This window comes from Sediminibacterium sp. (genome assembly GCF_019264485.1).
Taxonomy (GTDB): domain Bacteria; phylum Bacteroidota; class Bacteroidia; order Chitinophagales; family Chitinophagaceae; genus Sediminibacterium.
Map to the genome: position 1 here is coordinate 1 of NZ_JAHVAA010000006.1, position 115343 is coordinate 115343.

Genomic DNA, 115343 nt, shown 5'->3' on the forward strand with positions numbered 1-115343 from the left:
AAGTGACCTTTTTCAACTTCATCAACCACCTGAAGTTTGAAGGAAAGACTGTAATCCTTTTGAGTCCGCTTCAAATAGTCCTTTTTGCCTGTGTTTTCCATATAAGTCGATTTTTGTGTCAACCTATATTCGGACGGGGCAATAATATAAAGTAATAAAGGAAAGCCTGAATAAGGCTTTTTTTATTAAGGTTTTGCATAAGGTAGATTAATAATGTGTTTCGTTTCGTAATAGCTGCTTAAACCAAGAGACGTAACAGTCCCATATTTTTCTAGCGGAAGAATGCCGTCTTTTTCTCTTAGGTCTTTTGCGAGATACACAGATTCAATATAGCCAATAACCAACCAGGTCTCGTTGGCTGGTATAGGAATAATATTAGCTAGTTTTACGCTATACTGGATGCGGCTTTCAGTCACAAAAGGGGCATTACAATCGTTGCGCCAAAGCATAGTTAGCCCAACAGCATCAAATTCGTTCACAGAACTGTCATACCTGGCACTCGTTTGATGAGCTTGCTGAATCATTTCCGAGTGAATATGATTAATGGTATAAACAGCAGTATCCTCAATATTGCGTATGGTGTCTGGTGCTGCAGCTTTGGGTCTATTGATAAAACCTACCAATGCTGGATCGGCCCCCAAGTGTACGATATTGCTGAACACAGCAAGATTGGGAACCCCTTCTTTGCTTTTCGTACCAATCAGACTAACGCTTTTAAAACCACTTAAGCAATTTATAAAATTGGCACGGTAAAATCTTTCCCACGAATGAATTTCTTCCAAAGAAATAGTAATCATCTATGATGGTCTTTTTTACGGACTTGTGTGTACATGGTACTCATTACTTCTAAATGCGGAGCAGTGAGTATGGCAATTCCTACAAAAAAAATAAATAATAGTAAGTACTTGTTACCAGTATAGTTGGCCACTAATGCCAAAAGAGTAATACCTGTAAAGGCAATCACCGAATAAGGAATACATTTTTTTAAAACATCAGTTATAAGCAGGGTATTGTTACCTGATCCGCTAAGATGCCGACGTATATTCTCCAGTGAATGGAGTGAATGCCAGCAGCCAAAATAAAAAGCAAATGCCATAGGAAAAGGTAAAAAAATCATAGCCACTATAAGCGAACCGATTTGTGCGAATTGGGAAAAATACCATTTCAACGATTGAGGCTGTTTTATTTGAAGCCAAGCCAAACTCAAAAGCATGAAAACCACAGTAACTGACAGTAATATCAGGATACTGGTTTGTTGAAAAAGCGTAAACAGTATTGAATCAGTTGATGGTTCAAGAAAAAGGAGAATGGGCAATACTTCTTCACGGTGAGAAAAAACAAGGACAAATACAATCATTAATCCGTAAGCTATCTGAAAAATACGTTCAGACATATTAGAAGAAGATAAAGGAATATTAATATCTGTTTCTCCGAAATGAAATGCAGACATAACAATGAATAGAATCATAGCGATAGAAGGAAAAAGATACCAGCAAGCGCCATAGATCACCATCCTTGAAAGATATGTGAGATAAAATCGTAGACTTGAAAAATATTTATTTTGAGCAATACTATTTTGTTGGGCCACCAAATGATCAAGTGCCCCATGCGGAATACCAGCTACCAATATTGTAATTACAAAAAATATCCATTGAGCATTTTGGGGTATGGAGAATATAAAATGATGTAAAAAAAGTAATAAAAATCCCGCACTTAGTATTATCCGGCTTAAGTATGCATTGCTGGTATAGTTATGGATGCTGGCTGTTTCCATAGTTCTGGTATGGTTTGTATGAATGATTTTTTAGGAAGTTTTGAAAACAGCATAACTTCCTCCCCTAGATGGGTATCTTCATCTAGAAACTGAAGTATTCTTTGATAAGATATACTGTTAAATAAAGTCTGAAGAATATTACGGGCTTCCTTAGGTTTTTTTTCAAGTAGCTTAAGCAAGAGCCTATCGTAGAAATGAAAACGTGTTTTTTGAAATCCTTTGATTTTATTTTCTGAAAGCACCTGTTTAGCAAGGTATACACTATCGAGCAATATTCTGTTGAAAGCATAACCGGTGGTGGGTTTTATCATACCTGCAGCAGTACCAATTGCTACGCCACCTTCTTCTGTAAACCTGCTGAAACAAAAGTCAGTCATCGGAATCACGGCACTTTCATTTTTTAAGATAGAGTAAGATGTTTTGAAACGGATATTAATATAATCAGCAAGCGACACCTCAAAATGTTGGTTGTCGTAGTGCTTATCTGTGAAACTTGTAAATTCTACCAGTGCTGTATCGGTTGAAAAGGGTAACAGATAAATAAAACTCATCCCTTGCTGCTGATTTACACAAAAATCCATGAGCGTAGCAGAGTTTTCATTGAAAACAGGTTGTGCCGTTTTAATTACCCATCCATAAAATTGTTGCTGTAGGTAAATCGAAGCCTGTTTGGAAACGGCTTTTTGATTCCACGAACTGGAAAAAAAATGATTTGTTTGATAAATAGCTTTATCTGTAGTAATACAGAAGCCATTCTCTGTTTTCAAAGCACCTATCGTTAATTCGTTTCTGTAATGCACATGTGGATGTTGGTTGATAAGCCTAAAATGGAAGTCAAAAAAATCGGAACTGTTTATGTATCCATATTTATAAGGATTGATGAAATTAGTTTGTTGATGAGAGTCTGTACCGATAGTTAAATAATCCCATTGCTTTCTGATCAGGTGCTGATATGGATGTTCACCTTCTGTGAACCAGAAGCACCATGATTTTAATTGTTGAGCCGATTTTCCATCGTCCAGTAAAAGAATACGCTGATTTTTGTACAAGGGATCTTGAATAAATGCCCTCATCAACTGCATACCGGCACATCCGGCACCAGTAATAATAATATCATAATCGTTTACTCGCATAGTATAAACGGGCTGCAACCGTTTGGAAGCAACCCGTTTTTAATTTTTATCGGATATGCTTATTCTTCAGTTCTGCTGAGTGCATAAATCACCAGACCAAAACCAATTTTATTGATAGCATCACCGATGTTATAAATAATATCCATAGAGGCTTGTGCTGCTTTTGGATCAGCCACTAATTGCATACCAAATAAACCACCGTTTGTTCCAAGTATATAACCCAAAGGGTAAATTGCCCAACCTACAAGAACAAACCAGGCAAGGGTTTTATTGGCTTTTGCAACAGCTTTACCTGCATTTCCGGCTAGTTTGGCTACATCGCCAACCCAAACGAGATAAACAATATAAAAATAAGCAGCACCACTGATAGCACCCCATACCCAACTTTGTGTTTCAGTACCATATATGGCCTCTCCGATATAACCTGTAACCAGCATGATGATAGATGCGAAAATGAGTTTCCAGAGTAAGCCCTGGGTGGCTCCCACCTTTTTTGTAATGAGATAAAACTCAACACACATCAACGGAACCGTTAGTATCCAGTCTACATACCGGAAGAAAGTAGGCGACTGTCCAGTTTCGAGATTGTAGCCGCGCATATAGTAATAATGCACAGCAGCAATAAAAGTAATTAAACCCGATACCAACAGAGAGGTTCTCCATTTTTTGTCGGTATTGTTCAATTCAAAAAAGAAAAAAACAGATGCCGCCATCATGGCCATTGTGCCAATAAAAAACGTGAATGCAACATAGTTATCATTGGCGATAACTGATGCATTGAGCAAGTTTTGTAGCATAGTAATTGGTTTGGTTAAAAAAAGTTATTTAGCCGTTATACGGCTAAGATTAAACAAACGTTTTTTCAAAATGGTTTGAATCCTTTGTTCACAAGGGTTTGCTGAGAACTGTAAAAAAACTAATCTTGTGGACACATTCGTCGAATTTTTACATATTTACTTCAACAAACAGACGTAAGGCTCTTTTGCATATTTTTTTGCCGCCGATAAAAATTTTTTTTGCTTGTAGTTTTTATAAATCGTTCCGGATCTCTAAACTGCACTGAAAGAACAGTGTTTTATAATAACAGATAAAGACGTAACAGCTGAAAACTTTATATTATTACTCGTTCTGCTGCTTATCAGCTGTGCTTTTTTCCGTTGCCTATGCTGCTTTGAGTAAGGATGATCAGAAAATATACGTGGTGCCCTCTCAAGGACTTGTTATGATAAGACTAGGAGAATCTGTCGGACAAACACAACTGGCTTTGTCTAGTTTTGATAATGAGTTATGGGGTAAGTTGGAAACAGAAGCTATATTTTAATGTGCAAGGCGCCGCGTAAAATCGGGCTGTAAAATGGGTTTTTTAGGTGAAGAGGCTGTTTTTATTTTACGTGTAGTATATTTTGATGCTTCTATTGAAAAAAAAGCTGGCCCGGTAGATTTATTCTGAAATGTTTCATGTGAAACCAAACGTTTATCATCAACAAAAATATCCATTCGTACCATATAGGGGATATTTGCGGGAGGCGTATCAATTACCACTTCAAAATCGGGCAACAACTGCCTATGTATATATAAGTACTCAATCTTACAATGCGTACCTTGTAATATCATAAGGTTGCTGTAAGTAATCGTATCATGAAAAATTCTTGCTTTGAAATATACCGGAATAGAGAAATGTACTTCATACCTTATTTCATGCGATATCTCTGATGCGTTTTCATAGTAGTTAGATTTAAAAAGTTTTGTATACAAAGAGTGCAGCAAAAGTTTGTTTAGCATTTATTTCGATTTTATAAAAACGATGATTTTATAATACCAGAAAAGAATTAAGCATATTTCTCTATACCTATTTATAGGTAAAAATTCATCACCAAGAATTCATCTGTGTAAAACTCCTCAGATACGTGGCAACGTGATTAGATTATAAAAGCATTCATTGTAAATATTTCGGCAATATTTTTTTATTCCTATGCCAGTGATTACACTTTTTCATCAGCAAACTGAAAAAAGTCATTAAAAAATGCTTAATTGTATAGCGCCTTTTGCAGTGATATTTCTATTCTTATGTCATAAGAATATCATTATTTCCTATAATCCGGCTTTGCAAACGTTTGTTAGAGAAGAGTAATGTTACTCCCTATTTTAAGGGGTTTTTATATAGGTAATTCAACGCATCTTTGTAAAGATTGTGATTTAATCAGCTTGCTTAATTTTTAAAACTCAGCATTTCACTAAGAAATGTAATCTTTACATGATCAGAATCGGAATAATAGAAGACGACCATAATCTTAGGAATAGCATCGAAGCTTTTATTAGTATTGATGATGACCTGATTCTTGCCTTTTCATGTAACAGTTTTGAAAAATGGAATGAAGAAGAAGCTCTTCATATAAGTGAGCCTGATATTCTTTTAGTTGATCTTGGTTTGCCTGGTTTATCGGGCATAGATGTAATAACTCTCTTTAAAAAGAAATATACGGAAGCAAGGTTGATTGTGATCACGGGCGACGGATCACCGGATACTATCTGGACAGCTATAGCGAATGGCGCAGATGGTTATATTTCAAAACCTTTTTCCCTAAAGGAATTGAAAGACCAAATCAATACTGTTCGGTCAGGTGGAGCTGCTCTTTCACCACAGGTTGCGAATACCGTGTTAAAGCAAATCAGAAACCGAACAGAAATTTCGAATGAACAGTTGAAGATGCTTACAAAAAGGGAAAAAGAAGTAGTAGAAGAGCTGGTAAAAGGATTTAGCTACAAAGAAATATCACATAGCCTCAATATATCACCCTCTACTGTAAATGATCATCTGAAAAATATTTATCACAAAATGGGTGTAAAATCCAAATCAGAACTGATTGCGAAAATTTTAACCAACTAATACACATCCCCCTTTACATGGAACCCCTACAACTTGCCGATTGTCTGTTACTCATAACAGACGATGATATGATTAATCGTGTAGTACTAAAGCATATGCTTAAGGACTGCGGAATGCAAATGGAAGAAGCTACAGATGGTTCGGAGTGTCTTGAACTTATTCAAAAATCAAAAGCGAAACGTATTGTATTGCTGCTCGACCTTAATATGCCAATTATGGATGGATATGAGGTAATAGAGCATATGAAAAATGACCCGGCGAAATTCGATCATGTAAGGACACTGGTTATCAGTGCGAGCCTCCAGAGCCAGTTTGCTAAATCGGGTTTGAGTGAATACATAATGGATTATATAGAGAAACCGGTCGATAAAGAACGCTTACTTAGTAAAGTAATCGAATGCACTATCTGACCAGCGATATCAGTTCAGATTTAAAACTTATTCTCGAGAATATTTCAAACGCTATTTTATTTGAATCGGGAAACAGGGAAATTATCTATGTTAATAAAAGGTTCTGTGAACTTTTTAAGATTCCTGTTGATCCTGAACACCTCATTGGCGTAAGTTGTGCCAATGCTGCGAATGATGCAAAAGAGTTTTTTAAAAATCCAGATGCCTTTCTGCGTCTCATTTATCAGATTCTTGATAATGGCACCGCTGTAAGTAACCAAGAGTTAATTATGAGCGATGGTGCTTCTGTTTTTCTGGATTATATACCGCTGGAAAGAAGGAATAATGAAAAACCGGCTCATCTGTGGATATATAAAAACATCAAAGAAATCAATCATTTTATTCAGACTGTAAATCAACAGCGCTTTTTTTATGAAAGCCTGCTGAATAATATTCCTGCTGATATTGCCATTTTTGACAATAATCATAACTATCTCTTTGTAAATAAGACGGCAATTAATAACGATGAAAAAAGATCGTGGATCATAGGTAAGAATGATTTTGAATATTGTGAAAAATTTGATAAGCCTACAGAGGGAGCCCAGATAAGAAAAAAAGCTTTCGAAGAAGCGGTAAAAACAAGACAAACGGTAGAGTTCGAAGAAGTAAACTATGATATAAATAATGATCCTGTTTATAACCTCAGACGTTTTTTTCCGGTTATACAACATGATGGTGCATTTAAATACATAATCGGATATGGTATTAACATTACCTCTATTAAGGTACATGAACAATACACTCTTGCGAGGGAAAGAGAGTTTAAAAACCTCATCGACTCCATGGATCAGATGGTGGTTACGGTAGATGACGGACAGTTAATTCAATACTGTAATCCCAAATGGACGAAGATTACCGGAAAAAAGCAAACAGAATGTGAAGGAAAAAAATTAGATATTTTTATTAAATCCGGAAAAGCGACTTTCAAAAAAATACTAACCTCTTTTATTGCCGAGGGTACCTATACCAAAAAAAAAGATCAGGCTATTATTATTGACCAGAAAGGTGAAAAAAGAGTTGTCAAATATTATATATCACATTTTGTGGATCACACTACCCGTGCAAACAGGTATGCTGTTTTTATGACAGATATAACCGATCAGGTAAACGCAGAAGCGGAATTCAAAAAAATAGCCAAACAGGAAAGAAGATTAAATGAATTGAAGTCGAACTTCATGAATATGGTTTCTCATGAATTAAGAACGCCCTTATCCGTCATCTTATCTTCAACTGAGTTAATTGAATTAAACCTGGATAAGTTGAACAGTCAACAGTCGAATTCCTTGTCGGTTTATACAGACAGGATTATTGGTCAGGTTGATAGGATGACACAACTTATGAACGATTTTCTTTTCATCAGTAAGGTAGAAGCAGGTAAGATTGGTGTTAAACCGGAACCTATACAACTCGTGAAATTTCTTGAGCAGATTACTGATGAACTGTATAATCCATGGAAAGATAACAGATCTCTTATCCTAACTGTTAAAGGTGAGCCTTATGATATAATGGCCGATGAAATGATGCTAAGGCATATTGTTGTGAACATTATAAATAATGGCTTTAAATATTCAATGGGAAAACCGGCGCCACAGGTAAGGTTAATTTTCGGGACCGAATTTTTTCAGTTACTCGTAATTGACGAGGGAATCGGAATTCACGATGAAGACAAGAAGAGTCTCTTCTCGCCTTTTGTGCGCGGATCAAATGTTGGTGAAGTAGAAGGAACAGGTCTGGGCCTACTGGTAGTAAAATATTTTGTAGAACTGCATAAAGGATTAGTAACGCTCAAAAGCCTTCCTCAAAAGGGAACAGCTGTTTTGGTAACTCTTCCTGCAAAACGATACGTATGAATAAAATATTAGTTGTCGAGGATGAAAAAAATATCAGGTTTTCAATACAGGAAATCCTGCTGATCAGCGGCTATGAGGTAGAACTCGCTGAAAATGGCCAGGTTGCATTGCAAAAACTCCATGAAAAAAAGTTTGACCTGATTCTTTGTGACGTAATGATGCCGGAGATGGATGGATTCGAATTGCTTACAATCATGAAGAGAAAAGAATCATTCAATACCCCGTTTATTTTTCTTACAGCCAAGGCACAGTATGAAGATCTGAGAGCGGGCATGAATCTGGGTGCCGACGATTACATTTTTAAACCATTTAAAAGCAAGGATCTAATAGTTGCTATCGAAAGTCGAATCTCTAAAAAAGACAGGCTCATAGGAGCTCTTGTAAATAAGTCGCAGGAATTGGAAAAAACCATTCAACTGATGGTCGGGCATGAATTTAATACACCGATGAATGGTATTCTATCCTTCTCTAAAATGATTAGAGAGAATGCGGAAAAATGGAACGATGCCGAATTAATTAATTTTTGTGACTATCTCGATAAAAGCTCTAAAAGACTGCAGGGCACTTTTCAAAAAGTAAAAATGCTGCTTGAACTGCAAAATGGAAATCCTTCCCTAAAACAGGCGGAGCCAAAATACTTTGAAACACGAGATGTCATAACCTTACTTTCCAAAAAAATAGCAGATGAAGCCCAACGCACTACAGATCTGCAATTAGAAAACATTCAGAATGTATCTGCAACAATAGACGAGGAATTGTTTACGGTACTGGTAAAAGAAATTGTTGAAAATGCGTTCAAGTTTACAGATCCAGGCGAGCAGGTGATAATAAATAGCTTCTGTAAAGAAAACATTTATTCACTCATCGTTGCTGATACGGGTAAGAAGATATCTGCTGAGGACCTGCGCAAATATGAATCCTTTAATCAGTTCAATAGAAACAAATATGAACAGCAGGGATTAGGTGTAGGATTGGCCATTGTAAAGGCGATAGTTGATCTCTATCTCTATAAAGGTGAATTGATTTTTACAGATAAAGAACCCACTGGAATTAGTGTAACAATAAAACTTACATTATAATGGAAGCAACAAAAAAAATAGTTTCTCAGATTTTAATAGTAGAGGATAATAGCGCATTAAGAAATACACTTTTTGAAGCTTTATCAATTAACCATCAGGTAAAAGCTGTAGAGAACGGTATTCTGGCTCTTGACTTTTTAAAGAATACGATTCCTGATCTGATCTTATTGGATATTATGCTTCCTTTTCCAATAGATGGTTTCTCTATTCTACGTATTCTTAAGAATGACACCCGTTTATCAACGATACCAGTAATACTTATGTCGGCACTCAGCTCAGATGAAAAAATTACTATGGGATTGGAGATGGGAGCCAATGATTACATTGTTAAGCCCTTCCGGATACAGGAAATTTCATTGAAAATCCGCAACCTGGTGAGTATTAAAAATTCCATTGTAAACAAAATGGAAAAAGAAATGGTTTTGAAAATGCCATTACTGCACCAGGAGGGATTTGAAAATATATTCAAGCAACGCTTTGAGTCGATTGTTGAAAAAATAAGTGAAGAGTCTTCTATAACGATACACGACATTGCAAACGAGATGTCGATGAGTATATCAACACTAGAAAGATGGGTGAAAAAAATGTATAATGTAACACCCAAAAAATACATTCTTAATCATAAACTGTTTAAAGCTGAAATTATGTTACGACAGCAGATGGGCACAGTAAAAGATATTGCTTACCTCTTGGGTTTTAACTCCGTACCTTATTTTTGTCTGTGTTTCAGGAATTTTTATGGTAAGAGCCCCAAAGCCTATACCCAGAATAAGATGAATAATACAGATATAGCTTTAACACATGCTAGCTAATGAATTTATTATAGAAATCGCATAAATACTATAACAATTGCTATTTACAGCTCGTTATTTTTGTATCGTTACAGTTTTGTAAATATCCTAAGGAAAACTTTAAGTTTGGTGACAAGCGAATTTATTTTTGCTTACCCCCTGAAAGGAATGACTCAATGAGTTGTTCCTTTTTTTATTTTTCTGATGGGAAAGAGAGCACAAAGAGGGTACCTATATTTTCAAGACTTTCAAAAGAAATTTTTCCATTGTGTATGGATACAAATTTTTCAACAAGTGCAAGACCCACGCCACTTCCTACTATATCTCTTGTATTTCTGGCACGAAAGAAGATATTGAAAACCTTGTCCTTATCCCCTGCTGGTATTCCAATTCCGTGGTCTTTAATATGAATCTGTAATTCCTTTTCATTAAAAATGAGGGTGAGGCTTGGCTCCTTTTTTCCTTCTGAATATTTAAAGGCATTGGATATGAGATTGTCAAGAATATGCCTCATTTGAGTATCGTCAGCCAAAACAGGCTCTGGTTTGCCAACGATCTCTATTTTCATTTCTCTTCCATCCTTTTGTTTAGCATTCTGCCGCTCAATACAATCGGTGGTAAAAGTTACCATATCAAGCCACTCTTTGTTGGAAAAATAATCCCTGCTTTCAATTTTATCAAGGTTAAGAATATCATCGATCAGTTCAGACATCCTGTCGACTTCCTGATCGATGGTCCGGATAAAACCAATGATTTTTTCTTTATCAGGGAGATGAACTCTTTCTAAAAGCATTCCTGCAATTTCTGCACTTGATTTAATGGAAGTCATGGGTGTGCGAAATTCGTGTGAAGCCATACTCACGAACTTAGACTTCAGCTCATTTAGCTCTTTTTCTTTTTGATAAGACTGCAGGAGTTTCTGTTCTGCTTCCATTCTTTCGTCTACTATTCTGGAAGAAGCAATGATGATCGTTTTATGATAGAACTCATCAAACAATAGCTTAGTGTGGGTTTCAAGCCATCTATAGTTTCCATTAATATGCTGAAAACGAAATAAAAGATAATTATTATGAGGCGTTTCATCAAGAAGATGAAACCTTGAAACAACAAGACCCCGCTCATCGGGATGAATAAAATCGAAAGGCTTTCGCCCAATGAGCTCTTCATGTGTATAACCTAAATGTTGTTGAAGTGCGGCACCGGCATAGATAATAGTACCATCTGTTTCAAGCAGTAAAAGGATATCTTCTATATTGGTGGAAACCAATTCATATAAATGCTGGTTTCTTTTTATTTCGGTGAGGTCTGTAATAATACCAGATGTACCTATGATCTCTCTGTCTTCATTGTTTAAAACAGTTACGGAAACCTTTATCCATTTTATATCTCCATTTTTAGCAACAATACGAACTTCATGGGCACTCGATTCTAACTCACTTTTCATAAAGGCAGTAAACAATATATGTGCTTCAGCTATATATATATCCTGTATAAATGTAACAAAACTTTTGCCGATAGATTCAGCAACCGTATATCCTGTTATTTTTTCCCAGGCCTTATTAAGGTAAATCAAATGCCCTTCAGTATCGGTGCGGAAAACGATATCACTTACGTTATCAATAATTCTCTTGAATTCTTGGTGTGAGTCTTTCAGCTTTTTTCTTGACTCAATGGTTTCTGTGGTATCAATGGAATACACGGAGATACCACCAATTTTGCCAGCATCAGAATACAAAGGCGTTGCCTGAACCAATATTTGCCTGTTATTAATTGAAACAAGTCTTTCAGCCTTCATACCCTTAAAAGCAAGCTCATAGGCTTCTGTTAATGTGTTTGAAGTTCCGGGTGTGTTTTCATTGTACTCGGGTTTTTCACCAATTACAGGAGCTTTGCCCAGCGTTTTTAGATATTCTTCATAAAAAGAATGATTAAAACCAATAAAACAACCATTAGTATCAAGGGCGAAGATGCGATCCTCATTAGAGTCTATAATGCCTTCCAGCAATTTATTATGGAGCAATGCCTGAGATAAGGCGGCTTCCGGACTGGGCGTATCCGATATATGTGTTCTTAGCTTTGACAAAATGGTTTTCCTGACAAATTTGGATCTGAAATCTGCAATAGCAGTTCAGACACTAAAAGTAGCGTATAAAAGGAAAAACGGATATAAGAAATTAGTTAATGATCAAAAAGCTACAAATCAATGGAAAAAGTATACCATGCATTTTTAAAGGCCACATCGGTATTGATATCAAAAATTTTTTCTACAGGTGCGTTCTCCAGTACCTGAATACTCATTCTCAGCTGTTCATTGCTTTTTTTTAGTGGATTATTTATGTAGGCTTTTAGCACTATGTTTTTTGCAGAAGGAAATAAGGTAGTCTCCAGCAAAAAATGATCTCCGTAAAACTCTCTTATAATCGATCGCTGGTCTCCATCATAATACCATACCTGAAAAAAAGTGGCAAAGCTGATATTGACTTCATAATAAACAGGTTTTTTTTTCGGTAAGTTGAGAATATTGGTTTTTGTTCTCTTTCTAACCATTTTTTTTACTTCTTTAAACATTGGGTATTGGTTTATTTGGCATAGGGCAGCGTGAGGCTAACTTTTGTTCCTCTTCCTAATTTGCTATACAGGTTGATGGTACCGTTGTGTAATTCAAGAAACTGTTTTGCTACAACAAGTCCAAGACCGGAACCCTGATAAGTAAGTGTATTGGTTGCCCTGTAAAAGGAGTTAAATACTTTTTCAATTTCGTTTGGCGGTATACCAATACCACTATCGGATATAATAATTTCTACTTCCTCTTCATGATATTGTAAATCTAGTTCAGGGTCGGCGCAACCCTCAGAATATTTAAACGCGTTTGAAATAATATTGGTTAAAACATGGGTAATAAGCATTTCATCAATCATTAGATCAGCAGCTTTACCAGACACTTTAACATGTATTCTGCGGTTGTCCGGCTGATTAGAAAAATAAGTATCTACTACCTGAAATACAAAAGGAGTTAGATCTGTTTTCTTAAGATTAAAATGAAGCTGTTTTGCATCATAACGACCCATTAAGAGAATATTATTCATTAGCTCTGTCATTCTGTCGATCTCACTCCTGATAATTTCAGCTGAAGAATTGATCCTTGTTGAAAATACCGGATCAGATTTTTGCGCAAACAGTTCTATTAACTCAATATTGGAGAAGATTACAGTGAGGGGTGTTCTGAACTGATGTGATGTAAGCGATACAAAATGCTCTTTCATATCTGCCAGTTCTTTTTCTTTTTGGGCACTTATTTTTTTCTCATGTATGTCAATAATGCTTCCTGCAATAAAATTACTTTTATCTTCCGGAGTACCATATTTTCTGAGTATTACCTGTACCCATCTTACTTTAATATCTTTTCTTACCAACCTAACATCCAGAGAAATATTCTCTTCTTTATCGGCTTTTATTTTCTCCAGTGCCTCTATAATTTGCTGTCTTTCTTCATGTAAAAAGTATCCATCAAAGTTTTTCAACATAGCGTCTTCAATACTATATTGCGAAAGTGTTGCCCAATACTCATTGAGAAAAGTGATACTGTTATCCATATTTAAACGGAATACGGTTTCACCCAGACCATTGATCAGGTAGTTAAATTCATTTCTTTGCTTCCGCAATTGCTCCTGTTGCTCTTTAATAGCAGACATATCAAGATGTGATCCTACCATATACACAGGTATTCCATCTTCATTTCTCTTAACAATACCGGAACTTTGTATCCATACATAGTGACCGGCTTTGTGTTGCAGTCTGAACTGAACAGCATAATGGCTCCGGTAACCTTTTAAATACATATCAAGTTCATTAAGAACACGATCTATATCATCAGGATGAAGTAGTTTTTTCCAGCTTTCAAAACTATGTTCAAAATCATTTAGCTGGTAGCCAAGAATTTTCATGTATATCTCAGAAAACCTAAGTTTGTTTTTATCTATTTCCCATTCCCAAAGGCCCTGCTGTGAAGCCTGAACAGACATATTATAACGCTCAATGGTATGCAGGTGATTCTTCTCCACGCTGTCTCGGCTTAGTCTTAGACCAATATTACGGGCAACAGAGAATAATACATCTACCTCTTCTTTAGACCATTCGGTAAGCGTGCTGCAATTATCATATCCCATCCATCCCCAAAACTCATTCTGACTAAAAATGGGAACGAATAAATAAGAAATAATACCCTGCGATTCCATGATCTCCCGGAAGAATTCATTGCTGGCATCTTTTACCATACCGTACAATGGTTGGTTCTGCATTAACTGATCATATAAACCAGGAAATACATCATAACTATGTCCGTTTAGATCAGGATTTCCTAACTGTACTTCAATCCCTTCCTTACACCATTCATGTATATAGTAAAGACGCAGTATACCGTCATTATCAAGTTCATTTCTGAAGATATAACACCTATCTACTTTTGTAGCCAATCCCAACGCTTCCACAACCTGGTTAAGGGCTGTAGTAAGATCACCGGTTTCCAATAAATAACTGTTAGCATTAGAGATGCCTTTTAATAGATTTTTCATGTATGATGCTTGTAAAGCGAAAGTATCATTTGCATATAAAGACTCATATATAAAAATCGGCGCATTGCGAGTTCTGGATATAAATGAGTTAAAAAAGGATAAATTTTTTTGATGAGAAGCTATATCTTTTTTTATGTAAGCCTACGGTGGTCTTATGATCTGTGTTTTACCCAAACCAGGTCGCCCTTCTGCATACCGGCGATGGCTGTATGAATAACCAATGATTGTTCTCCATTACTTACTGTTACCGACCAGTAAGCACCACAAAACAATACCTGGGTTACCACGCAGTCTACTGCTTTTTCATGTGAGTCAGTGAGTAATAATTGTTCGGGTCTGATAAATAAAACAGGCTGCTGATCATTCAATCCCCATTTTATTTTGAAAGGATGATAGATGCCTTTTAAAAGACTGTATGAACCAAATAAACCCGCTACATATTCATCGGCGGGCTGCTGGTAAATATGTTGAGGGTTAGCATGTTGAATGATAAGCCCATTTCTCAATACCATAATTTCATCGGCCCAGCTCAATGTATCAACCGGATCATGCGATACCATGATGCAGGTAATCTTAAGCTGATTACTGATGGCATGTAATACGGCATTGATATTTTTTTTCTGGGGAAGATCAAGATTCGAGAAAGGTTCATCGAGTAATAAAAGTTCAGGTACACCTACCAGCAATTTGGCCAATGCAATTCTTTGTCGTTCACCTCCTGAGAGCTCATCATTTTTTCTGTTCATCAGGTGTTCAACCTTACAAACATGGTATAACTGTGCAGCCGATTCGGGCGACAGCAGGTTTTTATAATTTAAGAGCTCATGAACTTTGTAATTATTACGCAGTTCAAAATCCTGCGAGAGATAAGCAATTCCTGGGTGACCCGGTAATAAAGTAACGGGCGGACTCCACACCCTTTTGTTGTTAAAAAAGATACTGCCCGAATCGGGTGCAATATGTCCGGCAATCATGCGAAGCAATGTACTCTTACCCGATCCTGTCTCACCCACAATCGCCAGTTTTTTCCGCGACGATAATTGAAAACTGGTGGGATGTACAATAAGGTTGCCGGCTGCTGATTTACTCACCGCATCTACCTTCAATAAATTTTCTGTATGTTTATTCATGCTCGCTTGCTCCATGACCGCCGTGAAAGTAAATAAAAATCAGTGATGCGGACCCCTGTGTCTTGTTTCTTGTCTCTTGCTTCTTATTTTAAGCATGTGTTGCCCGCTGTAAACGATCGTTGATGGATCTTCCCAAACCCTTATCCGGAAAACGTTCTGTAATAATGATATCGAGTTGTTGCTGATCGAGCCGGTGCATGGCTGCGTATAAATTGGATGCTGCTTCCTCAAGTGAACCGGATGCTGATAAAATTTCCTGGGTAACAATATGATCTGCTTTGCTGGAATGACTGAACAACATCAGGCCAATTTTTTTGCCCACATGTTCGCTTACCGTTTTATCAATATCGTTACTCAGTATGGTGCTGGTGGAAGGTGCATAATGTCTTAACAGCATACCCGGCGCATCCGGTGTTTCTTCGTCGCGTATGTATTCCTGAACGGGACCGGTAATTTCTTCAATGTCTTCGATGGCCAGAGAACCATAGCGATATACAATAGCACCATCTTCATTAAAACCAATGATGGTAGATTCAATACCACTGCTGCAGGGGCCGCCATCGAGTATATAAGGAAATGCATCTTTAAAATAATTGGCCACATGTTCAGCGGTGGTTGGACTGATACTACCAAATGGATTGGCACTTGGTGCTGCCAAAGGAAAAGAAAGCTGCTCTAACAAAGACAAAGTAAGCGCGTGATTGGGTACACGAACCGCAACCGTTGGCTTACCCGCAGTGATGAGATCAGGAACCGTATCTTTTTTGGGTAACAATAATGTAAGAGGTCCCGGCCAGAACTTGTCGGCCAGTGCTTTTGCCATTGCCGGTATTTCTTTTGCCACATCACGCAGCGCATCTGCATTCGGCAGGTGCACGATCAGCGGATTGAACAAGGGTCTTTGTTTGATCCTGAAAATACTCCGAATAGCTTTCTCACTATAAATATTACCCGCCAGTCCATACACGGTTTCGGTAGGAATAGCGGCCACTTCTTCCTTAGAAAGACTATCGGCTACCAGCTTAATATCAGTGGTAATAAGGGACATTTTTAGCTACAAGCTTCAAGCCGCAAGCTACAAGTAATTTTATTAAGGTTCAAGGAATAAGCTGCAAGCTGCAAGCGTCAAGCTTCAAGAGATTCTGATATAATTATCTTACACCCAAACAACTTGTAGCTTGTAGCTTGCGGCTTGAAGCCTAACTCACATGGTACTATAAACTAAGAACACTATTACTGCTTCCAAAACTATTCTCCACTTCACCATCTGCTTCGGGTTCGTTGAGCCATTCAGACTGGTTGAGGAGATAACGGAATTCGTGTTGTGATGATTTGGGTAATTGTAATTCAGCGGTAAAGCTGCCGTCTTTTTTCTTTTTCATCGGAACAGGGTTATGCCAATCACCATTTAGTCCCAGGATGGAAGCGCTTTCAGTATCCTGTATATCCAGGTTAAATTTTACTTTACAGTAGTCTTTGGTTTTGTAGATGGTTTTCTGAATCATGGTTGGTTGTTTGCTTGCCCTTAATACCAGATGCTGGCAATGGTAACCCAACAGACCCTATTATATTATTAACAGTTGGAAATAGCTGGCGAGGACACTTGGGAAAAAATCAAGTATAAATAGCATAAATGCCAATAGCAAAACATCACCATGCTTTATAGGCAATAACCAGTGCCAGCGAGACCAGTGTGATAATTACGTGTACCACCAGCCATATTTTCTGATATAATGGCCTTTTCCCAAAAGGTATTTTTGCATCAAAAGGATCAAAAATGGGGGCAAGACCAAAAAATAAAAGCGCATTTCCGTAGTCTTTTCTGATGAGAAAGTAGATGCCAGCTAACAGAAAAACACCATAAGCGACTCTTTGAAACCTGATGTTTTGTGCATTTGTTTTTGCAGAAGTTTCCATCATTTCTTTTTTTAGTTAGTGGCCCTTCCTTGAAAAAAATTACGAGCTTATATTTTTTCTTTAAGGTCGTCGATATTTCTTTTTAATGTCTCCAGGTGTCTGCCAAAAGCCCGATGGCTCATGTATTTGGCAAGATAATAAGCGCATGGAACAAGAACGGCGGTCACGATAAATAGTGCTACCCACATTACCGGCTTTGCCATAATCTCATCTACAGATTTACCTGCACCAATTGCACCACCTAACATAAAGCCTCCCGCAGCACTGACGGGATAGATAAGGATACCTGTTTTTTGCTGCATTTTTATCCAATTGCTGATATTGGTATAATGTCTTTCCATTTCTTCCAGCAAAGGACTCCCGGGAGAGCTGGTTTGAATGTTTCTGTATTCTTTTAATGTTACGTAAGCAGCCCAACCGGTAAACAGGAACAGAAAACCAATAATGAGCCTTGTTTGCCAGAAAGGAAAATAAATAATAATCAATAGGTAACCGATGGCAATGAGCATGGCCCAGATACTATTGATCAGCATATTTTTTTTGATGCTAGCCAGAGGATTTTTTGATTGCAGACGCTCAATCACCAATGGTTTAAGCAATGCAGCCAGCGCTTCATCAGACTGCTCATCTATATCTTTCCAGGTTTTTTCTATGCTCATCTGTTATTGCTTTAAAAGATTCGCTAATTGTTGTTTGCAGCGATGCAGTTTTACTGCCACATGATTAATAGTAATACCCAGCACATCTGCCATCTCGGCGTTCTCATATCCGTCGAGGTGCATGGAAACAATGGCACGATCGGTTTCAGAAAGAGAGCGGATAGCGCGCCGCAACCTTTCTATTTCCTCTTTTTTATGGTTGGTCGTATCAGTCACCAGGTGCTCAACCGGTTCAAGCGATTCGATATAATCAATACGGTTTACTTTTCTTTTCTGGGTAAGAATGGTGTTCAGACATATCCGGTATAGCCAGGTGCTGAACTTGGCTTCTCCCCGGAATGAGGGCCAGGCTTTCCACGACTGTAATAGTACTTCCTGGTAAAGGTCTTTACGCTCTTCTGCATCATTGGCATAGAGTCCAACGAGCTTATAAATAATGCCTTGGCTGTTTTTAACCGCTTCCAGAAATGCTGCTTCGCTCAAATGATGATGGTTTCCTGAAGGTTAGTTGCAATAGTAGGGAGGAAATTACAGAAAGGGGAGAAAAGCTACAAGTTGCAAGCCACAAGCTACAAGTGGGTAAAACAGAAGGCCGGATATTCCCCCTAACATCGAATACGTAATATTTATAACCATTGCCTTGCAGCTTGTGGCTTGAAGCTTGCCGCTATCCTACTCCCCCTTATACAACCCTTTCTCACAGGCATAAGCCACCAGGCCGGCGATGCTTTTTACGCGCATTTTTTGCATGATACGGGTACGATGACCCTCAACCGTGCGCTGGCTGATGTATAAACTTCGGGCCACATCTTTACTGGTGCCGCCTTCACAGATGAGTTGTATGATGTCTTTCTCTCTTTCTGTAAATACCACAAGGTGGTTGCGGTAACCGGTATGGTATTTTTCAATCAGATCGGTTACCTGTCTGCTGCTTTCCTGGCAGAAGTAGGGCCGGTTTTCATACACCGCTTCAATGGCTTCGAGGATTTCTTTTTTTCCAACACCTTTGGTGAGATAGCCGATGGCACCAGCTTCGAGCATCTCCATGATATGGGTTTCGTGACTGAAAACCGAAAGGGCAATGATGCGTCTGGTTAACTGGCGCTTGCAAAGTTCTTTAACAGCCATCACCCCATCCATCACCGGCATGGATACATCTACCAGTATTACATCGGGTCTTAACTGATGTGCCAGGGTAAGTAGCTCAACCCCGTTGGAGGCTTCTCCGATAATCTGAAGGAAACGTACATCTTCCAGAATTTTTTTTAAACCCTTCCGGAAAATCACATGATCATCGGCAATCATGAGTTTAATTTTTTTGTATTCCATACAGGCTTTATTCATACCTGTGTGAAATAAGTAAAGCGCATCGTTTCTGCTAATGTGGAAAATACTCTATTTGAGGTGGTAAATACTCTTTTTTAGCAGGCGCATCAGATTTTCCAGCTTATTTAAGCGACCGGAAAAGTGCAGCCTGTTCTTCGGCAGACAGTTCAAGCCCCTTGAAAATGGCTACCATGGTAGTAAGGGCAATATCTACTTTTCCCTTCTCAATACGTTGTAAATGACTGTATTCCATATCGCAGTCAATCGCAAGCTGATGAATACTCAGCCCCCTTTCTTTCCTGACTTTCGTCAGATACCTGCCAAAACTTGCTTTTACGGAATCCTTGTCCATGCGGGAACAAGGTCATGTGAAACAGGAAAACGATTGGCGTATGATCATATGCCAGTTGATTTTCTTCCTAATTTTAGTCTTGAATCATTTATATGTATAAACCCTTATCATCTTCCGGTATTGAACTGATCACCGTATCGCAGAAAGTACGGCACAAAATTCTGTATGCCCTGGCCCGGTCAGTAGCAATGGAACAACTGGCAAAGCGTAAAACCCGGCAAGACGCAGAACAGAAAAAGAAAGCCGTTAAAAAAACAGTCATCGGGTCATAAATCGGCCCCAACTTATTCACGACCGCATCTCATACACGCTCAACTGATTAACTTGCGCCCATGCAAGAGTACCTGAATGGATTGAATGAACCCCAGCGCGAAGCAGTAACGCATATCAAGGGACCATTGATGATAGTGGCCGGCGCTGGCAGTGGCAAAACAAAAGTATTAACCACCCGCATTGCACACCTGATGAATAATGGGGTGGATGCTTTTAATATACTTGCCCTCACTTTTACCAATAAGGCCGCCGCTGAAATGAAAGAACGTATTGAGCGGATACTCGGTAACGCAGAAGCACGTAATTTATACATCGGCACATTCCACAGTGTATTTGCCCGCATACTCAGGGCCGAAGCACACCGTATTGGTTATCCCAACAGCTTTACCATTTATGATACCGACGACAGCCGTTCGGTTATTAAAACCGTGGTGAACGAACTGAACCTCGACGATAAACACTATAAACCCAATGTAGTAGGCAACCGTATTTCATCAGCCAAAAATGCATTGGTGGGTCCGGCAGAATATGCTACTGACTATTATATACAGCAGGAAGATATGCGGGCCAATCGTCCGGCCATTGCACAGATCTATGCAGCTTATGCCAACCGTTGTTTTAAAAACGGTGCCATGGATTTTGATGACCTGCTGCTGAAAATGTATGAGCTGCTCAAAAATTTTCCTGAAGTATTACACAAGTACCAGCATAAGTTTAAATACATTCTGATTGATGAGTACCAGGATACCAACCCTGTTCAGTACCAGATTACCAAACTGCTGGCAGCAGTACATGAAAATATTTGTGTGGTGGGCGATGATGCACAGAGTATTTACAGCTTCCGTGGTGCCACCATTGAAAACATTTTACAGTTCCAGAAAGATTATGATGATGTAAAAGTGGTGAAACTGGAACAAAATTACCGCAGCAGCCAGAACATTATTCATGTGGCCAATGAAGTGATTAAAAACAACAAAGGACAAATTCCTAAAAACCTTTGGACCGAAAACAAGGAAGGTGATAAGATTGTACTGGTTCGTACCATGACCGATAATGATGAAGGACGTTTTGTGGCCGACTGTATACAGGAACAAAAACTACGCTACCATTTTTACAATAAAAATTTTGCCATTCTCTACCGCACCAATGCGCAGAGCCGTTCATTTGAAGAAAGCCTGCGCAGAATGGGGATTGCTTACCGCATTTATGGTGGTGTGAGTTTCTACCAGCGTAAAGAAGTAAAAGATTTTCTGGCTTACCTGCGTGTGATTGCCAATACCAGGGATGAAGAAGCACTAAAGCGAATCATTAATTACCCTGTTCGCGGTATTGGTAAAACCACCATTGAAAAATGTGTGATTGCTGCCAATGAACAGAATATTTCGATGTATGAAGTAGTGTCGCGGGCTGCAGAATTTGGTTTCAAAGCGGGTACACTGGAAGCCCTGCAGAACTTTCATACCATGATCCGCTATTTCCAGAGTATGCTCACCAGCACCAATGCATACGATGTGGCGGTACAGGTAGGAAAACATACCAACCTGGTAAAAGAACTCTTTAACGATAAAACAACAGAAGGCCTCGCCCGTTACGAAAACATACAGGAATTGCTGAACTCCATCAAAGAGTGGACCGAAAGCCCCAGCAATGAAGATGGGGAACTGGGCGATAAATCGCTGGGCTCTTACCTGCAACAGATTACTTTATTGACCGATGCAGATGACGACAAAGGCGAACAGGATGCAGTGAAAATGATGACGATACACGCTGCCAAAGGACTTGAGTTTGAATGTGTGTTTGTGGGCGGAGTGGAAGAAACATTGTTCCCGAGTGGAATGTCGATCAACACCCGCGAAGAACTGGAAGAAGAGCGTCGTTTGTTTTATGTAGCAGTAACCAGGGCCAAACAGAAATTATGGCTCACTTATGCCAATGCACGTTACCGTTTTGGTCAACTCGTACAAAATGAACCCAGTCGGTTTATAGAAGAAATGCCCGAACAGTATATCGATAAAACCTATGCCGGTGGTGGTGCCCGCAACAATGCAGGCAGCGATATGGGCAGTGCGTTTGAGCGTATGCAGCGAGGTGTTGGATATGGTGGAGGCAGTGCTGCTGCTGCTGAAAGAAAATATGGCCCGCCACCCAGCCGCAAACCATCAGCCAAACCCGAATACCTGCCGGTACAACCAGTGGCACCCAAAGTGGTAGCACATGTACCATCGGCCGATTTTGTAGCGAGTGATACTTCGCAGTTACAGGCCGGACAAAAAGTAGAACACCAGAAATTTGGTTTCGGAACCGTATCGGGTGTTGAAGGTTCAGCCCATAATCCGGTGGCCACCATTCAGTTTGAAAAGAATGGCGAGAAAAAAATTATGCTCAACTACGCGAAACTGCGGATTGTAGAGGAGTGAACAGAGAAATAAGGAATATGAAATAAGGAACATGAAAATGTTTTATACATTGTACTATTTACTTTCTTATTTCATATTCCTTATTCCTTATTTCTCTGTTTCTAAACATTTGTTATCGTTTTCGCATATATGCCCTAATAGCTTTGTCTGAAACAAAGCAATATGAAATACTGTATAGCGTGGCTGATTTTTTTTTATCATATGGTGCCGGTACAGGCGCAATCAGATACGATCAAATGGCCGGAGAAATACCATCCATCCAAAAGCCGGTTTTATGTACACAATCAGATAGAGATCAATGCAAAACCGGAGATCGTCTGGAAAATACTGATCGATGCCCTTCAGTGGGAAAGTTGGTATAAAGGCGCAAAAAATATACGCTTTGCCGATACCACACAGAAGCAACTGGAATCTACTACCATCATGAGCTGGCAAACCATGGGGTTAAAATTTCGTTCCACTATAAAAGAATATGAACCCAACCGGCTCCTGGCCTGGGAATCGGTTAAGAAAAGCATACAAGGCTATCATGTATGGTTAATTATTCCTACTGAAAACGGATGCAGGGTTATTACCGATGAATCGCAGAATGGCTGGCTCACGTTTATGGAAAAAACATTTCAAAGAAACAAACTAAAAAAACTGCACGATGTTTGGCTCAATGAACTGAAACAAAAAGCAGAACAAAAACCTGTTTTATGATGGCATTTATACAGGAACTGAAAATTCGCAATGAGGCCCTCTACTATTTTGGTCTGCTGAATTTTGTTGCAGCCATCCTCATGATACTGCTCGCACAATTCACATCAGTAAAAGTATATAATGTAAATGCATGGTACAAACCCATCAAATTCGCGCTCTCAATAGGTATGTATGCATGGACGATGGCCTGGTACATCTATTATCTTCCTTCCTTTAATACAGGATTGTTCAACATAGCTATTATTGTATTATTAGGCTTTGAATTGGTATACATTGTTTTACAAGCCGCACGCGGACAGCTTTCACATTACAATATATCAACACCATTCTATGCTTCTTTATATGTATTGATGGCATTGGCCGCATCATTGGTTACTATATACACATTATATGTAGGTATTCTTTTCTTCAAAACGCCTTTTCCCGAATTACCTGTTTATTATCTCTGGTTAATCCGCTTGGGGATCATCATATTTGTGGTGTTCTCATTCGAAGGGTTTGTAATGGGCTCGCGTATGACACATACCATTGGCGGCCCCGACGGAGAAGCAGGCCTGCCCTTTCTTAACTGGAGCTATCGCTACGGCGACCCAAGAGTGGCCCATTTTATTGGAATGCATGCCCTGCAGGTTTTGCCGCTGCTGTCTTTCTACCTGCTCAGAAATACCAGAGCCGTATTCATAGTCTCCATAGTATATGCACTATTGGCAACTTTTACACTCATACAAGCCCTGAACGGAGAGCCGGTGAAAAAGGAGGAGAAAAGGGGGAATGTTGAATAATGAATATCGAATGTCGAAATGGTATTCTGCTTTACTTCAATATTGGATATTCAGTATTCAATATTCTGCGGTTTCTCTAACTTCACGCCATGACCGGTGCCAAATACCTCAAATACCTGAACCCGCTAACGCTTTTCGATACCAAACGTACACGCGATATCTTTCATGTGAATCCTACGGTGATTCCGGAAAGGGTGGAAGCCAGTGAGATAAAATTGAAAGTGTATGACTATTCTGCCACTGAATTTTCAGAAACACAACTGAGTGATATAAAAGACTGTTTTACCTATCGCGATAACAACCATATTTCCTGGATCAATGTAGACGGTATACGCAAAGCCGATGTGGAAGCGATATGTAACCATTTTGGTATTCACGCCCTTATCGTGGAAGATATTATGAGTGTGAGTCAGCGACCCAAGATGGATGAGATGGACAATGTATTGTTCTGTTTACTCAACATGCTTTATTTCAATGAACAAACAGGCGCGGTTGAAACAGAACAGATCAGCATTATACTGGGTAAAGGATTTGTATTGTCATTCCAGGAAGATGCCGGCCGCGATGTATTTAACCCTATTCGCGATAAACTTAAACTCAACGGTAGTAAACTAAGAGCCAGTGCTGCCGATTATCTCTGTTATGCCATGCTCGATATGATAGTTGACAACTATTATATTGTTATGGAAAAACTGGGCGACCGGATTGAACAACTCGAAGAAAGAATCATCCGCGGCAGTAATACCCGCACACTGGCTGTCATCAACAGCCTTCGCAAAGAGTTGATTGTATTAAAGAGAAATGTGAACCCGGTACGGGAACTCATCAATGGTTTTATACGCAGCGAAAGTGAACTGCTCGAAGAAAGAACCACCAAATATTTTAAAGACGTATACGATCATATTCTTCAGGCCAACGACCATGTAGAGAACTATCGTGATATGATGATGAACTTACAGGATCTCTACCTGAGTAATGTAAACCTCAAGACCAATGAGGTAATGAAGGTAATGGCCATTGTAACCTGCTTACTCGCACCGGCCACCGTAATCGGCGGTATCTTCGGCATGAACTTCGACCGCATTCCCTACCTCCACCACCAATATGGTTTCTTCATCGCCGTAGGCCTTATGCTGGTAGTACCGGTATGGATGCTGGTGATGTTTAAAAGAAGAGGGTGGTTTTAGAAAACAGAGAAATAAGAAATACTTTGCAGTTATCTGAATCATTAAGCTGAATGAAAGTTAAAATAATTCTCCTTTTTTGTATCGTCATTTTTCAGGCATATAGTGTTTCTGCACAGTCGGTAACTGTTACGGTTTCGGGTCTTATTAAATCGGGGGATAACAAAAAACCACTTGCCTTTGTAAATATTATCGTAAAGCGTGAGCGCGATAGTGTTTTTGTAACCGGTACGGTAAGTAACGAAGAAGGCCGCTTTTCAATGGCCAATATAAAACCGGGCAACTACCTCATAGAATATGCTTATAGTGGTTTTGAACAGCAAAAAAAAACCGTACTCATCGGCAGCCTCAGTCCTTTTCTCGACCTCGGCACCATTGAATTACAACCTGGCATAAACCAATTAAAGGAAGTAGTGGTAAACAGCACAAAGCCGGATGAAATGGCTGCCACCATGGATAAAAAAACCTATTCGGTAGCTGCAAATATTGCACAGTCGGGCGGTTCGGTTTTACAGGTATTGAAGAACCTGCCGGGTATAACCACGAGTCAGGATGGAAAAGTAGAATTAAGGGGCAGCGATAAAGTGGCCATATTGATAGATGGAAAACAAACAGCACTCACAGGTTTTGGTAACCAGAACGGCCTCGATAATTTACCGGCTTCCGCCATCGAAAGAATAGAAATTATCAATAACCCCTCAGCCAAATACGACGCTAATGGCAATGCAGGTATTATTAATATCATTTACAAGAAAAATAAACAGGAGGGCTTTAATGGAAAATTCGGTCTTACAACAGGTTTGGGCGCACTCTGGATTAAAAAGGAAAATCTTCCCGCTATTCGCCCGCAGTATCAGTCAACCCCCAAAATAAATCCATCACTCTCTTTGAATTACCGAAAAAATAAAGTGAATGCATTTCTGCAATCGGACTGGCTTTATACCGAAACACTGAATAAAAATGAATTTGTAAGCAGGACTTATTCAGATGGAACGGTAATAGAACAACAAACAAAGCGAAACAGGAATACACATTTTTTGACGACAAAAGCAGGGTTCGACTGGAACCTGAACAATAGAGATGTACTAACGGTATCTGGTCTTTATGGCATTGAGAAAATCATTGACCGGGGCGATGAACCATTTTATAATAAAGAACTCACCAACCGTAAAAGACTCTGGCGTTTTCTGGAAGACGAATTAAAAACAACCGTAGTAGCATCGGCTCTCTATCAGCATAAGTTTGAACAGCCCGGACACCTACTGAATATGGGCTTTAATTATACGTTTCACAGGGAAGATGAGAAATATAATTTTGAAAATATACTACCATCTTTTACAGGACTCGATTCATTTAAACTACTCTCAGATGAACATGTGGCCGATTTTAATATAGACTATACGCGGCCACTGAAAAACGGAAGAATAGAAGGAGGCATAAAATTTCGCTATAGAAATATTCCTACCAACATGCAGTTTAAACCCGGACAAAATTCACCGCTGGATGTAAATGCCGGTGGTGAAGCAACGTATACAGAAATTATACCGGCCATATATGGTAATTATGTTTTTGAAAGCAATAAAGTAGAAGCAGAATTGGGCTTACGGATGGAGTATGTTGACCTTGATTATAAAGTAAACCCCAATCATAATACTTATAAAAGCGACGGCTATCAATATACACAACCCTTTCCCAACCTGCGGCTGGCGTATAAGATAGATGAATACAATAAAATTTCGCTCTTCTATAATAAGCGTGTAGACCGCCCCAATGAAGTAGATATACGCATCTTCCCCAAATACGATGATGCAGAAATTATAAAAGTAGGTAACCCCGGTCTTCGACCGCAGTTTACCAATAGTTATGAGCTGGGATATAAAACCAATTTCAGCAAGGGTTATTTTTATTCAGCGCTGTATCACCGCAATACCAACAGTTATATAACGCGTATTGCCATACAGGTACCGCCCAGCACACTCATCTATAATGTATTTCAAAATGCGGGCAGGAGCAGCCATACAGGTCTGGAACTGGTTTTTCAACAAACGGTATCACCCGTTTTTTCTTTTAATGCCAATGCCAATATGTACAGAACAGTGGTAGATGCATTTACCGTACTGAGCAAATATCCTGTTCCAACCCCTTTTTCGGCCAATCAGCAAACGCAGACATCGGGTAATATTAAGTGGAATGCTATCTTTAAACTGCGTAATCAAACCGAACTGCAGCTTACTACTATATACCTGGCACCAGATATTATTCCACAGGGGAAAATAGGGGCCCGGTTTTCGGTAGATATGGGTGTAAAAAAACAGTTGAAGGATGGGAAAGGCGAATTATTTTTCAATGCCACCGATCTTTTCAATACACTTCGCATTGAAAGAACCATCAACGGAAACGGCTTCACCCTTAACAGTACCGACTACTATGAAACACAGGTTTTCAGACTGGGGTATAGCAGGAAGCTGTAAAACAGAGAAATAAGAAAGTAAAGCACCATTCACTTTCTTATTTCTCTGTTCCCAATGGTTTCTTATAAAAATAGAACATGAAAAAACATTGCCTGCTGCTGGGCTTAGCAGTAATAAACATAGTACAGTTAAGTGCGCAATCGAATGATTCGGAAGACCGGGTTAGGGTTAGCGGATACCTGGAAACATATTATGCCACTGATTTTGCTAAATCGAAAACACATAACGGGCCTTCTTTTATGTACTCCTATAACCGGCTCAATGAGTTTACGCCCAACCTGGCCCTGCTGAAAATAGCGTACGGGGAAAAAAGCATCAGGGCCAATATGGCAATTGCGGCGGGTACGTATATGAACAGTAACCTGTCTGCAGAACCCGGTGTATTAAAAAATATATTTGAAGCCAATGCAGGTGTTAAATTATCGGCGGGAAAAAATATCTGGTTAGACGCGGGTATTTTCTCTTCACATATTGGTTTTGAAAGCGCCATCGGTAAAGATTGCTGGAACCTCACCAGGAGCATGCTGGCAGATAATTCGCCCTATTACGAATCGGGTATAAAATTATCCTACACCACTGCCAATGAGCAATGGTTCATGAGTGTTTTATTACTGAATGGCTGGCAAAGAATACAAAGGGTTGCAGGCAATAATACCATTGGCATCGGTCATCAACTAACCTATAAACCCGATAGCACCATTACCCTTAACAGCAGCTCTTTTATTGGTAACGATAAACCTGATAGTATAAAACAGATGCGCTACTTCCATAATTTTTATGGGATATTCAAACTGAGCAATCGCTTTGCCATTACTACCGGTTTTGATGTGGGCGCCGAACAAAAAACAAAAGGCAGTCGGACATATAATTACTGGTATTCACCGGTACTCATTGGTCAATGGAAACTGAACAGCAAAGCAAGTGTTGCCGGCAGGCTTGAATATTACAGTGATGCAAACGGCGTTATTATTCCATCAACAACACTAACTGGTTTTAAAACCTGGGGCTATTCCATGAACTACGATCTGGCCCTGCACCCGAAAGCCCTGTGGCGAATAGAAGCCAGATATTTTTCATCAAAAGACAGGGCTGTAAACAAGAGCCTGCTGATTACAACATCCCTCGCGGTGAGCTTTTAAAATAAGAAATAAGAAAGTGAATGGTGCTTCACTTTCTTATTCCTTAATTCTTATTTCTCTGTTTCCTACACTTTCACCAGTTTCCACTTTCCTCTTTTAAACAGTATTACACTGGTAATACTTACACAGGTTTCGGTGATGACGATGGCGATGAAAACGCCGGTGGTACCGAAATCGAGTACCTGCGAGAGGAGCAGTGCGAATGGTATCTGGAAAATCCAGAACCAGAACAGGTGGATCCAGGTGGGGGTTCTGCTGTCGCCGGCACCATTAAAAGCGTTGATCATTACCATGCCTACACCGTAGAAAATATAACCCAAACTCACAATACGCAGTGCCGAAACGGCTGTTTCGCTGATATTGGGGTCTTGTGTAATAAGCCCTACAAAAAATTCGGCACCTGTTACAAAAAGCACGGAAACAAAAGCCATAAAAATGGCATTGTACCGGGCTGTTTTCCAGACCGACTGCTCCGCCCGTTCCGGTTGCTGTGCACCCAGGTTTTGTCCAACCAAAGTGGCCGCAGCATTACTCAAACCCCAGGCGGGCATGAGGAAGAAAATGAGTAAACGTATGGCGATGGTATAACCTGCAACGGCATCGCTGCCAAAACCGGTCATGATACGGGCCATCACGATCCAGCTGGCCGATGCAATGATAAACTGCAATGTTCCGGTAGATGCAATATTGGCAATGGATTTAAGTATGGCCGCATCGGGTACAAAATGTTTTTTGAGGATGCGTATAATACTTTTTCCCCTGAACAGGTGGTAGAGCTGGTACAATACACCAATACCACGACCGGTGGTGGTGGCAATGGCCGCACCTGTTAACCCAAACTGGTTAATGAGAATGGGACAGAGAATGATATTGCAGATATTGGCCAGCCATAAACTTTTCATGGCCATGGCTGCATCGCCCGCACCGCGAAAGATACCGTTGATGAGAAAAAGCAACATGATTACGAGGTTACCGATAAGCATAATGCGGGTATAGTTGGTACCCATGGCTATTACGCCCTCGCCTGCACCCATGAGCTGGAGCACATCGCCGGCAAAGAAAATACCGATGATGCTGATGAGTATGGAAACACCAAAACCGAGTAAGAGGGCCTGAGCGCCGGCATGTGCGGCTCCGTCGTGGTTTTTTTCACCCACCCTTCTGGCCACCATGGCAGTAGCCGCCATGCTGATACCGATGGCGATGGAATAGATAAGGGTAAGAAAAGATTCGGTCAGCCCAACTGTGGCGGCCGCATCGGCGCCAAGTTTGCTCACAAAGAAAATATCTACCACGGCAAAAACCGATTCCATACACATTTCGAGTATCATGGGAATGGCCAGCATGAAAACGGCTTTGCGTATACTGCCCTGTGTAAAGTCCTGGTGTTCGCTGTTGAGTGCTTCGCGGAAATAACTGAAAAAGCCCTTTTTGGGCGTATGGGTTGGTTGAATATTCGTCATTGTTGAACTTAATTAAATAGAAATATAGGCGCCGGGGCGCAGTTAATAAGGGTTGCGGAGAAAATTGGGTAGCAGAACGATGTTTGCGTACCCTGCTTAGAAGTTCATAAAACCGGTATTGGTGTATATATCCTGCAGCAGTTATTGACAGCAGGCAGGTAAAAATAAATATTTTACCCGCATACCAGCCGGAAAAAAATGGATGAGTGGCGAAAACATACACCTGTCATTGGCGGTACTGCCACTTGCTGATTGAACCGATTGTATCCCGAAAACCATTTCAGCAGCCTGCATGCGCTGGGTTTATACAATGGTTATCAACTAATTATAATATTGGGATACAGGGCTTTCCGGTAGGTGGTTCTGGTTTTAGCTCATAATCAACCCAAGGCAGGAGCGATGTTTATGTATAGCTGTCGCATTCTTAATAAAATATGCGACAGCAATGCGACAGTAATGCCACAACTATGCGACAGCTATGCGATAAACTACTCGCCAGCCATGAAAAATAAGCCCATTACAGGCCTAACTGGTACTAACCAAAACAGTGTAATACCCGGGCGGCTAAGAATTTTTTATCGCAAGCGGGTTAATGAGTATATTGAACCTGCTTAATAATTGACCCGATATTTGGTTCACCTAAACCAAACCCTGAACAAATGCCCTGACGAATATTGTCGGGGCTTTGTGTTTTCAAAAAAATGCAGCACCGGTATACCAAAAGCGGTCTTTTAACGTATATATAATCTGTAAGGGTTCAACAGGTAAATAGTTGAATATCATAATTATATATCTTTAAACCAAAGTTCAATATCCCCCCAGATGAGCTGCTTGTGGAAGACCATATCCAATATTAGCATGCCTGTGCGTTATGTGCGGGGGGGAAATTCATTTTATAAACGACTTTCTCTTTTTTTATTGCTGCTGGTTTTTATTCCGGTGGTTTCGTTTGCTCAGTTTACAACCGGAGGCACCATCACAGGAACAAAATGTCAAGTTTGGGACGCAGCACATGTATTTACGGAGACTGTTCCAGTTTCTGTTGAAAATGGATTTGAGGAATATCAATGGCAAAGATCTCAAGACCCTACATTTTCAAGTGGCATAGTAAATCTCTCGACATCAAAGCCTTTATTAGATAATTCTGATATCACTGGTACGTGGTACTATAGGCGACAAGTTACAAGAGCAGATAACCCAGGTGTTACTTTATATAGTAATACTATAATGGTTGTAATGATGCCCAGTGTAAGTATTGCTGGCACATTAACTGTTTGTCAAAATGCAACCAACCCTACATTAACGATTACGGCGGTGGGAGGTATTGCACCTTATACCATTACTTATAACCTGAATGGTGTGGCGCAAACAGCAATTGCTACTACAACGGGTGCTGGTACTATGACGGGTACGGTAACTATTTCAGCGCCCACAAATGTGGCGGGCACATTTACTTATAGCCTCACTTCAGTTGTAGATGCAAATTCGTTATCGGAAACCTGTACTAACTCAAGTGTTAGCAGCAGTGCTACAATCACTGTAACAGCTTTGCCTACCGCAACTATTACAGCAAATACATTAACGGCTTGTGTAAACAGCACAGCTCCAGTTGTTACATTAACAGGTTTGGGAGGCACGGCCCCCTTTACATTTACTTATCGGGAAATTACTAATGGAACACCCGGTTCTAATCAAACTATCGTATCAAATTTAGCGGGAGTTGCTAGTTTTTCTGCAACAGTGTCATCAGCCGCGACACGTAATTATGAATTAGTATCTGTGCAGGAAAGTAGTGCTACAGCTTGTATAAATGCGCAGAATTCATCAGTCACAATTGTTACAAATTCAAATCCAGATGCAACCGGTGTTAACCCGTTTCTGCCTGCAGTCTGTTTGGGGACACCTAATTTTAGTGTTACATTTTCCGGTGTCAGTGGGGGTCCGGACCAGTACCGGATTATATGGGATGGTACTGCAACAGCGGCCGGTTTTACCAACGATGGCTTCCAGACATATAATACAGGAACGAATACAATAACCGTAACTGTACCTGGAACCGCATTAGCAAACACCACTTACAATGGAACACTTAGACTCCAAAATTCATCTACAGGGTGTTTTTTGGAAAATTCGAGTTCCGTAACAATAAACCCATTGCCAACAGCAACGATTACGAGATCGGCCGCAGCTGTATGTGTTAATGGAACAATTCCCACTGTTACGATAACCGCAGCAGGAGCCACAGCACCTTATTCTGTTACGTACCGATTATTAACGAATGGAGTAGCGGGATCGAATCAGGTGATTGCAACAAATGGAGCAGGCGTAGCTACCATCAATGTACCGGTAACTACAGCAGCCGAACTGACATATGAGTTGGTATCGGTGCAGGAAAGTAGTGCAACTGCATGTGTAAATGCGCAGACATCATCAACGACAGTAACAGTCAATCCATTACCGACAGCAACGATTGGAAGTTCAGCTGCAGCAGTATGTGTAAATGGTACAGCCCCCACAGTAACGTTAACGGGCATAGGAGGCACAGCACCATACACATTTATTTACACATTGAATAGTGGATCGAATCAAACGATTACTTCGACGGGCAATACAGCAATCATAACTGTACCTGTAACAACAGCAGGAACCTTTACATATCAGTTGGTATCGGTACAGGAGAGTAGTGCAACCGCATGTGTAAATGCACAAACATCATCAACGACAGTAACAGTTAATCAATTGCCAACCGCAACTACCACAGCAACCGGTCCTACTACATTCTGCGCTGGCAGTTCTGTAACACTAAATGCGAATACGGGAACAGGATTAAGTTATCTGTGGAGTAATGGATCAATAAATCCGTCTGTTACAAATATTGTTTCATCGGGAACCTATACAGTAACTGTAACGAATACAAATAACTGTTCAGTTACATCGGCTCCAACTATTGTTACAGTGAATGCGTTACCTACGGCAGCGATCACAGCAAGTGGACCCACTACATTCTGCGCTGGCAGTTCTGTAACACTGAATGCGAATACTGGAACAGGATTAAGTTATCTGTGGAGCAATGGATCAACAAATCTGTCTATTACCAATATTGCTTCATCGGGAACCTATACAGTAACTGTAACGAATACAAATAACTGTTCAGTTACATCGGCTCCAACTATTGTTACAGTGAATGCGTTACCTACGTCAGCGATCACAGCAAGTGGACTCACTACATTCTGCGCTGGCAGTTCTGTAACACTAAATGCGAATACGGGAACAGGATTAAGTTATTTATGGAGTAATGGATCAACAAGTCCGTCTGTTACTAATATTGCTTCATCGGGAACCTATACAGTAACTGTAACGAATACAAATAATTGTTCAGTTACATCGACTCCAACGATTATAACAGTAAACGCCTTGCCCACCGCCACAATCACCCCAAGCGGACCAACAACATTCTGCGTAGGTGGCAGCGTAAATCTTACATCGAGTACAGGTACCAGCTATTTATGGAGCAATGCATCAACCAATGCTTCCATTACCAATATCACCACATCAGGTACTTACTCAGTAACGGTAAGAGATGCCAATGGATGCCAAAATACATCAGCCCCTGTAACCATTACGGTAAATGCAAATCCAACCCTCAACATTACCAATCCCGCCGCCATCTGTTCGCCCGGTACGGTCGATCTTACGGCAGCAGCCATCACCACAGGCAGTACAGGCGGATTAAATTATACCTACTGGTCCAATGCCGCTGCTACCACGGCCCTCACCACGCCATTTGCCATCGGTACAGCAGGCACCTATTATATACGGGGTACCAATACAATTACCAATTGTGCTGTTATACAACCGGTAGTAGTGAGCATCAATCCACCTGCTGTACTGCAGATCAATACACCGGCTGCTGTATGTGCCCCACAAACAGTAGACCTTACTGCTGCAGCCATTACCAGCGGCAGTGCCGCCGGACTCAGCTATACTTATTTTACCAATGCCGCAGCTACTACCCAACTCAATAATGCCAATGCAGTAAACACATCGGGTGTTTATTATATTAAGGGTACACCGGTATCTGGCTGCAGTGCGGTGTTGCCGGTTACGGTAACCATCAATCCTTTGCCAACACTGGTGGTAAATAATCCGGCTGCGGTATGTTCACCACAGGTTATTAATTTAACCAGTGCCAATATAACAGCAGGCAGCAGTGCGGGTTTGAGTTTTGCCTATTTCTCCAATGCATCATTAACCACACCTGTTGCCAATGCGCAATCGGTAAACAGTTCCGGTACTTTTTATATCAGGGCCACCGATGCCACCACAGGCTGTGTAAGGGCGTTACCGGTAACCGTACAAATAAATGCGGCACCACAGGGCGTATTGGCCACACCGGCAGGTAATATTATCTGCGAAAACAGTGCGCTTACACTCAACGCATCGGGTGGTAACAGTTACCAGTGGTTATTAAATCAGCAGCCCATAAACGGAGCCACTGCGGCTACTTATAATGCAACCGTGGCGGGTAATTATGCTGTTCGTTTTATTTCGGCCCAGGGTTGCGAAACCGTATCGGCCAATACCATCAGTCTTGAATTATTAAGCACCCCAACGGTACAGTTTACACTTAGCAATGCCTGTGCGGGGGTATCTACTAATTTCAACAATACATCAGTAACCAGTGCCAGCGGTGGCATCAACTGGTTATGGGATTTTGGTGATGGCAGCAGCTCTAACCAGTTTTCTCCCTCACATATTTATAGCAGTGCAGGTACTTACTCGGTTCGTTTAACCGCTACCAGTCCGGTATGCAGCAGCTTTAATGAAACATCGGAAGTAACCTATCGTGTGCAATCGGCATTACCGGCAGTTCGTTATAAAGAGGTGGATGTATTAAAAGATATTCCTGCCACCGTAACGGCCCGTGCCATTGGTACCAGTTTTCTATGGCAGCCGGCAGCGGGGGTAAGTAATATCCAGATTGCTTCGCCCAGTATTCGGGTGAGTACCACCACAGAATATACCGTGGCCATTACCAATGATATTGGTTGCACCACTACCGATACGGTATTGGTGAAAGTAATTCCGGGTGTAGACATTTATGTGCCACAAGGTTTTACACCCAATAACGACGGACAAAACGATCGGCTTTATCCGATACTGGTGGGTATGCGTCAACTGAATTATTTCCGTGTATTCAACCGCTGGGGTCATATGATTTTTACTACCAAAGAAAGCAGCGTACAATCGGGCTGGAATGGTCAGTATCTTGGTGTGGTGCAACCCATCGGCACTTATACCTGGATAGCAGAAGCCATAGACCTGCAGGGAAATGTGGTGAGGAAAACGGGAACGGTGTTGTTGTTGCAGTAGGAGAGAGAGACCATAGCCCATGATAAAGCAGAAATGCTTCTTTCTATGGACTATAGACCATCGACCATGGACTAAAACAAATGAAGCTAAAATCAATCATATTATTCACACTCATCTGCTGCAGTGGTGTACTGCATGCACAGGATCCTTATTTTTCTCAGTATTATAGTTCTCCGCTTACATTCAATCCTGCACTCACGGGTTATTTTAATGGGGCGCACAGATTAGCCATTAATTATCGCAACCAGTGGGCCAATATCAGTTCGCCATACCAGACAGGGGCTATTTCTTTTGATACCCGTATCATGAAAAATAAAATAGGCACCAATAATAAATGGGGGCTGGGTATACAGGCTATGTACGACCAGGCAGGAGCAGGCGTTTACAAGAACAGTTATATAGCGGTATCAACCGGATTCAATAAAGGACTGGATGCTGATGGTAACCAATCGATCGGTATTGGTATACAGGCGGCATATGCACGCCATGTGGTTGACTTCAGTAAAATAAGTTTTGCCAACCAGTTTACCAGCAGTGGTTTCGATTTGTCGGTGCCCAGTGGCGAAACCATCAACAACCGATCTGTGGGTTATACCGATCTGAATATCGGGCTATTGTACAATTATGGTGATGAAGCGGGTAATAATTTTAATGTAGGTGCATCGGTGTATCATCTGCTCCGGCCATCACTGAGTTTTTTCAGTGCACAGAACAGCAGGATTGCGAGGCGTTATGCGGTTCATGCAAGTGGACTTTTACAGGTGAATGATCGAGATCAGTTTTTTTTCAGCAGTAATTTTATGCAGCAGGCCAGTAATAACCAGACAGTTGTAGGCATGGCTTATGGCTGGGGTATTGGCGATATGGATGCACATGTGTATACAGGTGCCTGGTTAAGGGTGAAAGATGCAGTGTATCCGTATATCGGACTGAGAACAAGTAATTACCAGATAGGCATCAGTTACGATATCACCCATTCCGATCTCAAAAAAGCCAATGGCTTTACCGGTAGCAGTGAATTGTCTTTTATTTATTTCTTCAACCAGAAAGACAGGCGGAATAGTATTCCTTGTTTTTTTTAGGGAATAGGGAATCGTCAATGGTGAATGGTCAATCGGGAGTAAGGAGACATAAACATTCACGATTTACCATTGACCATTCACTACTCCCTCCGCAAACAGTTTCCTGTATCACATCAAATTCTACCAACCGCTAACAATAGTTGTATTTTTAAAGTACAAAGGCTGTTTATGCAAAAGGTTAAAACTTGTTATGCTATAGTTCTATTGTTATGTGGGTTTAATGATGTGGTATCTGCGCATACTTCTATGGGTGGCGATACAATTATTAAAAGCCTTGTTACCCTAAAAGAGTATCCGATCACCAATCTTGCAAGTGTTCCGGCTATAAAAAGAGACGACCCGAAAGTCTATTATGGCAAGTGGCAGTGGGTAAATGATAACAGAGATACGTTTACCATTACAATGATGCCCGGAAAAGCAGCAACAACAAAGGATGTTACTGTAATTCAGTCTGATATTGTTTGTTATTATACCATTATCAGACAGGGGCAGTTGGTAGAAAGCACTGTACCGGCTTCTCTGAATAGTGAACGTGCAGTGCGAACAGAATTGTATGGATATGCAATGGAAAACAGGCTGCTTATATCTTTTCCAACAAATATTACCAGCTTAGATGGATCTATATATTGTGAGCTGCAATTAGCAGCAAATAATAAAGAGAGGGGCATCTTAAAAAACGGAGCTTATCTGCCATGCTTAATAAAGGCTTTTAACAGTAAACCAACTGCATCGGGTAATAATACTCCTGCTGATTTACTCTTGCATAAAATTTCCAATACCTACTAAAAATGAGAACAGGTTACACACTTGTTGTGTAACCTGTTGCTCTGCTTCTAACATACTGCTTATAAAAACCCAAACTTGCCAATGTTGATGTTGTTGGTCGGCGACCAACAACGGATGTAGCCCTTTTCAGGGGCCCTGCTTACGGGCAGGGCCGGTATATTGCTATAGATTCCTGGATTAGAGGGCTGTTGCTTTTTTACCACCTGATATCACTGCGATAATCAGTGCTGTGGTAATGAATTTTCCTTTCATGTGCTTTGTTTATTTGTTTGTTTGTTTGATGATGCAAAAATGCATCGGAAAAACAGCCTGTTCAACCGCATATGAATGTGAAAGATGGGGCCTGCATGTTTGTGCAGGAATGCATTTTTAACACAGCATACATTTCATCCTCATTTACCGCCGCTTGTCAGTGAAACCCGTTTGCCATGTTAAAAAAAGCATCACATAAGTATGTGGTTTTACCGGCAGAAATTTTGAGATGGTGGTGGGGAATGGTAATTTTAAGAGTAGTGAGTAGTGAGTAGTCAGTAGTGAGTGTTTGAAACTACTTACTCACTACTCATTACTCACTACTCCCTAACATTATTATGCGATAGGCAACAAAGCCTGCATCTGTTAGCTTTGTACACGCAAAAAGACCTTATGACCAAATTATTGATTTACGAAGACAACCCCCAGTTACGTGAAGGACTTACCATGCTCATTAACGGGTCTGACGGATTTGAAGTATTATCTGCCTTTAAGAACTGTAATAATGTAGAAGATGAAGTGCAGGCTTTTAAACCCGATGTGATACTGATGGATATTGATATGCCCGGCACCAATGGTATTGAGGGTCTTAAAAAAATACGTGAAATAGATACCGATGTAAAAATTCTGATGCTCACTGTATTCGACGACAATAAAAATGTATTCGATGCCATCAGCAACGGCGCCAATGGTTATGTATTGAAAAAAACACCCCCGGCCCGACTGCTCGAATACATTCAGGAAGCGCAAACAGGCGGCGCTCCCATGACTTCCTCCATCGCCACACAGGTATTAAAAATGTTTTCTTCGCTCAATAATGAAAAGGGTGAAGACTATGACCTCTCCGAAAGAGAAAAACAGGTATTGCAATTACTCGTGAACGGGTATAGCTATAAAATGATTGCTTCAGAAATGTTTATTGCCATTGATACCGTTCGTTCCCATATCAAAAAAATCTACGAGAAACTCCACGTAAACAGTAAGAGCGAAGCAGTGGCCAAGGCTTTCAGGAATAAGATTGTTTAGGGAGAGGAAAAGACCGAAAGACCGAAAGTCCGAAAGTCCGGAAGAAACTTGAATGTATAGAAAACCTCCGTGTAACTCCGTGGTTAACCACAGAGTTGCACGGAGGTTTCTTTAGTAAATCAATCATCTTTCCGACTTTCGGACTTCCGGACTTCCGGACTTCCGGTCTTCCGGTCTCTCAGACTCCCGGACTTCACCACTCACCACTCACCATTCACCTCCCACCCCTCCCACCTTCCCTTCATCCCAACCACATTTTTGTGTGATAGTTTGCAGGCTTTTGCGGGTTTATGTTTGTTCCCGGATCAAATCAGCGATCCGATTTTACGAATACCATAATACGAACAACATGACACTAAAAAACAAAACCCTGCAACTGACCATCATTGTATTGTCGATTGTAGCCACTGTTGCAGCCTGCAGCGAAGCCGGAAGCAACCAGAGCGAAACCAAAAAAGAAGACATCACTGAATTCCGTCAGAAAGAAAAAGACGAACTGATTGCCCGCGGAAAATACTTAGTAACCGTTTCCGGATGCAACGATTGTCATTCTCCGAAAATCATGACACCCATGGGCCCTGTTCCTGATACCACCAGACTGATGTCGGGTTATCCTTCAGAAAAAGGAATCCCTTCACTGAGCGAAGCACTGGCCAAAGACCAGAGCTGGGTAAAAATGTCGCACGATATTACCGCTTTTGCAGGTCCATGGGGTATGACATTTGGCGCCAACCTCACACCTGATGAAGCAACGGGTATTGGTAACTGGACAGAAGAAGTGTTTGTAAAAACCATCCGTACAGGTAAGCACCTGGGTCAGGAAGGAGGTCGTCCGGTAATGCCACCCATGCCCTGGTATATGGTGGCTAAAATGACGGATGAGGATTTGAGTTCGGTATACAATTACCTGATGTCATTACCTGCTATCAGCAATCGTGTACCCGCACCCATACCGCCCAATGAAATAAAGGTTGTTAAATAGATAAAAGTTAAATGAAGATGAAAGCAAATTTGCAAAAGATGATGAAAGCAATGGCTGGTTTATTGGCAGTTGTATTACTGGCAGTGGGCTGTACCAAAGAATTTGATCCGGATATACCCGTTGATCCGGGTACGCCGAATAACCAGAAAAAGCTGAGTAAGATCAGTTATGATGATGGAAGTTACCTCGCTGTTTTATACAACGCCGCAGGAAAACCGTCTAAAATAACCACTGTAGAGAAAACCAGCAGTGGCGATGATACCAATGTTTACCTGCTTGCCTATAATGGCGATAAACTGGTAGACATGTCTTTAACCGACGGCACAAAATTCAAGTACACGTATACGGGTGCAGATATTACCAAAGTAGAAGTGGTTACACCCAACAATGTGGTGATTGCTTATTATGAATATACCTATAAAGAAGGTCGTTTATGGCGTACCGATGTGTTCAGCAGTTTTGCAGGCCCCATCAGCACCACGCCGGGTATGCGTTTTGAGGTTGATTATTATACCAATGGAAATATTAAAACCATGAGTACCTGGTACAGAGATTATACCAGTGGGGTACTGGAAAAAACAGATGTGTATGAAATGAGTTCTTACGACGATAAGCGCAATACCAGCTTATTGTTTGAAAACAATCCATACCTGCCTTCACTGATCAGCATACCCAATAACCCGCTTACAGAAAAGCATTACGATAAAACGGGTCAGCAATATGCAACGGTAACACATACTTATACCTATGATGCAGATGGAAATCCGATTAAAAGAAAAACAGTTACCAAAGAAACCGGCCTGCCGGATGAACTGTCTGAAACCACATTTGAGTATTAAGCAATTGTTTTTCAGTACATTATAAACAATATTCCTGTGTAAACTAACCCCGACTCCTGAGTCGGGGTTTTTCATGTGGTTCTTAAACCTGCAAAAACGTGCATTTCACATATTTGTGTGGTTGCAAACCCGCATAAACAGGAATACTTTTGCTGAGTAATTAAAATAAACATGAAAGCAGCATTCCAAAATTTAGTACGCTACTTGCTCTGTATGGCAAGTGTTGTATTGGCTGCCCCCAACCAATCAACCCTGTACCCACAGCCCCGGAATAAAGGCGGTGTAAGTACATTTTCCATTCCCCGTTCGGTGGATCGTCCCGTATTTACCCAGGCAAAACAAGGGGTAAAAAGAGATGCATCTATTCTGGAAGGGTCTACCAGGTTCGAACTCTGGTAAATGTTCGAGGTTTTCGATATCCGAAAAAAGCCCCCCGCCCATATCGTGAAAATCCTGCTATGCACTCGCTTTTGACTATTTTTGTAGGGCGATAAGCAGATGCTTACCGTTGTTAAAAGCAAAGTGTATGATTAAAACAGGCAATCCCGTTATCAGTATTTATACGGAAATGACCCCGAACCCGGAAACTATGAAGTTTGTAGCAAACAAACTGCTGTACCCGGGCAAGAGCATCGATTTTGCTGAAGAAGCACTGGCAGGCCCATCTCCACTGGCGAAGGAATTATTCAGTTTTCCTTTTATCAGGAGTGTGTTTATCGCCAGCAATTTTGTGACCCTTACCAAAACAGCAGATACAGAAGACTGGCAGGATGTAATTCCTACCATTAAAGAATTCCTGAAAGAATATTTAGAGAATGGTGGTGTAGTGGTGAATGAAGAAGAAGTGGCTAAAATAAAACAGGAAGCCAGTAACACTGTAAGCGCTGATGATGATGATATTGTAAAAAGAGTAAAAGAACTGCTGGAAAACTATGTGAAACCCGCCGTTGAAATGGATGGCGGCGCCATTCAGTTCAAAAGTTATAATGAAGGTGTGGTTAACCTGATGTTACAGGGAAGCTGCAGCGGATGTCCCTCTTCCATGATTACCCTGAAAGCAGGTATTGAAGGCATGATGAAACGCATGATACCCGAAGTAAAAGAAGTAGTGGCCGAGGCCGAATAAAATATTGTGTTTGGTTTTTTTAAGCGTTGTATCCAATCAGGTACAACGCTTTTTTATGATCAGTATCCTGCACAAACAGGCAAAGAATGAATGTGTTGGGCTAAAACCAACTGTTTGCGCTACAAAAGCCAACATCTGCTATATTTGTTCACAGAACCCTGCAAAAAATATCACATGGAGAAAGAGGCAATGGTACAGTTGCTGCGTCAGCATTATGCGCAACTGATAGAACTGGTTTCTCAACTTGATGATCGTGCATTGTTACACGCCCCCGCCGGAAAATGGAACGCACTTCAACAGGTAGATCATTTGATTAAAAGCGTTGCACCGGTAAACAGTGCTTTTGCCATACCTTCTTTTATACTGAGCTGGCGATTTGGTGTGGCCAACCGCCCTTCCAGAACCTATGATGCACTGGTTGACCGTTACCATATTAAACTTCAGGCTGGCGGAAGAGCTTCAGCACCCTTTGTTCCACCTCCCGATATTCCGGTTTCAGATAAGGAGAAATTACTCCAGCAGCTCAATACCTTAACCACAAAGCTTACCCGGAGAACACTTAGTTACAATGAATCTGCATTGGATAAATACGTATTACCCCACCCCTTACTGGGTATGATTACCCTTCGGGAAATGATTTATTTTACGGCCTACCATGCTTCTCACCACAAAAAAAGTATTCAGCACGGACTCGTTTTACTGGTTTGAGCAGGTGAATAGTATCTTGTCTATGCCGATATATGTATATTAGTACAGTGATCGGCAGACTTTCAGGTGAATGATGATTACCGGCTTGGAAAAATAACTGTCTGCCCACGGATGAATAATTTTCATCCGAACTACCTGCTCCCTTATTCAATAAAACAACCTGTTCCTGCGTTCTAACTCAGGGAATCTGTTAAAAGAATGGACAATCTTCGCTTATGGTATGCTGTTTGCTAATATTTGGTTGTAATGAAAGTTAAGCTCACGATATTATTGCTGTTATTTGTTTCGTCACTGGCTGCACAGCGTACTATTTTTTATGTGGCAGATACCAAGGCAGACTGCTATGGCGTGAGCAACAGACCCTGTTTACAGGTGAAGGAAAAACCGGACGAACCTTATGCTTTGTTTTATTCGGGTATCGACGGGTTTACTTATGAGGAAGGCTATAACTATAAACTCGAAATCATGCGGGTGAAAAGAGAAAGACCCCCCGCCGATGGTTCTGCCTATACTTATTACCTGATAAAAGTGCTCAGCAAAGAAAGATCGAAGACTTATGTGCAGAAAAGCATTCCCATTCCCGATCAGGTATTATTACCACTTGCCAGAATCAGCAAAAACGGAAAGATGGAACAGGTAAGTGGTAACAGCATTCCCGATATTGTCTTCGACAAAAGAACAGGCAGAATATCTGGCAGAGCCGGTTGTAACCGGTATTTCGGAAGGGTAATATTTGACAATGGTAAATTATCCATATCGGGCGTAGGCTCTACACAAATGGCCTGTATGGATATGCAGATAGAATCGCTTTACCTGAAACATCTTTCTGCTGTAAACCGCTACCAGTTTAACAGCGGTCTCCTGCAATTGTATAAAGACCAGGAACTTCTTTTGCAGTTTAATATCCCCGAAAACTAAAGCACCATAGCAGCTTCATTCATGACGGTTTAGGATTGAATCTGTATTTTGCTGTATCATGATGAGCGTACAGGAAATAATCAACCAGTTTATCAGCGGTATACAACAAACCGGCCCACTAGAATTTATTGCAGTATTAGCAGGCATTGCGAGTGTATGGTTCAGCAGAAAAGAACATATACTGGTGTATCCTGTTGGACTCATCAACACCATTATTTATATCTATCTCAGTATAAAAGGACAATTATTCGGCGAAGCCAGTGTGAATTTTTATTATTCGGTGATGAGTGTATATGGATGGGTGCTCTGGACAAAAAAAGACGCGCATACAAAAACACTGCTACTCCATATCACCAACAGCTCAAAAAAAGAATGGATACAACAGCTGGCTTTTTTTGGTGCTTTCTATCTCTTGCTTTTTGTATTACTTACCTGGTTACAAAAAGGGTTTGCACCCGAAGCCATTCCCTGGGCCGATGCATTTGCGAGTGCCTCAGCTTATACAGGTATGTGGCTGATGGCCAGAAAAAAAACAGAAAGCTGGATCTGGTGGATCGCAACAAATATGGCTTCTATTCCGTTGTATTTTGTAAAAGGATATGTTTTTACCAGCGTGCAGTTTTTCATCTTATTAATCCTCGCAATTGCGGGTTTAATTGAATGGAAAAAACGGGCAGAAAAACAGCAGAATATTGAATAATGAATAATGAATGATGAAGGGGATAGCATAAAATAGGGTATTTCTACGCTATCAATACCTGACAGGTCTTTGGTATTTTGCTTTTCATCAATTTATAAAAGATGGAAAGGAAATTTGATCTTGAACAGCGACTGATAAAATTTAGTGTATCCGCCATCAGGCTGGCTGAGAAGTTGCCAACCTCTTTTGCAGGTAAACATTTATCTGGTCAGTTAATCAGGAGTGCAACGGCTCCGGCTTTAAATTATGGAGAAGCGCAATCTGCCGAATCAAGAAATGATTTTATTCATAAACTTAAAATCGCGCTGAGGGAACTTAGAGAAACTAAAAATAATTTGTTGATTATTCACCAAATGGAATGGTATAAAGACAATGAGTTGAATGCTATAGTCGCTGAAACAATTGAATTGATTTCAATTTTTTCTAAAAGTATTACGACAACTCAAAAAAATAAAACAGCCAAAACTTAATCGTTCGAAATTGTTTATTCAATATTCATGATTCATAAGATCGTAATACTAGGACCAGAGTCGACCGGCAAAAGCACACTGTGTGAATTGCTGGCGCAGCATTACCATACACAGTGGTGCCCCGAATTTGCGCGTGAATATTTAATGACAAATGGTATGGACTATACTTACGACGACCTGCTCACCATTGCAAAAGGGCAACTGGCACTTGAGGCGGAATATGAAGCCATGGTCCATGGTCCATGGTCCATGGTCGAAAAACGGTGGGTGAATACAAAAACACTTCGCTCACAAAAACATGCACCTCTTTTATTTATTGATACCGATATGTATGTGATGAAAGTATGGTGCGAATATGTGTTTCAGAAATGTCATCACTTTATACTGGATGAAATTGTACACCGTAAATACGATCTCTATTTACTTTGTAAACCTGATCTTCCGTGGACAGATGATGTATTAAGAGAGTATCCGGATGAAAAACCAAGACAGGAGCTCTATCAAATTTATCGCGATATCATGATCAACCAGCAAATACCCTGGGTAGAAATTTCAGGCGATTATGAAGAGCGTTTACAACAAGCTATTACAGCAGTTGACAAGCTGATTAGTACTGTATAAACTATTTCGATTTTAATAACTGTTGCAGGTCTTCATCATCTTCAATATTCTGCATTTGTTTTAATATCTGCGGATAACGCCATGCTACACGACGGCTCATGGGTTTGGGTAAAAACTTTTTTGGATTGGGTAAGCTGGCAATGATCATTGCAGCTTCGGCGCGCGATAATTTTGCTGCCGGTTTCCCAAAATATTTTCTGGCTGCCGCTTCCACACCAAATACGCCCGGCCCCATTTCAATTACATTGAGGTATACTTCAAGGATACGTTTTTTGCCCCAGATCCATTCAATCATTTTGGTAAAATAGAGTTCGGGTACTTTTCTGATATATCGGGTAAAACCTCCTGCCTGCCAGAGAAAAACATTCTTGGCAGTCTGTTGTGTAATGGTACTTGCTCCGCCACCCAATGGAATTTTTGTTTTCTTTCCTTTCTTCCTGGGTTTCATACTTCTTTCAATGGCATCCCAGTCGAAACCACCATGATCGGGGAAGGTCTGGTCTTCACTGGCAATGGCCGCCAGTTTTATATTATACGGAAGCTGGTTCCAGGAAATATAATCGCGTTGTAAACCATGCGAAAAACTATCCGATAACTGTGTGATGGTAATAGGTGGCATCACCCAGCGGCAGATAATAATATAAGCCAGCGATGTAAGAAACAAACAAAGAGTGGTGCGCCAGATAAAACGCCAGGTTCTTTTTGCGAGGGATCTTTTTTGTGTCATGAAAGAACAAGATACTATTTAACCCTTTTGACCGGAAATGATCTGCATGGAATATTTCTTTCCCATACGTATATAGGATTTGTATTTAAGCGACTGCAAATGTCCGATTAAAAAAACACCCGCCGCAATACCAATATTCCGGAGGTTATGCGAGGCGAAAACAGCTTCCCCGTTTTCGAGACTGTTGAACAGGTTCAGGAAAATATAACCGGCACTACCAATTTTTAATAAAGATCCATTGGTAAACAGGCCACTTTTATAACGGTTACCGGGCATGCCAATGATTTCCGATACATGAATACCCATTATACCAAACCAGGAAGTATCGGTTATGGCAAAACCAAACTGGTTGGCTACCTGACGGGTTATATAACAGTTTACAAAAACAGAATCACGCTCAATGCGTTTTATTCTTCCCTCCAGCCATTGTGTGGTTACATACTGAAAACGGATATAGTCTTCTTTTACCCAGCTCTGTATATTCTGGTTTTTTTTCTTGAATACCAGTACGCCAGATTGTGCCCATGTGTTGCAATGGAAACAGTAACCAAAAATAAGCAGCAGCAAAACGGGTCTCATGTACCGGAAAGATAAACAGGAAAGGAATGATTTTCTATAAGCCTTTGTTAAACCTATCAGAGCAGTGCCAATACCCCCCAGCAGAGGGCCACGCCAAAACCAATAAGGATGAGCCCGGAAAGTTTGTTGATGAAATGCAGATTCTTTGCCGTGAGACGGGAACGTAATTTTCCTGCCAGTACCACTTTTAAAATATCAGACAGTAATACAAATACCAGACAGGTGGTAAACACAATAAAACGGTATTCTCCCGGATGAGCGGCTGTTTGAGAATCGGCCATGATGAGGGTGGTCCAGGCAAACCAGAAAAGAAATACACCCGGGTTGAGCATATTCATAAAATACCCGGAAAGAAAAATGGCTGCATAATCTCTTTTCCTGAAATTTTTGATGGCGAGTTTATTCTCCTCATCCACATGAACTTTTTTAAAGAAAAGGGTATAAATACCTACGGCCACTAAAAAAATACTACCGGCAACAGCAATCGGTGTTTTATAGGAAAGGGCAGTATTAAAAAGACCGGTAAAGAAATTGCAGACCAGCACCAGTGTAATATCGCTGGCAGATACACCTGCTACAAACAGGTAACCTGCTTTATGCCCGTTATTAATACTTTGCTTGATGATGGCAAAGATGACGGGGCCAACAGAGATACTGAGAATAACACCCAGTATCAGTCCTTTAAGCAGCGGAGCTATCATTCAGCGTTCATTGGGTTATGCACCTAAAATAAGCGGATAATTTTAAAAAACCTTTCTGTTTTGATTAACGGATGAACTTACCGGATGATTCTTGCCGAGATAATGATATCAAGCTCCGGAAAATTTTCGGCTAAATAGGCATTGCCACGTACATAAATAGAATCCTGAAGTGTGGCCGGCTTTCTACCATAATTACTGTAGAGCTGTGTGAATACATCCATGCCTTTAATTATTTTCCCAACAGGGGTATACCCTTTTACACCTTCACGAACAATGGTGTCGAGTGCCGGATTATCTTTCATATTCACAAAGAGCTGTGTGGCTCTGCTATTGGCACGGTCGCGTACAAAAGCTACAATTCCTTTTTTGTGTAACTGTAAAACAGGTTCGTCTTTAAGTCTTTTCTGGTGCCAGAATAAATTGGCTTCAAAATCATCTGAAATACCAAACTGCACCACATAATTGGGTTCTACCCTGAAAAAAGCATTGAGGTCATAATAACCGGTAAGTACCAGTTGGTATAAACGGTCGGCACCCGCGGGCGACCAGCGACGGTATGCTTCCAGTATAAAATTTCCTCTGCTGGTTTTAAATAATACCTGGAAACTTTCGGGTGCTTTTCTTTTTAAGATACCAATATTGGGTGCCTGTGCACCTGCATTGAGTGTGGCAAATAATAAGAGGGAAAAGAAATATTTCATCAGGATACCAGTTCTTTTTTTAAGAATGCCTGCCAGTCTTCAAGCATCTTTCCTTTTAATACGCGGGGAAACTTATGCTGACCACCTACTTTGCCTTTTGATCGCATAAATTCCATGAACTGTTCTTCTGTCAACACATCCAGCAGTACTTCTTTGAGTGCGCTTTTTCTTTCAACAGCATAATCGTCGTTCAGTTCTTTCAGTTTATCATCAATCAGGCGAACCAGTTGGGTTTTGTCTACCTGGTCGTTACAGGCCACAAACCAGTGATGCGCAAAAAAGCTGTTATAAGGTACACCCGCCACGGTAAACTCGGGGATACAGATATTCATCTGCTCACTGGCCAATTGAATGGCTTTGTTCATATTGTCTACACTCAGGTGCTCACCTACCAGGCTCAGGAAATGTTTGGTGCGTCCGGTAATAACAATCTCACATTTTTCTTTGTCAACAAAACGAAGCGTATCGCCAATCATATACCGCCAGGCGCCTGCAGAAGTGCTGATGAGTAGTGCATAATCTTTTCCCTCCTCTACTTCATGAATCATAAGTGCTTCGGGATCATCAATCATATCGCCATTTGCATCAAAATTCTTATCGTCGAAAGGCACGAACTCCATGAAAATATGTTCGCTGGTAACCAGTTTCATGCCATTTGCAAACTGGCGGTCCTGGTAAGCAATAAAACCTTCACTGGCTAAATAGGTTTCAATATAGGTGATGGGTTTGCCCAGTAATTTTTCGAATCCCTTTTTATAAGGTTCAAAACTTACGCCGCCGTGTACAAAAAAGGCAAGATTGGGCCACATTTCATGGATATTATTGAGCTTGTAACGCTCAATCACCATTTCCATACACATCTGAATCCAGGCAGGAACACCTACGAGAAAACCAATATCCCATTCAGGGGCTTTATCTACAATTTCTTCGAGTTTTTTATTCCAGTCTTTCTGTTTGGCTATTTTCTTCCCCGGTTTATAAAAAGGCTGGAACCAGAAGGGGGCTTTTTTCTGGGTAATACCACTCAGATCACCGGCATAATAACCGGGTCCTTCTTTCTGTAAATCGGTACTGCCACCCAGTGTGAGCCATCCTTTACCAATAGAACTGTAAGGAATATTCTCATAGTTACGCAGACTCAGCAGTTGTTTGATCATTACAATCTTATTACCACTTAGCAGGTCGTTGGTAACGGGAATATATTTACTGGCCGCTTCACTGGTACCACTACTCAATGCATAGTACCGGATTTTACCGGGCCAGCAGATATCGGGAATGCCTTCCAGTGTTTTATGCCACCAGTCTTTGTGTATTTTATTATAGTTATAGGTAGGTACCAGTTCCTGGAATTTTTTCCCCGGATGTTTGGAGAGCAGGATCTCATCGAAACGGTATTGCTGACCAAAAGCGGTAAACCTTGCTTTCCGCAGTAATTTTTTTAATACCCTGATCTGTTGCCTGCGCGGATTGTTCTGCGGCAACCTCAATGCTTTAAGAATACGGTTAGGCAATTTTATATCAAGGATAGACATCGTTAGAACTCAGGTTAAATGAATATACGAAACTACAGCAAAAGCTGTAAAACTTATTGTATCAGTTGTTAAATGGCAATGATTCTGACCCTACAAAGACAAACCTGAAAAACAAACCTTTTAACCGTTCCATTATTTGTGTGGCTTCCTGTACAGATAAATCGGGTATACAAATAATGATTTGTTTTACCTGTTGCTGCCTGCATAGTGTGGTGAGGTCTGTAAGAGAGCTGCTTTGCTGATCACCTGTTTCATGAACCGCAATGCTACCTGTAACAATCGCTGTTTGCGCTCTTTTCTCAAGTATGCTGATGGCCTGTCTGTATGCTTTCGTATCACCAACAATAAAAGCAGTGCCGGCCCTGTTTAATAGGGGCATAACAGAAAGAGGCGGAAAAAACAGTTTACGCAATGCGGCTATCCACTGCACCAGAAAAATAAAGGGAACCAGTAAACTTCCTGCTGTATAATGTTTGTTTACAAACAAACGCATGGCTTTATAAAAAATGTGGTTCTGTTTTTGTGTTCTGTTACGCGAACTCTGTCCCTTATAATGAACAATGCAAACATCGCCGAGGTAATAGATGGTATGTCCAAGCTGGTGAATACGTACCGAAAGGTCAACATCTTCGCCGTACATAAAAAAATCAGGATCAAAACCCTGCAACTGATCCAGTACATTTTTTTTCACCATCATAAAAGCACCCGCCAGCACCTGAATGGGGTGTTGCTCATGAGTAGATAAATGTCCGAGCGCATACCTGTTAAACAAACCCGATTGTGGGAATAAAGCCGCTGCACCTGTTAATTTAAAAAAGGTATTGAGTAATGTGGGTTTTGCTCTTTTACTTTCGGGTAAATAATGTCCGAACCCATTGATCATTCTTACACCAACGGCAGCACAGTTATCATGTTGTGCCAAGAAGTGTACACAATGTACCAGAGTGTTCTCCGGAACGAGGGTATCGGGATTGAGGAAAAGAACATAACGGCCTTTTGCATGACTTAACCCGAGGTTATTGGCCCTTGCAAAACCAATATTTTCAGCAGAACGAATAAAACGAATATCAGGAAACAGAGAGCTCAACTGTTCAATACTGTTATCTTCCGAAGCATTATCTACAATAATAATCTCGGCCGACAGCTGCTCTATGGCTTTCTTCACGGTAATAATACACTGTTCAAGAAATACAGGTACCCGATAGTTTACTATGATAACGCTCAGCTCCAGATAATGATTTTCTTCTGCAATAATAAGCAGCTTTCCTCACCCTGCCTCTTGTTCCCCGTTCCCGACCCATGAACCCCTCTTCCCCATCTCTTGTATCTTGCGTCTTGTGCCTTGTATCTTCTCTCTTCTCCATCTCTTGTATCTTGCGTCTTGTGCCTTGCATCTTCTCTCTTCCCCTTGTTCCTTGTCTCTTCCCCTCAGGTTCGTTACTTTTGCCCCATGTTGAAACAAACACTTATTAAAGCAACCGAAGCCGGTGCTGCGGAATTACAGCGGTTTTTTAATGGTCAGTTCAAGATCAGTAATAAAGAAGGGGTCAATAACCTGGTAACAGAAGCCGATCATGCGGCAGAAAAAGCCATTTTTGAAGTGATCAGGCAAGATTATCCCGATCATTATATTTTGAGTGAAGAAACGGGTGAAATTGTGCAGGACTCTGCCTATAAATGGATCATTGATCCGATAGATGGTACGGTGAATTTTGCCAACGGTATTCCTATTTGCTGCGTAAGTATTGGCATTGAACAGGACGGACAAATGATACTGGGTGCCGTGTACAACCCCTTCATCAATGAGTTTTTCTTTGCACAGAAAGGGTTTGGTGCTACGCTGAACGATAAGAAAATTCAGGTGAGCGATAAAACAGAAGTCATCAAAAGCTGTCTGGTAACGGGTTTTCCTTATACCTATCTCGATACAGCAAACGGACCGCTGCAGGTTTTTGAAAAACTCATCAGAAAAGGTGTTCCGGTAAGAAGATTAGGTAGTGCCGCTATTGATCTTTGCTGGGTTGCTGCCGGTCGTTTTGATGGTTTTTATGAGCATAAATTGCAGGCCTGGGACAGTGCAGCAGGATTTTTAATGGTGGAGGAAGCGGGTGGTAAGGTTACAGATTTTAAAGGCGACCATTATTCTCCCTACCAGCCGCATATTATTGCTACCAATGGAAAAATACACGATGAACTGGTGAGAATAGTGAATGGCGCAGCGGTGGAAGGGGTTTAGGGAACAGAGAAACAGAGGAACAGAGAAACAGAGAAACAGAGGAACAGAGAAATAAGGAATGTCCAAAGTATTGGAGAATGTGTATCGGCCTTAGAAAAAAAACGTATAGAAACAGAGAAATATCCAATATCCAATTTCGAAGTTCGACATTGGATATTCCCCGAAGGGAGTCCTTTGGACATTATTTGATATTAATTATATGAGCGAAACAAGAACTGAAATAACAAGCCTGGGTGAGTTTGGTTTAATCGATCATCTTACACGCAATTTCGAAACGCATAATGCCTCTACCATATTGGGTGTGGGTGATGATGCAGCGGTAATAGATCATTTTGGGAAACAAACGGTCATCAGTACCGATCTGTTGCTGGAAGGCATACATTTCGACCTCATGTATACTCCGTTGAAACACCTGGGTTATAAAGCCGTGATGGTAAACCTGAGCGATATCTATGCCATGAATGCCACACCCACACAGATTACTGTGAGTATTGGCATGAGCAACCGCTTCAGCCTCGAAGCCATGAACGAACTGTATGAAGGCATTCATATAGCCTGTGAAAAACACGGGGTTGACCTGATAGGTGGTGATACTTCTACTTCTCAGAAAGGACTGATTATTTCTGTTACAGCCATTGGTGAAGTAACACCCGATCGGTTTATAAAAAGAAGTACGGCATCGAAAGGTGATTTGATTTGTGTGAGTGGCGATCTGGGTGGCGCTTTTCTGGGTCTCACGCTGATGGAAAGAGAAAAGAAAATTTATTTAGAGAACCCACAGGTACAACCCGATCTTGAAAACGAAAGTTATATAGTGGGCAGACTGTTAAAACCGGAAGCCAGAAAAGATATCATTGAGTTTTTTGAAAAAAACAATATCCTGCCCACTGCTATGATGGATGTGAGCGATGGCATCAGCAGTGAAGTGTTACACCTCTGTAAACAGAGCAATCTCGGTTGTCGTATCTACGAAGAAAAATTACCCATAGCCGACGACAGCAGAAAAGCAGCATTTAAGTTTGGTCTCGATCCTACAGTTTGTGCGCTGAATGGCGGAGAAGACTATGAACTGATCTTTACCCTGAAACAGGAGGACCATGATAAGATTACCCTCAATGAAGAAATCAGTGTAATTGGCTATATGACCGAACTGGAAGAAGGTTGTAAACTACTCACCAAGGGAGGTAACAGCTTTAATATTACTGCACAGGGCTGGAATGCTTTTCAGCAATAATACCTATGAAGACAGCCCGCCTCATTGTAACAACCATTGTGCTGATGATGGGTCTGTCTGTGCAAACCCATGCACAACGCATTATACCGCCCTTACCCAAAATGGCACCGGCCCCATTGGTGGAAGATATTGTGCTGTTGAAGAAAATACTGGAAGCCAATCACCCGAGTTTGTACTGGTACACATCCAAAGACAGTATTGATTATTATTTCCAGGAAACAATAGCCGGTATTACCGATTCACTGAATGAACCCGATTACAAGAATCGTTTATCGAAACTGGTGGCACGCATCAGGTGTGGACATACAACAGTGCGTTTCTCAAAAGCCTATGGTAAAGTAGCCTCTATATACCGGTATCCGCAATTTCCATTGGCATTGAAAGTGTGGGATGACAGTTTGGTGGTATTGGGCAGTGCTTACCGTAACGATAGTATTTTTAAAAGAGGAACCATTGTAACAGCCATCAACCAGCAAACACCGGTGCAGTTGCTTGATACCATCTATCAGTATATCAGTACAGATGGTTATGGGGTAAATCATAAGAGCCAGGTCATTAGCGGTAATTTCCCGGGCTGGTATAAAACCATTTTGGGTGATGCAGATTCCATCTATACCATCCGGTACATTGATTCAACCGGTATAGAAAAAGAAACCAGGGTGAAAGCATACAGACCTGTTGTTGACACAAGCAGACAAGGGAGACAAGAAACAAGAGGATCAATGTTAACAAGGAGGGAAATACGACAACTCAACCTGCTGAATAAAAGAAGTATGGTAATTGATACGGCGGCGAGTACGGCATTTATCAGGCTCACTACTTTTACGGGTGGGCGGTTAAAAAGTTTTTTCAGGAGGTCATTTAAAACACTTTCCAGATTAGCCATACAAAATCTGGTGATTGATCTGCGGGAGAATGGTGGTGGTAATGTAAGTAACAGCATCAGGCTCACGCAATACCTGACCGATAAACCTTTTAAGGTTGGTGATACGGTAGCGGCCATCAGCCGGAAATTTGAATATGGTCGTTATATAAAACCCACATTCATTTACTGGATGGCGATGAATTTTGGTGCAAGAAAAGAAAAAGATGGGAAAATTCATTACAGGAGATATGAGCGCCATTATTACTCTCCTTCAACAACCAATCACTTCAACGGTAAAGTATATTTAATACAGGGTGGGTATACATTTTCTGCATCTACTATGTTTATTTCACAGCTACAGGGGCAAGAGAATGTAAAAGTAGTGGGGGAAGAAACAGGCGGTGGTTATTATGGTAATTCTGCCATGCATATTCCTAAAATTACGCTGCCCAATTCGGGTATAGTGGTGAGTCTGCCCATGTATCGTTTGGTAATGAATAAAGACCGTGTTAAAGGTAGAGGCATTATGCCCGATGTAATAATCAAACCCTCATCGCAGGCTATTCGTGAAGGCTATGATATTAAGATAAAGGAAGTGAGGAAGATGATTGGGCAGTAGTGTATAGTCTATAGTCCATGGTCGATAGACCATAGGAGGAAGGTTTTTATCATTGACTATGGACAATTAATCTTATTACCCATATTGTCTCCCACTGTCACCGCTTATTTTTATATTTCCTATGTGTAAGCCGGTGCAGTATCCCCTCGTTTCTCGGAGAAACTATATAGAAGAGTAGCGGTCAGAACAGTCTACCGGCTCCTATTTATAGCTGTTTTTTGTATCTTTGAGAAGTGGCAAAACAAACGAAATATCACTTAGAAATTGAGATTGACAAGTTAACAAACAGCATAGTCAATACTATATCTGGTGATAGTTTTCCCACTGATGTTCATCCTGTATCAAAAACCGATTTGAAAAATACTATCAAGAAAAATGGATGGCTTTTTAATTGGGCAAGTGAATTTAAACTAACAGACAGACAAATTTTCAAGCTTACAATTAGAAACAATCCTGATATTATTCAAGGGCTTTTAAGTATCAGCGATTACAATGATCATTTCTATTTACACCTTATTGAGAGTTCGCCGTTTAACTTAGGTAAGAATAAACTTTATGAAGGTGTTCCAGGTAATTTGTTTGCCTTTGCTTGTAAATCTTCGTGGGATAAAGGTTATCAAGGCTTCGTTTCTTTTACTTCTAAGACAAAATTGATTGAGCATTATGAAAAAACTTTAGGTGCAACACATGTTGGTGGACATAGAATGATGATATTTCCACAGGAAGCATTTAAACTGATTAAAAAATATTTTCCAATTTAAATCACAAAGAAATGGGATATATAAAAGAACCGGCAGGCGTTGATTTTGTTGTAGAGTCAACACCGCTAACGGTGGCTGATAGAGAACGAATTAGTGAAATTATTGCTTACTACAAAGCAACTGGAAAAAAAATGCCAGTACAAAAACCAACAACAAAAACCCTGACGAAAACTACAGGCAGGAAAAAGGTATTGGCGTAACCTAATTTGCAAACGGCTAATCAGCATGAAAAAATTACAATTCAAGGTAAGCATTAATGCACCTGTAAATAAAGTGTATGATTGTATGCTTGGCATGAGCAATAAGTCAACCTATGAACAATGGACTGCTCTATTTAATCCCACATCTACTTATGAGGGTAGCTGGAATAAGGGCAACAAAATGCTTTTTGTTGGAACAGATGAGAAAGGAGAGAAGGGGGGTATGGTTGCTGAAATAGCAGAAAATATATCTGATAAATTTGTTTCCATTCGTCATTATGGTCTTTTAGCAGGTGGTAAAGAAATAACAGAAGGGCCGGAAGTTGAAAAATGGGCAGGTGCATTGGAAAATTATTCCTTTGATGAAAACAATGGCATTACTGTAGTTACTGTTGAACTGGATACAACAGAAGATTTTGTAGACTATATGAACGAACACTATCCCAAGGCGTTGAATAAGTTAAAAGAAGTATGTGAGGGGTAGTTTGTGGTCCATGGTCCATAGACCATAGCAGGAATGTTTTACTATGGACCATCAACCACAACTCACTCAACTCCACCATCGCTACATTATACTCTTTCTCAATCCCCCCGTTCTATTTGATTGATTTTCCAGGGAATCTAAAAAAAATCGTTGACGAATTCGGGGTTTAAGAAATTCGGATTATTGGTATATTTAAATTCGAAAAATACTTTTATGACAAAGAATATATCCATCTTACTCGGCGATTACTTCGACAATTTTATTTCACACCAAATAGCGAGTGGACGATTTTCATCAGCCAGTGAAGTGGTAATAGCCGCACTGCGACTATTTGAACAAAAGGGAAAGTATAAAACTTTATTAGCTCAAGAGCTTACGAAAGGCGAGGAATCAGGATTCATTGGTAAAACAGATCGTAAAAACTTTATCAATAGTCTTCATGACAAATACGTGAATTAGTAAGGTATTGACGAAGCATAACCTTCCTGCTATGGACCATAAACCATGGTCTATCCCTCCCCTCACTCATCCACCACCTTCAACACATCCAAGGTTTCACTTAACCCCACCATCGCCACATTATACCCTTTTTCAATTCTCCCCGTTCTGTGTGATAAACCCATTACCTGTGCCGGATATAAACTGCACATACGCAAGGCTTCATCTAAAGGAATATGTGCTTTTTGTACCAGGTTCTTTACACAGGCGGCCATAGTGAGAGCAGAGCCACTCAGTGTTCCATTCGATTCATATTTATCGCCATTGAGCTGGTGCGGATAGGGCCCGCTTGTGGTGGTGGTAACAGCATCGGTAATGGCGAATAATCTTTCCTTCATTTGTTTCTTGGCAATACGGATCGCTGCAAAATCTACATGATAACCATCGGGTACTATACTGCACATCACCGTTTCATGATCGAAAATGGCACCTACCAATCCGGGTTCACGGTGCTGCAGGGCACTCATGGCATTAAACAAATGTGTAGCTGTTTCAATACCATGGTTAAAAGCTTCAATACCCTGCTGGTAGCTGGCGTTGCTATGTCCGGCAGAGATAACAATACCATATGACCTGATGAGGTTTAATACTTCTACCGGACAAATTTCAGGCGCCAGTGTAATCATGGTAATAATACCTTTTCCGTAGTCCAGTAAAGCTTTTGTTTGTTCGAGATCGGGAATATGAATAAAGGTTTCGAGGTGGGCGCCTCTTTTCAGCGGGTTGATCCAGGGGCCTTCAATATGCAAACCTATACAACCTTTACCGCCACTTTTCTGGTAAGCAGCAACAGCATCGATGGCCTGTTTAAATACATCGTAACTATTGGTGGCCACCGTAGGCTGAAAATAGGCAGCACCGCCTTTCTTACAGTAATCATATAATAATTCCAGTGAAGCGGGTTCGGGATAGGCAGATAGCAAACGGTTGTGTGCACCATAAATCTGAATATCGAGAAATGCCGGAGCAATAATGGAGAACTGAGCCGTATAGGGTTCGTGCATTACAGTAGCGGGAATAATATCTACAATGGCACTACGCTCGGTAATCACTACCTGCTGCTCCAGCCATTTGTTGCCGGTAAATAATCGGTTGGCAAAATAGGTATTGCGTTCGCGCATAAAGTTTTCTTATTATTTTGATCAATCCTGCTTCAATTCATTTTTCGCTCAAGGCACTGGTAAAGAGTAGCGATATAAACATCCTCAAACGCATAGACCTTTTTAGAAAGAAGGCAATAATGTCCAATATCAAATGTCCAACGTCCAACTTCGAAATTCAATATTGGATATTTCTCCCTTCGGTAAACTCAGGGCAGGCTTGTTCTTCTGTTTTCTCCCGCTCTCCTAGTCTTGTGTTATATAAAACCTGTCCGCGTCTTTCCAGAAAGGAAATTTTGTTCTCACATCAGTCACTGTTTCTTTCTGAAGCGTAATGGTGAAAATATCTTCTTCCTGTTCTTTATGATACAATACTTCACCCAACGGATCAACAATCATACTATTGCCGCTGTGGTAAATATTATTTCCATCATTACCCACCCTGTTCACACCCAAAACAAATGCCTGATTCTCGATGGCACGTGCAGTGAGTAAGGTTTTCCAGGCATGGCTCCTGCGTTCGGGCCAGTTGGCCACATAAATGATGGCATCGTATTCGGGTCCATCTGTACTGCTTTGCTGACGTGCCCATACCGGGAAACGCAGGTCGTAACAAATCTGCAGGTTTATCTTCCATCCCTTCACCTGTGCTACTAATCTTTTATTACCTGATGCATAATGCTGATCCTCTCCTGCAAAAGCAAAACGGTGACGCTTGTCGTAATACCCCAGTTCGCCATTGGGTAGTACCCATAATAAGCGGTTATAAAAATGTTCACCTTCTTTTATAATCAGACTACCGGTGAGTATGATCTTCTTTTTGGCGGCAATATTTTTCATCCAATGCACAGAAGCGCCATCCATGGTTTCTGCCAGTTCAGAAGGTCGCATACTGAAACCCGTGCTAAACATTTCGGGTAGTATAACAATTTCTGTTTTTTCAGTGATGTTGTTGATCTTGTCCTCAAACATATTGAGGTTAGCGGTTTTGTCTTCCCAGAAAAGTGCAGACTGAATAATAGAAAAGCTGAGTGACGACATGTTCGCAAGTTAACCTAAAACTAAAACATGCGAACACCCACCTGTAATGATCCATAGCTTTGTGTACGCAACTGGCTTGCGGTTTCGCGGGATTGATGGGTAAATTCGAGTCGGCTGCTAAAACGGTTTTTAGCAAAACAAATACCCCAGCGCTGTTCAATTACCCATTTTTCGGGTTGGGCGAGAACGGCGCCGTTTCCTTTACTGAATAAGCCACCCTGTAAACTGGCATTATAAACCTGCAGAAGAACGGAAGGATAAGCATAAGCAAACAGTTCCATTTTCCTTTTGGGTGCAGCATAACCCGAGCTAACCCTTGTGTTAAAAAGAACAGAGCTCTTATTGTTTTCGTAAGAACCAATACAAAGAATAGCGCCTGCCCTTGCATTGGTAAAATGTGTGCCCAGTGTTGCTTCTGCCAGTGGAACCAGTTTTACCATATCCTGTACATTGAACAGGGTTTGGGTAAAAGAAGCATTGAAGTCAATACCAATGGCATTTCTTACCTGGTATTTCCATCCTTCAAAACGTTTAAAGCCAAGCAGTTTATGGTAACTGTTTTGCAGGGCTTCACCCAGGGAAGCATTACCTACCACACCGAGGCTGCTGCCCCATTGAAAAAGGGCATCATTTTTATAACTGTTCAATTGCGAATAGCGTACAAAGAGATAACCACAATAGGGGCGGTCTATTTCATTTGCTGTTTCTGCTTTTTTGGAAACAGGGGTGAAAATTTTTTGTCCGACTTCAAAAGAACGGATTTTCTTACGCAAGCCGGAAGTATCGGCTATGCGATAGTTCAGGAAAAAACCATTGGTATAATAAGCGTCTTTTATTTGTAAAAGAAAAGCATCATTTTCTGAAGTAAAGGAAAACTCCCGGCGCAGGTATTGGGTTTGTTGTGCAAAACAACAATGCAGCAGCAGGCAGCAGACAGTCGTTAACAAAAACCTCATCAGGGGGTATCTTTCTGTGAACTAAGATAAAATTATTCTTTCACCATAATGAAAAACCTCTGCGTAAACTCCGCGTTCTCTCGTTCTCTGCGGTGAACTTACGCGAATATTCACCGCAGAGAACGAGAGGAAACAGAGTTTACACGGAGGTGCGGATTTGGGCGATGGCTTGCTGTATGAGCGGGGCTTCGTAGCCTTTTTGGAGGAGGTATTGTGTGGTTTTTGCCAGGCGGTTGAGGTGCTGTTCGTTTTTTAATGCCCGCCATTTTGTTTGGGCCAGTTTGAGCAAAACAAGCCTGTAATCATCCTCGTCAATTTCTTTTAAGGCAGATTTAATGTTGGCCGTACTGATTCTTTTTTGCTTTAATTCATAGCTGATTTTTATCCGCCCCCATTTTTTTAAACGGAAATGTCCACCCGCAAACTGCTTTGCAAAACGGGCTTCATTCAGGTAATCTTCCTCAATTAACCGGCTGACCAGTAGATCAACCTCGGTTTTGCGTAGACCAAAGCCAAATAGTTTTTCGCTGACCTCATAATGGTTTCGCTCCTGGTAGGCACAATAATGCCTTATTTTTTGCCAGGCCTGATCGGGGTTAAGCTTGTTGCGAAACATATGACAGACAATAAATTGTGTATTTATTAGTTATATTTGTTTGCATATCCGAATCCGTTTTCATGAGCCCTGTACAACTCAGTATTTGTTTGATTGATGATGATAAAATTTATCAGTTCACAGCAAGAAAAATGCTGGAAGCAACTGGTATGACCAAACAAATCCAGTCTTTTTACGACGGCAGTGAGGCCCTGACTTTTTTCTCTGGCGAAAATAGTAATGATGTGGCGAACCTCCCCGATGTGATTTTCCTCGATATTAATATGCCCGTCATGAATGGTTGGGAGTTTCTGGAAGAGTATGAAAAACTGTGTAACCAGTTTCCCAAAAATATGCTGCTCTATGTGGTCAGTTCATCGGTTGATGATGCCGACATACGCCGCTCCAAGCAATACGGCTCAGTTACAGATTATATTGTAAAGCCTATTACCCGAATGCGTTACCAGGAATTACTGGAAAGCATTGGCTCGGTTTCCTGACCCAATTCACAACTGATTCACATTGTTATTTTTTTCCGGGTCATGAGCGCCAATTTTGGTTACGGAATGTTAACATTTTGCCTTAGGTTTGTTGCAAACCTAAATTCCGCAGAATGAAATTTATTGTTTCTTCCTCTTCTCTCTTAAAACACCTGCAGCAGATCAGCGGTGTAATTAATGCGAACACGGTATTACCGATTCTGGAGGATTTTTTATTTGAAATACAGGACAAAAAACTCAATGTAGTAGCCACAGACCTCGAAACTGTAATGCGTGTACAGATGGATGTGGAAAGCAAGGCAAACGGAAAGGTTTGTATCCCGGCAAAAATCCTGATGGATTCTTTAAAAAATATTGCAGATCAACCACTTACGTTTAATATCGACAAGAATTTTGCCATTGAAATTACCAGCGATAATGGTAAGTACAAGGTCATGGGCGAAAACCCCGATAATTTCCCCAAAGAACCCGCTGCCGATGATACCACTGGTTTTGAAATGACCAGCAGCGGCTTATTAACAGCCATTACCAAAACACTGTTTGCCGTAAGTAATGATGACCTCAGACCGGCTATGACAGGTGTGTTTTTTGAATTATCGAAAGACGGTGTTCAGTTTGTGGCCACCGACGCACATCGTCTGGTGAAATATAAACGCACCGATGCAAAAGCGTCGAAAACAGATTCGTTCATCGTTCCCAAAAAACCATTGAACCTGTTAAAGAATGCTTTGCCCGATAATGATGATGCTATTACCGTAAGTTATAACAGCAATCACCTTTTTGTAAACCACGGATCAACACAAATGATCTGTAGACTGATAGATGCGCGTTTCCCTGATTATAAAGTGGTGATACCTGCAGATAATCCATACAAACTGGTGGTGAACAAAGCCGATTTTCAGAATGCACTGCGTCGCGTAAACGTGTTCAGTAATAAAAGCACCAATCAGGTGGCTTTAAGTATTACGGGTAGCGAATTGCAAATGGCAGCACAGGATATTGATTTCAGTTTTGAAGGAAATGAAAGAATGAATTGCCAGTATGATGGTGAGGATCTCCAGATTGCCTTTAATGCCAAGTTCCTGATTGAAATGCTGAGTGCAGCCGATACAGAGGATATAAAAATGGAACTCTCCACTCCTACCAAAGCGGGATTGATTAAACCAACAGAACAGGCCGAAGGAGAAGACCTGTTGATGCTGGTAATGCCTTTGATGCTGAATAACTAAACTTCTATACCTGCCTATAAAAAGCCCCGATCTGCCTAAGGCGGATTCGGGGTTTTTTGTGGGGGTGGAGACCGGAAGTCCGGAAGTCCGGAAGATGATTGATTTACTAAACCACCCTCCGTGTAACTCCGTGGTTAACCACAGAGGTAAAGGAGTACGGCACAGAGTTGCACGGAGGTCTTAGAAGTATTCAAATCTCCTCCGGACTTTCGGACTTCCGGTCTTTCCGACTCCTGAACTACCCAATTAATTTGTACATTGAATCAATAATTGCCTGTCTGTTATGATCGAAAACATCATTCAATATTTCAGTACCATCCCCAGTTTACACCGGGCTTTAATACTGGCCGGTGGCATTACTTTTTTCTGGATAATAGAAGGTGCCATTCCTTTGTTCGGTTTTAAGTATAACAAATGGAAACATGCATCCATTAATATCTTTTTTACGATTACCACCATCGTCATCAACTTTGCTTTTGCCTTATTGATTGTACAATCGAGCGACTGGGCAGTAGCCAATGGTGTTGGTTTACTGCAATGGGTGAACGTGAGTCAATGGCTCTTCCTGATCCTTGGCCTCCTGTTACTTGATCTCATTGGTGCCTGGTTTATTCATTTTATTGAACACAAGATTAAATGGATGTGGAAATTTCATATGGTGCACCATGCCGATACACATGTTGATACCACCACGGCCAATCGTCATCATCCGGGTGAAAGCGTATTTCGTGCGGTGTTTACGATGATCGGTGTAATCGTATGTGGTGCTCCCATGTGGCTGGTAATGTTGTACCAGAGTATGAGTGCGGTATTGTCGCAATTCAATCATGCCAATATACGTTTGCCTTTGTGGCTTGATAAAGCGATCAGTTGGGTAATTGTTTCACCCGATATGCATAAAGTGCATCATCATTATGTGCGTCCGCAAACCGATTCTAATTATGGGAATATTTTTTCTGTATGGGATCGGCTCTTTGGTACTTTCAATTATACACCAGTAGAACAGTTGCGTTATGGACTCGATGTACTCGATGACAGTACTGATGAAAACTTAGCCTACCAGTTAAAGATACCCTTCGATAGTAAGGTGAAAACAGACTACTGAAACAGATGAACAGCAGAATGTCGAATATCCAACTTCGATATTCGACATTCTGCTGTTCATTATTGACAACATATAACGCATCTTTGCTGAAATTTGTTTCATGAAAACTGCGGCTTTTATTCCTGCCCGTTATGCTGCCACCCGTTTTCCGGCAAAGCTCATGCAAACGCTTGGTTCGAAAACAGTGATCAGGCATACGTATGATAATACACTGGCAACAGAACTGTTCGATGATGTGTATGTGGTAACCGACAGCGATATTATTTTTCAGGAAATTACCACGCATGGTGGTAAAGCTATCATGAGTAAAAAAACACATGAAAGTGGCAGCGACCGTATAGCTGAGGCTGTAGCCGGTATTGAAGTTGATATTGTGGTAAATGTACAGGGCGATGAACCTTTTGTAAAACGCCAGCCACTAGAACAGTTGTTGCAGGTATTTGAAGCTGAGGCCGGACAATCCGTTCAGGTGGCTTCACTGATGCAGGTGCTAAAGGAGAAACAGTTTATTGAAGACCCTAACTATGTGAAAGTGGCGGTTGACAGGAATTACAATGCATTGATGTTTTCGAGGAGTGTATTGCCATATCCGAGAGATAGGGCATTACCCATTACTTACTATGAACATATTGGTGTATACGCTTTTCGTAAGCAGGCCCTGCTCAATTTTACCGACTGGCCCATGACGCCACTGGAAGCAGCCGAAAAAATTGAATGCCTTCGTTACCTCGAATATGGTGTTTCCATAAAAATGGTGGTTACAGACTATATGGGTGTGGAAATTGATACCCCCGAAGACCTTGAAAGGGCCAGCAGGATGCTAAGCTGAAAAAGGCCTTAAATCGATGCAACAGTGAATGGCAAGACCTATCTTTACATACCCCGGTCTTTACCCATAACTGATTGAAGCATGAGTACTCCCCTAAAGAGCAAAGCACCTAAAATGTATGGCAGGGTTCGCTGGTTGTTTTTCTTTTCCCTTCTTACCCTGGTATGTCTGGGAGGGGTTTTATATCAACAGCAAAAAGACCTTTCACAAGCAAGCTACTGGCTCAACCATACTTATTCTATCCTGAAAGAAGTAGCACAGTTGAAATCATCTGTGGCCAGAGCCGAGTCGTCTACCAGAAATTTTATCCTTTCAAAAGATGCTGGATGGAAACAGCAGGTTATACAAATACAGACTGAATCAGGACAATATATTCAGCAACTGGAACAGAGATTTAAAAATGATACGGCGTTTTCACTTGATCAACTTCAGTCTGTAAAAGAACTGATCGCCAATAAAAGCAGTTTTCAGCTAAAGGTACTCGAGGGAAAACCATCAAGCGAAGAAATTCTGGAGAGAATAGAATTCAGGGGAGAGGGTACGCAAATTTCACAAGCTATTTATAGAATACTCGACAGGATGACGGCAACGGGAGAAAAATTGCTGGTTACACGTGCAACAGCGAATGAACGAAGCACTTCAAGTATTGGTTATACATCCATCATTGGCGGGGTCATTGCTTTTATTGTGGTGCTGATCCTCATCATACAATTGAACAGAGATCTTGCCTTGCGAAAAAAAGCGGAAGAAAGTGTTGGTTACAGCGATGAAAAGTACCGGAACATTATTGAAAATGCAAGTGTGGTAATGTACACAACCGATGAAAACGGTACCATTACTTTTGCCAATAGACAGGTAGGTGAATTAACAGGTTACACGGTAGAAGAATTGATTGGGAAAGATTTTTCATTTTTACTGCATCCTTCCTGGTTACAACAGGTATTTAATCATTACAGCAATCAGTTCCAGCAAAGAATACCATCTACCACACTGGAGTTTATAACAAGAACGAAAAGCGGTCAACAAAAATGGGTTGAGCAAACGGCGCAATTGCTGATGAAAGAAGACCGTGTAACAGGTTACCAGTGTATGGTAAAAGATATAACCGAGAAGAAAAAAATTGAACTGGAACTCAAGGAATCAGAACAGGAAAGAAAAGAAAACCAGTCGCGATTGGAAGCCATCCTGGAAAATACCACTTCACTTATTTTTATTAAAAACCTCGACGGGAAATATATTATGATTAACCGGCGCTTCAGGGAAGTAATGGGTGTTACGGATGAAATGGTGATTGATAAAACCGATTATGATTTCAGCGAGAAAGAAACGGCTGATCATTATAAAAGATTAGATGATGAAGTAATCAGCACGCGTAAACCTGTTGAAACAGAGGAGTGGATATTTGGTCCGGAAGGAAGAAAAAATTTACTGGTGATCAAATTCCCGTTAATAGATCACAGAAGAAAAATTTTCGGTATCAGTGGCATAGCAACTGATATTACCGACAGGGTATTGTATCAGCAGAAACTGATTGAAGCAAGGAAAAATGCCGAAGAAGCCAAACAGCTTCAGGAACAGTTCCTGGCGAATATGAGTCATGAAATACGTACACCGATGAACGGTATACAGGGCATGACCAATCTGTTAATGCAGACAGAACTCAACAGCCAGCAAAAAGAATTCACAGGGATGATCAAAAGATCGGTGAATAACCTGCTGGTAATTGTAAATGATATCCTCGATTTTTCGAAGATCAAAGCCGGAAGGTTAACCATCGATAAAACAGCGTTCAGTATAAGAGAAGTGCTCAATAATATAAAGGCGCAGTTTGAGCACGAAGTATCAAGAAAAGAACTGCAGTTGCTCGTAGAACACGATTCAAACCTGCCTGAGACGGTATTAGGCGATCCTTACAGACTTAACCAGGTATTGGTGAACATAGTGGGCAATGCCATTAAATTCACTGTAAGTGGCGAAGTGCGGATAAAAGTGGAACAGCTGAACCAGCAGGGAAATAAGACTGATTTTTTATTTACGATAGCTGATACGGGTATTGGTATTCCGGAAGATAAAACAGCCGTAATTTTCGATGCATTTACACAGGCAGGACCTGATATAGCGCGTAATTATGGTGGCGCAGGTTTGGGTCTGGCTATTTGTAAAGGACTGGTAGAATTACAACAGGGAACTATTGGAGTGTCGAATATACCAGGTGGTGGATCTGTTTTTTCGGTAAGCATACCCTATGAGGTACAGGAAAACACAAATGATACCACCGATGGTTCATTATTACTGAAGGGGAAAAAGTTTTTAGTAGTAGAAGACAATGAAGTAAACCAGAAACTGGTTGCTTATGTATTGAAAAAAGTTGGAGGAGCCGTAGACATAGCTCATAACGGAAGAATGGCGATTGATTTACTCGAAAATAAAACAGCTCATTATGATGTTATCATAATGGATATTCAGATGCCGGTGATGGACGGGTATGAGGCAACAGAATATATCCGTACCGTTTTACAATTGCAAACTCCAATTATTGCGATGACGGCAACAGCTTTAAAAGGCGATCAGGAGAAAGCAGAACTGGTAGGGATGAATGAATTTATGCTGAAGCCATTTGATTTTGATGACCTGTATAAAAGACTGGCCAGATTGCTCTCAACAAAAAAAGAATCACTCACCGTAAATGAAAAAATAATGAATGGTGAAAAACTTTATGACCTCTCCCTGCTGGAAGGATTGGATGACAAAGAATCTTTGTTAGATGTGTTAGATCTTTTCCTGGAGAATACACCCAACCAGATCAGTGAACTGATGCAACTTGGTAAAACAGACCAGTTTGATGATATATACAAACTTGCACATAAGTTAAAAGGGGCATTGGCTATGTTACAGGCTTCGCGTATTTCTGAATTGCTGGGGAAAATTGAAGCAGATGCCCGGGAAAGAAAGGAGACAGATAAAATACTGGAAAAAATAACGGAAGCATCCCGGCTTTTCGATCAAATGCAAAAGCAATTGGTAGCTGAAAAGGAACAGATCATGGGGCAATAAGAGAAAACCCGTACTTTTAAATACAATATCCCTAATAGTCACACTGAATATGAAAATTCTTGTAGCCGAAGATGAACCAATGTTGTTAAAAACGATTGAGCTGAAGCTGAAGAAAGAAGGCTATGAAGTAATTACAACTCATGACGGAAGAGAAGCCATCGCTAAAATTGAGGAACTGTCGCCCGATCTGGTAATATCAGATATCATGATGCCATATGCATCGGGTCTTGAGATAACAGCACTTTTAAAACAAAAGATGGAAAAACAAATTCCTATTATCATTCTTTCGGCCATGGAACAGGAGAAAGTAGTGATGGAAGCTTTTGAACTGGGAGCGGATGATTATATAACAAAACCGTTTAGTCTGAATGAATTATCCATCCGTGTTAAAAGACTGATGGCACGCCTGGGTAAATCCTGATGATCCACAACTTAGTAAGTAAGTTATGCGCCTACCAACACTCTTTACCTGTTTTTGTTTTACCCTGATGATGTTCACTGCTGTAAAAGCAACTTCGCAGGCCGATACTACCAGTTCAGATGGTTTGCTCCTTGCTGCCAAAGCAGCAGCATTTAATGAGGACAACTACCCCAAAGCAAAAACCTATCTGTACAAAGCCATTGCAAAAAGCCCGAACTATGCCGATCTCCGTGTTTTCCTGGGTAGGATTTATACCTGGACCAAAAACTACGACAGTGCCCGCATTTGTTTTGAAGAAGTATTGAGGCAAAGTCCGGGCTATGAAGATGCCTGTATGGCTTATGCCGACATGACTTACTGGAGCGATGATTACAAGCAATCATTAACAGTATCGGAAGAGGGTCTCAAGTATCATCCTAAATCGGAAGGGCTATTATTGAGGAAGGCAAGGGTATTAAATTTCATGCGCAGGTTTCAGGAGGCTGATAAAACCATTGAGGAACTGGTTAAACTCAATAAAAATAATACCGAAGCAAGAGCCTTGGCAAATCGGATCAGGGAGAATGCCACCAAAAATAAAATTGGGGTGAGTTACGATTTTGTAAGTTTTGATAAACAGTTTGCTGACCCCTGGCACCTCGTAAGTGTAGACTATGGACGTACAACAGGTATTGGTTCCATAACCGGCAGGGTTACTTATGCGAATCGGTTCAAGACAGACGGTTATCAGTATGAACTGGAAGCATACCCCCGTATATCCAACACTTTTTACAGTTATGTAGGTGTAGGTTATTCAGATCAGGTAGGCGTATTTCCGCAATGGCGTGGAGGGTTTTCGTTATATGCCAATCTTCCAAAAAGTTATGAAGCTGAATTAGGGATACGTTACCTGAAATTCAGTGGAAATCCTACATGGGTGTATACAGGTTATATTGGCAAGTATTATAAAAGCTGGCTTTTTGGTGCAAGAACCTATATTACTCCCAGCACTTTTACCAGTACCGTATCCTCTTCTTACAATATATCTGCCCGTTATTATTATGCCAGTGCCGATGATATGTTAGGGTTTAATGTGGGTTATGGTATTTCTCCCGACGATAGGTTTAATGCCATACAGATTAATGGGAACACAAAACTCATTTCTTACAAGGCCGGAATCATGTTTAGAAAAAAAGTAGCACGGTTTAATGTATTCACGATTGATGGAAGCTGGTTTAATCAGGAATACCTGCCTAAGACCATCGGTAATCAGTATCAATTCAGTGTTGCATGGCTCAGAAGATTTTAGGACAAAAATCCACCCGCATCAGATTATCCTGGAGAGGCTTTCTGGCACTTGCCCTGTTTTTATTCCCTTTCTGGATGCTGCTGTTATGGCATTTTACACCCAACAGAGAGCTATTGATAGCCATTATTGATAAAACAGTGGTAGCACAACCCGGTCAGGAGCATCTTTCACTGCATTGGGTATTGAACCAGGAAAAATTCAGCAAGAACAAAACGGAACTGTATGATCCTAACCAGGATTATTTTGGTTTTTTCCCGCTGGAAAAAGAGCAATACAAATTAAAAGGACTGGAGCGGTTTAATATAGCTCAACTGAACGACCTGAGTAACCGTGCTGATGCAACTTATATAACAGATGCATATGGTGTTTTCAGGAATGAATGGTTTAAGGTAGGTAATGATCAGGATCGTTCGGGTATTGTGTATGGGGGCATGAGCAGGCAGGATCTTTTTTTGCTGCAGAAAATGAAAGAAAAAAAGAAGCTCATCATTACAGAGTTTAACTCCATCGGCTCTCCAACAGATACTGCTATCCGCCAACAGTTTGAACAGCTTTTCGATATTACATGGTCGGGCTGGATAGGAAGATACTTTGAATCCTTCGATACTACGGTTAACAAAGAATTACCTCCATGGCTTATCCGTAATTATAAACGCACCCATAATGATAAGTGGCCGTTTAAAAACAGCGGTATTGCTCTTATTCATGCAGCAAACGATCAGGTAGTAATTCTTGAAAATAAAACACATCTCGATAATGAGCTGCCCTTTATCTATACAAATACTGAAGGAAAAGACCACTATGGTATGCCCGACAAAATAAAGTATTCATTCTGGTTCGATATTATCAGTGTTAATAATAAAACCAACGATGTGCTTTCAGAATTTGTGATTGATGTAAATGAAGCTGGTGCCCGCGAATTGGCAAAGTTTAATATTCCTGCCCGCTTCCCGGCTATTACATCGCATGTCGACGACGACTACCGGTTTTTTTATTTCTCTGCCGATTTTTGTGATAACCCGGTAACCCTTACTTCTTCTTATTTTAAAGGGGTAGGTTATTTTAAATGGATGATGTATACACGGAGAGATGCCCTTGAACGAAAAAGTTTTTTCTGGAAATTATACCGCCCGCTATTGACAACTATTCTGAATGATTATTACGATTCGCTGCAATAATCATTTATTGCCTGCCATATTTTCTAACTAAGCTGTCTGGCAATAAACGGCCATTCGTTACAAAGTCCTGGTTTTTCTTTTTGAATCGGTTAAAAGCTGATTTGAGTGCAAACTTTTTCTCTGGTATATTTTCTGGTTCAAGGTCCATATTGGGCCTGATTTTAAATACGGCATCCCCATTCAGCATATATTCTCCACGAATAAAATCAATTAATTCGGGTTTGGTTTGTTTAAGCGGTATAGAATGAATGTTTCTGAATTTTTTTGCGGTATCAACCCCTGTTCCAACCCATGCATTGATATCAGGTATATTCAAACCATAACTATATTTCAACCAGGCGCTAAGGGTAGGTGCAATATCGAAGTGACTGGATATGGATGAAAACTTCTCGGTTTTACGAAGTAATGGTGAATAAATAAACAAGGGAACATGGTACCTGTCTATCTTGGTACTCATAGGTATCTCAGGCATACGGTGATCTCCGGTGATCAGGAAAACAGTATTGGCAAAATCGGGTCGCTTGCTGTATGCATTGATAAATTGCTGAATGGCATGATCGGCATATAAAATGCTTGCGTATTGTTTGGTGTAATTCCGGTAACTCTTTTTTTGTGCTTCAGAAAACTTCAACTCACTCATCCTTTTTTCAAAGCGGTCAGTATAAACCGCTTCATTATTGATGAGAAAGGGACTATGGGTAGCAACGGTAAGTATAATCTTTAAAGAAGGAGATAAAGTAGCTGTATCTGTAAGCGCATATTTAAATAATGAAGCATCTTCATATCCCCAGCTAAAGCCGGAAGTAGAAGCCGGAAGCTGCTGATAGCCATTCTGCGGGAAGCTTTTCTCATCATTCACCCGATCAATACCGCTTTTGTTGAGAAAGGCAGACATATTATCAAAAGAGGCATCACCACCATAATAGAAGGAGGTTTTATAACCATTACGTTTTAAAAGACTGATGAGTGATATATGTTCGGGCATTTCATCACCCAGTTCAGTAAATCCATTTGGGCCAAAAGGCAAAGACCCTAATAAAGCTGGTAATACCCCAAATGTTCTACCGCTGGTACTTAAAAAATTCTCCCAGTACAGACTTTTTAAAGATAGTGAATCAAGATAAGGCGTAAAGCTTCCGAGATAAGCATTCTCATTGCTAAAAGCACGCCCAAGACCTTCAACCAGTACGATCACAATATTTGGGGGAACAGAATCTTTTTTATTAAAGAAAGGAGCCAATACATTTTTTGTACTGTCTGACTGGTGTAAGAATGGGTAATTGTTTTTATCGATCAACCTGTTTTCATAAGCGGCATTTGCGAGAAAATCATCTCCGTAAATATCATCTTCTTCAGCCGAAGGGAAGAACTGATCATAGGAAGCTTTGTAAAAAAAATATGACTTATTCAGGGAAAGATTATTACTGTATTCATGACCGGGTAACATGTTTTCTGTAACCTTGGTAAGGTTGCGAATACCACCTGTTACAACGATTAAAATGAAAAACACAACAATTCCATCGTTGGGTAATAAGAGACGTGGCAATTTGATTAATGTAAATACAAATAAGCTGGTAGCTGCAACCAATAATAGAATGGTAATCAGGTTTAATCCGCCTGAAGCACCAACTGTTTGTTCTATATCGGCCCAGGAATAACTCCAGAGATCGGCACCCAGCGGCACCAGCGATGTAACAAAATATTGAGATAAGGCAACCTGTATGAGTGTGAGCAGTGTGCCAAAAATAATAAAACTGACATGCGCTGTTTTCTTGCCAATCAGAAAAAGGGCAGTGAAGGGTAAATAACCCCAGATGGTGATGAGTGTGGCAAAAGCAACATCTTTCGCCAGCCCGTACCAGATAATTTTATCGAGATATTGTGGTTTACCGTGTTCAAAATAATCAATACCCAGTTCTATACCACGTGCTACAAACAGTAATAATAACAACACCAGTATATGACCCATATAATACCGGAACGATTCAAACAATACTTCAGGAACTTTTGAGATAAAGGGTGCAATCTTTCTTTTATAGAATGATTCTTTTGGTAAGTCAGCAGTTTCTTCAACTGTTTCAGGCACTACTATTACGGGCTCGGGAGTAATAATAACGGGTGCTGCTTCAATGAGCACGGGTGTAGTATCAGCAGGTTTTTTTGCAAAACCCTGTCTCGTCATTTCACCCCAGGCTTTTTTCTTTCTGATATAATCAATATACCCTTTGATAGCACTCCATACCACAAAAGGATGAAAATAGAAAGGCTCTGTTAAAGCCGTCAACAGCAGTATAAGAATATCTGTTCGTCGTTTGTACTGGTTATAAGTAATTACTTCCATTAATATGGCAAAGGCAGAATAGAGATAACCAAACGAAACAATAAATAGCAGGTAGGAAAAGAAAAAGCCCCAGTCGAGTAAACCAAATGCCGCAAAAATAAAAAAGCAAACAAAGCCAAAGAATTCAATCACCGGTGCACACATTTCAAAGAAAAACCAATAAGGATAACTCAGCATACCGAGTAGGCCATATTTGGGGTTGAAGAACATTTTCTTGTGAAACTTTAGCGTTTCAATGGTTCCTCTTGTCCAGCGGTTTCTTTGACGGCCCAGAATATTAAATGAATTGGGGGCTTCTGTCCAGCAAAGCGGATCGGGGATATAGGTTACCCGATATTTCTCGTTTCTTTCTTCCATATACCTCCTCATCCTCACTACGAGTTCCATATCTTCTCCAACGGTGTTATGGTCGTACCCTCCCGCTTTAATAGCTATTTCTTTATCAAAAGCGCCAAAAGCACCCGAAATAAGCATTAAACCGTTCAGGCGGCTCCAGGCCATTCTTCCGAGAATAAATGCACGGATATATTCAAGGATCTGCATCCTCGGTAAATAGTCGGTAGCCAGTTTTACTTTTACCAGTTTACCATCTTCAATGATGCAGGAGTTGGCAATACGAACCACACCCCCCGACGCAATTACTTTTTCGTTTGTCTGTTCCAGAAAAGGCTTTACCATTTTCAGTAGTGCATCCTGTTCAAGTATACAGTCTACGTCAATACAGACTAAGTATTTATTGGAGGCGATATTAATACCCACATTCAATGCATCTGCCTTACCACCATTTACTTTATCAACTACAAGCAGCTTATGAAAAATCGGATTGCGGCTTTTATAAACACCACGTACTTCTTTTGTTTTTATTTTATAGTCAACGAAATAGTCGATTTTCTCAAGGTCATATGCTGCAATCATTTTTTGCAGACAGTCGTCCTTACTTCCATCGTTGATAACAATCAGTTCAAGGTTCACATAATAAATAGATAATAATGACCTGATATTTTCTACAATGGTCATACCCTCATTATAAGCAGGCGCAAGAATAGTTACGGTAGGAGCATGTACGGAAGAAGCCAGTATACGATAATCGGTAAAACTGTTTTTGTGAACATATTTTCTGGTTTCGCCAATAGAGAAAATAGCGATGGCGATATAGGATAATAAAAGCAGGGTGGAATAAATAAATATTCCATAAGTAAGTATATCAAATAATATATCGATTACTAAGTTCCAGTTCATTTTACAGATTTAACATGCCTGAGAATTCTTTCAAAGGGTTCGGGCTCAAGCGCTGCTCTTTTTTCGATAACAGACAGTCCGTCTGTACAGTTATTGGCCAGTACAACGGATGCTTTAAGTTTAATGATATTATCAGGTGCATCCAGTAATTTCTCCAAGAAACCCGCCTGTTCATCTGTGGCCAAACTTGTTAAACTGTTTAATATATGTACCTGATTGTCGAAATTCTCTTTTGAAAAATAACCTGTCAATATAAAAGGTGTTTGTTCGTCGGCCAGTACAATCAGTGTTTTGATGGCCCGGGTACGAACAGCCCCCGATGGGTGTACAAGACAACCCATAATGGCATCTTTCACTGCATATTGCTGGTATTCTGCCGCAAGCCTGAGCGCGAATACAATAACGGTATCGTTTTTTGACTGCAGCCACCTGGGTATGCGATCGGAGAGATCTTCTTTCTTTCCAAATAGCCGTAATTGTTCTAATAATTTGATTTGCTGCCAGAGTGTGAGTGGGTAGGAGATCACATCCAGAAACCGCAGACCATTAAAACCGGTCATATAAATAATGGCTATCTGCGCTTCAGAGCGCACAAAATCATTTTTACTGTTGGTTTCACGATAAATTTTGGTGAGCAGGTTTTTCTGATCCATAAGGTATAATTCCTGAATACCTCTGGCCTGCAGGTACCATTTTCGTTTGTTCTGCATTTTCTCCAGCGAATCTTCGCGAAGGCCTAACTTGTTATATAACGCAACAATATTTTCGGCTACAATACCTGAAAAGTTCTTTTTACAATTAGTGAGCTCATCAATAGCAACCTGCCGTGCCTTTGGGTCATCAAGGAGGCGGTAGAATTTTTTTGGGATATCAATGCCATCAACAGATTCTTCCAGAATAATATGACTGATCCATACTTCAATATTGTTCCTGATACGCTGGGTGTAGAAATACATTCTCTTTTTGGCAAGCAACTGGGCATAGATGAGTATTACAATCAATAAAATGCCAATACCCATGATCTGAACACCTATTAAAAGATTTTCAGGGCTCATAAAAGTCAGGAAATCCTTCCCGATAGAGCTATTCAAAAACTGACTGGTGAACATTTGTTGTAAAATGACTGTCATGTAAGTAACCCCAAAACTTTAAAGAGTAAAATACATCAATCCTGTAAAAGGAAAGAAAAAACCCGCAAATATCTACCTACCTGTCTCTTGTCACTTGTTTCTTGTACCCTTACTCCCGGTCTTTCATTTTTCAGAAGTAAATCCTTCTGAGTATGTTTGCAGTATTCATTTATTAAAATACTTGTCATGAGTTTCCGGAATTTTAAGATGGTCGATTATGTGGTATTTGGTCGAGGTGCGTTTAATCAGTTAGATGAGATACTGGCACCCAGAAGAAAAGGAGAGGCGCCGATGGTCTTTCTCGTGGATCATTTTTTTGAAGGAAAGCCTTTGGCAGAAAGGGTTCCGTTGCGTGGTAAGGACCAGTTGATTTTTGCGGACGTAACTTATGAGCCCAAAACAACACAGGTAGATGCACTGGCCAACAGCCTCAAAGAACAATTTGGAACCGTAAGCGGTGTTATTGGTATTGGTGGCGGGTCTGTGATGGACCTGGCCAAAGCCGTGTCGCTGATGATGAATAATCCCGGCTCATCTGCCGATTACCAGGGTTGGGACCTGGTGAAATTTCCCGGTGTATATAAAGCCGGTATCCCTACGCTCAGTGGAACAGGTGCTGAAGTAAGCAGAACAACGGTATTAACCGGACCTACCCGCAAACTGGGCATGAACAGCGATTTTACTCCTTTCGATCAGATTGTACTCGATCCTGAATTAACCAAAGATGCACCGGCGAACCAGCGCTTTTATACGGGCATGGATTGTTATATACATTGTATTGAAAGTCTGGAAGGAACATTCCTGAACGAATTCAGTAAAAGTTATGGGGAGAAAGCACTGCAGCTCTGCCAGAAAGTATTTGTAGACAAGGATCACTGGGATGATGAGTGTGATGATCAGTTAATGATGGCATCTTATGCCGGCGGAATGAGTATTGCTTATTCGCAGGTAGGTGTGGCACATGCGGTGAGTTATGGTTTGAGTTACCTGCTCGGAACCAAACATGGTATTGGTAACTGCATTGTTATGAATCACCTGGAAGAATATTACCCTGCTGGTGTAAAGGAATTCAAGTACATGGTAGAGAAGAATAAAATTGAAATCCCTCAGGGAATCTGTAAAGGACTTACCGATGAACAGTTTGATGCCATGATGAATGTATCACTCGGTATGAAACCATTGTGGGAAAATGCGCTGGGGAAAGACTGGGAAAAAATCATGACAAGAGAAAAACTGCGAAAACTCTACGAAAAATTGTAAACCCGTTTCCGGAAAAATACAAGTCATTTGCATGGATACAAACCTGTATGCCACAAGAGTTATATAGGTTGATCTTAACACATGAAAAGAATAATTGCTTTTATACTATTACTCATTACCCTTACCGCAGTATTTACACCCTGCTGTGGTTACGACGATTGTAATGAAACTGCAGTAGTAATGAATGAGCACCCCGACGAAGAAACTGGTGAAAATTGCTCACCATTTGTGGCCTGTGGTTATTGCCCCGGGTTTACACAATTGAATGCAACAGAAGAAATACCAGTACTCATGCCCCCTGCTATTGCTCATTGTTCAAAAGAAATCGGCTGGCATTCTTCATCTTATTCCGACCGGTTGTTACAACCTCCAAGAGCTGTTTAATTTTTTTGACAGACACTTTATTTGTTATTCATTTTAAAATAATTATGAAACATATACTTTCATTGTGTATGCTGTTATGTGTATTTACAGGTGTTAATGCACAGCATACAATTAAGTTATCGGTTAAAGACAAACATGATAGTGCTGCACTTGCAGGCGCATCTGTTACTATTGTTACGTTGAAGAAAACTGCTGTATCAGACAGTTTGGGGCAGGTTTTATTTACCAATATTCCGCAGGGAAATTATGTGCTAAAGCTCTCGTATGTAGGCATGGAAGAACAGGAAATAAGCATTAGTGTACCACAGAAAGATGAAAATGGAGCAATAGTATTGCTGGAAGAATCGGAAGAACACGAAGAAGAAGTAATTATAACTGCCACAAGAATAAGCAGGAGTATCAGTGATATACCTACAAGGGTAGAAACCATATCAGGAGAAGAGCTTACCGAAAAAGGAAACATGAAACCCGGCGATATACGTATGCTGCTGAATGAGAGTACAGGCATACAAACACAACAAACGTCGGCCACTTCCTATAATTCCAGTATCCGTATACAGGGGTTGGATGGAAGATATACCCAGGTACTCAGAGACGGGTTCCCGCTCTACGCAGGTTTTTCGGGAGGTTTAAGTTTAATGCAGATAGCTCCGCTCGATTTAAAACAGATAGAAGTAATTAAAGGATCAGCATCCACATTATATGGCGCAGGTGCTATTGCAGGATTGGTAAACCTGGTTTCAAAAACACCCGGTGAGGATAGCGAGTTAAGTTTTATGGCCAACGGAACAACAGCCGGTGGACTTGACCTCAGCGGTTTTTATAGTCAGCGTTTTGAGAAAACGGGGATTACTGTTTTTGGTTCACGTAATACGGCAATGCCATATGATCCGGCAAAATCAGGGCTAACGGCTATTCCGAAATTTGAACGATATACCATTAACCCCCGGTTATTTTTTTATGGCGAAAAAACAACGGCGAATATTGGGTTCAGTTATATCAGTGAAGACAGAACCGGTGGTAATATGAATTATATTAAAAACGGAACACCGGGCTATTTTGAACAAAACAATACCGATCGCTTCACCACACAGGCTCAATTAACAAAAAAGCTGAGTGAAAAAGGACAGTTAAATTTTAAAAATAGCTATAGCAGATTCAACCGTTTTATTCAGGTACCCGGCTATGCATTCAAAGGAGTACAGCAGTCTACTTTTTCGGAAGCAACCTATAGTACGAAAACAGAAAAAACAGATTGGGTACTGGGTGCCAACCTGATCACTGATAAATTCACGGAAAACAAACAGACCAGCAATATACTGCGCAATTATGCTTACAATACCATGGGTGTATTTGTACAGCATAGCTGGACGCCCTCTTCCATGTTTGCAATAGAAACAGGCTTACGTGGCGACTATGTAAAACAATATGGGTTTGAATTATTGCCAAGGATATCTGTTATGCTGAAACCTGCTGCTGGTCTTACATTCAGACTGGGTAGCGGGCTGGGTTATAAAACACCAACTGTGTTTAATGAAGAGTCGGAAAAAATTCAGTTTCAGCGAATCCTGCCTATCAATGAGAACAGTACACAAAATGAAAAATCTGTTGGTACCAATTTCGATATTAACTACCGTACACATATCGGGGAGGTAGGAATAGCCATTAACCAGTTGTTTTTTTATACGAGACTAAACAGACCTCTCGTATTAACAACAAACGGTATGGGCGATCAACAGTTTCAGAATGCAACAGGTTATATGGATACAAAAGGTATGGAAACCAACCTGCGGTTTAGTTACCAGGACCTGAAATTATTTATAGGTTATACATATGCTGATGTAAACACCAATTATAATAATAGTAAAAACTGGTTTCCACTTACTGCCAGACACAGACTGAATAATGTACTGATGTATGAAAAAGAAGAAAAACTAAAAATAGGTCTTGAAGCATATTTCTTCAGTCCACAGCAGTTAAATGACGGAACCAAAGGAAAATCATACTGGATATTTGGTCTGATGGCAGAAAGATCATGGGAACGATTTTCTCTTTTTATAAATTTTGAAAACCTTACCGATACAAGGCAGACAAAATTTGGCCCTCTTTATTCCGGCTCCATCAACAACCCGGTATTTAAGGATATATATGCACCGGTAGATGGATTTGTAACCAATGGGGGTGTTAAAATACGACTATAAGAATCGCATATTATTTTTCCTATCTCTGCGAAACCTCTGCTATCTCATGTTCTCTGCGAGACCTATTCCTGCCCTGGATTTAAATCCAGGGCAGGAATAGGTCTCGCAGAGATATGTTGCCTTGGGGCGATTTTTTCATAGTACCTTTACCAGCAACGAACAAATAATAATTTATCTATTTTGAAGTTTACAGATTTAGGACTCGATCAGAGAATACTGGATGGCATTGATGCAATGGGATACGAAACGGCCACACCGGTACAACAGCAGGTGATGGTTCCTATTCTGGAAGGGAAAGACATTATTGCTTCTGCCCAGACCGGAACCGGCAAAACCGCAGCTTTCCTGCTCCCGCTTATACATCGCTTACTTACAGTGCCCCATGCGGCGAACGATATCAATGCCATGATCATTGTACCTACCCGCGAACTGGCTATACAAATTGCAGAAAGTCTGGAAGGCTTGTCGTATTTCACCGATGTAAGTTCTATTGCAGTATATGGAGGAGGTGACGGTAATTCATTCAACAGTGAAAAGAAAGCATTGACAACAGGGGTTGATATTGTGGTTTGTACACCGGGTCGAATGATTGCGCACCTGAATATGGGTTATGTAAAACTCAAAGGGCTGAAATACCTGGTACTGGATGAAGCAGACCGTATGCTCGACATGGGTTTTAATGACGATATCATGCGTATCATATCCTTTCTTCCCAAAGAGCGGCAGAACCTGCTTTTTTCTGCCACCATGCCACAGAAAATGAGGGAACTGGCGAGGAAAATCCTGCACGAACCCATTGAGATTAATATTGCTATTTCAAAACCACCAGAGAAAATTGTTCAGAAAGCATTCATAGTATATGAGGCGCAGAAAGCACCGATTATAAAAGATATGCTGAGCGGAAACAAATACCAGAATGTAATTGTATTCTGTTCCAAAAAACAAAACGTAAAACAACTGACGGCTGAACTGAAAAGAGCAAAACTTTCAGCAGAAGAAATTCATTCCGATCTCGAGCAACAAAAACGCGAACAGGTATTACAGGATTTCAGGAACCATAAACTTAATATACTGGTGGCCACAGATATCCTGAGCAGGGGTATTGATATTGAAGATATAGATCTCGTTATTAATTATGATGTACCCAATGATGGGGAAGATTATGTGCACCGTATCGGTAGAACGGCACGTGCTGCCAGTACAGGAACAGCTTTTACACTGGTTGGCGAAAGAGAACAGAATAAAATGGCCGCTATTGAGTCTTTATTGGGAGCACCTGTTCCCAAAGGAAATGTACCCGAAGAGTTTGGTCCAACACCCGCCTATTCACCCCGGGCCCCACGTTCAGGCTCCGATAACCGCCGGCATGGAGGAAACAGAAGACAAAGTTCTTCAAGACCCAACCGAAAACCATCCTGATAACAGTTTACCCATGAAATACCTTGTTTATATTCTGCCACTGATGGCAGGTTTAACCATAACTACACAGGCAGGTGTAAACAGCCAGTTAAAAGTAGCCGTAAATAACCAGTGGGTAGCTGCATTCATCTCTTTCCTCGTAGGCACTATTGCACTGGCGCTTGTAATCGGGTTTACCAGACAACCGGTACCCGGTATGCAGCAGCTACAGCAGATAGAATGGTATAAGTATACCGGAGGTTTGCTGGGCGCCTTTTTTGTAACCGTAATTATTTACTCGGTGCAACAGATTGGTTCAGCCAATGTATTTGCGCTTGTTATTGCCGGGCAGCTTCTTTTTGCTCTTGTTTTTGATCATTTCGGCTTATTTGGTTTTCGCCAGAGTCCTATTAACTGGCAAAAAATACTGGGTGTGGTTATGTTGATTGGAGGGGCCTGGCTCATTAACAGGAAAGCCTAGTAAATTATTAAAGAATAAGCAATTTTCTATTTCATAACAGCGTTATAGTAGTAAATAACCTGTTATGGCCTCTTTCAGAAGCTTTGTAGGATCGGAACTGATGTCGTTCAGACAGCATATTGCGGCGTTGAGAAATATGCTTCCCCAGAATATAAAGCTGAAACCCACGGAGCGCAGAAGCATGTTTAAGCTGAACGATAAGAAAAAAGAATTTGTGGAGAAGGCAGTGTTGTATATGCGAAAGAACCCGGCTACTGTTCCTTCATATGTTGATGTAAATACCTGTAATAATTATGTGCAGTTATACAAACAATACAATGAACTCATTAGTGAACTGGAAGAAGTAAGAACAAAAATGGAAGATGCCAAACTGGTATTGGGTAATGAAATACTGAAACAGACACGCGCCTATTTTCACAATTCAAAAAATGCGGCATTATCGGGGAGTGAACAGTTTGGTCAGATTTATAAAGAACTAAAACCGCATTATGCTGTAGGTAGAAACAGCCGGAAAAAAGACAAAGAACAGATTGATTAAACCTTGCCTGCTATAAATTAAAGGGCTCCCGATATTTCGGGAGCCCTTTTGCTGTAAATCACTTTTAGTTTTTGTCAGGCAGAAGCTATTAATATAAATAGCTTAATGCAGTTCTGTCGTTGGCATTGAATGGACGGTTTACACCAGAACCAATACAAGCCAGCATCCAGGAGTTGGGGTCTGGTCCGGAAGGTGTACCGGGAATCAGAATAGCACCAACAGTAGAAGCTCCTTCATTTACTGCAGAACCACCGCAACTATATGCACGGTTCATGTAGTCTGTATGACGGAAACCAATGCAATGCCCCAGTTCATGGGCAAAGATGGTAGCAGCATAATTAATAAATGTGCTTGAAGTACCCGAGCCGATAGCCCTGGTATTTACTTTTACTGAATTGAAAGGCTGACCATTTGATGTTGGGAACCCGGCAGAAGCCAGGTAACTTCCGCTGGCGCGGTCGAATGTAATGTTGGCACCAGAACTAACACGCTGTAAAGTAATTTGCAGGTTTTCTGCATTGTAACGACGTACCACTTCATCTAAAACCGGTCCATATACAGCAGCATCAATACGGCTGGTTAATGCAACGGTAATAACACGCGGTAAGCCTGTTACCAGATTGGTAGTTCTGTACTGCTCAACATCACCTACTCTTAAAATGGTGCCATTTAAAGAGCGTTTGAGATCAGATGTTGGAATAAAAATATCTCCTTCAACTATATAGCCTCCTTCTTCAGGAATAATATCGGTTGTGGAGAAACCAAGAGCTTTGATGCTGTTGATGACATCCTGTGAAACTTCTTGTTTGATTTCCTGCTCAGGACCAACAGCTTTTTTACAGGAAACAGCTGCCATCAGCAATACAATGGCAACCAGGGAAAGGCGCATGTTTTTTCTCATGTGTTTTAGTTTGGATTTTTACAAAGGATTTACAGCTTGAATTGGATTTAAGATTGAATTTAAGAAATGTAGGAATCAGTCAAAAGCAAATTTGAGCAACCCTGTTGCAAAACCGCAATGAAACTCAACATTCCTCAAAAACACTCAAAATCCTTTTAATAGATATACGTAAACGGGTAGAAAAATGATTTCCTTATCTTTAATTATTCCGGTTTCCTATGCACAAGAGATTATTGCTGTTCTGTTGGGTATTTGCACTGTTCTATGCAGGGGCACAAGATAAAATTCCACCTCATTTTTCTTATTTTGTTGAAGGTTCTTATACAGATAAGCCTTTGTTCAATCAACAAAAAACAGCTTTTCTCTTTCTTGGTAAAATTCCCGCTTCCATTAAAATAGTACGCAGACTGGCAGACACTATTGCTATTGTGCAGGTACCTGATTATTCCACATTTGATTTTCTTACCACAACAGGACGTTTATTCAATGCCAATAACCGGTGGAAACTTGCAGAAAATTTTATTGTTCCGGTCAGTGAAAAAGAGAAAGAAAAAATACAAAGCTGGATACTCGAACCGGAAAATGCAAAAACTTTTAACCAGTTCTTAGGTATTCACCCTTTTATTCAAATAGAAAAGATTGCAGACAACAATAAAGCTGTTCAGGTAAAAACATCCTGGAAATATATTGAACAATATATACTCAGCAGAAGTGATCTGCTTTTTATTGACCGGGTAAGACAGGCATTTACAGAAAGAGAGTTAACGGGTTTTGATCTCTCTGCCAACAAGGGAAACCTTGCGCATCGTACCTGGCCCAATATCAATGGTAACGGCATTACGATTTCAATTAAAGAAAATAAACCGGATACGGCGGATGTTGATATGGCTGGCCGGTACCTTTCATCCAATCTGTCATCGCCACGTGTTGAAACACATGCTACTACCATGGCCACCATTGCTGCCGGAGCCGGTAATAGTTTTTATACAGGCAAAGGTTTTGCATACGGAGCTTCCATTACTTCATCAGATTTTAGCAACCTGCTTCCCGATGCTTTATCTGAACTAATGCGACTGGGTGTTACGGTTCAAAATCATTCTTATGGAACGGGGATTGAAAATTATTATGGAGCTGATGCGGCAGCATATGATGATCAGATGCATACAGCCAATCTGAATTTACTGCACATATTTTCTGCCGGCAACCTGGGAACACAAACTCCGGTATCAGGAACTTATGCTGGCATTAATGGATTTGCAAATTTGACGGGCAGTTTTAAAATGTCGAAAAACAGTATTGCAGTAGGTGCTGCAGATTCATTTGGTATAGTGCCTTTGCTGAGTTCACGTGGGCCAGCTTATGATGGCCGTCTTAAACCCGAACTGGTGGCTTTGGGTGAAGATGGATCTTCAGGTGCCGCTGCTATTGTTTCGGGTATGGCTGCTTTGCTGCAACAAACCTGGAAACAAAAGTACACTGTGTTACCATTGTCATCAGCAATAAGGGCTGTTTTATTTAACAGCGCCGATGATGTGGGCATTCCACATATTGATTATCGTTCAGGTTATGGTATGGCAAATGCTTACAGGGCTGTGCAAACCATTCAGGATAACAGGGTGGTGCAGGATTATGTGAGAGATCAGCAACAATGGACACATCGCATACAGGTGCCTCCAGGGGCGAAGAACCTGAAGATTACCCTTAACTGGACAGACGCTCCTGCAAAAACAAATTCATACAAAGCAATTGTGAATGATTTAGATCTTGTATTGGAACACTTACCTTCTGCACAACAATGGCAGCCATGGGTATTGAGTTCATTTCCGCATGCCGACTCACTCAACAAACCTGCTGTAAGAAAGAAAGATACATTGAATACCAATGAACAGATAGTAGTTGAACAACCTGCTCCAGGAACCTATGAAGTAAAAGTGAATGCTTTTTCAATACAAACGGGCGGGCAGGATTTTGCCATTGCCTGGCAGTATGATACCACTGCTGATTTTTTATTCAGTTATCCGGTGAAAGGAGATCAGATGGATCCAGACAGAAAAAATACCATCCGCTGGGAAAGCAATATAACAGATACCGCTACGTTGGAATATCGACTCAATAGCGGAAACTGGTCAACAGTGTCAAATGCTGTTGATGTAACTAAAAAATACTTTCAATGGCAACCGCCAGATACACTGGCTACTATTCAGTTTCGTTTGAAAACAACACAAAATGTTTGGGTAAGTGATACGGCTGTTATATCAAGAAACCTGCAAATCTATACAGGGTTTAATTGTGCAGATTCATTTTTACTCTACTGGCAAAAAGCAAGGGTTGACAGTTATCGGGTATATCGGCTGGGTCAAAAATATTTAGAGCCACTGGTTAGTTTGGCCGATACTTCATTGATTCAATTCAAACAAAATAATTCCTTTCGGGTTTTCACAGTGGCTGCTTTATTACCAGGAAATATTGAAGGTAAACGGGCCTATGCATTTGATTATACCAACCAGCAAATCGGGTGTTATCTCAAAGGTTTTATAGCCGACCCGGTTGGTACAAATTCAGCAAGACTCAACCTGCAGCTTGGAACAACCTACCAGGTTTCTAAAATTGTGTTTGAAAAACTTACAAAGAATGGTTATGCTGCTGTTCAGGAAATAACGCCTGTAACTGCAAACCAGTTTACCATTACCACAGCCGCTAATAAAGGATTGAATATATATCGTGCAAGGGTTCAGCTAAACAATGGTGCATCTTATTATACACAACCTGAGCAGGTGATTCATTTTGTTGGACAGCCTTATTATGTATTCCCCAACCCGGTTCAGCCAGGGTCATCTATACAGGTACTTACTGAAGATCCGGATAATAAAATATTCCGGTTGTATGATTTGTTTGGAAGATTGCTGATGAAAGCAGTATTAACAGGAACAAGAAACCAGTTAGCAATGCCTTTGCTTCAAAAAGGAATTTATTTTTATACCATTACTCAAACCAACCAGCGTGAAATAAGTGGTAAGCTCGTAGTAGAATAAAACCCTGCGTAAACTCCTTTATCTCATATTCTCTGCGGTAAAAATTCACCGCAGAGAACGAGAGGAAATAGAGTTTACGCAGGGTTATTGAGAAATCTTGGAAATGTGCTTATCCTTTACCTTTTCCCTTTCCTTTACCGTTGCCATTGCCTTTGCTATGACCCACGGCTCTTCCGGGATGGTTTCTGTAACGATCATCATCGCTGTCTCTGATGACAATCTGTTTAGGACCTTTCCATCCTTTGTATTTTACACGATATACATCGGCTCTTAAATAAGGTCTGGGTTCATTGATCACCACTTTGGGTACCGAATACAAATTAATGTTTCCAAAACGGGTAGGCAGCGAAGCTGCAAATATCCATCTGCCACCATCGAGGTAAATAAAACGGCGTTGCGGCACATTATAATATACATCAACATCGGGGAGGTAATAATAATCTACATAATCATAACCCACCGGACCCCATAAGGGTTGTGAACCGATATTGATATTGGCATTGACACGAATCTGTGCAGTTGATTGCTGAACAAATGCCATACTCAATACAAAGCTGAATAGCGTAACTAATTTTTTCATGTTGCATGGTTTAATAACCATACTAAGGCAAATAGGATGCCAGCTTTAGCACTTAAGTATAACTTGCTTGCTTTCAGTACGTTATAATATAAAACTTATATGAGTTTTGAAAGAGACGATTTGTTAATAAAAGATTTTCCGGTCGCGCCCCACTACCATCCACTCTCCCTTTTTTTGATGATCCTGAACAGTAATGGCTCTTTCATAGAGTGCACAGGTTGGACAGATATGATAAGGTAACCCATACAGCACATCGCCCACTTTATAATGGTGATCTATCGGTGCTTTTAATACCATGTGTTCTTCACTTTGCGAAATGGGAACAAGATCATCTGCATTCAGCAAAACTACCCGCTTATCGATCGGGTTTTCTGCTGCAATGGATTTATGACCAAGATCGGTACAGATAATACCGGGCGCTGGTAAAGAAATAATACGGGTCATTACCAATGCAGCATGCACAAAAGGCTGTTCGGGAAATGAACTTGTATAACCATGATCCCAATACACAAAAGTACCTGGGCTGCAAACGATATTTTCTCTCTTTGCATGAATAGGGAAACTTGGACTTCCACCTGCAATGATGGATAGATGATCGGGATATTTAATCGCTATTCTGTTTTGTAAATGGATAACGCGGGCAAAAGCATCATCGCATTCCTGTTTTCTTTTCTCAGGGTCGGGGTTGCGCAAATGACCATCGTATGCATGTAAACCTGAGAGCCGGAGACCGGGTTCATTCAAACAGAAATCAACAAGATCCATTGCATCTTCAGGAGCTATACCTGTTCGGTTCATACCTACATTCAGATCGATATAAATGTTCAATATGCTATTATGGGTACGTGCATGTTTTGCGATAGCGGTTGCAGCAGCAATATTATCTGTAAGACAGGCATACGCTGTATCGCTGTAATGTTGAACAAGAGAAAAGAAACGATTCAGTTTAGGTCCGAGTGGCTGATAAGCTAATAACACATCCGGAGCTTTACAGATACCTAATAGTTCTGCTTCGGCAATAGTGGCACATTTAAACTGCTGAATACCGGCTTGCATGAGTAGCTGTGCCACTTCTTTTGTCTTATGTGTTTTAATATGCGGTCTTAACCTTTCGGGTCCACCCGTCATGGCAATAGCAGCATCTATATTTTTTTGTACACGATCGGGGTATACCAATAAAGCTGGAGAATCAACCTCATCGGTATTCTTCAATGCAAACCAGGATGTATGATTATTTAACGGCATAATTTTTTATCAGGCATGTAATTCGAAAAGGGCTTCAATTTCAACGGGAATATTTCCAGGTAGTGAACTCATGCCTACAGCACTTCTTACACCAACACCATTATCGGGTCCCCAGATGGCAGCAAACAATTCACTGCATCCATTGATTACATATGGATGGTCTGCAAAACCCTGTACAGCATTTACCATGCCCAATACTTTGATCACCCGTTTAATCTTATCAAGACTACCCAGTTTCTTTTTAATAGTGGCAAGCATGGCAAGTCCAACCTGTCTGGCTGCAAGTTTGGCGGCTTCTTTATCCATATCCAGACCTACAATACCCACTATCCAGCTACCATCGTTCTGTAAAGTGCCATGTCCTGAAAGATAAAGGTATTCGCCATCTATTAAACAGGGTTTATAAACGCCCAATGGCTCAGGTGCAGGAGGAAGTGTTAATTGTAAGGCTTCAAAAGCGGCATCAGGAGAGATAAAAGACATATAGATAATATTTAAAAGAAATTCTGTTGCTCAAATTAAAAGATTCTATAGATATGCGCAACAGAACTGTTATTATCGCCACAGATTCACAGATTTTAAACAACTAATCTGTGAATCTGTGGCGATAAAATACTTGCCCGATTGCAAAGCAACTTTTTATTGTGAATAATTCACACCCAAATGTGGACTAATAACGACGCGGCTTTCGGTGCTATGCAGCAGTATTTTGTACTTTAAAGAGTTAATCCTGAAGCCGCATGATACCATTACCATTGGTGATACCCGAAACACCCAAAATTGCAAAGACAGATTTTGCAAAAGTGTTCAGAAATCCTGCTACGGGTCATCATTCTTTACACGCTGCAGCATTCTTCGATACAGGAGATTTAATCTGTTCTTTTTCGGCACAGGAAACCTACACCACACCCAGTTATCTTACTTTGCAAACAGGATTGCACAAACATATTTCTTTATCACCAGACTGTTTACAATACACCAATCATAGTTGCGACCCAAATGTTTTTTTTGATACGGATAAAATGGAGCTTATTGCACTTCGTTCCATACAGCCTGATGATGAATTAGTATTTTTTTATCCATCTACTGAATGGCAGATGGCTTCACCTTTTTCATGTAATTGTGGTAGTGTAAAATGCCTCGGAACAATAGCAGGTGCAGCAGCTTTGCGACAGGACCAGTTGAATACTTACCGGCTCACTTCTTTTATTCTGTTACAAATTGAAAACCGATAGTTATTATTGCGCATGCAGATCTACGAGTTAAGTAAAGAGCAAACTACTCAAATCCACGTATGGGTACTGGCACCATCGCTGCAAACCAATGATCCGAACCTGGATTATTATTACGACTTCTCACAAAGCATTGCTGAGTACACAAAAATATTTTCAGACTTAGGTATTAACTGGCAATGGCAACCGGTGACTTTACAGGATTATGCTATTGTGATCAGCAGGATTATTGAGGAAAAAGAAAAGGGGATATATACACCCGTTGTATTGAATTTATGCGACGGAGATGAAATCAACGGAACTCCCGGAATTTCTGTGGTGCGTATGCTTGATGCATCGGGATTAATTTATACCGGCGCAGATGCTTTTTTTTATGCAATCACCACATCGAAAATACCCATGAAAAAAGCCTTTGATGCAGCTAATGTATCAACAGCGCCCTGGTTACCCATTCATGTGGCGGCAGATGCAGGAAAAGGATTGTTTGAAAAATTAGGAACACCTGTTATTGTAAAACCATCGGTATCAGGTGGAAGTATGGGTGTAGGTGTACGCAATGTGGTTGATAATATAAATGACCTTGAGACACAGGTGGCAGCCATGTTTAAAGGCTATCGGGGCTGGGATCTTGCTGTAGATGGATTGATAGCAGAGGCATTTATTGAAGGCCCCGAATACACCACCATGATTGTAGGTTCCTGGACAGAGCCGCAATATTGCAAAGTGTATAAGGGAGTAGAAAGGGTGTTTCATGCATCATTACCGGAGAAAGAAAAATTTCTGTCTTTCGACCGCTTATGGGAAATCTATGAAGAAGAAACACCCATGCCGGAAGATGAAAATTTTTATGAATACAGGGAGGCAGACGCATCCATACAAAATGAACTGAAAAAATTAAGTCTCGCAGCTTTTCTGGCGGTAAAAGGAACAGGATATACAAGGGTGGATATCAGACAGGATAAAAAGTCGGGAAAACTATATGTGCTCGAGGTAAATGCACAATGTGGTTTAAGTGAAGATGAAGATTATACTTCTATTGGAGCCATTTTAAAAGTAAACCAGCAAAGTTTTGCTAATCTTATCATGGAAATCATCGGCGAAGCTATTCACCGTTATACAAAACAAACCGAAGAAAGAACAGCAGCATGGCCTGCCAACAGTTCAGCACGTAGATAAAGGACCATGGAAAAACAGCAAACTACTTTCAACGCAAACTGGGCAGCAGGGAAAAAAATTGCCGTATTGCAACCTGATTATTCAACTACTGATGTTGACTATAAAGATTATGATCCGCCACGTAACCTCAGCCATTTATTACCCGGCGCCACAGTGGATCACATTTTTCTGAATAAACTCACTACCTATAAACAATTAAAAACATTACAATACAAAGGCTACGATATTTTTGTAAATCTCTGTGAAGGATACCTTGAATGGGAAGTACCTTCCATAGATGTAATCTATACACTCGAACTGTTAGCACTTCCTTATACCGGTCCAACCACACAACTCTACGATCCTTCCAAAGAAATGATGAAATACCTCGCTTATTGCGAAGGAGTGAATACGCCGGCCTATTTGCTGGCAGATGAAACAACTGATATAAACAGCATAGCCCTGCTTGGGTTTCCTTTATTTGTAAAACCTGCTAAAGCAGGAGACAGTCTGGGTATTGATCAGGCATCACTGGTACACAACAAAGAAGAACTCGGCAAAAAAATTGCATCCTTGGTTCCTGAATACCCGCAGTTGCTGGTGGAACAATATATTGCAGGAAGAGAATTTACCATACTTATTGCAGCCAATGATGATGGACATACCGCAACTACTTTTCAACCTGTTGAATTTATTTTTCCGGAAGGATACACATTCAAGACTTATGAACTGAAAACATCGGCCTTACATCCATCTGCAAATATTCCCTGTACGGATCCTGTCATTAACAAAGAACTGAGAGCAGCAGCACAAAAAATCTTTAAGGGATTTAATGGTGTGGGTTATGCAAGACTCGATTTCAGGATGGATGAAAAAGGTGTATTGTATTTCCTGGAAATTAATTTTACCTGCTCTGTTTTTTATACCAATGGCTATGAAGGATCGGCCGATTATATACTGCAATACGATGGTATTGGGCAGGCCGGTTTTTTGCGGCACATGATCCTAGAAGGAATTGCCAGGCATTTACGCATGCAGAAAAATTACCAGATTAAAGGCAATGCCCTGGCTGGTTATGGCATTTACGCCACAAGAAATATCATGTGTAATGAACTGGTCTTCAAAGGTGAGGAGCGGGCACAACGCATAGTTACCCGCCGTCAGGTAGAACTGCACTGGAACGATGTTGAAAAAGAAATTTTCAGACGATATGCTTATCCCCTGAGTAATGAAGTATTTTTGCTCTGGGACAATGATCCTGCAGCATGGGCTCCCCAAAACCATAGTTGCGAACCCAACACTGCTTATGATGGTTTGAATGTTAAAGCCATCAGACCCATACAAAAAGGCGAAGAACTAACCCTCGATTACGCCAGTTTTCTGGACGAACACATGGAGCCCTTTCAATGCCAATGCGGAAGCACAGGCTGTAGAAAATGGATCACCGGAACACCCGGTAATACCGTTACACTAAGAGAAATGCAACAACGCTCTTAAACTACTGCAGAAGGAAATTGTCCAACTACTAACCCAATCATCACCGGTGTATTATCGGTAACAGGTGCCTGTAACCTGATTGTTCATTATTTGAATGAAAGGAATTGTTATGTTAGAAATGAATGTCTTGAGCAAACTGATTCGTCAGCATAAAATGCGACTGGGTGTTACCTATCTGCTGTTTTCACTTGAAATGACGGGTGCCTTATTGCGCCCCTTTTTTCTGGGTATGGCCATTAACGATCTGATGCAGGGTTCTTATCGCGGACTTATTATACTATCAGCCGTGCATTTTGCCTGGCTGGTAATCGGTACGATCAGGCATCGATATGATACAAGAACTTATTCCACTATTTACACATCGCTGGTTACAAAGTTTTTATCAAAAAGAATCAAGTCGGCTGAAGTATCAAAATTGAGTGCACACTCAACACTGGCAAGGGAGTTTGTTGATTTTCTGGAGTTTGATCTTGTGTATATTATAGAAGCATTCTACAATATAGTAGGGTCAATGATTCTATTGTTCTTTTACCAGTCGTCGGTGGTGTTTTTGTGTCTTGCTATATTATTACCTGTAATGGCCATCAGTTATATCTATGGTAAAAAAATGAAACGACTCACCCGATTAAAAAACGATGAGCTGGAAAAACAGGTAAACATCATCTCATCGGGCGATAATAAAGCCATTCACCGGCATTTTAATAACCTTCGCAAATGGCAGATACGCATCAGCGACCAGGAAGCCTGGAACTTTGGTATCATGGAAATGATGGTAATGGTAGTTATAGCAGTATCCTTACTCATTACCAACCAGGTAACGGGTACAACCGTATTGGCGGGGCATATTATTGGCATTTATAACTATATCCTCAAGTTTGTATCGGGTTTGGATACCATTCCATACACGGTTCAACGTATCACGGCACTGAACGATATTACACAAAGGATACAGTTGCAGATGAATGAGCAAGAGGAAGAAATAAGTCCTTCATCAGTGCCATCTATCAAACCGAGAGAGAGCGCAGCCTGATGGGATAGTATTTTTTGCTACTGAGGGCACAGTCCAAAGGACTCCTATGGAGAAAAGCACTGAAATTTTTCTGTGTATATCAGTGCCTTCAGTGGCAACAATCACTTAATAGCTTAAACAGTCTCACTACTCCACCCGATAAAGGTTTTCTGGTGTGCAGAAATCTTCCTAATTTATCGTCTCATAAAAGGAAGAAACTGTTATGTCATCTAGAAGAAAATTTTTACAAAACACTTCATTGCTTACAGCGGGGGCGATACTCGCATCATCATTCAGAAATGGCTTTATGCCCAGCGACCAGGTACGTATTGGCGCCATCGGCATCAATGGTATGGGATGGTCGAATCTCACCGCTGCCTTAAAAGTACCGGGTGTAGTAGTGGTTGCCATTTGCGATGTAGATCAATCCGTAATTGACAAACGTTTGGCCGATCTGCAGAAAATGGGGATTGATATCAATACGGTTCGTGTTTACCGCGACTACCGCAAACTGCTCGATCAGAAAGATATTGATGCAGTGATTATCGGCACGCCCGATCATTGGCATGCATTGCAGATGATACATGCCTGTGAAGCAGGTAAAGATGTTTATGTAGAAAAACCAGTAGGCAACTCCATCGTAGAATGTAATGCCATGATGGCCGCACAAAAACGCTATGGAAAAATAGTACAGGCCGGACAATGGCAACGCAGCCAGCAACATTTTACCGATGCAGTGAATTTTGTACACAGCGGTCAACTCGGAAATATAAGAACTGTAAAAGTGTGGTGTTACCTCGACTGGAAACAACCGCTTGACCGTAAACCCGATTCAGCAGTACCACCGGGTGTTGATTACCAGCAGTGGTTGGGTCCGGCGCAGAACAGACCCTTCAACAGTAACCGTTTTCATTTTACGTTTCGCTGGTTCTGGGATTATGCCGGTGGCTTAATGACAGACTGGGGTGTACACCTGTTAGATTATGCATTGATGGGTATGAAAGCCGATACGCCAAAATCAATTGCAACACTCGGCGGCAAATTTGCCAAACCCGATTCGGCTGATGAAACACCCGATACACTCATGGCATTGTATGAGTTTGATAAATTTAATATTGTGTGGGATCATGCAGTAGGTATTGGCAATGGAAACTATAACCGCGATCATGGTATTGCATTTATAGGCAATGCAGGAACACTGGTGCTCAACCGTAATGGGTGGGAAGTGATAGAAGAAAAAAAGAATGAACCAAGGGTAGCACTTCCATTTCAGAAATCAACAGATAATGGGTTGAATAAACACTGGGAGAATTTTATTGCAGTGGTACGATCACGTAAAGCAGAGCAGTTGAATTGTTCGATACAAGAAGCTGTAAAAATTGCACGTTTATCTCAAATGGGTAATATTGCATACAGGACCAACAAAAAATTATTCTGGGATAATAAACAGGGACAGTTCACCGATAACAGCATCAACCAGCAATACCTGGCAGCTAAATACCATAATGGTTACAAATTGCCGGTTGTTTAAAACTTAAATTATAACGAATAACTCAGTATAATCTCCCCTTCTCCCTTTCTCTTTGTTAAAGACGTTCAAAGTATTCGTGAGTAGCTGTTTTGGGAGACTTTTTTAACAAAGAGAAAGGGAGAAGGGGAGATAATGCAGGGGGATTCTTAATTATTATTCATCACTAACGAAGCAGAGATCATATGAAAAAACAACACATCTTATTACCACTTGCCATCATGGTTTGTGGAATGGTACAGGCGCAGAACAGAAGAATTAATATGGACAGTTTAGTACAGCTCTCTAAGAAAACAGAAGTATGGGAACCTGTTCCGGCCAAAGTAACACCTGGTAAAACAGCAGCCGATGCGCCATCAGATGCCATTGTATTATTCAACGGAAAAGACATGAATGCTTTTCAGAAAAAAGGCGGAGGTGCACCTGGATGGAAAATAGAGAAAGACGGGTCACTCACTGTTGTAAAAATGTCGGGTGATATAGAAACCAAACAGGGCTTTGGCAGTTGCCAGTTACATATTGAATGGAAATCACCGGCTGTTATTGCAGGTAGTGGACAGTCGAGAGGAAACAGCGGTATATTTTTTATGGGTGAATATGAATTACAGGTATTAGACTCATACGAAAATCCAACCTATGTAAACGGACAGGCAGGCAGCATTTATAAGCAACATATTCCTCTGGTAAATGCCAGCCGCAAACCCGGTGAATGGCAATCGTATGATATCGTTTTTACTGCACCACAGTTTTATGGTGATGGAACCGTACAAACACCCGCACGTATTACCGTGTTTCATAATGGTGTACTGGTACAAAACAATGTAGAGATTAAAGGAGGCACAGAATGGATTGGTGCACCCAGCTATAAGAAACACAAAGACAAGGAACCAATTGTATTACAGGATCATGGAAATGATGGTGGCAACCCGATGAGTTATAGAAATATCTGGGTGAGAGAGCTGTAGAAACAGAGGAATAAGGAACAGAGGAATAAGGAACAGAGAAAGTGAGGAGGAGAATATTTTCTACTTTCTCTGTTCCTTATTTCTAATATATAGAGTGCCTAATAGCTAAAAGCTAAAGGCTAATCCCCAAATCAGGTAAAAATACCTATTGACAATCCCCGCATTCTGCTCTTATCTTGCAGCCGTATCATTATTTAATGGATTCATGAAACAAATAGCAGCACCTGCAGAGATATTACAAACGGTTTTTGGATACAACGATTTCAGGCATAACCAGCAGGAGATTATTGAACATTTACTAAATGATCAGGATGCGGTTGTACTCATGCCCACCGGTGGTGGTAAAAGTTTATGCTACCAGGTACCTGCTTTATGTGTAGATGGAGTAACGGTGGTGGTGAGTCCATTGATCGCCCTCATGAAAGACCAGGTAGATGCACTCCTGCTCAACGGAGTAAAAGCTGCTTTTCTAAACAGTACACAACACCCTTCAGAAAGAGAACAGATATTACAGCAGCTCAGGCGAAACGAATTAAAACTATTGTATGTGGCACCGGAACGTTTGGTGGGTGCTGAAATTAATTTACTTCAATTCTTAAAAACAGAAGCCAAACCAGCACTCTTTGCCATCGATGAAGCACATTGTATCAGTCAGTGGGGACACGATTTCAGACCGGAGTACAGGGTATTAAGCGAACTGAAAACACAGTTCCCCCATATTCCTGTGATTGCATTAACGGCTACTGCAGATGCTCTTACCAAAAAAGACATCATCGACCAGCTTCACCTGAAGCAATACAGGGTTTTTGAAAACAGTTTCAACCGGCCCAATATCACTTACTACGTAAAACCCAAACGTAATTATTATGATGAGCTGACAGATTATCTCGAAGAACATAAAGAAGACAGTGGCATCATTTACTGTTTGAGCAGAAATGCTACAGAACGATTGGCCGAAGACCTGAAAGAAGATGGTTTTAATGCAGCAGCTTATCATGCCGGACTCGATAAAACCACACGTGATGAAAGACAAGATCTTTTTCTGAAAGATGATATACGCATTATTGTGGCCACCATTGCATTTGGTATGGGTATCAATAAAAGCAATGTGCGCTTTGTAATACATGCCGACCTTCCTAAAAATATTGAGGGCTATTACCAGGAAACAGGAAGAGCGGGCAGAGACGGACTACCCAGTGAGGCATTGTTATTTTATGGATCAGGTGATGTAATAAAGCTCAAGAATTTTGCACAGGTAGAAGACAATCCGGAGCAGACAAAAATTCTGCTCGACAAACTGGATAAGATGGTGGCCTTCTGCGAAACCCGGCAGTGCCGCAGAAAATACCTGCTGAATTATTTTGGTGAACAGGCACCAGACTATTGCGGTACCTGCGATACCTGCATTCATAAACCCGAATTATCGGATCAGACCATTGTGGCACAAAAAATTATGAGTGCAGTGGCAAGGGTGAATGAAAAATTCGGACTGGGTTATATTGTAGACCTGTTAAGGGGAAGTGCCAGTGAAAAAATAAAAACAGAACATAAACAGTTATCGGTATATGGTATTGGTAAAGACAAACCTAAAGATGAGTGGATGCACTATACCAAAGAATTATTGGCCAGTGGTTACCTGCAAATGAGCGACGGGCAATACCCCTTACTAAAACTCACCGAAAAAAGTAAAGCAGTATTATTCAAAGGAGAGAAAGTATACCTGCATGCACCTGTACAGATAGTAACCACGATAAAAGAACCGGTAGTATATCAACAGCATGCGTATGAAAAAGAACTCTTTGAAAACCTGAAAAGACTTCGCAATAAAATGGCGCATGAAGAAAATGTGCCGGCATATTTAATATTGAGTGATAGTAGTTTGATGGACCTGGCCACATACCTGCCACTGGCTGCAACCGACCTGAGTAAGATATCGGGTTTTGGTATGTATAAGATTGAAAGATATGGTCAACCCTTTTTAGAAATGGTGCAGGACTATTGTAATGAACAGGGTCTGGATACCCGTATAGAACTCAAACAACCCAAAAGAGAAAGAAGAACAGCAACACCAAGAGAAAGAGAAACCGATACTAAAAAACTCAGCCTCGATTTGTTTAAAAGCGGCATGAGTGTGGAAGCCATTGCAGCACAGCGCGTGTTATCACCTAATACCATTGAGTCGCACCTGGCTTATTATGTATCAAAATCGCAACTGGATATTGCAGCACTCGTGCCTGCCGATAAAAGAGAACTCATCGTGGCAGCCATTCAGCGGTTTGGTAAAAACGGGCTGAAACAACTCAAAGAAAACCTGCCGGAAGAAATCAGTTATGGTGAAATCAGGTTGGTGATTGCTGCAGATGAAACAGTTGCCTGATTTTTTAAATGCAGTACCCATGGCAAATAAAAAAATCTCCATATTGATTGCTGATGATCACCTGATCTATCGGGAAGGGTTAAAGATCATGCTGTCGAGAGATCCGCAGTTTTGGATCAAGGGAGAGGTGAGCAATGGGAAAGATTTGTTACTGCGTGTAAAACAGCTGGCACCCGATATCATCATTACCGATATTAAAATGCCGATGATGGATGGTATAGAAGCAGTGAAAAAATTATGCCGCACTTATCCCGGCATAAGAATCATTGCACTGAGTTCATTCAGTGAAGACTATCTCATCATTGAAATGCTGGAAGCGGGGGCACATGGTTTTTTGGTAAAAGGTATTGGTATGGAAGAATTATCAAGGGCCATCCGAATCGTATACCAGCATAAATCATATTTCTCACAGGAGATCACCGAAAAAATTTCGCGGATCATTGCCGGAAAAAATACCGATCAAAAGAGCCTGCGGCATATTTCACTCACAGAAATGGAAAAACAGATCGTAAAACTGATTTGTAAGGAGTTAACCAGTAAGGAAATAGCCGCCCGTTTGTCTGTAGGTAAAAGAACCATCGAAAGTTACCGTATCCGTATTATGGATAAACTGGGGGCTAAAAGTGTGGCATCCATCATAACATATGCGCTCAGATCGGGTTTAATCAGGGCGGGTGGTTGTTAGCTTTTAGGGGGGTAAATGAGTGCATGCTTACTTGCCAACAACTAAATATCTTTATAAACCTGAACAGCTGATAACTCCTGATTGCTAACTGCTAATAGCTAAAAGCTAATTGCTAACATCCAACAGCAATCCACTACACCAATAAATTCCTGCTATTCGGGGTAAAAAAGCAGGAAATCAACGATTTGACTAATTTTTAACCACTTCCATGCAACCAATTCTGTTATTTTTGCGCCCTATTGCCATATATTGGCGCAACGAAACGAGAACATGAAAAAGATAGTATTACTGCTTTTGGCCTTTACAGGAACCCTGCTGGCTACCGCACAAAAGAATGAGACGAAGAAAAAAACAGACTGGAGCAAGATCGACCTCAGCGACCGTCCTGCAGATCACCTGATGATACAGTATGGTGGCGATAGCTGGACCAACCGTCCCGACAGTGTTCGTACCGGTAATGGCTTCAGCAGGCATTTCAACATCTATTTTATGGTAGATAAGCCATTCAAGACCAATAAAAGAATGAGTATTGGCCTGGGTGCAGGTTTGGGAACGAGTAATATCTTTTTCAATAATACCAAAGTAGATATCAAATCACCCACCACCCGTTTACCATTTACCAATGTAGACAGTGCGAATCATTTTGATAAATTTAAACTTACCAGTATCTATTTTGAAATACCGGTAGAACTGCGTTATTATTCAAACCCGGAAGATCCTTCCAAATCCTGGAAAGCGGCCATCGGCTTTAAGCTGGGTACCCTGCTGAAATCATATACCAAGGGAAAGAACCTGGTAAACAAAAATGGCCAGAGTTTATATGGAACTTCTTATGTAGAAAAAGAAAGCAGCAAGCGATTCATCAACGGAACCATGCTGGCAGCTACTGCAAGAGTAGGTTATGGTATCTTTTCTATTGATGCGGGCTACCAGTTGAATGGTGTGCTGAAAGATGGAACAGGTCCAAGCATGAGAAAGTTTTCAGTAGGTGTAACCATTAGTGGATTATAAAACAGAAGAACAGCAGAATGTCGAATATCCAGTTTCGAAGTTGGACATTAGATATTCAACATTCCTCTGTTCACCAAAACCCCGTCACCCGCTCAATAGGCGGTGACGGGGTTTTTAGTTAAAAAACCAAATGGGTTGACTGGCTCATTCGCTATTCTTTCTAAAAGGGTACAGGGTAATAGTTAGAACAGGTCAGGCAAATCATTTTTAATCAGTCCCTATGGACGGGCCTCATTGGGGTCGGTGTCAAGCGCAGCGAAGACAGATCAGATCGTGCGCAGCAGATCTGATCAGAGGCCAATGCAGCCCGGGAATAGGGACGGGGCCCAACGGCCCATGAGTGAAAATGAATTTTGAATAGTTGGGTATTTGTTTTTAATAGCACAATGCGTTAACGGTTACCTTTGCAAAAAAGAGGAGTAGATTTTGATTGAGAAGCAACATAAAATAAAAGAAGAAGAGAAAGCAGTACTCGTGGGTGTTATTCAGAAAGAACAAACCCAGGAGCAGGTATACGAGTACCTAGATGAACTGGCATTTCTCGCCGAAACAGCAGGTGCACAAACCGTGCGGAAATTCACGCAGAAATTGCCACATCCCGACAGCAGAACATTTGTGGGTAAGGGGAAGCTGGAAGAGATTAAAGAATATGTGTCGGGGAAAAATATTGACCTTGTTATTTTCGATGATGAACTTACCGGTTCACAAATCACCAATATTGAAAAAGAACTGGGTGTAAAAACCATTGACCGAAGCGATCTGATTCTCGACATATTTGCCCGCAGGGCGAGAACGGCACAGGCCAAAGTGCAGGTAGAGCTGGCACAATACCAGTATCTGTTACCAAGATTAAAAGGTATGTGGAAACACCTTGAGCGTCAGGGTGGTGGTATCGGAACCAGAGGTCCGGGTGAAACAGAGATTGAAACGGATCGTCGTATTGTAAAAGACAAGATTTCACTGCTCCGGAAAAGATTGGCAGAAATAGACAAACAATCATTTACACAGCGAAAAGAAAGAGGAGAGCTCATTCGTGTATCGTTGGTAGGTTATACCAATGTGGGGAAGAGTACCCTCATGAATTTATTGAGTAAGAGTGAAGTCTTTGCCGAGAATAAATTATTCGCCACGCTCGATACCACCACCAGAAAACTGGTTTTTGAAAATACACCATTCCTGTTGAGCGATACAGTAGGTTTTATACGCAAGCTGCCGCACCACCTGGTAGAAAGTTTTAAAAGTACGCTGGATGAAGTGCGTGAAGCCGATATTTTGTTGCATGTGGTAGATATATCACATGTACAGTATGAAGACCAGATTGGTGTGGTGAACAAGACATTACAGGAACTGAAAGCCTTTGAAAAACCTATTCTTACCATCTTCAATAAAATGGATCTCTATGAAGAGCGAACATTTGATGAATGGCTGGAAGATGAAGTAAAACAGGAGATATTATTAGAGCTGCGCGAAAAATGGGAAAGGGCTACCGAACATAATTGTGTATTCATATCGGCACTCGAAAGAAAAAACATTGATGCACTGCGCGAACTCATACTAAATAAGGTGAGAGATATGTACCAGGTGCGTTACCCTTACAAAACGGTACAGTACTAACCAAACCCTCTACGGTTATCTCTGTGTTCTCTCGTTCTCTGCGGTGCCCTTCCTTCGTCAGGGTGACGTTTGGAACCCCACCGCAGAGAACGAGAGGACGGGGAGTTTTCGCAGAGGAGGTTTGTTATAATTCTTTCAGCCAGTGAATGCTGTAGGTACGGTTTCCATTGGAAACACCACGTATGTTGAAACCGAGGCTCCACCTGGTTTCCCAGGCTTTACCCATTCTGAGACCTGCTCTGAGAACAGGATCGAAACTATCGAAAGGCACTTTACCTACAGAAGTATATATTTTGGTATAACTGTACTGATATCCGCCACCTACATAAATACCGAGCGATTTTTTAGTATCATCTGAAGCTGAGTGTAAACCAATATTGAGATCGGCAACGATGGGTATTTCAAAAGCGAGGTGCGCCCCTTTTTTACCCCGGATAGTATCTCTTTTGGTACCATCAAAATCAAAAGAACGATAGCGGTTGGTAAAACTTACACCCAGCATCATAGGAGAGCCGATGCTTACAGAACCCCATCTCCATTTAATCAGGTCTTTTCGGATGCTGTACACAATACCAATTTGTTTAACACGCATAGAATATTGTGCATCAATGGCAGAACTATCTGTTCTGTACCTGGCCAAACCGCTGATATCAGCTCTGCTACCCAATAAACCAAAGCCTTGGTCAACACCACGGTTCTGTGAAAAACTACTGATATTGGCGGCTAATAAGAATATGAGTAAACTGAGTAACGATTTCTGCATCTTTATGTTTGGATGTTGGAGGCACAAACCTAAGATATTATAAGAAAAAAATATACTAAAATGTTTAATTCGGATAAGAAATGGTATAAAATCGGCGAGACGGAAGCGGAATTTCAATGGCAGAGCAACAATATGTGTGTGATTGATGTGGCGGGAAAGAAAATGACACTGGCAAAGCACCAGGAAGGCTTATATGCATTTGCGTATAAATGTCCGCATGCCAGTGGTATTATGGCCGATGGTTTTGTGGATGGAATGGGGCAGGTGGTTTGTCCCTTACACCGTTATCGTTTCAACATAAAAAATGGCCGGAATACCAGTGGAGAAGGCTATTACCTGAAAACCTACCCTTTGGAACAGCGGGCAGACGGTATTTACATCTCATTTTGAGCATTTTTTTGGATATAGATTTTGCCAGATTGCATTTTTCCCTATTTTTGCCACCCCGAAAGGGAAACGGTATTCCCAAATAGCTCAGTTGGTTAGAGCATCCCGACCGTAAGTCGGGAGGGTCTCTGGTTCAAGTGGTTTTTTTGGAAACACATACTCCCAAATAGCTCAGTTGGTTAGAGCATCTGACTGTTAATCAGAGGGTCGCTGGTTCAAGTCCAGCTTTGGGAGCGAAATCCTCACAGCAATGTGGGGATTTTCTTTTTTATACATCCCATTAGCTCAGTTGGTTAGAACATCCCGACCGTAAGTCGGGAGGGTTCGCTGGTTCAAGTCCAGCTTTGGGAACACCCCCCACATTGAAACTCTCTATTCAGTAAACCATTGATTAACAGCATCTCGCACCTCCGAAAACAATAATTTCAATTTTCTGTTCTTTTGTTCACCCTGAAACCCTTTGCTGCATTGGGTTTGCTCGCACCAACAACACAGTCACAACACGCTTTCAACACTGTTCAACATAGTTATAGTGTTATGCTCTGTTTTGGTTGAGTACATAGTCTCTTTGAAACAGCAGTAAACCCTGTATGAGGGGTGTTGGGTGAACGATTGGGGTATTACAGAGTAGAAAATAGATTGGTCAGACGATATGGGTAAGTAGGTAGACTGCCAATTGCACTTTCATGTACAGTACGGACCAACAAAACAAAGGGAAAATTTTACTGTACTACTTTCTCCAGCTTCTTCGCCAGGTTTGTATTTCCCCAATTGGCCAGCTCATGCAATAGTGGAATAAGGCTTTTGCCCGATTTAGTGAGACGATATTCAACCCTTGGAGGCAGCTCTCTGAACTCCTCACGTTCTATCAGTGATAACTCTTCCAATTCCTTCAACTCATTCGACAATACTTTATTAGATATACCAGGAATGATCTGGTTGAGTTTGCCAAACCGGATTGATTTGTCGCCAATACAACTCAGGATAATGGGTTTCCATTTACCACCTATGATAGACATGGTTCGGGTAACAGGGCATTGAAAGGGGTTGGTGATGGATCGCATAAAAAACTGGTTACCTGTAAGTTACTACTATTCACTAATTCAGTTACAAAAATACACTATTGTTATTAGCTTTGTAAAAAAACAACCATGAAAAAACTATTTGCATTCCTTACCACTATTTTATTTATCAGCCATATGCAGGCACAAAATTCAAATGAAAACATCATTAAAGAATGGCAGCGGGCTAAAACTTATACCAAAGAGTATTTAGATGCGATGCCCGAAACCGGTTATGCACTAAAGCCCACCAAGGAAATGCGTTCATTCGCTGCCCAGTTTTTACACCTGAGCGATGCCATTTATGGATTTGTAGCATCAGCGACTGATGAAAAACCTCCTTTCGGTTTTGGTGAAATGGAAAAATCGAATGATGAAAATAAAGCCAGTGTAACCAATAAAGTAATGGCTGCCTATGATTTCGCCATTAACGCCATCAAAAAATATCCAACACAAAATTTACCACAAACGGTAAAACTGTTTGGTCGTTTCGATATGAGCAGACAGCTGGCCATTGAAAAATGTTTTGAACACCAGACACACCACAGAGGACAGGCAACCGTTTATTTAAGATTAGCCGGCGCCACACCACCTGCTGAAAAATTATTTTAAATACACGAATCATGAAACTGCTGAAATTTATTATCACTACCTGTTGCGTATTAAGTGTAACAGTTGAAGCCCGTTCCCAGTTAAACGGTAATGCTTCTGCAAAATGGAAGAGACTAAGTTTGGGAAAGCAGGCTTTTGACCTGCACAATGTAACAGGTGAAATAGTAAAATTTCAGGGTAAAGAAGTAATGAAGATAGAAAGGGATTTAAAAGCCATTCCCTTTGACTCAACCAATATTGAAAAAACAGTTGATGAACCTCATTATGCGCGGTTGGTTGATTTAGGTGATTTTGAAAATGGCACCATTGAAGTGAAAATGTATAGTCAACTTCAAAACCCGGCTCCTTACTCTGGTATCGCAGGTTTTATAGGTGTCTATTTCAGGATTAAAGAGGATGATTCCGCTTTTGAAGGTATTTACGTGAGACCCAAAGTGGGTAGAAGTAATAACCAGCTTTTTAGAAACCATGCTGTTCAATACATGTCATATCCACATGCCAAGTTTGATACCCTTCGTAAAATAGCGCCATTCAAATATGAGGGTTCTGCGCCTGTGGCTTTGAATGAATGGATCACTATGCGTATTGAAGTAAATGGTGAAACAGCGGAGATGTTTATCAATGATCTGAAGTACTCCAGTTTTGTTGTTGATAAAATGTTGGGCAAGCATACAACAGGTGGCATCGGACTGTATGTTGATATAGGAACCGTTGGTTATTTCAGAGATTTGAAAGTAATCAGGCGATTATTGAAAGCCAAACCTAAAACAGGAGAAAAAGTAAGCTCTATTTAATATTAGCTGCACTTTATATCAAATAAATAATCAGCGCCCTTTGCATTTGCAAAGGGCGCTGATTATTTATCGATACAGGCTGATTTGATTTTGCAGCGACTTCAAATACATTGATTATATTGAAGACAAATCTGTTTACATGCATAAGATTGCTCTACTGATGTTCATCACGTTTTCATTCACAACAGTTATTGCCCAGCAAAAAACAACAGTACCAATCAAAGGCCTGAAAGCAGAAGTGGAAGTATGGAGAGATGAATGGGGCATGAATCATATCTATGCAAAAAATCAATACGACCTGTTTTTTACACAAGGGTATTGTGCAGCCAAAGACAGGCTCTTTCAGTTTGAAGTATGGCGCCGTCAGGCAACAGGAACAGTTGCAGAAATATTGGGCGCCAGAGAACTGAAAAGAGATATCGGCACCCGGTTATTTATGTTCAGGGGTAATATGGATAAAGAACTGAACTATTATCATCCACAGGGAAAAGAAATCATCAATGCATATGTAAACGGTGTAAACGCCTATATCAAAGAAATTAATCAGACACCGGAAAAACTACCCATTGAATTTAAACTGCTCAATATTCAACCCCAAACCTGGACTCCTGAAGTAGTTATTTCCAGGCACCAGGGTTTATTGGGCAATATTACGCAGGAACTCAATATTGCATTGGCCATTCAGAAAGTAGGAATAGAAAAAGTGAAAGAGATTGTATGGTTTCATCCGAAAGACCCGGATCTGAAAATGGACAGTACCATTCGTGTTGACCTGTTAAGTGCTAAAATACTCGATCTCTACAATGCTTATCGCAAAGATGTAAGCTTCATGAAAGAAGACCTGGCAAATCCGATAATGGATGCAACAGCAATGCTGAGCCAGATGAATATCAAAAGAGAAAAAGAAGCATTTGAACTAAACCCTACTACAGAAGGTAGCAATAACTGGATTGTAAGCGGAAAGAAATCAGCCAGCGGTTATCCTTTGCTGGCCAATGATCCACACCGGAAAATTGCAGCGCCTTCATTAAGGTATATGGTACATTTGGTAGCACCCGGCTGGAATGTGGTAGGTGGCGGTGAACCCGAAATTCCAGGTGTTTCTATCGGGCATAATGAATATGGAGCATGGGGTCTCACCATCTATGAAACCGATGGCGAAGATTTGTATGTGTACGACCTGAACCCTTCGAATTTAAATCAGTACCGACATAAAGGAAAATGGGTGGATATGAAGTTGATAGAAGAAAAGATAGGGGTGAAAAATGCGTCAACGGTTACTGCCCGATTATATTATACCCTGCATGGTCCGGTTACCTATATCGATTCAGTTAATCATAAAGCCTATGCGGTTAAATGTGCATGGATGGAACCAGGAGGTGCACCCTATCTCGCTTCTTTAAGAATTGATCAGGCAAAAGACTGGGCCTCATTCAGGGAAGCCTGTTCTTATAGTCATATACCCGGAGAGAATATGATATGGGCAGATAAAAAAGGAAATATAGGATGGCAGACGGTGGGTATTGTTCCTGTAAGAAAAAATTTCAGTGGTTATGTACCCATACCCGGTGATGGCCGGTATGAGTGGGATGGTTATTTACCTATTAAAGAACGACCACATATACTCAACCCCGCAAAAGGATTTTTTGCAACCGCCAATCAGCATGTAACACCTGCTTCTTATAAAAGATGGGACGCGGTAGGTTATACATGGGCCGATGCCTACAGGGGCGATAGGGTAAACCAGGTACTGAGTCAGGATAAAAAATTTACCATTGAAGAAATGGCACAATTGCAAAATGACTATTTCTCTATTCCTGCAAGCGAACTGGTACCCTTGCTCAAAACGGTACAGCTTACGGATGAAGCATCCATTGCAGCAAAAAAATACTTCGACCAATGGAATTTTGTATTGGGTATGGAAAGTATACCGGCAGGTATCTATGCCCAGTGGGAACGGCAAATATATGTGCAGGCTGGAACCATGTTTATACCCGCCGAAGCAAGAGGGTTGATCAATTTTCAGTTAACCACTATTATTAAAATGCTGAAATCGCCGGCGTCCTATTTTAAAGAATCGGGCAAGTCTGCAGAGCAATTAAGAGATGCTTTTCTTGCCACCACCTTCAAAGATGCAGTTGCAGCATTGAAGACAAGACTGGGTACAGATATGAGCCAGTGGCAATATGGACAAACAAAATTTAAACATGCGTTGATCCGCCATCCCTTATCGGCTTTTGTAGAAACGGGCTTGCGTAATAAATTAGATCACGGTCCCATGCCAAGGGGCGGTAACGGACATACGCCCGGTGCAAATGGTGGAATCGATAATCAATTAAGCGGTGCCAGTTTCAGGTTGGTAGTGGATACCAGAGACTGGGATAAAACATTAATGATTAATACACCCGGACAATCGGGCGATCCTGCAAGTCCATACTACCATAATTTATTTGAAAAATGGGCAAAGGATCAATTCTTCCCCTCCTATTTTTCGAAATCTAAAATACTGCAACACACAAAAGAAATTTCGCTGTTACAACCGGCTCGCTAAGCAGGTAGGTTTTTAATGACAATAAATTTGCTTACCGATATTTAGGTATTTTAAACTTAGAGTAGCAGTTTAGTTTCACTGCTATTAGATGTTCAGTAAACTTTTTTTACTTTACAATTGTTGTAAACAGTATATATGCGATACCTTTTCTTATTTGCCGCTTTACTATCTTTTAAGGTGAGTTTTTCCCAGGATATTACACTCACCAAAGGAGAAACTGTTAATTACCTGAAGAAAAAACTGAATGAAATAAATGGAGAATATACGGTGAGGATCGGGGCGGCTACCAGCTTAGACGATAAATATGTAGCGAACCCCTATATGTATTTTAACGAAAGTAGTATGAACTTTAGCTATAGCCTTTATTTCAGACCTTATAATAACACGAGCATACCCGCTCTTTTTTGTAGTTATTCATTTACTTTCAATCCAATGTATATTGATACCATTTATGCCCCAAGTGCTGGTAGCGGTTTGATGAGTGTTTGGTTAAAAAGAGGTAATGGGAAATATGTATGTACCTGTTCGCAGTATTATCCGCAATTCAATAAAAATGAAAGTACCAGTTTAATCAGTTGGCCCGTTCCCATAAACGACCCTGATTATGCCAATAAAATCCGCAAAGCATTGCTGCACCTGCGCGATTTATTAAAAGCCGAAGACGATCCATTCGGAGGTTAATTATTACCGGAAATAATTGCTCATAGCCTATAGCTCATAGCTCACAGCTTTCTCTCTAGCTTTCTTCATCGAAATACAGCTTATAATAGTGCTTGCCACTCATTTCATCATAGCCTTTTTCAATCAGGTCTTTTCTGCCATGTATATAGACATGAAAATTCTTATCGAGCTTTAATACACTTTTGAAAACACGTTGCTGTTTTTTTACGGCTGCCAGGTGAATATCGAAACTGTCTTCAATGTTCACCTGTCTGGCTACTTCGTATTGTTGTTTATATTGGGTAAAGCTGTCAATCACTTCCGGATGATGTAATACTTCTTCTGCAAACTCGTTCAGGTTAAAAGATTCTTTTGTACTGAAGTATTCCATGCTGCGGTTCAGGTAATCAATCTGATCGCTCTTGTTTACGGAAAACTTTTCATTCAGTTCATTGCTGATAAAAAGTTTACACATACCTAATGTGTCGTTGGTATGGTGATAGCTGTTGGCCGATCTGGTGACCTGCAAAAAATCGCTGACCCAGTATTGGGTATCCTGTTTATTGGTATTGTCAACCACACAAACCACATAACCCTCCTCTCTGTTCTTTTTAAAAATGAGGCAGCCTTTGTCGAGTTTGTTAATGTTTACGCCGTCTTCGGCAATTACTTCCCAGCTTTGTCCATGCGGAAATACTTTCAAGAAAGTTTCTTTGGTTTCGCTTTTAAATAAACCAATGGCATCTACATATTCGGTTCCGAAGGGGACATTGCTGAAGCGGGTAATATATAATTCGCCTTCTTTCACCCTTGCATGGGTGCTTTTCTGGTATAAAAAAGAAGCCAGCAGGGCAGATTGGGAGACAAAATTTTTCGGATCGTCAAAAATACCATTCACATACTGGTACACTTCATTCAGTTCCAGGCTGCTGATATGGGTAAACTGGTATTGTTCATGTTCATTAAACGGCGACAGGAAATACCTGGTTAATAAACCCCTTACAATTTCATCGTTGAGGCTTAAAGGGTTCACGGAAAGTTTCAGTTCCTCTCCCCGTGTAGGGTTGCCCACTTTATGCAGTATTACCTGCTCTAATTGTACACTGTCGATCTGAGTCATGCCGCAAAGTAAAACATCTGTATCAGTTGGAAAATAACTATCAATAGATTGTGACTTTTGGCCACAGATTCACAGATTAGGGCCTTATAATCTGTGAATCTGTGGCCAAAATATAAATCACGCTTAAATACTACTAAACATTTGTAAGCACATTCATTTTACATTTCTTTTACAAAAAAGTCTACCTATTTGGTAGGGAATACATTTTTCCCCCTATCTTTGTACTCGTTCTTATACATTCTTATCAAGAAAGGCGGAGGGAATTGGCCCTGTGAAGCCTTGGCAACCACTTCATCATTTATTTGGAAAAGGTGCCAAATCCGGTCCCGATAAAATCGGGATAAGATAAGTCAGTGTTCTTATACGTATACAGCAACTGTAGTAATACAAGGCATTCTGACTGAGCATCGGGTGCCTTTTTTTGTGAGATGTTTGGAACGATTTAACTGAACGTATGCAATTCAACACTATGACACATTTATCAATCGGAAACAGCACCTGCTGTTGTTGTACCGTTATTAAGGTTGACTGATACTGTTCATACCTGCGCTTGCCGCACTTTCATCGATCCAAACAAAAAACATGTCACAAGTTCACAATAGCAGCACTGCTGCAGCTTTACAACAACAAATACGGGATCGCTCTATTGAAGAGGCGATACAATTACTCGTGGCAGCATACCCGGGTGCGGTAACTTTCTCTACCAGTTTTAGTTATGAGGATCAGGTGATAACTGATATCATTCAAACCCATGAGTTCCCGGTATCATTATTTACACTCGATACAGGTCGTCTTTTTCCTGAAACCTATAGCACCTGGAGCCGTACGCTGGAATTTTATAAAACCAGTATCAAAGCCTATTATCCCGATGCGCAGGCATTGTCTGATTATATAGAAACCAATGGCCCCAACGCATTTTATGATTCACCGGAACTGAGATCAGCCTGTTGTACCATCCGAAAAGTGATACCGCTGAAAAAAGCATTGGCAGGTAATGCCATCTGGATCACAGGTTTGAGGGCAGAACATTCACCTGCACGACATGATCTCACACCCATTGAATGGGATGCGGCGAATCAAATAATAAAATATCATCCATTACTACACTGGACAACCGAAGAAGTAAAACAGTATATCCATCAAAAAGCCATACCCTATAATCCTTTACACGATAAAGGTTTTGTGAGCATTGGTTGTGCACCCTGTACAAGGGCTATTAAACCGGGAGAAGATTTCAGGGCGGGTCGCTGGTGGTGGGAAGACAATAGTAAAAAAGAATGTGGATTGCATTCGCATGAACCTAAAAAAACAGCAGAAGCATGAGTGCGTACAGATTAGATTATTTAGATCAGCTAGAATCGGAAGCCATACATATTATGCGTGAAGTGGCCGGGCAGTTTGAAAAACCTGCACTTTTATTTAGTGGGGGTAAGGATTCAATTACGCTGGTACACCTTGCCCTGAAAGCATTTCGTCCGGGTAAATTTCCTTTTCCACTGGTGCATATTGATACGGGCCACAATTTTCCCGAAGCCTTACAGTTCAGGGATGAACTGGCGGCAACTATTGGTGAAAAATTAGTGGTACGTAAGGTAGAAGACACCATCAAATCCAGACAACTTACCGAGCCCAAAGGAAAGTTTGCCAGCAGAAATGCATTGCAGACCTATACTTTACTTGATACGATAGAGGAATTTGGTTTCGATGCCTGTATCGGTGGTGCGCGAAGAGATGAAGAGAAAGCAAGGGCCAAGGAAAGAATATTTTCAGTGAGAGATGAATTTGGTCAATGGAACCCCAAGCTCCAGCGCCCCGAATTATGGAACACCTATAATGGCCGGATCAGTAAGGGAGAAAATGTGCGGGTGTTTCCTATCAGTAACTGGACGGAACTGGATATCTGGAATTATATCAAAAGAGAAAATATTGCATTACCCTCTATTTATTTCGCACACGAGCGTACTGTTTTGGAACATGAAGGACAATTGATTGCCTTATCTGAATTTATACAACTGGATGATACAGATTCAATCGTTACCAAAAAAGTACGCTACCGTACTGTTGGCGATATGACCTGTACGGCCGCTGTAGAATCAAGTGCATCAGGCATTGACGATATCATCCGCGAAATTACCGCCACTAAAACAAGTGAGCGTGGTGAAACCAGAATTGATGATAAAGTAAGTGAAGCGGCGATGGAAGACAGAAAAAAGAATGGTTATTTCTAAAAACAAAACAAATGGACTTACTCCGATTTATAACAGCTGGCAGTGTAGATGATGGTAAATCGACCCTGATTGGGCGTTTACTGTTCGACAGTAAATCAATCATGATCGATCACCTCGAAGCCCTGGAAAAACAAAGTAAAAACAAGGAAGATGGTGAGATTGATCTTGCGCTATTGACCGATGGTTTGCGTGCAGAACGTGAACAGGGTATTACCATTGATGTGGCTTACAAATATTTTGCTACACCCAAACGTAAATTTATCATTGCCGATGCGCCGGGTCATATTCAGTATACAAGGAATATGGTAACGGGTGCCTCCAATTCAGACCTGGCAATTATTCTTGTTGATGCACGTCATGGTGTGGTAGAGCAAACACGTCGCCATTCCATCATCACTTCTTTGCTGAATATTCCACATGTGGTGGTGGCGATTAACAAAATGGACCTGGTAGATTTTTCGCAGGATGTGTACAATAATATCGTGATTGACTATGCAGAAGTGGCGAAAAAACTCGGCCTGAAAGACGTTCGTTATATTCCTATCAGTGCATTGAATGGCGATAATATAGTAGCAAAAACAGCAGCATTAACATGGTACGAGGGTCCTTCATTACTGGATATCCTGGAAACGGTAGAGCTTGCAGACGATATTGATCTGGAAAAAGCCCGTTTCCCTGTTCAATATGTCATTCGACCACAGACAGAAGAACTGCATGATTATCGTGGTTATGCCGGAAAAATTAACAGCGGTATTTATAAAAAGGGAGATGCTGTAACGATATTACCTGCAGGTTTCAGCAGTACCATAAAAGCCATTGAACACAATGGAAAAGAAGTAGACGAAGCATTTGCACCACAGAGTGTGGTAATACACCTGGAAGACGATATAGATATCAGCCGCGGTGACCTGATTGTGAAAAATGATAACCGGCCAAAAGTATCGAATGAAGTGGAGGCGCTATTATGCTGGATGGATCATAAAGCGCTGGTGCCTGGCAATAAATATTTATTACAGATTAACAGCAAGCAGGTTCGTTCGGTGGTAAAAGAGGTAAGTTATAAACTGGATGTTCATTCATTGGAACAGATAGCATCACCCGAAACAGTAGCATTAAATGATATTGTAAAAGTAACCATTAAAACGGCGAGCCCGGTAGCATACGATGCTTACCAGGAACTGAGAACCAATGGCGGAGCTATTCTCATTGACGAAACAAGTCATGTTACCGTTGGTGCATGCATGATTCAATAAAAACTATGGCAGCAGCGCAATTCATACAACAATTATTTCAGCGTAACTGGAAAACACACCAGACTTTCCCGGATAAACAGCTGGCAGAGAGTTTTATAGACGACCTGTTCAATTTTTTATTTGGCTCTTACGAAAAAAAATTCAACTCGGCTGAAAAGCTGGCGGTTGAATATGCTGAACTGCGACATACTTTTTCAGCAATCCTGTTTGAGCTTATCAAAGATGAAACCATTGTAAAAGAACATACAGCTTCTTTCTTTGATAAATTATCTGCTATTTATGAAGCATTACTAAAAGATGCGCAGGCTGTACTGGAATTTGACCCTGCTGCGCAATCAATTGAAGAAGTGCTGGTAGCTTATCCCGGTTTTTATGCTACTGCTATTTATCGTTTATCGAACCAGTTGTATCGTCAGCAGATAAAAACATTACCGCGTCTGTTTGCAGAATATGCACACAGTAAAACGGGTATTGATATTCATCCGGGAGCCACCATCGGCGGTTCATTTGCCATTGATCATGGAACCGGAATCGTAATTGGCGAAACAGCAATCATTGGTGAGCGGGTGAAGATATACCAGGGGGTTACATTGGGTGCATTGAATGTAGCCAAGGAACTGGCCAGTACCAAACGTCACCCAACCATTGACGATGATGTAATTATTTATTCCGGTGCTACCATTTTAGGAGGAGAAACAGTGATTGGTGCGGGTAGTATAATCGGAGGTAATATATGGCTCACACATAGTGTGGCGCCAAATTCTGTGGTGTATCATAAAAGTGAAATAAAAATAAAAGATAAAGATCCATTTCCTGAACCATTAAATTTTGTGATTTAAAAAAATAACATGAAAGCAAATAACATTTTAGCAACGATTGGTAATACACCACATGTTCGCATCAACAAATTATTTGGCAGTCAGCATGAAGTATGGATTAAGCTGGAAAAAAACAATCCGGGTGCAAGCATCAAAGATCGTATTGCATTGTCGATGATTGAAGATGCAGAACTGAAAGGTCTGCTTACCAAAGACAGTGTAATTATTGAACCTACCAGTGGTAATACCGGAATTGGACTGGCGTTGGTGGCTGCAGTAAAAGGCTATAAAATTATTCTGGTGATGCCCGAGAGCATGAGTATTGAGCGGAGAAGACTGATGGCTTTGTACGGAGCAGAATTTGTATTAACGCCACGCGAAAAGGGAATGAAGGGCGCTATTGAAAAAGCAACCGAACTAACTGAAACCACCCCACATGCATGGATGCCCCAGCAGTTTAATAATCCGGCCAATACAGAAGTACACAAAAGAACAACAGCACTGGAGATACTGGCCGATTTTCCGGAAGGGCTGGATTATCTTATTACAGGCGTTGGTACGGGTGGACATATTACCGGTGTTGCGGAAATACTGAAAGAGAAGTTTCCATCACTCAAAGTATTTGCGGTGGAGCCTGAACTATCACCGGTATTAAGTGGTGGTGCTCCCTCACCACACCCTTTGCAGGGTATTGGTGCGGGTTTCGTTCCATCTATTTTAAATACAGCTGTACTGGATGGTATTATACTGGTTGGTAAAGATGAGGCTTTCTCTTTCGCACAGCGTGCGGCAAAAGAAGAAGGTATTTTGCTGGGTGTATCATCGGGCGCATCATTGGCTGCGGTAGCAAAAAAATTACCCGAAATACCGGCAGGTTCCAAAGTGCTCACTTTTAACTATGATACAGGGGAAAGATATTTATCTATTGAAGGATTATTTTAATTTCTTTTCCCTGCTCCGGATTTAAATCCTGAGCAGGGATTTTTTTAGCAATAATAATCTACTAAAAAAGTAGACAATGAGTAAGCAACCAACATATGGCAAAGTAATCCTCGCATCAGCAGGCCCTGGCGATCCCGAACTGGTAACAGTGAAAACGGTTCGCTGGCTGCAACAGGCTGATGTAGTATTAACAGATCGTTTGGTGAGCCCGGATATTCTTACCAATTACGTGAACAATAAAACGGAGATCATCTATGTGGGTAAACAATGCCGCAGAGGAATATCTACTTCGCAGCAAACCATCAATGAATTATTGGTTGAGCAGGCATCAAAAAATAAAATTGTGGTTCGTTTAAAAGGAGGTGATACCAGTATTTTCTCCAATGTACTTGATGAACTGGAAACATTGGTGCAACACAATATTCCTTACGAAATAGTTCCGGGTGTAACGGCAGCCTTGGGTGCAGCAGCTTATGCGGGTATTCCCTTAACAGCAAGAGGGTTATCTGTAGGTGTTCGTTTTCTTACCTATTATAAATCTGATATTGTTAGCGGCGACACCTGGAAAGAACTTGCAGATACAGATGATACACTGGTATTTTATATGTCTGGAGAAACATTGTCAACCGTAGTGGAACAACTTACGCTACATGGTATTGATGCAGCTAAAAAGCTGGCAGTAATAGAACAGGCTACCACTCCCTTACAACAAATTCATACCTGTGATCTTTATCAGTATGCAGATCAGTTAAAGGATAAAACATTCCGTTCACCCTCACTGGTCATCATTGGTAAAGTAGTATCGTTGCATGAACAGTTTGCATGGCTACCCAATATAAACAGTACAGAACATTATTTCACACCTCTTACCGGAAGACTTACTCAGTTAGAAGACACCACAACTAAAAAAAGACATGTTAGCAGAGCCTAAACTGAAAATATTAGCCGATTTCATTGGCCAGCTCAATAAAGAAGAATTGATCTGGGTGAATGGATATTTGTCTGGCCTCGTAGCAACGCCACTCAAAGAGCCTTCGATAGTTGCTAATGGCACTACTGCCAAAAAAGTAACCATCGCATACGGAACAGAAACCGGTAATTCAAAAAAGCTGGCTACCGATTTTGCAGCAAAAGCAAAAAAGAAAGGTATTCAAATCAGGCTGGTAAGTCTGGATCAGTATAAACTGACTGATCTGCCTAAAGAAGAATACTTTCTTACCGTCATCAGTACACAGGGTGATGGAGAACCCCCGGTTACGGCACAAAAATTTTATGACCATATACATAATAATGGATTTAAGCTGCCGCAGTTAAAATATGGTGTACTGGCATTGGGTGATACAGCTTATCCTTTATTCTGTAAAACAGGGGAAGATGTAGACAAGCAGTTACAACACTTAGGTGCACAAAGAATAGCTGCGCTGCAAAAATGTGATCTTGATTATGAAAGCACCGCCGACCAATGGTTTGATACGGTTTTGCAGCAATTACAGGTAACAGAAAATAAAGTGCCGGTAATTACAGCACCCGCAGAGACCAAAAAACCGGCAGGGAAATTATATTATGATGGTATTGTTCAAACGCATATTAACCTCACTGCAAGAGGGTCATCTAAAAAGATTTACCATATTGAACTGGTAGCAGAAGGAGTAGATTTTTTACCCGGTGACTCGATTGGTATTGTTCCGGAAAATGATTCATTACTGGTTGATCAATTGTTACAACTGGTTTCGGTTGATGGAAACCGTACTATTACCTGGAAAAATGAAACAGCTTCGATCAGGGAATTACTGATTTCAAAAATCAATATCAGTTACCTGCTGGAGAAATCTGTAAAGCATTATGCAACGGTAACGGGATATGAAATACCTGCGGCTAAAACAGATCTGTTATCATTATTGAAACAATATCCCCTCCAAAAACCGGAATTGTTTGAGCAGGTGGTTGATGGATTAACACAGATTGTACCCCGTATTTACAATATTGCTTCCTCTCCCGGTGCACATAATGGCGAAGTGCATATCACCGTATTGCGTGATGTGTTTAATAAAGAAGAAGGTGAACAGACAGGCTTGTGTACACAGTATTTGGAAAATAAAAAAGAGGGAGATACTGTTCGTTTTTTCATTCAAAGCAATAAAAGATTCCGCTTACCCGCTCCTGATAAAGATATTATCATGATTGGCCCTGGAACAGGTATTGCTCCATTCCGGTCCTTTGTTGCGGAAAGAGATACGATGGCCGCAAGTGGCAGGAACTGGTTGTTTTTTAGCGAGGATAAGTTTACGACCGATTTTTTATACCAAACCGAATGGCAGGCATGGTTTGAAACAGACACTTTAACAAAAATCAGTCTGGCTTTCAAAAATGAAGATGAAAAACCAGCGAGCCTGGCCGATAAAATTATAACGCAGGGGAATGAATTATTTGAATGGCTTGAACAGGGTGCATTCTTATACCTCTGTGGAGAAAAAGAACCGGCAGGAAAAGCCATAGAAGAAGCATTACTAAAAGTATTTGAAAACCAAACCGGAGATAAAATCAAGGCTAACACCTACTTTGAAAACCTTAAAAAAGAAAACCGTTACGCCAAGGACCTCTATTAAAATTCACCATTGACCATTCACCCTTCACGAAACACCTCTATGTCAAATAGCAAACCCTCACCCATAGAAAAAATAAAAAC

106 protein-coding genes, 1 tRNA gene and 1 riboswitch (1 of these 108 running past the window's edge) are annotated in these 115343 nt (G+C 40.8%); of the genes, 71 read left to right on the forward strand and 36 right to left on the reverse strand.

Annotated elements, in window-relative coordinates:
- Positions 1–185 precede the first annotated feature (185 nt).
- From KXJ59_RS03065 to KXJ59_RS03085, 5 genes are all read right to left on the reverse strand, one after another.
- On the reverse strand, positions 186–797 hold the full coding sequence (locus tag KXJ59_RS03065) for a flavin reductase (RefSeq protein WP_295201011.1): 612 nt from the start codon (positions 795–797) through the stop codon (positions 186–188).
- Positions 794–1774, reverse strand: coding sequence for a Brp/Blh family beta-carotene 15,15'-dioxygenase (locus KXJ59_RS03070; protein WP_295201013.1), 981 nt, complete (start codon positions 1772–1774; stop codon positions 794–796). The genes KXJ59_RS03065 and KXJ59_RS03070 overlap by 4 nt, the downstream gene beginning before the upstream one ends.
- Complete coding sequence (locus KXJ59_RS03075) at positions 1729–2907, reverse strand: lycopene cyclase family protein (RefSeq protein ID WP_295201015.1); 1179 nt, start codon at positions 2905–2907, stop codon at positions 1729–1731. Before KXJ59_RS03075 ends, KXJ59_RS03070 begins: the two co-directional genes overlap by 46 nt.
- 59 nt (positions 2908–2966) lie before the next feature.
- Positions 2967–3704: a bacteriorhodopsin-like gene (locus KXJ59_RS03080; RefSeq protein WP_295201016.1), complete on the reverse strand. Its 738-nt coding sequence runs from the start codon at positions 3702–3704 to the stop codon at positions 2967–2969.
- Positions 3705–4224: 520 nt separating this feature from the next.
- The gene (locus KXJ59_RS03085) at positions 4225–4689 is read right to left on the reverse strand and encodes a hypothetical protein (protein WP_295201017.1); all 465 of its coding nucleotides are present in this window, start codon (positions 4687–4689) and stop codon (positions 4225–4227) included.
- A 472-nt stretch (positions 4690–5161) separates the two neighbouring features.
- On the opposite strand from KXJ59_RS03085, the gene KXJ59_RS03090 reads away from it, so the two are divergent.
- The 5 genes from KXJ59_RS03090 to KXJ59_RS03110 are packed head-to-tail and all read left to right on the forward strand — an operon-like array spanning position 5162 to position 9984.
- Positions 5162–5794: a response regulator transcription factor gene (locus KXJ59_RS03090; protein WP_295201018.1), complete on the forward strand. Its 633-nt coding sequence runs from the start codon at positions 5162–5164 to the stop codon at positions 5792–5794.
- Positions 5795–5811: 17 nt separating this feature from the next.
- Positions 5812–6204 carry a response regulator gene (locus KXJ59_RS03095; protein WP_295201021.1) on the forward strand — a complete coding sequence of 131 codons (393 nt, stop codon included), beginning with the start codon at positions 5812–5814 and terminating at the stop codon, positions 6202–6204.
- Positions 6192–8093, forward strand: a complete 1902-nt coding sequence (locus KXJ59_RS03100) for a PAS domain-containing sensor histidine kinase (RefSeq protein ID WP_295201023.1) — start codon at positions 6192–6194, stop codon at positions 8091–8093. Before KXJ59_RS03095 ends, KXJ59_RS03100 begins: the two co-directional genes overlap by 13 nt.
- The gene (locus KXJ59_RS03105; protein ID WP_295201025.1) at positions 8090–9172 is read left to right on the forward strand and encodes a response regulator; all 1083 of its coding nucleotides are present in this window, start codon (positions 8090–8092) and stop codon (positions 9170–9172) included. The genes KXJ59_RS03100 and KXJ59_RS03105 overlap by 4 nt, the downstream gene beginning before the upstream one ends.
- Complete coding sequence (locus KXJ59_RS03110) at positions 9172–9984, forward strand: response regulator (protein ID WP_295201028.1); 813 nt, start codon at positions 9172–9174, stop codon at positions 9982–9984. The genes KXJ59_RS03105 and KXJ59_RS03110 overlap by 1 nt, the downstream gene beginning before the upstream one ends.
- A 172-nt stretch (positions 9985–10156) precedes the next feature.
- On the opposite strand, the gene KXJ59_RS03115 is transcribed toward KXJ59_RS03110, so the two are convergent.
- From KXJ59_RS03115 to KXJ59_RS03165, 11 genes are all read right to left on the reverse strand, one after another.
- Positions 10157–12046: a PAS domain S-box protein gene (locus KXJ59_RS03115; protein ID WP_295201030.1), complete on the reverse strand. Its 1890-nt coding sequence runs from the start codon at positions 12044–12046 to the stop codon at positions 10157–10159.
- 110 nt (positions 12047–12156) lie between these two features.
- The gene (locus tag KXJ59_RS03120; protein WP_295201031.1) at positions 12157–12531 is read right to left on the reverse strand and encodes a hypothetical protein; all 375 of its coding nucleotides are present in this window, start codon (positions 12529–12531) and stop codon (positions 12157–12159) included.
- A gap of 11 nt (positions 12532–12542) precedes the next feature.
- A complete protein-coding gene (locus KXJ59_RS03125) occupies positions 12543–14534 on the reverse strand; it encodes a PAS domain-containing protein (RefSeq protein WP_295201033.1) in 1992 nt (663 codons plus the stop codon).
- Between the two features lie 152 nt (positions 14535–14686).
- Entirely contained in the window at positions 14687–15664 is a 978-nt protein-coding gene (locus KXJ59_RS03130; RefSeq protein ID WP_295201035.1) for an ABC transporter ATP-binding protein, read from the reverse strand.
- An 88-nt stretch (positions 15665–15752) separates the two neighbouring features.
- A complete protein-coding gene (locus tag KXJ59_RS03135; protein ID WP_295201038.1) occupies positions 15753–16712 on the reverse strand; it encodes an L-threonylcarbamoyladenylate synthase in 960 nt (319 codons plus the stop codon).
- Positions 16713–16878: 166 nt separating this feature from the next.
- The gene (locus tag KXJ59_RS03140; protein WP_295201040.1) at positions 16879–17169 is read right to left on the reverse strand and encodes an isoamylase early set domain-containing protein; all 291 of its coding nucleotides are present in this window, start codon (positions 17167–17169) and stop codon (positions 16879–16881) included.
- A gap of 145 nt (positions 17170–17314) precedes the next feature.
- Positions 17315–17584, reverse strand: coding sequence for a hypothetical protein (locus tag KXJ59_RS03145; protein WP_295201043.1), 270 nt, complete (start codon positions 17582–17584; stop codon positions 17315–17317).
- A gap of 44 nt (positions 17585–17628) precedes the next feature.
- Positions 17629–18240: a hypothetical protein gene (locus KXJ59_RS03150; protein ID WP_295201044.1), complete on the reverse strand. Its 612-nt coding sequence runs from the start codon at positions 18238–18240 to the stop codon at positions 17629–17631.
- A gap of 3 nt (positions 18241–18243) precedes the next feature.
- The gene (locus KXJ59_RS03155) at positions 18244–18723 is read right to left on the reverse strand and encodes a sigma-70 family RNA polymerase sigma factor (protein ID WP_295201046.1); all 480 of its coding nucleotides are present in this window, start codon (positions 18721–18723) and stop codon (positions 18244–18246) included.
- A gap of 189 nt (positions 18724–18912) precedes the next feature.
- A complete protein-coding gene (locus KXJ59_RS03160) occupies positions 18913–19569 on the reverse strand; it encodes a response regulator transcription factor (RefSeq protein ID WP_295201049.1) in 657 nt (218 codons plus the stop codon).
- A 118-nt stretch (positions 19570–19687) separates the two neighbouring features.
- Positions 19688–19918 (reverse strand): helix-turn-helix transcriptional regulator, encoded by a 231-nt coding sequence (locus tag KXJ59_RS03165; protein ID WP_295201052.1) that lies wholly within the window; start codon positions 19916–19918, stop codon positions 19688–19690.
- Positions 19919–20010: 92 nt separating this feature from the next.
- Between KXJ59_RS03165 and KXJ59_RS03170 the strand changes: the two genes are divergently transcribed.
- The 7 genes from KXJ59_RS03170 to KXJ59_RS03200 all read left to right on the forward strand — a co-directional run bounded on the left by KXJ59_RS03170 (position 20011) and on the right by KXJ59_RS03200 (position 28886).
- Complete coding sequence (locus tag KXJ59_RS03170; RefSeq protein ID WP_295201053.1) at positions 20011–20190, forward strand: hypothetical protein; 180 nt, start codon at positions 20011–20013, stop codon at positions 20188–20190.
- Between the two features lie 60 nt (positions 20191–20250).
- Complete coding sequence (locus KXJ59_RS03175) at positions 20251–22608, forward strand: UvrD-helicase domain-containing protein (protein WP_295201054.1); 2358 nt, start codon at positions 20251–20253, stop codon at positions 22606–22608.
- 162 nt (positions 22609–22770) lie between these two features.
- Positions 22771–23310: an SRPBCC domain-containing protein gene (locus KXJ59_RS03180; protein ID WP_295201056.1), complete on the forward strand. Its 540-nt coding sequence runs from the start codon at positions 22771–22773 to the stop codon at positions 23308–23310.
- Positions 23307–24092 carry a hypothetical protein gene (locus tag KXJ59_RS03185; protein WP_295201057.1) on the forward strand — a complete coding sequence of 262 codons (786 nt, stop codon included), beginning with the start codon at positions 23307–23309 and terminating at the stop codon, positions 24090–24092. Before KXJ59_RS03180 ends, KXJ59_RS03185 begins: the two co-directional genes overlap by 4 nt.
- Positions 24093–24181: 89 nt before the next feature.
- Entirely contained in the window at positions 24182–25279 is a 1098-nt protein-coding gene (gene corA, locus KXJ59_RS03190) for a magnesium/cobalt transporter CorA (RefSeq protein WP_295201058.1), read from the forward strand.
- 50 nt (positions 25280–25329) lie between these two features.
- Positions 25330–27747, forward strand: coding sequence for an outer membrane beta-barrel family protein (locus KXJ59_RS03195; RefSeq protein WP_295201061.1), 2418 nt, complete (start codon positions 25330–25332; stop codon positions 27745–27747).
- Between the two features lie 77 nt (positions 27748–27824).
- Positions 27825–28886, forward strand: coding sequence for a porin (locus KXJ59_RS03200; RefSeq protein WP_295201064.1), 1062 nt, complete (start codon positions 27825–27827; stop codon positions 28884–28886).
- A 65-nt stretch (positions 28887–28951) separates the two neighbouring features.
- Here KXJ59_RS03200 and KXJ59_RS03205 read toward each other — a convergent pair whose 3' ends face one another.
- Positions 28952–30349 carry an MATE family efflux transporter gene (locus KXJ59_RS03205; protein WP_295201067.1) on the reverse strand — a complete coding sequence of 466 codons (1398 nt, stop codon included), beginning with the start codon at positions 30347–30349 and terminating at the stop codon, positions 28952–28954.
- A gap of 1236 nt (positions 30350–31585) precedes the next feature.
- On the opposite strand from KXJ59_RS03205, the gene KXJ59_RS03210 reads away from it, so the two are divergent.
- The 13 genes from KXJ59_RS03210 to KXJ59_RS03270 all read left to right on the forward strand — a co-directional run bounded on the left by KXJ59_RS03210 (position 31586) and on the right by KXJ59_RS03270 (position 45232).
- A complete protein-coding gene (locus KXJ59_RS03210; RefSeq protein WP_295201069.1) occupies positions 31586–35722 on the forward strand; it encodes a PKD domain-containing protein in 4137 nt (1378 codons plus the stop codon).
- Between the two features lie 80 nt (positions 35723–35802).
- Positions 35803–36804 (forward strand): PorP/SprF family type IX secretion system membrane protein, encoded by a 1002-nt coding sequence (locus tag KXJ59_RS03215; protein WP_295201072.1) that lies wholly within the window; start codon positions 35803–35805, stop codon positions 36802–36804.
- A 168-nt stretch (positions 36805–36972) separates the two neighbouring features.
- Positions 36973–37590: a hypothetical protein gene (locus KXJ59_RS03220; protein WP_295201075.1), complete on the forward strand. Its 618-nt coding sequence runs from the start codon at positions 36973–36975 to the stop codon at positions 37588–37590.
- 645 nt (positions 37591–38235) lie between these two features.
- Complete coding sequence (locus KXJ59_RS03225; protein ID WP_295201078.1) at positions 38236–38868, forward strand: response regulator transcription factor; 633 nt, start codon at positions 38236–38238, stop codon at positions 38866–38868.
- 349 nt (positions 38869–39217) lie between these two features.
- Positions 39218–39850 carry a c-type cytochrome gene (locus tag KXJ59_RS03230; protein WP_295201080.1) on the forward strand — a complete coding sequence of 211 codons (633 nt, stop codon included), beginning with the start codon at positions 39218–39220 and terminating at the stop codon, positions 39848–39850.
- 17 nt (positions 39851–39867) lie between these two features.
- Positions 39868–40689: a hypothetical protein gene (locus KXJ59_RS03235; RefSeq protein WP_295201083.1), complete on the forward strand. Its 822-nt coding sequence runs from the start codon at positions 39868–39870 to the stop codon at positions 40687–40689.
- 171 nt (positions 40690–40860) lie between these two features.
- Positions 40861–41088, forward strand: a complete 228-nt coding sequence (locus KXJ59_RS03240; RefSeq protein ID WP_295201086.1) for a hypothetical protein — start codon at positions 40861–40863, stop codon at positions 41086–41088.
- A 127-nt stretch (positions 41089–41215) separates the two neighbouring features.
- Positions 41216–41815 carry a NifU family protein gene (locus tag KXJ59_RS03245; protein ID WP_295201089.1) on the forward strand — a complete coding sequence of 200 codons (600 nt, stop codon included), beginning with the start codon at positions 41216–41218 and terminating at the stop codon, positions 41813–41815.
- Between the two features lie 174 nt (positions 41816–41989).
- Positions 41990–42523 carry a DinB family protein gene (locus tag KXJ59_RS03250; RefSeq protein ID WP_295201091.1) on the forward strand — a complete coding sequence of 178 codons (534 nt, stop codon included), beginning with the start codon at positions 41990–41992 and terminating at the stop codon, positions 42521–42523.
- A gap of 246 nt (positions 42524–42769) precedes the next feature.
- Positions 42770–43441 (forward strand): DUF4377 domain-containing protein, encoded by a 672-nt coding sequence (locus KXJ59_RS03255; protein ID WP_295201093.1) that lies wholly within the window; start codon positions 42770–42772, stop codon positions 43439–43441.
- Positions 43442–43499: 58 nt separating this feature from the next.
- A complete protein-coding gene (gene pnuC, locus KXJ59_RS03260; RefSeq protein WP_295201096.1) occupies positions 43500–44141 on the forward strand; it encodes a nicotinamide riboside transporter PnuC in 642 nt (213 codons plus the stop codon).
- 101 nt (positions 44142–44242) lie between these two features.
- Complete coding sequence (locus KXJ59_RS03265) at positions 44243–44611, forward strand: four helix bundle protein (RefSeq protein WP_295201098.1); 369 nt, start codon at positions 44243–44245, stop codon at positions 44609–44611.
- Positions 44612–44638: 27 nt separating this feature from the next.
- Positions 44639–45232, forward strand: coding sequence for an ATP-binding protein (locus KXJ59_RS03270; RefSeq protein ID WP_295201101.1), 594 nt, complete (start codon positions 44639–44641; stop codon positions 45230–45232).
- Between the two features lies 1 nt (position 45233).
- Here KXJ59_RS03270 and mtgA read toward each other — a convergent pair whose 3' ends face one another.
- The 6 genes from mtgA to KXJ59_RS03300 all read right to left on the reverse strand — a co-directional run bounded on the left by mtgA (position 45234) and on the right by KXJ59_RS03300 (position 50733).
- Entirely contained in the window at positions 45234–45959 is a 726-nt protein-coding gene (mtgA, locus tag KXJ59_RS03275) for a monofunctional biosynthetic peptidoglycan transglycosylase (RefSeq protein ID WP_295201105.1), read from the reverse strand.
- Positions 45960–45977: 18 nt separating this feature from the next.
- A complete protein-coding gene (locus tag KXJ59_RS03280; RefSeq protein ID WP_295201107.1) occupies positions 45978–46538 on the reverse strand; it encodes a hypothetical protein in 561 nt (186 codons plus the stop codon).
- 56 nt (positions 46539–46594) lie between these two features.
- Positions 46595–47239 (reverse strand): LysE family transporter, encoded by a 645-nt coding sequence (locus KXJ59_RS03285; RefSeq protein WP_295201111.1) that lies wholly within the window; start codon positions 47237–47239, stop codon positions 46595–46597.
- A gap of 77 nt (positions 47240–47316) precedes the next feature.
- A complete protein-coding gene (locus tag KXJ59_RS03290; protein WP_295201115.1) occupies positions 47317–47940 on the reverse strand; it encodes a peptidylprolyl isomerase in 624 nt (207 codons plus the stop codon).
- Positions 47940–49472 carry a GH3 auxin-responsive promoter family protein gene (locus KXJ59_RS03295; protein ID WP_295201118.1) on the reverse strand — a complete coding sequence of 511 codons (1533 nt, stop codon included), beginning with the start codon at positions 49470–49472 and terminating at the stop codon, positions 47940–47942. The genes KXJ59_RS03290 and KXJ59_RS03295 overlap by 1 nt, the downstream gene beginning before the upstream one ends.
- Positions 49473–49533: 61 nt before the next feature.
- A complete protein-coding gene (locus KXJ59_RS03300) occupies positions 49534–50733 on the reverse strand; it encodes a glycosyltransferase family 2 protein (protein WP_363265639.1) in 1200 nt (399 codons plus the stop codon).
- A 189-nt stretch (positions 50734–50922) separates the two neighbouring features.
- Here KXJ59_RS03300 and KXJ59_RS03305 point away from each other — a divergent pair, with 189 nt between their 5' ends.
- From KXJ59_RS03305 to KXJ59_RS03335, 7 genes are all read left to right on the forward strand, one after another.
- On the forward strand, positions 50923–51708 hold the full coding sequence (locus tag KXJ59_RS03305; protein WP_295201123.1) for an inositol monophosphatase family protein: 786 nt from the start codon (positions 50923–50925) through the stop codon (positions 51706–51708).
- A gap of 199 nt (positions 51709–51907) precedes the next feature.
- Positions 51908–52942: a thiamine-phosphate kinase gene (thiL, locus tag KXJ59_RS03310; protein ID WP_295201126.1), complete on the forward strand. Its 1035-nt coding sequence runs from the start codon at positions 51908–51910 to the stop codon at positions 52940–52942.
- A gap of 5 nt (positions 52943–52947) precedes the next feature.
- Positions 52948–54426: a S41 family peptidase gene (locus tag KXJ59_RS03315; RefSeq protein ID WP_295201131.1), complete on the forward strand. Its 1479-nt coding sequence runs from the start codon at positions 52948–52950 to the stop codon at positions 54424–54426.
- A gap of 233 nt (positions 54427–54659) precedes the next feature.
- Complete coding sequence (locus KXJ59_RS03320) at positions 54660–55187, forward strand: hypothetical protein (protein WP_295201134.1); 528 nt, start codon at positions 54660–54662, stop codon at positions 55185–55187.
- 11 nt (positions 55188–55198) lie between these two features.
- A complete protein-coding gene (locus KXJ59_RS03325; protein WP_295201136.1) occupies positions 55199–55387 on the forward strand; it encodes a hypothetical protein in 189 nt (62 codons plus the stop codon).
- 25 nt (positions 55388–55412) lie between these two features.
- Positions 55413–55871, forward strand: coding sequence for an SRPBCC domain-containing protein (locus KXJ59_RS03330; protein WP_295201139.1), 459 nt, complete (start codon positions 55413–55415; stop codon positions 55869–55871).
- A 213-nt stretch (positions 55872–56084) separates the two neighbouring features.
- Positions 56085–56330, forward strand: a complete 246-nt coding sequence (locus KXJ59_RS03335) for a type II toxin-antitoxin system ParD family antitoxin (protein WP_295201142.1) — start codon at positions 56085–56087, stop codon at positions 56328–56330.
- Positions 56331–56392: 62 nt separating this feature from the next.
- Here KXJ59_RS03335 and nagA read toward each other — a convergent pair whose 3' ends face one another.
- The 4 genes from nagA to KXJ59_RS03355 all read right to left on the reverse strand — a co-directional run bounded on the left by nagA (position 56393) and on the right by KXJ59_RS03355 (position 60082).
- Positions 56393–57490, reverse strand: coding sequence for an N-acetylglucosamine-6-phosphate deacetylase (nagA, locus tag KXJ59_RS03340; RefSeq protein WP_295201144.1), 1098 nt, complete (start codon positions 57488–57490; stop codon positions 56393–56395).
- Between the two features lie 225 nt (positions 57491–57715).
- Positions 57716–58510: an amidohydrolase gene (locus KXJ59_RS03345; protein ID WP_295201146.1), complete on the reverse strand. Its 795-nt coding sequence runs from the start codon at positions 58508–58510 to the stop codon at positions 57716–57718.
- Between the two features lie 20 nt (positions 58511–58530).
- Positions 58531–59466, reverse strand: coding sequence for a lipid A deacylase LpxR family protein (locus KXJ59_RS03350; protein ID WP_295201149.1), 936 nt, complete (start codon positions 59464–59466; stop codon positions 58531–58533).
- Between the two features lie 139 nt (positions 59467–59605).
- The gene (locus KXJ59_RS03355; RefSeq protein ID WP_295201150.1) at positions 59606–60082 is read right to left on the reverse strand and encodes a regulatory protein RecX; all 477 of its coding nucleotides are present in this window, start codon (positions 60080–60082) and stop codon (positions 59606–59608) included.
- Positions 60083–60144: 62 nt separating this feature from the next.
- Here KXJ59_RS03355 and KXJ59_RS03360 point away from each other — a divergent pair, with 62 nt between their 5' ends.
- From KXJ59_RS03360 to KXJ59_RS03395, 8 genes are all read left to right on the forward strand, one after another.
- Entirely contained in the window at positions 60145–60561 is a 417-nt protein-coding gene (locus KXJ59_RS03360) for a response regulator (RefSeq protein WP_295201153.1), read from the forward strand.
- A 113-nt stretch (positions 60562–60674) separates the two neighbouring features.
- Positions 60675–61790, forward strand: a complete 1116-nt coding sequence (dnaN, locus tag KXJ59_RS03365) for a DNA polymerase III subunit beta (protein ID WP_295201156.1) — start codon at positions 60675–60677, stop codon at positions 61788–61790.
- Positions 61791–62073: 283 nt separating this feature from the next.
- Entirely contained in the window at positions 62074–62895 is an 822-nt protein-coding gene (locus tag KXJ59_RS03370; protein ID WP_295201158.1) for a sterol desaturase family protein, read from the forward strand.
- Between the two features lie 100 nt (positions 62896–62995).
- Positions 62996–63724, forward strand: a complete 729-nt coding sequence (gene kdsB, locus KXJ59_RS03375; protein ID WP_295201161.1) for a 3-deoxy-manno-octulosonate cytidylyltransferase — start codon at positions 62996–62998, stop codon at positions 63722–63724.
- Positions 63725–63805: 81 nt separating this feature from the next.
- Positions 63806–66778 carry a PAS domain S-box protein gene (locus tag KXJ59_RS03380; protein WP_295201163.1) on the forward strand — a complete coding sequence of 991 codons (2973 nt, stop codon included), beginning with the start codon at positions 63806–63808 and terminating at the stop codon, positions 66776–66778.
- Between the two features lie 49 nt (positions 66779–66827).
- Positions 66828–67199, forward strand: coding sequence for a response regulator (locus tag KXJ59_RS03385; RefSeq protein WP_295201165.1), 372 nt, complete (start codon positions 66828–66830; stop codon positions 67197–67199).
- A 25-nt stretch (positions 67200–67224) separates the two neighbouring features.
- Complete coding sequence (locus tag KXJ59_RS03390; RefSeq protein ID WP_295201166.1) at positions 67225–68487, forward strand: YaiO family outer membrane beta-barrel protein; 1263 nt, start codon at positions 67225–67227, stop codon at positions 68485–68487.
- On the forward strand, positions 68469–69665 hold the full coding sequence (locus tag KXJ59_RS03395; protein ID WP_295201168.1) for a hypothetical protein: 1197 nt from the start codon (positions 68469–68471) through the stop codon (positions 69663–69665). Before KXJ59_RS03390 ends, KXJ59_RS03395 begins: the two co-directional genes overlap by 19 nt.
- 4 nt (positions 69666–69669) lie before the next feature.
- Here the strand turns inward: KXJ59_RS03395 and KXJ59_RS03400 are convergent, their stop codons facing one another.
- Together KXJ59_RS03400 and KXJ59_RS03405 are read right to left on the reverse strand one after the other, a co-directional pair.
- On the reverse strand, positions 69670–73245 hold the full coding sequence (locus tag KXJ59_RS03400; protein ID WP_295201169.1) for a sulfatase-like hydrolase/transferase: 3576 nt from the start codon (positions 73243–73245) through the stop codon (positions 69670–69672).
- Complete coding sequence (locus tag KXJ59_RS03405; protein WP_295201171.1) at positions 73242–74375, reverse strand: hypothetical protein; 1134 nt, start codon at positions 74373–74375, stop codon at positions 73242–73244. The genes KXJ59_RS03400 and KXJ59_RS03405 overlap by 4 nt, the downstream gene beginning before the upstream one ends.
- 186 nt (positions 74376–74561) lie before the next feature.
- On the opposite strand from KXJ59_RS03405, the gene KXJ59_RS03410 reads away from it, so the two are divergent.
- From KXJ59_RS03410 to KXJ59_RS03435, 6 genes are all read left to right on the forward strand, one after another.
- Positions 74562–75635: an iron-containing alcohol dehydrogenase family protein gene (locus KXJ59_RS03410; protein ID WP_295201172.1), complete on the forward strand. Its 1074-nt coding sequence runs from the start codon at positions 74562–74564 to the stop codon at positions 75633–75635.
- Between the two features lie 81 nt (positions 75636–75716).
- On the forward strand, positions 75717–76019 hold the full coding sequence (locus KXJ59_RS03415; protein WP_295201175.1) for a hypothetical protein: 303 nt from the start codon (positions 75717–75719) through the stop codon (positions 76017–76019).
- Positions 76020–76063: 44 nt separating this feature from the next.
- On the forward strand, positions 76064–78220 hold the full coding sequence (locus KXJ59_RS03420; RefSeq protein WP_295201178.1) for a TonB-dependent receptor: 2157 nt from the start codon (positions 76064–76066) through the stop codon (positions 78218–78220).
- Between the two features lie 180 nt (positions 78221–78400).
- Positions 78401–79639 carry a DEAD/DEAH box helicase gene (locus KXJ59_RS03425; protein WP_295201181.1) on the forward strand — a complete coding sequence of 413 codons (1239 nt, stop codon included), beginning with the start codon at positions 78401–78403 and terminating at the stop codon, positions 79637–79639.
- A gap of 13 nt (positions 79640–79652) precedes the next feature.
- The gene (locus KXJ59_RS03430; RefSeq protein WP_295201183.1) at positions 79653–80099 is read left to right on the forward strand and encodes a DMT family transporter; all 447 of its coding nucleotides are present in this window, start codon (positions 79653–79655) and stop codon (positions 80097–80099) included.
- A gap of 64 nt (positions 80100–80163) precedes the next feature.
- A complete protein-coding gene (locus tag KXJ59_RS03435) occupies positions 80164–80637 on the forward strand; it encodes a hypothetical protein (protein ID WP_295201186.1) in 474 nt (157 codons plus the stop codon).
- 88 nt (positions 80638–80725) lie between these two features.
- Here KXJ59_RS03435 and KXJ59_RS03440 read toward each other — a convergent pair whose 3' ends face one another.
- A complete protein-coding gene (locus KXJ59_RS03440; protein ID WP_295201187.1) occupies positions 80726–81538 on the reverse strand; it encodes a M57 family metalloprotease in 813 nt (270 codons plus the stop codon).
- 218 nt (positions 81539–81756) lie between these two features.
- Here KXJ59_RS03440 and KXJ59_RS03445 point away from each other — a divergent pair, with 218 nt between their 5' ends.
- Positions 81757–84570 (forward strand): S8 family peptidase, encoded by a 2814-nt coding sequence (locus tag KXJ59_RS03445; protein WP_295201189.1) that lies wholly within the window; start codon positions 81757–81759, stop codon positions 84568–84570.
- Between the two features lie 109 nt (positions 84571–84679).
- Here the strand turns inward: KXJ59_RS03445 and KXJ59_RS03450 are convergent, their stop codons facing one another.
- The 3 genes from KXJ59_RS03450 to KXJ59_RS03460 form a co-directional block, all read right to left on the reverse strand.
- On the reverse strand, positions 84680–85150 hold the full coding sequence (locus KXJ59_RS03450) for a hypothetical protein (RefSeq protein ID WP_295201190.1): 471 nt from the start codon (positions 85148–85150) through the stop codon (positions 84680–84682).
- Positions 85151–85273: 123 nt separating this feature from the next.
- Positions 85274–86395: a D-TA family PLP-dependent enzyme gene (locus KXJ59_RS03455; RefSeq protein ID WP_295201191.1), complete on the reverse strand. Its 1122-nt coding sequence runs from the start codon at positions 86393–86395 to the stop codon at positions 85274–85276.
- A 9-nt stretch (positions 86396–86404) separates the two neighbouring features.
- Complete coding sequence (locus KXJ59_RS03460) at positions 86405–86878, reverse strand: RidA family protein (protein ID WP_295201193.1); 474 nt, start codon at positions 86876–86878, stop codon at positions 86405–86407.
- Between the two features lie 257 nt (positions 86879–87135).
- On the opposite strand from KXJ59_RS03460, the gene KXJ59_RS03465 reads away from it, so the two are divergent.
- The 10 genes from KXJ59_RS03465 (at position 87136) to hflX (ending at position 99468) form a co-directional block, all read left to right on the forward strand.
- Positions 87136–87630 (forward strand): SET domain-containing protein-lysine N-methyltransferase, encoded by a 495-nt coding sequence (locus tag KXJ59_RS03465; protein WP_295201195.1) that lies wholly within the window; start codon positions 87136–87138, stop codon positions 87628–87630.
- A gap of 12 nt (positions 87631–87642) precedes the next feature.
- Complete coding sequence (locus tag KXJ59_RS03470; protein ID WP_295201197.1) at positions 87643–88803, forward strand: hypothetical protein; 1161 nt, start codon at positions 87643–87645, stop codon at positions 88801–88803.
- A gap of 6 nt (positions 88804–88809) precedes the next feature.
- Positions 88810–90279, forward strand: a complete 1470-nt coding sequence (locus KXJ59_RS03475; protein ID WP_295201199.1) for an SET domain-containing protein-lysine N-methyltransferase — start codon at positions 88810–88812, stop codon at positions 90277–90279.
- Between the two features lie 127 nt (positions 90280–90406).
- A complete protein-coding gene (locus KXJ59_RS03480) occupies positions 90407–91309 on the forward strand; it encodes an ABC transporter six-transmembrane domain-containing protein (protein ID WP_295201200.1) in 903 nt (300 codons plus the stop codon).
- 202 nt (positions 91310–91511) lie between these two features.
- Entirely contained in the window at positions 91512–92819 is a 1308-nt protein-coding gene (locus tag KXJ59_RS03485; protein WP_295201201.1) for a Gfo/Idh/MocA family oxidoreductase, read from the forward strand.
- Between the two features lie 182 nt (positions 92820–93001).
- Positions 93002–93781 (forward strand): DUF1080 domain-containing protein, encoded by a 780-nt coding sequence (locus tag KXJ59_RS03490; RefSeq protein WP_295201203.1) that lies wholly within the window; start codon positions 93002–93004, stop codon positions 93779–93781.
- A gap of 205 nt (positions 93782–93986) precedes the next feature.
- Complete coding sequence (recQ, locus tag KXJ59_RS03495) at positions 93987–96158, forward strand: DNA helicase RecQ (protein WP_295201204.1); 2172 nt, start codon at positions 93987–93989, stop codon at positions 96156–96158.
- A 19-nt stretch (positions 96159–96177) separates the two neighbouring features.
- Positions 96178–96843 (forward strand): response regulator transcription factor, encoded by a 666-nt coding sequence (locus tag KXJ59_RS03500; protein ID WP_295201207.1) that lies wholly within the window; start codon positions 96178–96180, stop codon positions 96841–96843.
- 270 nt (positions 96844–97113) lie between these two features.
- The gene (locus KXJ59_RS03505) at positions 97114–97854 is read left to right on the forward strand and encodes an outer membrane beta-barrel protein (RefSeq protein WP_295201210.1); all 741 of its coding nucleotides are present in this window, start codon (positions 97114–97116) and stop codon (positions 97852–97854) included.
- A 426-nt stretch (positions 97855–98280) separates the two neighbouring features.
- Positions 98281–99468 (forward strand): GTPase HflX, encoded by a 1188-nt coding sequence (gene hflX / locus KXJ59_RS03510; RefSeq protein WP_295201212.1) that lies wholly within the window; start codon positions 98281–98283, stop codon positions 99466–99468.
- 124 nt (positions 99469–99592) lie between these two features.
- On the opposite strand, the gene KXJ59_RS03515 is transcribed toward hflX, so the two are convergent.
- Positions 99593–100231: a hypothetical protein gene (locus tag KXJ59_RS03515; protein WP_295201214.1), complete on the reverse strand. Its 639-nt coding sequence runs from the start codon at positions 100229–100231 to the stop codon at positions 99593–99595.
- 60 nt (positions 100232–100291) lie between these two features.
- On the opposite strand from KXJ59_RS03515, the gene KXJ59_RS03520 reads away from it, so the two are divergent.
- Both KXJ59_RS03520 and KXJ59_RS03525 read left to right on the forward strand, forming a co-directional pair.
- Entirely contained in the window at positions 100292–100621 is a 330-nt protein-coding gene (locus tag KXJ59_RS03520) for a Rieske 2Fe-2S domain-containing protein (protein ID WP_295201216.1), read from the forward strand.
- Positions 100622–100778: 157 nt separating this feature from the next.
- Positions 100779–100852, forward strand: a tRNA-Asn gene (locus tag KXJ59_RS03525).
- Positions 100853–101340: 488 nt separating this feature from the next.
- Here the strand turns inward: KXJ59_RS03525 and KXJ59_RS03530 are convergent.
- On the reverse strand, positions 101341–101682 hold the full coding sequence (locus KXJ59_RS03530) for a helix-turn-helix domain-containing protein (protein ID WP_295201220.1): 342 nt from the start codon (positions 101680–101682) through the stop codon (positions 101341–101343).
- 87 nt (positions 101683–101769) lie between these two features.
- Between KXJ59_RS03530 and KXJ59_RS03535 the strand changes: the two genes are divergently transcribed.
- The 4 genes from KXJ59_RS03535 (at position 101770) to KXJ59_RS03550 (ending at position 106317) form a co-directional block, all read left to right on the forward strand.
- The gene (locus KXJ59_RS03535; RefSeq protein WP_295201222.1) at positions 101770–102291 is read left to right on the forward strand and encodes a DinB family protein; all 522 of its coding nucleotides are present in this window, start codon (positions 101770–101772) and stop codon (positions 102289–102291) included.
- A gap of 11 nt (positions 102292–102302) precedes the next feature.
- Positions 102303–103085, forward strand: coding sequence for a family 16 glycoside hydrolase (locus tag KXJ59_RS03540; RefSeq protein WP_295201224.1), 783 nt, complete (start codon positions 102303–102305; stop codon positions 103083–103085).
- Between the two features lie 139 nt (positions 103086–103224).
- The gene (locus KXJ59_RS03545) at positions 103225–105636 is read left to right on the forward strand and encodes a penicillin acylase family protein (RefSeq protein WP_295201226.1); all 2412 of its coding nucleotides are present in this window, start codon (positions 103225–103227) and stop codon (positions 105634–105636) included.
- 135 nt (positions 105637–105771) lie between these two features.
- A complete protein-coding gene (locus KXJ59_RS03550) occupies positions 105772–106317 on the forward strand; it encodes a hypothetical protein (RefSeq protein WP_295201227.1) in 546 nt (181 codons plus the stop codon).
- Positions 106318–106372: 55 nt separating this feature from the next.
- On the opposite strand, the gene KXJ59_RS03555 is transcribed toward KXJ59_RS03550, so the two are convergent.
- The gene (locus tag KXJ59_RS03555) at positions 106373–107416 is read right to left on the reverse strand and encodes a nucleoid-associated protein (protein WP_295201230.1); all 1044 of its coding nucleotides are present in this window, start codon (positions 107414–107416) and stop codon (positions 106373–106375) included.
- Positions 107417–107654: 238 nt separating this feature from the next.
- Positions 107655–107768: riboswitch (SAM riboswitch) on the forward strand.
- Between the two features lie 230 nt (positions 107769–107998).
- Between KXJ59_RS03555 and KXJ59_RS03560 the strand changes: the two genes are divergently transcribed.
- From KXJ59_RS03560 to KXJ59_RS03595, 8 genes are all read left to right on the forward strand, one after another.
- Positions 107999–108739: a phosphoadenylyl-sulfate reductase gene (locus KXJ59_RS03560; RefSeq protein WP_295201232.1), complete on the forward strand. Its 741-nt coding sequence runs from the start codon at positions 107999–108001 to the stop codon at positions 108737–108739.
- Positions 108736–109644 carry a sulfate adenylyltransferase subunit CysD gene (gene cysD / locus KXJ59_RS03565; protein ID WP_295201234.1) on the forward strand — a complete coding sequence of 303 codons (909 nt, stop codon included), beginning with the start codon at positions 108736–108738 and terminating at the stop codon, positions 109642–109644. The genes KXJ59_RS03560 and cysD overlap by 4 nt, the downstream gene beginning before the upstream one ends.
- A gap of 11 nt (positions 109645–109655) precedes the next feature.
- Positions 109656–110897, forward strand: a complete 1242-nt coding sequence (locus KXJ59_RS03570; protein ID WP_295201236.1) for a GTP-binding protein — start codon at positions 109656–109658, stop codon at positions 110895–110897.
- A gap of 5 nt (positions 110898–110902) precedes the next feature.
- Complete coding sequence (locus KXJ59_RS03575) at positions 110903–111736, forward strand: serine O-acetyltransferase (RefSeq protein ID WP_295201239.1); 834 nt, start codon at positions 110903–110905, stop codon at positions 111734–111736.
- Positions 111737–111745: 9 nt separating this feature from the next.
- On the forward strand, positions 111746–112657 hold the full coding sequence (gene cysK, locus KXJ59_RS03580) for a cysteine synthase A (RefSeq protein ID WP_295201242.1): 912 nt from the start codon (positions 111746–111748) through the stop codon (positions 112655–112657).
- Positions 112658–112733: 76 nt separating this feature from the next.
- Positions 112734–113588: a uroporphyrinogen-III C-methyltransferase gene (cobA, locus tag KXJ59_RS03585; RefSeq protein WP_295201243.1), complete on the forward strand. Its 855-nt coding sequence runs from the start codon at positions 112734–112736 to the stop codon at positions 113586–113588.
- Entirely contained in the window at positions 113572–115263 is a 1692-nt protein-coding gene (locus KXJ59_RS03590) for a flavodoxin domain-containing protein (protein WP_295201245.1), read from the forward strand. The genes cobA and KXJ59_RS03590 overlap by 17 nt, the downstream gene beginning before the upstream one ends.
- 9 nt (positions 115264–115272) lie before the next feature.
- Positions 115273–115343, forward strand: the 5' portion of a protein-coding gene (locus tag KXJ59_RS03595) for an NADPH-dependent assimilatory sulfite reductase hemoprotein subunit (protein ID WP_295201248.1). It continues 1618 nt past the right edge of the window; 71 of the gene's 1689 nt are visible here — the first part of the coding sequence; it begins with the start codon at positions 115273–115275; the stop codon falls past the right edge of the window.

Bases quoted from the DNA above. Each gene is read 5' to 3' on its own strand.
- KXJ59_RS03065 (WP_295201011.1), bottom strand. From the start codon at position 797: ATGATTACTATTTCTTTGGAAGAAATTCATTCGTGGGAAAGATTTTAC.
- KXJ59_RS03070 (WP_295201013.1), bottom strand. From the start codon at position 1,774: ATGGAAACAGCCAGCATCCATAACTATACCAGCAATGCATACTTAAGC.
- KXJ59_RS03075 (WP_295201015.1), bottom strand. From the start codon at position 2,907: ATGCGAGTAAACGATTATGATATTATTATTACTGGTGCCGGATGTGCC.
- KXJ59_RS03080 (WP_295201016.1), bottom strand. From the start codon at position 3,704: ATGCTACAAAACTTGCTCAATGCATCAGTTATCGCCAATGATAACTAT.
- KXJ59_RS03085 (WP_295201017.1), bottom strand. From the start codon at position 4,689: ATGCTAAACAAACTTTTGCTGCACTCTTTGTATACAAAACTTTTTAAA.
- KXJ59_RS03090 (WP_295201018.1), top strand. From the start codon at position 5,162: ATGATCAGAATCGGAATAATAGAAGACGACCATAATCTTAGGAATAGC.
- KXJ59_RS03095 (WP_295201021.1), top strand. From the start codon at position 5,812: ATGGAACCCCTACAACTTGCCGATTGTCTGTTACTCATAACAGACGAT.
- KXJ59_RS03100 (WP_295201023.1), top strand. From the start codon at position 6,192: ATGCACTATCTGACCAGCGATATCAGTTCAGATTTAAAACTTATTCTC.
- KXJ59_RS03105 (WP_295201025.1), top strand. From the start codon at position 8,090: ATGAATAAAATATTAGTTGTCGAGGATGAAAAAAATATCAGGTTTTCA.
- KXJ59_RS03110 (WP_295201028.1), top strand. From the start codon at position 9,172: ATGGAAGCAACAAAAAAAATAGTTTCTCAGATTTTAATAGTAGAGGAT.
- KXJ59_RS03120 (WP_295201031.1), bottom strand. From the start codon at position 12,531: ATGTTTAAAGAAGTAAAAAAAATGGTTAGAAAGAGAACAAAAACCAAT.
- KXJ59_RS03125 (WP_295201033.1), bottom strand. From the start codon at position 14,534: ATGAAAAATCTATTAAAAGGCATCTCTAATGCTAACAGTTATTTATTG.
- KXJ59_RS03130 (WP_295201035.1), bottom strand. From the start codon at position 15,664: ATGAATAAACATACAGAAAATTTATTGAAGGTAGATGCGGTGAGTAAA.
- KXJ59_RS03135 (WP_295201038.1), bottom strand. From the start codon at position 16,712: ATGTCCCTTATTACCACTGATATTAAGCTGGTAGCCGATAGTCTTTCT.
- KXJ59_RS03140 (WP_295201040.1), bottom strand. From the start codon at position 17,169: ATGATTCAGAAAACCATCTACAAAACCAAAGACTACTGTAAAGTAAAA.
- KXJ59_RS03145 (WP_295201043.1), bottom strand. From the start codon at position 17,584: ATGATGGAAACTTCTGCAAAAACAAATGCACAAAACATCAGGTTTCAA.
- KXJ59_RS03150 (WP_295201044.1), bottom strand. From the start codon at position 18,240: ATGAGCATAGAAAAAACCTGGAAAGATATAGATGAGCAGTCTGATGAA.
- KXJ59_RS03160 (WP_295201049.1), bottom strand. From the start codon at position 19,569: ATGGAATACAAAAAAATTAAACTCATGATTGCCGATGATCATGTGATT.
- KXJ59_RS03165 (WP_295201052.1), bottom strand. From the start codon at position 19,918: ATGGACAAGGATTCCGTAAAAGCAAGTTTTGGCAGGTATCTGACGAAA.
- KXJ59_RS03170 (WP_295201053.1), top strand. From the start codon at position 20,011: ATGTATAAACCCTTATCATCTTCCGGTATTGAACTGATCACCGTATCG.
- KXJ59_RS03175 (WP_295201054.1), top strand. From the start codon at position 20,251: ATGCAAGAGTACCTGAATGGATTGAATGAACCCCAGCGCGAAGCAGTA.
- KXJ59_RS03180 (WP_295201056.1), top strand. From the start codon at position 22,771: ATGAAATACTGTATAGCGTGGCTGATTTTTTTTTATCATATGGTGCCG.
- KXJ59_RS03185 (WP_295201057.1), top strand. From the start codon at position 23,307: ATGATGGCATTTATACAGGAACTGAAAATTCGCAATGAGGCCCTCTAC.
- corA (WP_295201058.1), top strand. From the start codon at position 24,182: ATGACCGGTGCCAAATACCTCAAATACCTGAACCCGCTAACGCTTTTC.
- KXJ59_RS03195 (WP_295201061.1), top strand. From the start codon at position 25,330: ATGAAAGTTAAAATAATTCTCCTTTTTTGTATCGTCATTTTTCAGGCA.
- KXJ59_RS03200 (WP_295201064.1), top strand. From the start codon at position 27,825: ATGAAAAAACATTGCCTGCTGCTGGGCTTAGCAGTAATAAACATAGTA.
- KXJ59_RS03205 (WP_295201067.1), bottom strand. From the start codon at position 30,349: ATGACGAATATTCAACCAACCCATACGCCCAAAAAGGGCTTTTTCAGT.
- KXJ59_RS03210 (WP_295201069.1), top strand. From the start codon at position 31,586: ATGATGCCCAGTGTAAGTATTGCTGGCACATTAACTGTTTGTCAAAAT.
- KXJ59_RS03215 (WP_295201072.1), top strand. From the start codon at position 35,803: ATGAAGCTAAAATCAATCATATTATTCACACTCATCTGCTGCAGTGGT.
- KXJ59_RS03220 (WP_295201075.1), top strand. From the start codon at position 36,973: ATGCAAAAGGTTAAAACTTGTTATGCTATAGTTCTATTGTTATGTGGG.
- KXJ59_RS03225 (WP_295201078.1), top strand. From the start codon at position 38,236: ATGACCAAATTATTGATTTACGAAGACAACCCCCAGTTACGTGAAGGA.
- KXJ59_RS03230 (WP_295201080.1), top strand. From the start codon at position 39,218: ATGACACTAAAAAACAAAACCCTGCAACTGACCATCATTGTATTGTCG.
- KXJ59_RS03235 (WP_295201083.1), top strand. From the start codon at position 39,868: ATGAAAGCAAATTTGCAAAAGATGATGAAAGCAATGGCTGGTTTATTG.
- KXJ59_RS03240 (WP_295201086.1), top strand. From the start codon at position 40,861: ATGAAAGCAGCATTCCAAAATTTAGTACGCTACTTGCTCTGTATGGCA.
- KXJ59_RS03245 (WP_295201089.1), top strand. From the start codon at position 41,216: ATGATTAAAACAGGCAATCCCGTTATCAGTATTTATACGGAAATGACC.
- KXJ59_RS03250 (WP_295201091.1), top strand. From the start codon at position 41,990: ATGGAGAAAGAGGCAATGGTACAGTTGCTGCGTCAGCATTATGCGCAA.
- KXJ59_RS03255 (WP_295201093.1), top strand. From the start codon at position 42,770: ATGAAAGTTAAGCTCACGATATTATTGCTGTTATTTGTTTCGTCACTG.
- pnuC (WP_295201096.1), top strand. From the start codon at position 43,500: ATGATGAGCGTACAGGAAATAATCAACCAGTTTATCAGCGGTATACAA.
- KXJ59_RS03265 (WP_295201098.1), top strand. From the start codon at position 44,243: ATGGAAAGGAAATTTGATCTTGAACAGCGACTGATAAAATTTAGTGTA.
- KXJ59_RS03270 (WP_295201101.1), top strand. From the start codon at position 44,639: ATGATTCATAAGATCGTAATACTAGGACCAGAGTCGACCGGCAAAAGC.
- mtgA (WP_295201105.1), bottom strand. From the start codon at position 45,959: ATGACACAAAAAAGATCCCTCGCAAAAAGAACCTGGCGTTTTATCTGG.
- KXJ59_RS03280 (WP_295201107.1), bottom strand. From the start codon at position 46,538: ATGAGACCCGTTTTGCTGCTGCTTATTTTTGGTTACTGTTTCCATTGC.
- KXJ59_RS03285 (WP_295201111.1), bottom strand. From the start codon at position 47,239: ATGATAGCTCCGCTGCTTAAAGGACTGATACTGGGTGTTATTCTCAGT.
- KXJ59_RS03290 (WP_295201115.1), bottom strand. From the start codon at position 47,940: ATGAAATATTTCTTTTCCCTCTTATTATTTGCCACACTCAATGCAGGT.
- KXJ59_RS03295 (WP_295201118.1), bottom strand. From the start codon at position 49,472: ATGTCTATCCTTGATATAAAATTGCCTAACCGTATTCTTAAAGCATTG.
- KXJ59_RS03305 (WP_295201123.1), top strand. From the start codon at position 50,923: ATGTTGAAACAAACACTTATTAAAGCAACCGAAGCCGGTGCTGCGGAA.
- thiL (WP_295201126.1), top strand. From the start codon at position 51,908: ATGAGCGAAACAAGAACTGAAATAACAAGCCTGGGTGAGTTTGGTTTA.
- KXJ59_RS03315 (WP_295201131.1), top strand. From the start codon at position 52,948: ATGAAGACAGCCCGCCTCATTGTAACAACCATTGTGCTGATGATGGGT.
- KXJ59_RS03325 (WP_295201136.1), top strand. From the start codon at position 55,199: ATGGGATATATAAAAGAACCGGCAGGCGTTGATTTTGTTGTAGAGTCA.
- KXJ59_RS03330 (WP_295201139.1), top strand. From the start codon at position 55,413: ATGAAAAAATTACAATTCAAGGTAAGCATTAATGCACCTGTAAATAAA.
- KXJ59_RS03335 (WP_295201142.1), top strand. From the start codon at position 56,085: ATGACAAAGAATATATCCATCTTACTCGGCGATTACTTCGACAATTTT.
- nagA (WP_295201144.1), bottom strand. From the start codon at position 57,490: ATGCGCGAACGCAATACCTATTTTGCCAACCGATTATTTACCGGCAAC.
- KXJ59_RS03345 (WP_295201146.1), bottom strand. From the start codon at position 58,510: ATGTCGTCACTCAGCTTTTCTATTATTCAGTCTGCACTTTTCTGGGAA.
- KXJ59_RS03350 (WP_295201149.1), bottom strand. From the start codon at position 59,466: ATGAGGTTTTTGTTAACGACTGTCTGCTGCCTGCTGCTGCATTGTTGT.
- KXJ59_RS03355 (WP_295201150.1), bottom strand. From the start codon at position 60,082: ATGTTTCGCAACAAGCTTAACCCCGATCAGGCCTGGCAAAAAATAAGG.
- KXJ59_RS03360 (WP_295201153.1), top strand. From the start codon at position 60,145: ATGAGCCCTGTACAACTCAGTATTTGTTTGATTGATGATGATAAAATT.
- dnaN (WP_295201156.1), top strand. From the start codon at position 60,675: ATGAAATTTATTGTTTCTTCCTCTTCTCTCTTAAAACACCTGCAGCAG.
- KXJ59_RS03370 (WP_295201158.1), top strand. From the start codon at position 62,074: ATGATCGAAAACATCATTCAATATTTCAGTACCATCCCCAGTTTACAC.
- kdsB (WP_295201161.1), top strand. From the start codon at position 62,996: ATGAAAACTGCGGCTTTTATTCCTGCCCGTTATGCTGCCACCCGTTTT.
- KXJ59_RS03380 (WP_295201163.1), top strand. From the start codon at position 63,806: ATGAGTACTCCCCTAAAGAGCAAAGCACCTAAAATGTATGGCAGGGTT.
- KXJ59_RS03385 (WP_295201165.1), top strand. From the start codon at position 66,828: ATGAAAATTCTTGTAGCCGAAGATGAACCAATGTTGTTAAAAACGATT.
- KXJ59_RS03390 (WP_295201166.1), top strand. From the start codon at position 67,225: ATGCGCCTACCAACACTCTTTACCTGTTTTTGTTTTACCCTGATGATG.
- KXJ59_RS03395 (WP_295201168.1), top strand. From the start codon at position 68,469: ATGGCTCAGAAGATTTTAGGACAAAAATCCACCCGCATCAGATTATCC.
- KXJ59_RS03400 (WP_295201169.1), bottom strand. From the start codon at position 73,245: ATGAACTGGAACTTAGTAATCGATATATTATTTGATATACTTACTTAT.
- KXJ59_RS03405 (WP_295201171.1), bottom strand. From the start codon at position 74,375: ATGACAGTCATTTTACAACAAATGTTCACCAGTCAGTTTTTGAATAGC.
- KXJ59_RS03410 (WP_295201172.1), top strand. From the start codon at position 74,562: ATGAGTTTCCGGAATTTTAAGATGGTCGATTATGTGGTATTTGGTCGA.
- KXJ59_RS03415 (WP_295201175.1), top strand. From the start codon at position 75,717: ATGAAAAGAATAATTGCTTTTATACTATTACTCATTACCCTTACCGCA.
- KXJ59_RS03420 (WP_295201178.1), top strand. From the start codon at position 76,064: ATGAAACATATACTTTCATTGTGTATGCTGTTATGTGTATTTACAGGT.
- KXJ59_RS03430 (WP_295201183.1), top strand. From the start codon at position 79,653: ATGAAATACCTTGTTTATATTCTGCCACTGATGGCAGGTTTAACCATA.
- KXJ59_RS03435 (WP_295201186.1), top strand. From the start codon at position 80,164: ATGGCCTCTTTCAGAAGCTTTGTAGGATCGGAACTGATGTCGTTCAGA.
- KXJ59_RS03440 (WP_295201187.1), bottom strand. From the start codon at position 81,538: ATGAGAAAAAACATGCGCCTTTCCCTGGTTGCCATTGTATTGCTGATG.
- KXJ59_RS03445 (WP_295201189.1), top strand. From the start codon at position 81,757: ATGCACAAGAGATTATTGCTGTTCTGTTGGGTATTTGCACTGTTCTAT.
- KXJ59_RS03450 (WP_295201190.1), bottom strand. From the start codon at position 85,150: ATGAAAAAATTAGTTACGCTATTCAGCTTTGTATTGAGTATGGCATTT.
- KXJ59_RS03455 (WP_295201191.1), bottom strand. From the start codon at position 86,395: ATGCCGTTAAATAATCATACATCCTGGTTTGCATTGAAGAATACCGAT.
- KXJ59_RS03460 (WP_295201193.1), bottom strand. From the start codon at position 86,878: ATGTCTTTTATCTCTCCTGATGCCGCTTTTGAAGCCTTACAATTAACA.
- KXJ59_RS03465 (WP_295201195.1), top strand. From the start codon at position 87,136: ATGATACCATTACCATTGGTGATACCCGAAACACCCAAAATTGCAAAG.
- KXJ59_RS03470 (WP_295201197.1), top strand. From the start codon at position 87,643: ATGCAGATCTACGAGTTAAGTAAAGAGCAAACTACTCAAATCCACGTA.
- KXJ59_RS03475 (WP_295201199.1), top strand. From the start codon at position 88,810: ATGGAAAAACAGCAAACTACTTTCAACGCAAACTGGGCAGCAGGGAAA.
- KXJ59_RS03485 (WP_295201201.1), top strand. From the start codon at position 91,512: ATGTCATCTAGAAGAAAATTTTTACAAAACACTTCATTGCTTACAGCG.
- KXJ59_RS03490 (WP_295201203.1), top strand. From the start codon at position 93,002: ATGAAAAAACAACACATCTTATTACCACTTGCCATCATGGTTTGTGGA.
- recQ (WP_295201204.1), top strand. From the start codon at position 93,987: ATGAAACAAATAGCAGCACCTGCAGAGATATTACAAACGGTTTTTGGA.
- KXJ59_RS03500 (WP_295201207.1), top strand. From the start codon at position 96,178: ATGGCAAATAAAAAAATCTCCATATTGATTGCTGATGATCACCTGATC.
- KXJ59_RS03505 (WP_295201210.1), top strand. From the start codon at position 97,114: ATGAAAAAGATAGTATTACTGCTTTTGGCCTTTACAGGAACCCTGCTG.
- KXJ59_RS03515 (WP_295201214.1), bottom strand. From the start codon at position 100,231: ATGCAGAAATCGTTACTCAGTTTACTCATATTCTTATTAGCCGCCAAT.
- KXJ59_RS03520 (WP_295201216.1), top strand. From the start codon at position 100,292: ATGTTTAATTCGGATAAGAAATGGTATAAAATCGGCGAGACGGAAGCG.
- KXJ59_RS03530 (WP_295201220.1), bottom strand. From the start codon at position 101,682: ATGCGATCCATCACCAACCCCTTTCAATGCCCTGTTACCCGAACCATG.
- KXJ59_RS03535 (WP_295201222.1), top strand. From the start codon at position 101,770: ATGAAAAAACTATTTGCATTCCTTACCACTATTTTATTTATCAGCCAT.
- KXJ59_RS03540 (WP_295201224.1), top strand. From the start codon at position 102,303: ATGAAACTGCTGAAATTTATTATCACTACCTGTTGCGTATTAAGTGTA.
- KXJ59_RS03545 (WP_295201226.1), top strand. From the start codon at position 103,225: ATGCATAAGATTGCTCTACTGATGTTCATCACGTTTTCATTCACAACA.
- KXJ59_RS03550 (WP_295201227.1), top strand. From the start codon at position 105,772: ATGCGATACCTTTTCTTATTTGCCGCTTTACTATCTTTTAAGGTGAGT.
- KXJ59_RS03555 (WP_295201230.1), bottom strand. From the start codon at position 107,416: ATGACTCAGATCGACAGTGTACAATTAGAGCAGGTAATACTGCATAAA.
- KXJ59_RS03560 (WP_295201232.1), top strand. From the start codon at position 107,999: ATGTCACAAGTTCACAATAGCAGCACTGCTGCAGCTTTACAACAACAA.
- cysD (WP_295201234.1), top strand. From the start codon at position 108,736: ATGAGTGCGTACAGATTAGATTATTTAGATCAGCTAGAATCGGAAGCC.
- KXJ59_RS03570 (WP_295201236.1), top strand. From the start codon at position 109,656: ATGGACTTACTCCGATTTATAACAGCTGGCAGTGTAGATGATGGTAAA.
- KXJ59_RS03575 (WP_295201239.1), top strand. From the start codon at position 110,903: ATGGCAGCAGCGCAATTCATACAACAATTATTTCAGCGTAACTGGAAA.
- cysK (WP_295201242.1), top strand. From the start codon at position 111,746: ATGAAAGCAAATAACATTTTAGCAACGATTGGTAATACACCACATGTT.
- cobA (WP_295201243.1), top strand. From the start codon at position 112,734: ATGAGTAAGCAACCAACATATGGCAAAGTAATCCTCGCATCAGCAGGC.
- KXJ59_RS03590 (WP_295201245.1), top strand. From the start codon at position 113,572: ATGTTAGCAGAGCCTAAACTGAAAATATTAGCCGATTTCATTGGCCAG.